This window comes from Rhizobacter sp. P5_A1 (assembly GCF_056400745.1).
Genome location: NZ_JBFUKR010000016.1, coordinates 1 through 110199, shown reverse-complemented (window position 1 = coordinate 110199; position 110199 = coordinate 1). Strand labels below are relative to the sequence as shown.

General features: G+C 69.9%; 107 protein-coding genes and 1 pseudogene (1 of these 108 only partly in view). 66 read left to right on the top strand and 42 right to left on the bottom strand.

All coding sequences use genetic code 11. The features are described 5' to 3' along the window. The 13 genes from AC1DTW_RS18035 to tolA form a co-directional block, all read left to right on the top strand. Nucleotides 1-765, top strand: the 3' portion of a protein-coding gene (locus AC1DTW_RS18035; protein ID WP_477982687.1) for a type IV pilus modification PilV family protein. It extends 414 nt beyond the left edge of the window; 765 of the gene's 1179 nt are visible here — the last part of the coding sequence; the start codon falls outside the window, past its left edge; its stop codon occupies nucleotides 763-765. After that, nucleotides 762-1868, top strand: a complete 1107-nt coding sequence (gene ribD, locus AC1DTW_RS18030; protein WP_477982685.1) for a bifunctional diaminohydroxyphosphoribosylaminopyrimidine deaminase/5-amino-6-(5-phosphoribosylamino)uracil reductase RibD — start codon at nucleotides 762-764, stop codon at nucleotides 1866-1868. Before AC1DTW_RS18035 ends, ribD begins: the two co-directional genes overlap by 4 nt. 73 nt (nucleotides 1869-1941) lie before the next feature. After that, a complete protein-coding gene (locus AC1DTW_RS18025) occupies nucleotides 1942-2568 on the top strand; it encodes a riboflavin synthase (protein WP_477982684.1) in 627 nt (208 codons plus the stop codon). 53 nt (nucleotides 2569-2621) lie between these two features. After that, nucleotides 2622-3728 (top strand): bifunctional 3,4-dihydroxy-2-butanone-4-phosphate synthase/GTP cyclohydrolase II, encoded by a 1107-nt coding sequence (ribBA, locus tag AC1DTW_RS18020; RefSeq protein ID WP_477982682.1) that lies wholly within the window; start codon nucleotides 2622-2624, stop codon nucleotides 3726-3728. Nucleotides 3729-3746: 18 nt separating this feature from the next. Next, complete coding sequence (gene ribH, locus AC1DTW_RS18015) at nucleotides 3747-4229, top strand: 6,7-dimethyl-8-ribityllumazine synthase (RefSeq protein WP_477982680.1); 483 nt, start codon at nucleotides 3747-3749, stop codon at nucleotides 4227-4229. Continuing rightward, nucleotides 4226-4756: a transcription antitermination factor NusB gene (gene nusB / locus AC1DTW_RS18010; protein WP_477982678.1), complete on the top strand. Its 531-nt coding sequence runs from the start codon at nucleotides 4226-4228 to the stop codon at nucleotides 4754-4756. The genes ribH and nusB overlap by 4 nt, the downstream gene beginning before the upstream one ends. A gap of 4 nt (nucleotides 4757-4760) precedes the next feature. Further along, on the top strand, nucleotides 4761-5951 hold the full coding sequence (locus AC1DTW_RS18005; RefSeq protein ID WP_477982677.1) for a pyridoxal phosphate-dependent aminotransferase: 1191 nt from the start codon (nucleotides 4761-4763) through the stop codon (nucleotides 5949-5951). 142 nt (nucleotides 5952-6093) lie between these two features. Next, complete coding sequence (locus AC1DTW_RS18000) at nucleotides 6094-7752, top strand: serine/threonine-protein kinase (protein ID WP_477982676.1); 1659 nt, start codon at nucleotides 6094-6096, stop codon at nucleotides 7750-7752. 2 nt (nucleotides 7753-7754) lie between these two features. Beyond that, nucleotides 7755-8153, top strand: coding sequence for a TssQ family T6SS-associated lipoprotein (locus AC1DTW_RS17995; RefSeq protein WP_477982675.1), 399 nt, complete (start codon nucleotides 7755-7757; stop codon nucleotides 8151-8153). A gap of 24 nt (nucleotides 8154-8177) precedes the next feature. Beyond that, nucleotides 8178-8630 carry a tol-pal system-associated acyl-CoA thioesterase gene (ybgC, locus tag AC1DTW_RS17990; RefSeq protein WP_477982674.1) on the top strand — a complete coding sequence of 151 codons (453 nt, stop codon included), beginning with the start codon at nucleotides 8178-8180 and terminating at the stop codon, nucleotides 8628-8630. Next, the gene (gene tolQ, locus AC1DTW_RS17985) at nucleotides 8627-9316 is read left to right on the top strand and encodes a protein TolQ (RefSeq protein WP_477982673.1); all 690 of its coding nucleotides are present in this window, start codon (nucleotides 8627-8629) and stop codon (nucleotides 9314-9316) included. The genes ybgC and tolQ overlap by 4 nt, the downstream gene beginning before the upstream one ends. Before the next feature lie 11 nt (nucleotides 9317-9327). Further along, nucleotides 9328-9759, top strand: coding sequence for an ExbD/TolR family protein (locus tag AC1DTW_RS17980; protein WP_477982672.1), 432 nt, complete (start codon nucleotides 9328-9330; stop codon nucleotides 9757-9759). 17 nt (nucleotides 9760-9776) lie between these two features. Beyond that, entirely contained in the window at nucleotides 9777-10658 is an 882-nt protein-coding gene (tolA, locus tag AC1DTW_RS17975; protein WP_477982671.1) for a cell envelope integrity protein TolA, read from the top strand. 21 nt (nucleotides 10659-10679) lie between these two features. On the opposite strand, the gene AC1DTW_RS17970 is transcribed toward tolA, so the two are convergent. The 6 genes from AC1DTW_RS17970 to AC1DTW_RS17945 all read right to left on the bottom strand — a co-directional run bounded on the left by AC1DTW_RS17970 (nucleotide 10680) and on the right by AC1DTW_RS17945 (nucleotide 17627). Continuing rightward, entirely contained in the window at nucleotides 10680-11462 is a 783-nt protein-coding gene (locus AC1DTW_RS17970) for an HvfC/BufC family peptide modification chaperone (RefSeq protein ID WP_477982669.1), read from the bottom strand. Then, the gene (gene bufB / locus AC1DTW_RS17965) at nucleotides 11459-12316 is read right to left on the bottom strand and encodes an MNIO family bufferin maturase (RefSeq protein WP_477982668.1); all 858 of its coding nucleotides are present in this window, start codon (nucleotides 12314-12316) and stop codon (nucleotides 11459-11461) included. Before bufB ends, AC1DTW_RS17970 begins: the two co-directional genes overlap by 4 nt. After that, nucleotides 12316-12603: a BufA1 family periplasmic bufferin-type metallophore gene (locus AC1DTW_RS17960; RefSeq protein ID WP_477982667.1), complete on the bottom strand. Its 288-nt coding sequence runs from the start codon at nucleotides 12601-12603 to the stop codon at nucleotides 12316-12318. Before AC1DTW_RS17960 ends, bufB begins: the two co-directional genes overlap by 1 nt. A 120-nt stretch (nucleotides 12604-12723) precedes the next feature. Further along, entirely contained in the window at nucleotides 12724-16425 is a 3702-nt protein-coding gene (locus AC1DTW_RS17955; RefSeq protein ID WP_477982666.1) for a hydantoinase B/oxoprolinase family protein, read from the bottom strand. Nucleotides 16426-16437: 12 nt separating this feature from the next. After that, complete coding sequence (locus AC1DTW_RS17950) at nucleotides 16438-17085, bottom strand: aspartate/glutamate racemase family protein (RefSeq protein ID WP_477982665.1); 648 nt, start codon at nucleotides 17083-17085, stop codon at nucleotides 16438-16440. After that, nucleotides 17082-17627, bottom strand: a complete 546-nt coding sequence (locus tag AC1DTW_RS17945) for a winged helix DNA-binding protein (protein ID WP_477982664.1) — start codon at nucleotides 17625-17627, stop codon at nucleotides 17082-17084. The genes AC1DTW_RS17950 and AC1DTW_RS17945 overlap by 4 nt, the downstream gene beginning before the upstream one ends. Nucleotides 17628-17803: 176 nt before the next feature. On the opposite strand from AC1DTW_RS17945, the gene AC1DTW_RS17940 reads away from it, so the two are divergent. From AC1DTW_RS17940 to AC1DTW_RS17900, 9 genes are all read left to right on the top strand, one after another. Next, nucleotides 17804-18778: a TRAP transporter substrate-binding protein gene (locus AC1DTW_RS17940; protein ID WP_477982663.1), complete on the top strand. Its 975-nt coding sequence runs from the start codon at nucleotides 17804-17806 to the stop codon at nucleotides 18776-18778. Between the two features lie 23 nt (nucleotides 18779-18801). Continuing rightward, the gene (locus AC1DTW_RS17935) at nucleotides 18802-19311 is read left to right on the top strand and encodes a TRAP transporter small permease (protein ID WP_477982702.1); all 510 of its coding nucleotides are present in this window, start codon (nucleotides 18802-18804) and stop codon (nucleotides 19309-19311) included. Then, a complete protein-coding gene (locus tag AC1DTW_RS17930) occupies nucleotides 19304-20605 on the top strand; it encodes a TRAP transporter large permease (RefSeq protein WP_477982662.1) in 1302 nt (433 codons plus the stop codon). The genes AC1DTW_RS17935 and AC1DTW_RS17930 overlap by 8 nt, the downstream gene beginning before the upstream one ends. 839 nt (nucleotides 20606-21444) lie before the next feature. Then, nucleotides 21445-23334: a GspE/PulE family protein gene (locus AC1DTW_RS17925; protein ID WP_477982701.1), complete on the top strand. Its 1890-nt coding sequence runs from the start codon at nucleotides 21445-21447 to the stop codon at nucleotides 23332-23334. A 90-nt stretch (nucleotides 23335-23424) separates the two neighbouring features. After that, complete coding sequence (locus tag AC1DTW_RS17920) at nucleotides 23425-23772, top strand: hypothetical protein (RefSeq protein WP_477982661.1); 348 nt, start codon at nucleotides 23425-23427, stop codon at nucleotides 23770-23772. A 106-nt stretch (nucleotides 23773-23878) separates the two neighbouring features. After that, nucleotides 23879-24634: a peptide-methionine (S)-S-oxide reductase MsrA gene (gene msrA / locus AC1DTW_RS17915; protein WP_477982660.1), complete on the top strand. Its 756-nt coding sequence runs from the start codon at nucleotides 23879-23881 to the stop codon at nucleotides 24632-24634. Nucleotides 24635-24692: 58 nt separating this feature from the next. Then, nucleotides 24693-26090, top strand: a complete 1398-nt coding sequence (locus AC1DTW_RS17910) for a phospholipase D-like domain-containing protein (RefSeq protein ID WP_477982659.1) — start codon at nucleotides 24693-24695, stop codon at nucleotides 26088-26090. A 16-nt stretch (nucleotides 26091-26106) separates the two neighbouring features. Further along, entirely contained in the window at nucleotides 26107-27252 is a 1146-nt protein-coding gene (locus AC1DTW_RS17905; RefSeq protein WP_477982658.1) for an AraC family transcriptional regulator, read from the top strand. 108 nt (nucleotides 27253-27360) lie between these two features. Beyond that, nucleotides 27361-28458, top strand: coding sequence for an alpha/beta hydrolase family protein (locus tag AC1DTW_RS17900; RefSeq protein WP_477982657.1), 1098 nt, complete (start codon nucleotides 27361-27363; stop codon nucleotides 28456-28458). 5 nt (nucleotides 28459-28463) lie between these two features. Here AC1DTW_RS17900 and AC1DTW_RS17895 read toward each other — a convergent pair whose 3' ends face one another. The 8 genes from AC1DTW_RS17895 to AC1DTW_RS17860 form a co-directional block, all read right to left on the bottom strand. Continuing rightward, a complete protein-coding gene (locus AC1DTW_RS17895; protein ID WP_477982655.1) occupies nucleotides 28464-29471 on the bottom strand; it encodes an XdhC family protein in 1008 nt (335 codons plus the stop codon). Between the two features lie 14 nt (nucleotides 29472-29485). Beyond that, nucleotides 29486-30058 carry an SRPBCC family protein gene (locus AC1DTW_RS17890; RefSeq protein ID WP_477982654.1) on the bottom strand — a complete coding sequence of 191 codons (573 nt, stop codon included), beginning with the start codon at nucleotides 30056-30058 and terminating at the stop codon, nucleotides 29486-29488. Nucleotides 30059-30067: 9 nt separating this feature from the next. Then, nucleotides 30068-31258, bottom strand: a complete 1191-nt coding sequence (locus tag AC1DTW_RS17885; RefSeq protein ID WP_477982653.1) for a vWA domain-containing protein — start codon at nucleotides 31256-31258, stop codon at nucleotides 30068-30070. Nucleotides 31259-31359: 101 nt separating this feature from the next. After that, nucleotides 31360-32289 carry an AAA family ATPase gene (locus tag AC1DTW_RS17880; protein WP_477982652.1) on the bottom strand — a complete coding sequence of 310 codons (930 nt, stop codon included), beginning with the start codon at nucleotides 32287-32289 and terminating at the stop codon, nucleotides 31360-31362. Nucleotide 32290: 1 nt separating this feature from the next. Further along, a complete protein-coding gene (locus tag AC1DTW_RS17875) occupies nucleotides 32291-33085 on the bottom strand; it encodes an FAD binding domain-containing protein (protein ID WP_477982651.1) in 795 nt (264 codons plus the stop codon). A 27-nt stretch (nucleotides 33086-33112) separates the two neighbouring features. Continuing rightward, the gene (locus tag AC1DTW_RS17870) at nucleotides 33113-35479 is read right to left on the bottom strand and encodes a xanthine dehydrogenase family protein molybdopterin-binding subunit (protein ID WP_477982650.1); all 2367 of its coding nucleotides are present in this window, start codon (nucleotides 35477-35479) and stop codon (nucleotides 33113-33115) included. A 10-nt stretch (nucleotides 35480-35489) separates the two neighbouring features. After that, nucleotides 35490-35978 (bottom strand): (2Fe-2S)-binding protein, encoded by a 489-nt coding sequence (locus tag AC1DTW_RS17865; protein WP_477982649.1) that lies wholly within the window; start codon nucleotides 35976-35978, stop codon nucleotides 35490-35492. A gap of 156 nt (nucleotides 35979-36134) precedes the next feature. Next, entirely contained in the window at nucleotides 36135-37319 is a 1185-nt protein-coding gene (locus AC1DTW_RS17860) for an SUMF1/EgtB/PvdO family nonheme iron enzyme (protein WP_477982648.1), read from the bottom strand. A 121-nt stretch (nucleotides 37320-37440) separates the two neighbouring features. On the opposite strand from AC1DTW_RS17860, the gene dinB reads away from it, so the two are divergent. The 4 genes from dinB (at nucleotide 37441) to AC1DTW_RS17840 (ending at nucleotide 41434) form a co-directional block, all read left to right on the top strand. Continuing rightward, nucleotides 37441-38658, top strand: a complete 1218-nt coding sequence (gene dinB / locus AC1DTW_RS17855; RefSeq protein WP_477982647.1) for a DNA polymerase IV — start codon at nucleotides 37441-37443, stop codon at nucleotides 38656-38658. A 92-nt stretch (nucleotides 38659-38750) separates the two neighbouring features. Next, a complete protein-coding gene (locus AC1DTW_RS17850; RefSeq protein ID WP_477982646.1) occupies nucleotides 38751-39902 on the top strand; it encodes an alpha-hydroxy acid oxidase in 1152 nt (383 codons plus the stop codon). A gap of 6 nt (nucleotides 39903-39908) precedes the next feature. After that, nucleotides 39909-41084: an MFS transporter gene (locus tag AC1DTW_RS17845; RefSeq protein ID WP_477982645.1), complete on the top strand. Its 1176-nt coding sequence runs from the start codon at nucleotides 39909-39911 to the stop codon at nucleotides 41082-41084. 83 nt (nucleotides 41085-41167) lie between these two features. Beyond that, nucleotides 41168-41434, top strand: coding sequence for a hypothetical protein (locus tag AC1DTW_RS17840; RefSeq protein ID WP_477982644.1), 267 nt, complete (start codon nucleotides 41168-41170; stop codon nucleotides 41432-41434). Between the two features lie 109 nt (nucleotides 41435-41543). Here the strand turns inward: AC1DTW_RS17840 and ypfJ are convergent, their stop codons facing one another. Together ypfJ and dcd are read right to left on the bottom strand one after the other, a co-directional pair. After that, the gene (gene ypfJ, locus AC1DTW_RS17835) at nucleotides 41544-42431 is read right to left on the bottom strand and encodes a KPN_02809 family neutral zinc metallopeptidase (RefSeq protein ID WP_477982643.1); all 888 of its coding nucleotides are present in this window, start codon (nucleotides 42429-42431) and stop codon (nucleotides 41544-41546) included. Between the two features lie 76 nt (nucleotides 42432-42507). After that, nucleotides 42508-43077, bottom strand: coding sequence for a dCTP deaminase (dcd, locus tag AC1DTW_RS17830; RefSeq protein ID WP_477982642.1), 570 nt, complete (start codon nucleotides 43075-43077; stop codon nucleotides 42508-42510). Nucleotides 43078-43211: 134 nt separating this feature from the next. On the opposite strand from dcd, the gene AC1DTW_RS17825 reads away from it, so the two are divergent. After that, a complete protein-coding gene (locus tag AC1DTW_RS17825; protein WP_477982641.1) occupies nucleotides 43212-43739 on the top strand; it encodes an Mpo1 family 2-hydroxy fatty acid dioxygenase in 528 nt (175 codons plus the stop codon). A gap of 3 nt (nucleotides 43740-43742) precedes the next feature. Here the strand turns inward: AC1DTW_RS17825 and mobB are convergent, their stop codons facing one another. Continuing rightward, nucleotides 43743-44384: a molybdopterin-guanine dinucleotide biosynthesis protein B gene (gene mobB, locus AC1DTW_RS17820; protein WP_477982640.1), complete on the bottom strand. Its 642-nt coding sequence runs from the start codon at nucleotides 44382-44384 to the stop codon at nucleotides 43743-43745. A gap of 24 nt (nucleotides 44385-44408) precedes the next feature. Here mobB and AC1DTW_RS17815 point away from each other — a divergent pair, with 24 nt between their 5' ends. Further along, nucleotides 44409-45470 carry a DUF6352 family protein gene (locus tag AC1DTW_RS17815; protein ID WP_477982639.1) on the top strand — a complete coding sequence of 354 codons (1062 nt, stop codon included), beginning with the start codon at nucleotides 44409-44411 and terminating at the stop codon, nucleotides 45468-45470. Here the strand turns inward: AC1DTW_RS17815 and AC1DTW_RS17810 are convergent. Beyond that, on the bottom strand, nucleotides 45421-46560 hold the full coding sequence (locus tag AC1DTW_RS17810; protein WP_477982638.1) for a substrate-binding domain-containing protein: 1140 nt from the start codon (nucleotides 46558-46560) through the stop codon (nucleotides 45421-45423). The two genes, AC1DTW_RS17815 and AC1DTW_RS17810, sit on opposite strands and share 50 nt — an antisense overlap. Before the next feature lie 67 nt (nucleotides 46561-46627). On the opposite strand from AC1DTW_RS17810, the gene AC1DTW_RS17805 reads away from it, so the two are divergent. The 11 genes from AC1DTW_RS17805 to AC1DTW_RS17755 all read left to right on the top strand — a co-directional run bounded on the left by AC1DTW_RS17805 (nucleotide 46628) and on the right by AC1DTW_RS17755 (nucleotide 56842). After that, entirely contained in the window at nucleotides 46628-47353 is a 726-nt protein-coding gene (locus AC1DTW_RS17805; RefSeq protein ID WP_477982637.1) for an ABC transporter permease, read from the top strand. Next, nucleotides 47350-48066 (top strand): ATP-binding cassette domain-containing protein, encoded by a 717-nt coding sequence (locus AC1DTW_RS17800; RefSeq protein WP_477982636.1) that lies wholly within the window; start codon nucleotides 47350-47352, stop codon nucleotides 48064-48066. Before AC1DTW_RS17805 ends, AC1DTW_RS17800 begins: the two co-directional genes overlap by 4 nt. Further along, nucleotides 48063-48935 (top strand): ABC transporter substrate-binding protein, encoded by an 873-nt coding sequence (locus tag AC1DTW_RS17795; protein ID WP_477982635.1) that lies wholly within the window; start codon nucleotides 48063-48065, stop codon nucleotides 48933-48935. The genes AC1DTW_RS17800 and AC1DTW_RS17795 overlap by 4 nt, the downstream gene beginning before the upstream one ends. Nucleotides 48936-48969: 34 nt before the next feature. Then, nucleotides 48970-49572 carry a molybdenum cofactor guanylyltransferase MobA gene (gene mobA / locus AC1DTW_RS17790; RefSeq protein WP_477982633.1) on the top strand — a complete coding sequence of 201 codons (603 nt, stop codon included), beginning with the start codon at nucleotides 48970-48972 and terminating at the stop codon, nucleotides 49570-49572. Continuing rightward, on the top strand, nucleotides 49565-50887 hold the full coding sequence (gene moeA / locus AC1DTW_RS17785; protein WP_477982632.1) for a molybdopterin molybdotransferase MoeA: 1323 nt from the start codon (nucleotides 49565-49567) through the stop codon (nucleotides 50885-50887). Before mobA ends, moeA begins: the two co-directional genes overlap by 8 nt. Before the next feature lie 82 nt (nucleotides 50888-50969). Then, nucleotides 50970-52364: an esterase-like activity of phytase family protein gene (locus AC1DTW_RS17780; protein ID WP_477982631.1), complete on the top strand. Its 1395-nt coding sequence runs from the start codon at nucleotides 50970-50972 to the stop codon at nucleotides 52362-52364. Nucleotides 52365-52425: 61 nt separating this feature from the next. Next, nucleotides 52426-53028, top strand: a complete 603-nt coding sequence (locus tag AC1DTW_RS17775; protein WP_477982630.1) for an RNA polymerase sigma factor — start codon at nucleotides 52426-52428, stop codon at nucleotides 53026-53028. Beyond that, the gene (locus AC1DTW_RS17770) at nucleotides 53025-53663 is read left to right on the top strand and encodes a zf-HC2 domain-containing protein (protein WP_477982629.1); all 639 of its coding nucleotides are present in this window, start codon (nucleotides 53025-53027) and stop codon (nucleotides 53661-53663) included. Before AC1DTW_RS17775 ends, AC1DTW_RS17770 begins: the two co-directional genes overlap by 4 nt. Continuing rightward, complete coding sequence (locus AC1DTW_RS17765) at nucleotides 53660-54934, top strand: S8 family peptidase (protein ID WP_477982628.1); 1275 nt, start codon at nucleotides 53660-53662, stop codon at nucleotides 54932-54934. Before AC1DTW_RS17770 ends, AC1DTW_RS17765 begins: the two co-directional genes overlap by 4 nt. Nucleotide 54935: 1 nt before the next feature. Continuing rightward, entirely contained in the window at nucleotides 54936-55637 is a 702-nt protein-coding gene (locus tag AC1DTW_RS17760; protein WP_477982627.1) for a TorF family putative porin, read from the top strand. Nucleotides 55638-55732: 95 nt separating this feature from the next. After that, nucleotides 55733-56842 carry a TIGR03118 family protein gene (locus tag AC1DTW_RS17755; protein WP_477982626.1) on the top strand — a complete coding sequence of 370 codons (1110 nt, stop codon included), beginning with the start codon at nucleotides 55733-55735 and terminating at the stop codon, nucleotides 56840-56842. 10 nt (nucleotides 56843-56852) lie between these two features. On the opposite strand, the gene AC1DTW_RS17750 is transcribed toward AC1DTW_RS17755, so the two are convergent. From AC1DTW_RS17750 to apbC, 12 genes are all read right to left on the bottom strand, one after another. After that, complete coding sequence (locus tag AC1DTW_RS17750) at nucleotides 56853-57671, bottom strand: formate dehydrogenase accessory sulfurtransferase FdhD (RefSeq protein ID WP_477982699.1); 819 nt, start codon at nucleotides 57669-57671, stop codon at nucleotides 56853-56855. 38 nt (nucleotides 57672-57709) lie between these two features. Continuing rightward, nucleotides 57710-58099 carry a hypothetical protein gene (locus AC1DTW_RS17745; RefSeq protein ID WP_477982625.1) on the bottom strand — a complete coding sequence of 130 codons (390 nt, stop codon included), beginning with the start codon at nucleotides 58097-58099 and terminating at the stop codon, nucleotides 57710-57712. 22 nt (nucleotides 58100-58121) lie between these two features. Then, on the bottom strand, nucleotides 58122-59312 hold the full coding sequence (locus AC1DTW_RS17740; RefSeq protein WP_477982624.1) for a formate dehydrogenase subunit gamma: 1191 nt from the start codon (nucleotides 59310-59312) through the stop codon (nucleotides 58122-58124). A gap of 12 nt (nucleotides 59313-59324) precedes the next feature. Next, complete coding sequence (locus AC1DTW_RS17735; protein WP_477982622.1) at nucleotides 59325-59549, bottom strand: hypothetical protein; 225 nt, start codon at nucleotides 59547-59549, stop codon at nucleotides 59325-59327. Between the two features lie 11 nt (nucleotides 59550-59560). Beyond that, the gene (gene fdh3B / locus AC1DTW_RS17730; RefSeq protein WP_477982621.1) at nucleotides 59561-60187 is read right to left on the bottom strand and encodes a formate dehydrogenase FDH3 subunit beta; all 627 of its coding nucleotides are present in this window, start codon (nucleotides 60185-60187) and stop codon (nucleotides 59561-59563) included. A gap of 37 nt (nucleotides 60188-60224) precedes the next feature. Then, nucleotides 60225-63206, bottom strand: a complete 2982-nt coding sequence (locus AC1DTW_RS17725) for a formate dehydrogenase subunit alpha (protein WP_477982619.1) — start codon at nucleotides 63204-63206, stop codon at nucleotides 60225-60227. A 10-nt stretch (nucleotides 63207-63216) separates the two neighbouring features. Further along, nucleotides 63217-63456: a formate dehydrogenase gene (locus AC1DTW_RS17720; protein ID WP_477982618.1), complete on the bottom strand. Its 240-nt coding sequence runs from the start codon at nucleotides 63454-63456 to the stop codon at nucleotides 63217-63219. Between the two features lie 176 nt (nucleotides 63457-63632). Next, nucleotides 63633-64265: a TorD/DmsD family molecular chaperone gene (locus AC1DTW_RS17715; protein ID WP_477982617.1), complete on the bottom strand. Its 633-nt coding sequence runs from the start codon at nucleotides 64263-64265 to the stop codon at nucleotides 63633-63635. Beyond that, nucleotides 64258-66393: a 4Fe-4S binding protein gene (locus tag AC1DTW_RS17710; protein WP_477982616.1), complete on the bottom strand. Its 2136-nt coding sequence runs from the start codon at nucleotides 66391-66393 to the stop codon at nucleotides 64258-64260. The genes AC1DTW_RS17715 and AC1DTW_RS17710 overlap by 8 nt, the downstream gene beginning before the upstream one ends. After that, the gene (locus AC1DTW_RS17705; protein ID WP_477982615.1) at nucleotides 66317-66874 is read right to left on the bottom strand and encodes a DUF3306 domain-containing protein; all 558 of its coding nucleotides are present in this window, start codon (nucleotides 66872-66874) and stop codon (nucleotides 66317-66319) included. Before AC1DTW_RS17705 ends, AC1DTW_RS17710 begins: the two co-directional genes overlap by 77 nt. Next, complete coding sequence (locus tag AC1DTW_RS17700; RefSeq protein ID WP_477982614.1) at nucleotides 66874-67377, bottom strand: DUF3305 domain-containing protein; 504 nt, start codon at nucleotides 67375-67377, stop codon at nucleotides 66874-66876. The genes AC1DTW_RS17705 and AC1DTW_RS17700 overlap by 1 nt, the downstream gene beginning before the upstream one ends. Nucleotides 67378-67413: 36 nt before the next feature. Further along, nucleotides 67414-68508 carry an iron-sulfur cluster carrier protein ApbC gene (apbC, locus tag AC1DTW_RS17695; protein WP_477982613.1) on the bottom strand — a complete coding sequence of 365 codons (1095 nt, stop codon included), beginning with the start codon at nucleotides 68506-68508 and terminating at the stop codon, nucleotides 67414-67416. A gap of 126 nt (nucleotides 68509-68634) precedes the next feature. Between apbC and AC1DTW_RS17690 the strand changes: the two genes are divergently transcribed. From AC1DTW_RS17690 to AC1DTW_RS17680, 3 genes are read left to right on the top strand one after another with little or no spacing between them, the layout of a single operon-like run. After that, nucleotides 68635-70209, top strand: a complete 1575-nt coding sequence (locus AC1DTW_RS17690) for an OpgD/OpgG family glucan biosynthesis protein (RefSeq protein WP_477982612.1) — start codon at nucleotides 68635-68637, stop codon at nucleotides 70207-70209. Nucleotides 70210-70249: 40 nt separating this feature from the next. Further along, nucleotides 70250-72304 carry a methionine--tRNA ligase gene (gene metG, locus AC1DTW_RS17685; protein ID WP_477982611.1) on the top strand — a complete coding sequence of 685 codons (2055 nt, stop codon included), beginning with the start codon at nucleotides 70250-70252 and terminating at the stop codon, nucleotides 72302-72304. Nucleotides 72305-72325: 21 nt separating this feature from the next. After that, nucleotides 72326-73078, top strand: a complete 753-nt coding sequence (locus tag AC1DTW_RS17680) for a YoaK family protein (protein WP_477982610.1) — start codon at nucleotides 72326-72328, stop codon at nucleotides 73076-73078. Nucleotides 73079-73087: 9 nt separating this feature from the next. Here the strand turns inward: AC1DTW_RS17680 and AC1DTW_RS17675 are convergent, their stop codons facing one another. Further along, on the bottom strand, nucleotides 73088-74251 hold the full coding sequence (locus AC1DTW_RS17675; protein ID WP_477982609.1) for a hypothetical protein: 1164 nt from the start codon (nucleotides 74249-74251) through the stop codon (nucleotides 73088-73090). A gap of 76 nt (nucleotides 74252-74327) precedes the next feature. On the opposite strand from AC1DTW_RS17675, the gene kdoO reads away from it, so the two are divergent. Further along, complete coding sequence (gene kdoO, locus AC1DTW_RS17670; protein ID WP_477982608.1) at nucleotides 74328-75242, top strand: Kdo hydroxylase KdoO; 915 nt, start codon at nucleotides 74328-74330, stop codon at nucleotides 75240-75242. A 6-nt stretch (nucleotides 75243-75248) separates the two neighbouring features. On the opposite strand, the gene AC1DTW_RS17665 is transcribed toward kdoO, so the two are convergent. Then, nucleotides 75249-76745, bottom strand: a complete 1497-nt coding sequence (locus tag AC1DTW_RS17665; RefSeq protein ID WP_477982607.1) for a CYTH and CHAD domain-containing protein — start codon at nucleotides 76743-76745, stop codon at nucleotides 75249-75251. A 196-nt stretch (nucleotides 76746-76941) separates the two neighbouring features. On the opposite strand from AC1DTW_RS17665, the gene AC1DTW_RS17660 reads away from it, so the two are divergent. The 3 genes from AC1DTW_RS17660 to AC1DTW_RS17650 all read left to right on the top strand — a co-directional run bounded on the left by AC1DTW_RS17660 (nucleotide 76942) and on the right by AC1DTW_RS17650 (nucleotide 79344). Next, entirely contained in the window at nucleotides 76942-77142 is a 201-nt protein-coding gene (locus AC1DTW_RS17660) for a DUF3460 family protein (RefSeq protein ID WP_477982606.1), read from the top strand. Between the two features lie 45 nt (nucleotides 77143-77187). Next, nucleotides 77188-78036 carry a segregation and condensation protein A gene (locus AC1DTW_RS17655; RefSeq protein ID WP_477982698.1) on the top strand — a complete coding sequence of 283 codons (849 nt, stop codon included), beginning with the start codon at nucleotides 77188-77190 and terminating at the stop codon, nucleotides 78034-78036. A gap of 135 nt (nucleotides 78037-78171) precedes the next feature. Continuing rightward, nucleotides 78172-79344, top strand: coding sequence for a DUF4382 domain-containing protein (locus AC1DTW_RS17650; RefSeq protein ID WP_477982605.1), 1173 nt, complete (start codon nucleotides 78172-78174; stop codon nucleotides 79342-79344). A 28-nt stretch (nucleotides 79345-79372) separates the two neighbouring features. On the opposite strand, the gene AC1DTW_RS17645 is transcribed toward AC1DTW_RS17650, so the two are convergent. From AC1DTW_RS17645 to AC1DTW_RS17630, 4 genes are all read right to left on the bottom strand, one after another. After that, the gene (locus AC1DTW_RS17645; RefSeq protein ID WP_477982604.1) at nucleotides 79373-81229 is read right to left on the bottom strand and encodes a sensor histidine kinase; all 1857 of its coding nucleotides are present in this window, start codon (nucleotides 81227-81229) and stop codon (nucleotides 79373-79375) included. A 1-nt stretch (nucleotide 81230) separates the two neighbouring features. Further along, on the bottom strand, nucleotides 81231-81959 hold the full coding sequence (locus tag AC1DTW_RS17640; RefSeq protein ID WP_477982603.1) for a response regulator: 729 nt from the start codon (nucleotides 81957-81959) through the stop codon (nucleotides 81231-81233). Between the two features lie 83 nt (nucleotides 81960-82042). Beyond that, complete coding sequence (locus tag AC1DTW_RS17635) at nucleotides 82043-82495, bottom strand: MaoC family dehydratase (protein WP_477982602.1); 453 nt, start codon at nucleotides 82493-82495, stop codon at nucleotides 82043-82045. 32 nt (nucleotides 82496-82527) lie between these two features. Continuing rightward, a complete protein-coding gene (locus AC1DTW_RS17630) occupies nucleotides 82528-83145 on the bottom strand; it encodes a nucleotide-binding protein (protein WP_477982601.1) in 618 nt (205 codons plus the stop codon). A 162-nt stretch (nucleotides 83146-83307) separates the two neighbouring features. On the opposite strand from AC1DTW_RS17630, the gene kefF reads away from it, so the two are divergent. From kefF to AC1DTW_RS17600, 6 genes and pseudogenes are all read left to right on the top strand, one after another. Then, complete coding sequence (kefF, locus tag AC1DTW_RS17625) at nucleotides 83308-83946, top strand: glutathione-regulated potassium-efflux system oxidoreductase KefF (protein ID WP_477982696.1); 639 nt, start codon at nucleotides 83308-83310, stop codon at nucleotides 83944-83946. A 179-nt stretch (nucleotides 83947-84125) separates the two neighbouring features. Continuing rightward, nucleotides 84126-85976 carry a glutathione-regulated potassium-efflux system protein KefC gene (gene kefC / locus AC1DTW_RS17620; RefSeq protein ID WP_477982600.1) on the top strand — a complete coding sequence of 617 codons (1851 nt, stop codon included), beginning with the start codon at nucleotides 84126-84128 and terminating at the stop codon, nucleotides 85974-85976. A gap of 46 nt (nucleotides 85977-86022) precedes the next feature. After that, complete coding sequence (locus AC1DTW_RS17615; protein WP_477982599.1) at nucleotides 86023-86433, top strand: hypothetical protein; 411 nt, start codon at nucleotides 86023-86025, stop codon at nucleotides 86431-86433. A gap of 153 nt (nucleotides 86434-86586) precedes the next feature. Then, nucleotides 86587-87822, top strand: a complete 1236-nt coding sequence (locus AC1DTW_RS17610) for a TolC family protein (protein WP_477982598.1) — start codon at nucleotides 86587-86589, stop codon at nucleotides 87820-87822. Then, nucleotides 87819-89132: pseudogene (locus tag AC1DTW_RS17605) on the top strand (efflux RND transporter periplasmic adaptor subunit); the annotation flags it as partial. The gene AC1DTW_RS17610 and the pseudogene AC1DTW_RS17605, both read left to right, overlap by 4 nt. 11 nt (nucleotides 89133-89143) lie before the next feature. Continuing rightward, nucleotides 89144-92278: an efflux RND transporter permease subunit gene (locus AC1DTW_RS17600; protein ID WP_477982597.1), complete on the top strand. Its 3135-nt coding sequence runs from the start codon at nucleotides 89144-89146 to the stop codon at nucleotides 92276-92278. Between the two features lie 10 nt (nucleotides 92279-92288). Here the strand turns inward: AC1DTW_RS17600 and AC1DTW_RS17595 are convergent, their stop codons facing one another. After that, complete coding sequence (locus AC1DTW_RS17595; RefSeq protein WP_477982596.1) at nucleotides 92289-92672, bottom strand: cupredoxin domain-containing protein; 384 nt, start codon at nucleotides 92670-92672, stop codon at nucleotides 92289-92291. A 3-nt stretch (nucleotides 92673-92675) separates the two neighbouring features. After that, nucleotides 92676-93575, bottom strand: a complete 900-nt coding sequence (locus AC1DTW_RS17590) for a metallophosphoesterase family protein (RefSeq protein ID WP_477982595.1) — start codon at nucleotides 93573-93575, stop codon at nucleotides 92676-92678. 179 nt (nucleotides 93576-93754) lie between these two features. Here AC1DTW_RS17590 and AC1DTW_RS17585 point away from each other — a divergent pair, with 179 nt between their 5' ends. The 9 genes from AC1DTW_RS17585 (at nucleotide 93755) to AC1DTW_RS17545 (ending at nucleotide 100537) form a co-directional block, all read left to right on the top strand. Beyond that, complete coding sequence (locus tag AC1DTW_RS17585; protein WP_477982594.1) at nucleotides 93755-94330, top strand: sigma-70 family RNA polymerase sigma factor; 576 nt, start codon at nucleotides 93755-93757, stop codon at nucleotides 94328-94330. Further along, complete coding sequence (locus AC1DTW_RS17580) at nucleotides 94327-95118, top strand: anti-sigma factor family protein (protein WP_477982593.1); 792 nt, start codon at nucleotides 94327-94329, stop codon at nucleotides 95116-95118. The genes AC1DTW_RS17585 and AC1DTW_RS17580 overlap by 4 nt, the downstream gene beginning before the upstream one ends. 114 nt (nucleotides 95119-95232) lie before the next feature. After that, the gene (locus AC1DTW_RS17575; protein WP_477982592.1) at nucleotides 95233-95622 is read left to right on the top strand and encodes a DUF2946 family protein; all 390 of its coding nucleotides are present in this window, start codon (nucleotides 95233-95235) and stop codon (nucleotides 95620-95622) included. Nucleotides 95623-95725: 103 nt separating this feature from the next. Further along, the gene (locus tag AC1DTW_RS17570) at nucleotides 95726-97117 is read left to right on the top strand and encodes a TolC family protein (RefSeq protein WP_477982591.1); all 1392 of its coding nucleotides are present in this window, start codon (nucleotides 95726-95728) and stop codon (nucleotides 97115-97117) included. After that, nucleotides 97114-98481, top strand: coding sequence for a multicopper oxidase family protein (locus tag AC1DTW_RS17565; RefSeq protein ID WP_477982589.1), 1368 nt, complete (start codon nucleotides 97114-97116; stop codon nucleotides 98479-98481). Before AC1DTW_RS17570 ends, AC1DTW_RS17565 begins: the two co-directional genes overlap by 4 nt. Before the next feature lie 17 nt (nucleotides 98482-98498). Beyond that, entirely contained in the window at nucleotides 98499-98999 is a 501-nt protein-coding gene (locus AC1DTW_RS17560; protein ID WP_477982587.1) for a cupredoxin domain-containing protein, read from the top strand. 11 nt (nucleotides 99000-99010) lie between these two features. After that, the gene (locus AC1DTW_RS17555) at nucleotides 99011-99343 is read left to right on the top strand and encodes a copper-binding protein (protein ID WP_477982586.1); all 333 of its coding nucleotides are present in this window, start codon (nucleotides 99011-99013) and stop codon (nucleotides 99341-99343) included. Between the two features lie 91 nt (nucleotides 99344-99434). Beyond that, nucleotides 99435-99848, top strand: coding sequence for a Fur family transcriptional regulator (locus tag AC1DTW_RS17550; protein ID WP_477982585.1), 414 nt, complete (start codon nucleotides 99435-99437; stop codon nucleotides 99846-99848). After that, nucleotides 99845-100537, top strand: a complete 693-nt coding sequence (locus AC1DTW_RS17545; RefSeq protein WP_477982584.1) for a HoxN/HupN/NixA family nickel/cobalt transporter — start codon at nucleotides 99845-99847, stop codon at nucleotides 100535-100537. The genes AC1DTW_RS17550 and AC1DTW_RS17545 overlap by 4 nt, the downstream gene beginning before the upstream one ends. 9 nt (nucleotides 100538-100546) lie before the next feature. On the opposite strand, the gene AC1DTW_RS17540 is transcribed toward AC1DTW_RS17545, so the two are convergent. Beyond that, nucleotides 100547-101122, bottom strand: a complete 576-nt coding sequence (locus tag AC1DTW_RS17540) for a malonic semialdehyde reductase (protein WP_477982583.1) — start codon at nucleotides 101120-101122, stop codon at nucleotides 100547-100549. Nucleotides 101123-101240: 118 nt separating this feature from the next. On the opposite strand from AC1DTW_RS17540, the gene AC1DTW_RS17535 reads away from it, so the two are divergent. After that, nucleotides 101241-101681: a DUF1841 family protein gene (locus tag AC1DTW_RS17535; RefSeq protein ID WP_477982582.1), complete on the top strand. Its 441-nt coding sequence runs from the start codon at nucleotides 101241-101243 to the stop codon at nucleotides 101679-101681. Here the strand turns inward: AC1DTW_RS17535 and AC1DTW_RS17530 are convergent. The 3 genes from AC1DTW_RS17530 to AC1DTW_RS17520 all read right to left on the bottom strand — a co-directional run bounded on the left by AC1DTW_RS17530 (nucleotide 101678) and on the right by AC1DTW_RS17520 (nucleotide 105790). Next, nucleotides 101678-103780 carry a putative bifunctional diguanylate cyclase/phosphodiesterase gene (locus AC1DTW_RS17530; RefSeq protein WP_477982581.1) on the bottom strand — a complete coding sequence of 701 codons (2103 nt, stop codon included), beginning with the start codon at nucleotides 103778-103780 and terminating at the stop codon, nucleotides 101678-101680. The two genes, AC1DTW_RS17535 and AC1DTW_RS17530, sit on opposite strands and share 4 nt — an antisense overlap. A gap of 170 nt (nucleotides 103781-103950) precedes the next feature. Beyond that, nucleotides 103951-104589 (bottom strand): response regulator, encoded by a 639-nt coding sequence (locus AC1DTW_RS17525; protein WP_477982580.1) that lies wholly within the window; start codon nucleotides 104587-104589, stop codon nucleotides 103951-103953. Between the two features lie 28 nt (nucleotides 104590-104617). After that, a complete protein-coding gene (locus tag AC1DTW_RS17520; RefSeq protein WP_477982578.1) occupies nucleotides 104618-105790 on the bottom strand; it encodes a hybrid sensor histidine kinase/response regulator in 1173 nt (390 codons plus the stop codon). Nucleotides 105791-105961: 171 nt separating this feature from the next. Between AC1DTW_RS17520 and AC1DTW_RS17515 the strand changes: the two genes are divergently transcribed. The 4 genes from AC1DTW_RS17515 to AC1DTW_RS17500 all read left to right on the top strand — a co-directional run. Beyond that, nucleotides 105962-106417, top strand: coding sequence for a hypothetical protein (locus AC1DTW_RS17515; RefSeq protein WP_477982577.1), 456 nt, complete (start codon nucleotides 105962-105964; stop codon nucleotides 106415-106417). Between the two features lie 63 nt (nucleotides 106418-106480). Beyond that, the gene (locus AC1DTW_RS17510; RefSeq protein ID WP_477982576.1) at nucleotides 106481-106843 is read left to right on the top strand and encodes a response regulator; all 363 of its coding nucleotides are present in this window, start codon (nucleotides 106481-106483) and stop codon (nucleotides 106841-106843) included. A gap of 17 nt (nucleotides 106844-106860) precedes the next feature. Next, complete coding sequence (locus AC1DTW_RS17505; RefSeq protein ID WP_477982575.1) at nucleotides 106861-109008, top strand: chemotaxis protein CheA; 2148 nt, start codon at nucleotides 106861-106863, stop codon at nucleotides 109006-109008. A gap of 138 nt (nucleotides 109009-109146) precedes the next feature. Continuing rightward, nucleotides 109147-110199 (top strand): methyl-accepting chemotaxis protein (locus AC1DTW_RS17500; protein WP_477982574.1); only part of this gene is annotated, 1053 nt, incomplete at its 3' end.

Below are 110199 nucleotides of genomic sequence, written 5' to 3'. Positions count from 1 at the left end.
ACCGCGCCGGCCTTCAGCGGCGCGCTCGGGCTGGCGCACCGCAGCGCGCTCGCGAACGGCGTGTCCGGCCGCTCGGTGCGCGTGCCCGTCGGCGCGCAGAGCCTGGGCAACGGCAGCAGCGCGTTCAAGCCGGTCGCGAACGGCACGCTCGCCTTCGTGTTCGACAACCTCAGCGGCCGGCTGACCGGGCGCTGCGACAGCGTCGCCGCGACGACCGCGACGCGCGATCTGACGCTGCCCACGCTCGGCCCCTGCGATGCACATGTCGGCCAGCTGCTCAGCGGCGTCGTGCGCTTCAGCTCGGCGGCGGCGCCCGATGCGGCGCAGGCGAACGACGCGCCGCTCGGCCTGTCGATCGCGCTCGCGCTGAACGGCGGGCCGTATCTGTTGACGCCGGTCTGCGGCGCCGAGCCGGTCACGACGCCGGACGGCGAGCGCTTCGTCGCCTACCACTGCGCGGTGTATCCGGCGGCGAGCGGCCGCTGGTCGGGCCGCGCGACGCTGGTGCCGGCCGGCTGGACGATCGGCACCGGCGCCGCCGATCGGCGCGTCTGCCGCTACAGCGCCGACCTCGACGGCAACGGCGCGATCGATGCGAACATCGAGCACCCCGCGAGCTATGTCGGGGTCGACGCCGGCCTGGCGAACCAGAATTTTCTCGTGGTCAACGGCGACGCGGCCTGCCCGGCCGGCCACGCGGTTCCGCTGCCGGGCAACAATGGCGTCGTCCTTGTCGACCTGAGCACGGTGCAGCACCAACCATGAGCGACTCCTATCCGACACCGATGCACGAGGCGCTGGCGCTCGCGCACGGCGCGATCGGCCTGTCCGACCCGAACCCGCGCGTCGGCTGCGTGATCGTCGCGGCCGACGGCCGCGTGATCGGCCGCGGCCAGACCCAGCAGGCCGGCGGCGCGCATGCCGAGGTGATGGCCTTGCGCGACCTGCTCGCGCGTGGCGAGAGCGCGCGCGGCGCGACCGCCTGGGTCACGCTCGAACCGTGCTCGCACTTCGGCCGCACGCCGCCCTGCTGCGATGCGTTGATCGACGCCGGCATCGCGCGCGTTGCGATCGCATCGGAGGACCCCAACCCGCTCGTCGCCGGCGCCGGCGCGGCGCGGTTGCGCGCCGCCGGGATCGAGGTCATCGACGGCGGGCTCGCCGACGAGGCGCGCGAACTGAACATCGGCTTCTTCTCGCGCATGCAACGCGGCCGGCCGTGGCTGCGCCTGAAGGCAGCGATCTCGCTGGACGGCCGCACCGCGCTGAACAACGGCGTCAGCCAGTGGATCACCGGCCCGGCCGCGCGCGCCGACGGGCACGCGTTCCGCAAGCGCGCCGGCGCGGTGCTGACCGGCGTCGGCACCGTGCTCGAAGACGACCCGCGGCTCGACGTGCGCCTCGTCGAAACCGCGCTGCAGCCGCTGCGCGTGATCGTCGATTCGCGGCTCGACACGCCAGCGGCCGCGCGCATCCTCGATGCACCCGGCCAGGTGCTGATCTACGCCGCCGCGCCCGAGGCCGCGCGCCGCGCCGCGCTCGAGGCGCGCGGGGCGCAGATCGCACTCGTCCCGGGCGCCGCGGGCAAGGTCGATCTGCCCGCGATGCTGGCCGACCTCGCGGCGCGCGGCATCAACGAGCTGCACGTCGAGGCCGGCCACAAGCTGAACGGTTCGTTCGTTCGCGAAGGCCTGGTCGACGAGTTCCTGATCTACGTCGCACCGAAGCTGCTCGGCCTCGGCCGCGAGCTCGCCGCGTTCGGGCCGCTGGAGCAGCTGCAGGACAGCCTCGCGCTGCGCTTCGTCAGCGTGACGCCGATCGGCGACGACCTGCGCATCCTGGCCCGCGCTGCGACAATGGGTCGATGAAGCCCCCACGCTCACTTCGTTCACGGCCCCCCGAGGGGGCGTCAGCGCCCTTCGGGCGGCCGGGCGGGCGCTGATGTTCACCGGCATCATCAGCGCCCTCGGCCGCATCACCGAATCCCGCTCGCTCGGCAGCGATCCTTCGCACGGCCGGCAGTTGGCGATCGAGGCCCCGCGCGGCTACCTCGACGACGTGCAGCTCGGCGACAGCATCGCGCTGAACGGCGCCTGCATGACCGTCACGAGCCTCGATGCGGATGCGGGCCGCTTCACGATCGACATCTCCGCCGAGAGCCTCGACAAGACCTCGGGCCTGGCCGAGCCCGGCCCGGTCAACCTTGAGAAGGCGATGCGCGCGAACGATCGGCTCGGCGGCCACATGGTCAGCGGCCATGTCGACGGCATCGGCACGGTCACGCACTTCGCCCCAGTCGGCGAGTCATGGGAGCTGCGCATCGCGACGCCGCCCGAGCTCGCGCGCTTCATCGCCTACAAGGGCTCGATCACCGTCAACGGCGTCAGCCTGACCGTGAACCGCGTGATCGATTCGCCCGGGCACTGCGAACTCAGCATCAACCTGATCCCGCACACGCTCGAGAACACGACGCTCGGCACCTTGCGGCAAGGCCGGCGCGTCAACCTCGAGATCGACCTGATCGCACGGTATGTCGAACGGATGCTGACGGCGCCGAAGCTCGGCTGAGGCCGAGTCCGGCGTCTCGGGGCAAACCCGCAGCGCCACCTACAATTCGACGGATGGCCATTTCCCCGATTCCCGAGCTGGTTGCCGAGCTGGCAGCCGGCCGCATGATCATCCTCGTCGACGAGGAAGACCGCGAGAACGAAGGCGATCTGGTGATCGCCGCCGACCACGTCACGCCCGAGGCGATCAACTTCATGGCGCGCTTCGGCCGCGGCCTGATCTGCCTGACCCTCACGCCCGAGCGCTGCGACCGGCTGCATCTGCAGTCGATGACCGCGCGCAACGGCACGCGGCACGGTACCGCGTTCACCGTTTCGATCGAGGCCGCGACCGGCGTCGACACCGGCATCTCGGCCGCCGACCGCGCGCGCACCGTGCAGGCTGCGGTCGCGCGCGACGCGAAGGCGAGCGACCTGGTGCAGCCCGGCCACATCTTCCCGCTGCGCGCGCAGGAAGGCGGCGTGCTGATGCGCGCCGGGCACACCGAAGCCGGCTGCGATCTGGCCGGCATGGCCGGCCTGACGCCGGCCGCGGTGATCTGCGAGGTCATGAAGGACGACGGCACGATGGCGCGCCTGCCCGACCTGATCGCGTTCGGCAGAGAGCACGGCCTGAAGATCGGCACGATCGCCGCGCTGATCGAGCACCGCAGCCGCCATGAGACGCTGATCGAGCGTGTCGGGCAGCGCCCGCTGCTGACCGCGCAGGGCGAGTTCGACTGCAGCGCGTACCGCGATCGCACCGGCGGCCTGCACCTCGCGCTGACCAAGGGCCGCTGGAGCGCGGCCGACGAGGTGCTGGTGCGCGTGCATGAGCCGCTTTCGGTGATGGACCTGCTCGATGTCGGCGGCCCGTGCCAGCACTCGTGGCCGCTGCCGAGGGCGCTGGCCGTGCTGCAGCAGAGCCCGCGCAGCGCGGCGCTGCTGCTGAACTGCGGCGAAGACGTGGCCGCGCTGGTGCCGCACGTGCTGCCGCCGACGAACGGCGACGCCCGCCAGGCCGGCCAGATGGACCTGCGCACCTACGGCATCGGCGCGCAGATCCTGCGCGAGCTCGGCATCGCGAAGATGAAGCTGCTCGGCAGCCCGCGTCGCATGCCGAGCATGACCGGCTACGGCCTCGAAGTGACCGGTTTTCTCGCCGCAGAACAACAACAATGAAAACGCAAAGGATTCCCCATGCAAGACGCTGACAAGGGCCAGGCGACGAGCGGCGGCCTGCAGGCGCAGATCGACGGGCGCGATCTGCGCATCGGCATCGTGCAGGCACGCTTCAACGCCGCGATCACCGACCAGCTCGCCGCGCAATGCCTGGCCGAGCTGCAGGTGCTGGGCGTCGCCACGAAGTACATCAAGCACGTCACGGTGCCCGGCGCGCTCGAGGTGGCGATCGCGCTGCATGCGCTGGCCGAGAGCGAGGACTACGACGCGCTGATCGCGATCGGCTGCGTGATCCGCGGCGAAACCTACCACTTCGAGCTCGTCGCGAACGAGAGCGGCGCCGCGGTCACGCGCGTCGCGCTCGACCACGAGATCCCGATCGCGAACGCGATCCTGACGGTCGAGAACGAAGCGCAGGCCTGGGCACGTGCCGACGAAAAAGGGCGCGATGCCGCCCGCGTGGCCGTCGAGATGGCCAACCTGATGGAAGACCTGTCGTGACCGATCCCGTGATGCCGAACAGCCCCTCGGCGGCCCCGCCGCCCGCTGCGGCGAAGAAAAAGAAAACCGGCGCTCCGCACGCGAAGCCGAAGTCGGCACGCCGCCGCGCGCGCGAGGTCGCGCTGCAGGGCCTGTACGAATGGCTGGTCTCGGGCGCCGAGGCAAGCGCGATCGACGCCCACATGCACGAGCAGGAAGACTTCGGCAAGTGCGACACCGCGCACTTCGATGCACTGCTGCACGGCTGCATCGAAGAGGCCGTGACGATCGATGCGGTGCTCGCGCGCCATGTCGACCGCAAGACCACGCAGCTCTCGCCGATCGAACACGGCGTGCTGATGATCGGCGTCTACGAGCTGACGCACTGCATCGAGATCCCGTACAAGGTCGCGATCAACGAGGCGGTCGAACTCGCGAAGAGCTTCGGCGGCACCGACGGGCACAAGTACGTCAACGGCGTGCTCGACAAGGCCGCCGCCGACCTGCGGCCGATCGAGGTCGAGGCGGTGCGCGCAGCGCGCCGGTAGGCCAATGCGGCTCGCGAGCCGGCTCGACCACATCGAGCCCTTCTACGTGATGGAGTGCGCGAAGGTCGCGGCCGAGTTGGCGCGCAGCCCCGAGTGCGACGCGCGCCTGGGTGGTTCGCCGATGATCTTCCTGAACATCGGCGAGCCGGATTTCACCGCGCCGCCGCTGGTGCAGCAGGCCGCCGAACGTGCGCTGCGCGGCGGCCGCACGCAATACACCGACGCGACCGGCCTGCCGGCACTGCGCGAGTGCATCAGCGCGTGGTACGCGACGCGCTTCGGCCTGTCGATCGCGCCGCAGCGCATCGTCGTCACGGCCGGGGCGTCGGCCGCGTTGCAGCTCGCCTGCCTCGCGCTCGTCGATCGCGACGACGAGGTGCTGCTGCCCGACCCGAGCTACCCGTGCAACCGCCATTTCGTCGCCGCAGCCGAAGGCGTGCCGGTGCTACTGCCGGCCTCGAGCGATGCGCGCTACCAGCTCAGCGCCGCGAGCGTGACCGCGGCCTGGTCGGCGCGCACGCGCGGTGTGCTGCTGGCCTCGCCGTCGAACCCGACCGGCACCTCGATCGATCCCGACGAGATGGGCCGCATCGTCGCGGCCGTGCGCGCCCGCGACGGCTTCACGCTCGTCGACGAGATCTACCTCGGCCTCAGCTTCGACGCGCGCTATGGGCACAGCGCGCTGGCCCACGGCATCGATGACAACGACAGCGTGATCTCGATCAACAGCTTCTCGAAGTACTTCTCGATGACCGGCTGGCGCCTGGGCTGGCTGGTCGTGCCGGAAGACCTGGTGCCTGCGGTCGAAAAGCTCGCGCAGAACCTCTACATCTGCCCGTCGAGCGTCGCGCAGCACGCCGCCCTCGCCTGCTTCGAGCCCGAATCGATCGCCGAGTACGAGCGCCGCCGCGACGAGTTCCGCGCACGCCGCGACTTCCTCGTGCCGGCGCTGAACACGCTCGGCCTGACCGTGCCGGTGATGCCCGACGGCGCGTTCTACGCCTGGGCCGATTGCTCGGCGCACAGCCCGAGCAGCTGGGACTTCTGCTTCGACCTGATGCGCCGCGCGCACGTGGCGATCACGCCGGGCCGCGACTTCGGCCACCACGGCAGCGAGCGCTTCATGCGCCTGTCGTATGCGAGCTCGATGGCGCAGCTGCACGAGGCCGTCGACCGGCTGCGCCGCGCGCTGTAGCGGCCGGATCGAGCGGCAGGTGTCGCATCCGCCTTGAAAACTCGCATCGCAAACCGGCCCAATGGTTAGCGTGTGTGACGTAGCGGGCGATGCCGGCGCTTTTCGAGGCTTTGTGCACAAGTCGCTCGGCTAAGCTGCCGCGGTGACCTCGTTCGTCCCCCCTCCTCCCGTGCCTGCTCCGAAGGATTCGGAACCGGCGCCGACCTTGCCGCCCAGCCTGCCGGCCGACATGGCGACGTGGGACGAAACCGACCTGCACGCGCTGCACGGACCGGCCGCGACCTTCGCCGACCCGCCCGCCGGCCACAACCCGGGCGACGGCCCGAGCCCGACGATCGGCCACATCGGCCGCTACGCGCTGAAGCACCAGCTCGGCGAAGGCGGCATCGGCACCGTGTTCGCCGCGCACGACCCGCTGCTGTCGCGGCTGATCGCGGTGAAGACGCTGCATGTCGAGGTCGACGAGAGCGAGCGCGAGTCGTTCAACGCGCTGTTCCTGAACGAGGCCCGTGCCGCCGGCGGACTGAACCACCCGCACATCGTCACGGTGTTCGATGCCGGCATCAGCGACGACCGCGCCTACATCGCTATGGAGCTGCTGAAAGGCCGCGACCTGCGCCAGCTGCGCCAGGAAGGCTGGCGCGCGACGCCGGCGCAGGCCGCGCTGATCGTGCGCCGCGTCGCCGATGCGCTGGGCTACGCACACAGCAAGGGCGTCGTGCACCGCGACGTCAAGCCGGCCAACATCTTCATGATCGGCCGCACCCAACCCAAGGTGCTGGACTTCGGCATCGCGCGCATCGCGCACCAGCACGACGCGCACAGCCAGACCGGCGAGATCGCGGCCGGCTCGCCGTACTACATGGCGCCCGAGCAGGCGCGCCACGAACCGACCGATCGCCGCGCCGACGTGTTCTCGCTCGGTGTCGTGCTCTACGAGCTGCTGACCGACCTGAAACCGTTCCGCGGCAACACGCTGGACGAGATCACGGCCGCGGTGCTGAAGCACGACCCGCCGTCGGCCCACGTCGTCGACCCGAACGTGCCCGAGGCGCTGGCGCAGATCACCGCGAAGGCGCTCGCGAAGAACCCGGAATACCGCTATCGCTCGGCGCGCGCGTTCGCACGCGAGCTGCGGCATTGGCTCGACGAGAACACGGTCTCGCTCGAGGGCGACGTGCAGATCGGCGTCGCGCGCAGGCTGAAGCCGCTGCGGTTGGCTCTCGCGGCCATCGGTGCGCTCGGGGTCGGCGCACTCGCGTGGGCGGCGCTGGATTCGTATCGCGCCACGGCGCCGGTTCCCGAGCTCGCGGTCGCGAGTGCGCCGGGGCCGGCGCCGGCCCCGGCCGCTGCCGCATCGGTCGCTGCGCCCGTCGCGGCGCCTGCGCCGGTCGAAGCGCTTGTCGCCACGGCACCGGTCGTCGACGCGCAGGTCGTCGCGGCCGCCGCATCGAGCCCGATCACCGGCGCGGAGCCTTCGGCAGCGAAGGCGCCGAAGGCCGCATCCGTCGTGAAGGAAGCGAAGGAGACGCCGAAGGAAAAGCGTGCCCGCGAGCGCGATGCCCGCGTCGCCGCGGCGACCGCCGTCGCAGCCGCCACCGGCGTCGTGCGCATCGCGATCAGCCCCTGGGGCGAGGTCGAGGTCGATGGCCGGTCCGCCGGCACCTCGCCGCCGGTGACCGAGCTGAGCCTGCCGCCCGGCCGGCACCTGATCGTCGTGCGCAACGCCGACCTGCCCGCCTACAGCACGAGCGTCAACGTGACCGCTGACCAGCCCGTCACCGTCAAGCACAAGTTCTGACCATGCAGATTCGCCAGCACCTCGTCGCCGTGCCGCTCGCGTTCGCGCTCGCGATCGGCCTGTCCGGCTGCGCGCTACCGACCGCGCCGGTCGGGTTGATGGACATCGCCGAGCGCCCGGCCGAGAAGGCGCTGCTCGGCGGCATGCGGGCCTACGACGACGCGCAATACGCGCAGGCCGAGAGGCTGCTGACGCAGGCGCTGCAGATCGGCCTCGCGGCGCCGCGCGATCGCGCCGCCGCGCACAAGCACCTCGCGTTCATCTACTGCACCAGCGCACGCGTGCCGGCCTGCGAGGCCGAGTTCCGCGCGGCGCGCGGCGACGACCCGGCGTTCGCGCTGAGCAAGGCCGAGGCCGGGCATCCGCAATGGGGGCCGGTCTGGCAAAAAGTGAGGCAATAGCCGGTGCGGCAATAATCGCGGTCGATGCAAGAGAACGATCCACGGCCCTATCGATTTGAACTGCGCGTCTACTGGGAAGACACCGACGCCGGCGGCGTCGTCTTCTACGCCAACTACCTGAAGTTCTTCGAGCGCGCGCGCACCGAGTGGCTGCGCTCGCTCGGCCACCAGCAGGAGCGCATGCGCACCGAGACCGGCAGGGTCTTCATCGTCACCGACACGGCCGTGCGCTACCTTCGGCCGGCGCGGCTCGACGACCTGCTCGCGGTCACGGTCGACGTGAAGCAGGCGGGCCGTGCCCAGATGACGATCGCGCAGCAGGCCTGGCGCGTGGCGCCGCAGGGCGATGACGCGTTGCTCGCCGAAGGCACGATCCGCATCGGCTGCGTCGACGCCGGAACTTTCAGGCCGCAGCGCATTCCGAATTCGGTCGTCGAATCTCTCTCCTCACCTCTCACACAAAGCCGCACCGGATGAATCAGGACTTCTCGATCTTCACACTCGTCACGCAAGCGAGCTTCGTCGTCCAGCTCGTGATGGCCGGGCTGATGATCGCCTCGCTCGCGAGCTGGACCGTGATCTTCGGCAAGCTGTTCGGCCTCAAGCGGATCCGCAGCGCGAACGAAGTGTTCGAGCGCGAATTCTGGGCTGGCCGGAACATCAACGAGCTGTACGCCGACGCCCTGGCGCGCGTCGACGGCTCGCCGATGGAGCGCATCTTCGCGTCCGGAATGCGCGAGTTCATCAAGCTGCGCGAACGCCGCGTCAACGAGGCCGCGGCGCTGCTCGACGGCGCGCGCCGCGCGATGCGTGCGAGCTTCCAGCGCGAGCTCGACGCGATCGAGGCGCACCTGTCGTTTCTCGCGACGGTCGGTTCGGTCTCGCCGTACGTCGGCCTGTTCGGCACGGTCTGGGGCATCATGCATGCGTTCGTCGGCCTCTCCAACATGACGCAGGTGACGCTCGCGACCGTCGCCCCCGGCATCGCCGAGGCACTGGTCGCGACCGCGATCGGCCTGTTCGCCGCGATCCCCGCGGTGATCGCCTACAACCGCTTCGCGCGCGACATCGACCGCACCGCGATCCAGCTCGAGACCTTCATCGAAGAGTTCTCGAACATCCTGCAGCGCAACGCCGGCGCACCGGCCGGTGCGCCTCACTGAGCACCCACGCCATGCCCGCCGTCAGTCACCGCGGCAGCGGCTCGCGCCGCCGCACGATCAACGAGATCAACATGGTGCCGTTCATCGACGTGATGCTCGTGCTGCTGATCATCTTCATGGTCACCGCACCGCTGATCACGACCGGCGTCGTCGACCTGCCGAGCGTCGGCAAGAGCTCGAAGCGGCCGGACCACGTCGTCGAGCTCGTCGTCGGCAGCGATGACAAGGTCAAGCTGCGCGTCGACGCCAAGGACGGCGCGCCGATCGCGCTGCGCGATGTCGCCGCGAAGGTCAAGGATCTGCAGGGCGGAGACGCGAACACGCCGGTCGTGATCTCGGCCGATCGCGCGGTCAAGTACGAGACCGTCGTGAAGGTGATGGACTCGCTGCAACGCGCCGGGGTGCAGCGCGTCGGGCTGTCGGTGAAGAACGGCCCGGGCTGAAGAGAAGAGGCACGACGATGGACTTCGCGACATCGACCACCGCCCCGGGCCGCGACCCGTTCATGCCGCGGCCGCCGAGGGTGCGCGGCCGCGCGATCACGCTGGCCGTGCTGGCGCACGTGCTGCTGATCCTCGCGATCGCGTTCGGCGTCAACTGGCACGCCAACGAGCCGGCCACGGTCGCGGCCGAGCTGTGGTCGGCAACGCCGCAGGCGGCCGCGCCGCGCGCGGTCGAACCCCCGCCGACGCCGGCGCCCGAGGTCAAGCAGCCCGAACCGGTGGTCAAGCCCGTGCCCACGCCGCCCGCGCCGACACCCGCGCTGCCCGATCCGCAGATCGCGATCGAGAAGGCGAAGCGCGAAGAAGCGAAACGCGTCGCCGCCGAGCAGGAGCAACAGCAACAGAAGAAGCTGAAGCGCGAACAGGCCGAGCGCGAGAAGGAGGCGCTCGCGCAGCAGAAAGAGAAGGAAAAGGAGAAGGCCGACCGGCTGAAAGCCGAGCAGGCGAAGGCCGAGAAGGCCGAAGCCGCTCGCCTCGCGGCGGTGCGCGACGCGAACCTGAAGCGCATGGCCGGCCTGGCCGGCGCCACCGGGGCCGAGACCGACACCGGCACCGCGCTGCGCAGCAGCGCGCCGTCGGACGCCTACGGCGGCCGCATCGCCGCGCGCATCAAGCCCAACATCGTGTTCACCGAGCCGATCGATGGCAACCCGCGCGCGGTGGTCGAACTGCGCCTCGCGCCCGACGGCGGCATCGCCTCGAAGCGCCTGGTGCAGACCAGCGGCGTCAAGTCGTGGGACGACGCGGTGCTGCGCGCGATCGAACGGACCGAGACCTTCCCGCTCGACAACGGCCGCGTGCCACCACCGATCACGATCGGCTTCAGGCCACGCGACTGACGCACGGCGCGCCGCGGCCGATCAGTCGTTCGACGCGGCCACGCCCATCAACCAGGATTCGCGCAGCGCGGTCGCGAGCCACGCGGCGAAGTCGAAGCCTGCGCCGGCGCGCGCCAGTGCGTCGGCCAGGTTCAGGCCGTCGAGCAGGTCCTGCGTCCACGCCGCGCGGCCCGGGTCGATCGCCTGCGCGACCGCACGCCAGCCCCGGCGCGTGACCAGGACATGCTCGCCGCGCCCTGCCGCGATGGCCTCGCGCACGGCCTCGAACGCGCGCTCGGCGGCGTCGCCTTCGAGCTGGTGCGCGCGGTGGATCGTCGCGATCGGCCACCTCGAGCTCAGCAGCGCGGTGCCGGGCATCAGCCGCAGGTGCAGCCGCGCCGGGTCGGTCGATTCGAGCCGCGCGAGCGAGGCCGCATCGAGCGCCGCATCCGCCGCGCGCTCGCTGCGATGCAGCGCGAGGTCGAGCCGCGCACCATCGGCGAGCCACGGCCAGGCCGTCAGGCCGGGATGCGCCGCAAGCCATGCCGGCAAGGCATCGCCCCACTCGCCGAGATCGCCGCGTTCGGGCGGATGGGCGAGCCAGAACTCGCGCGCCAGGTGCCTGAAGTCGTCGATGCCGAGCATCGCCTGCACGGTCGCGAAGCTCGACGCCAGCGCGCGCTCGGCGAGCGCCTCGGCGTTCGCTCGATACGCTTCGAGCCCGCGCGCCGCGCGTGCGCCGGACTCGCGCAAGGTCGCGAGGCTCGACGCGCCCGCGGCCAGCGCCGCGAGCAAGCCCTGCTGGCGCTGCGCCTCGTCGATCATCTCGCGATCCGGGCCGCGAGGCGCGCGGCGTGATCCGCCTCGCCGAGCAGCACATCGAGTGCCGGCAGGTCGGTGTCCCACTCGACCAATGTCGGCAACGCGCCGAAGCGGCGCAACGCATGCTCGAAGACCGACCACACGGCGGGACGCACGCGGCTGCCGTGGTCGTCGATCGCGATCGCGTCCGCTTCGCTGTAGCCGGCGAGGTGGATCTCGCCGACGATGCCGAGCGGCAGCGCATCGACGAATGCGCAGCAGGCGCCGATCGGGTCGCTCGCACCCTCGTTCAGCGCGTTGACCATCAGGTTGTTGACATCGAGCAGCATGCCGCAGCCGCTGCGCCGGCACAGCTGCGCGAAGAACTCCGGCTCGGCCAGCGTGTCGTCGGCGAACGAGACGTAGGCCGCCAGGTTCTCGACCAGCAGCGTGCGGCCCAGCCGTTCCTGCACCTGCTCGACGTTGCGCACGATGATCGCCAGCGCCGCCTCGGTGAACGCGATCGGCAGCAGGTCGTTCGCATGCACGAGCGGCGCGCCAGGCGGGCGCGAATCGAGCGCGGCACGCGCGAAGCAGGCGTGGTCGGAGACGCGCACCGGCTCGATGCGCTGTGCGAGCCGCGCGAGCCGATCGAGGTGCCACGGGTCGAGCCCGGCGGCCGAGCCGAGCGCGAGGCCGACGCCGTGCAGGCTGACCGGGTAGCGCTCGCGCGCCCGCTGCAGCACCGCGAGCGCGGCGCCGCCGTCGGCGAAGAAGTTCTCGGAGTGGACCTCGACGAAGCCCAGGCGCGGTGCGGCCTCGAAGAGCGCCGCGTAGTGCGGCTGGCGCAGGCCGATGCCCACGCAGTCGACGACCATCACTTCTTCGTCGAGAGCGCCAGCTTGGCTTCTTCTTCGCTCTTGCCGCCGATCTTCGCGCAGGTGCCCTTCGCGACGTAGTTCCACTCGTCGACGGCCATCGCGTTCTTGTTCTGGCCGGCGCACGAGTGGCTGCCCGACAGGTTCGCGCAGTCGTTGGAGCCGGCCTTGGCGATGCCGAAGCACTTTTCCTTTTCCTTGCTCGGGTCGGCGGCCTGCGCGGCGCTGAGCGCGCCCATCGCGAGCACGGAAGCGAGGGCGGACGAGGCAATGAGGCGGGCGTTCATGCTGAGTTTCTCCTGCGAGGTGATTCGATCGGCCGAGGGTCGGCCAGAGGCGCATTTTCGCCGGGCCGGCAGGCTTGTGTCGAATGCCGTGCGGCGACCTTACGCGCCGCGCTCAAGCGCCTAGCGCTTGCCGTAGCCACCGCCGCCCGGTGTCTCGATCACGAACACGTCGCCGGGTGCCATCTCGACCGAGCCGATGTGGTCGAGCGCCTCGCGCCGGCCGTCGGCGCGCTCGACCCGGTTGATGCCCACCAGGCCGGCCGCGCCGCCGGCCAGGCCGAACGCGCCATGATGGCGGCCGTTCGACAGGATCGACGCGGTCATCGGCTCGAGAAAGCGCACCCGCCGCACGCCGCCGTCGCCGCCTCGGTGCCGGCCGGCGCCGCCCGAGCCCTTGCGGATCTCGTAGCTCTCGAGCCGCACCGGGAAGCGGAATTCGAGCACCTCGGGGTCGGTCAGGCGCGAGTTCGTCATGTGCGTCTGCACGACCGAGGTGCCGTCGAACCCGCCGGCTGGCCGGCCGTCGGCATCGAAATTCTGGCCGGCGCCGCTGCCGCCCGAGATCGTCTCGTAGTACTGGTACTGCGCGTTGCCGAAGGTGAAGTTGTTCATCGTGCACTGGCCGGCCGCCATCGCGCCGAGCGCACCGTAGAGCGCGTTGGTGATGCAGGTCGAGGTCTCGACGTTGCCGGCGACGACCGACGCCGGCGGGTGCGGGTTCAGCATCGAGCCGTCCGGGATGATGACCTTCAACGGCTTCAGGCAACCGGCGTTCAGCGGGATGTCGTCGTCGACCAGCGTGCGGAACACGTACAGCACCGCGGCCATGCAGACCGCGGTCGGCGCGTTGAAGTTGTTCGCGAGCTGCGCCGAGGTGCCGGTGAAGTCGATCTCGGCGCTGCGCGCCGCCGCATCGACGCGGATCGCGACCTGGATCTGCGCGCCGTTGTCGAGCGGCAAGGTGAACGCACCGTCGCGCAGCTTCGTGATCACGCGGCGCACCGACTCTTCGGCGTTGTCCTGCACGTGGCGCATGTAGGCCTGCACGACGTCGAGGCCGAACTGATCGACCATCCGGCGCAGCTCCTGCACGCCCTTCTCGTTCGCGGCGATCTGCGCCTTCAGGTCGGCCATGTTCTGCTGCGGGTTGCGCGAGGGATGCTCGCCGCTGCGCAGCAGCGCGAGCATCTCGGCCTCACGCAGCGTGCCGCGATCGACCAGCTTGACGTTGTCGATCTGCACGCCCTCTTCGTCGATGCGGGTCGAGAACGGCGGCATCGATCCGGGCGTCACGCCGCCGATGTCGGCATGGTGGCCACGCGAGCCGACGTAGAACGTCGGCTCGCGCTTCGCGCTATCCAGATAGACCGGCGTCACGACGGTCACATCGGGCAGGTGCGTGCCGCCGTGGTACGGGTCGTTCAGCACGTAGACATCGCCCGGCTGCATCGTCCCGGCGTTGCGCGCGACGACGGTCTTGATCGACTCGCTCATCGAGCCCAGGTGCACCGGCATGTGCGGCGCGTTCGCAATCAGGTGGCCTTCGGCGTCGAACAGCGCGCACGAGAAGTCGAGGCGCTCCTTGATGTTGACCGAGTACGCGGTGTTCTGCAGCTGCAGCCCCATCTGCTCGGCGATGTTCATAAACAGGTTGTTGAAGACCTCGAGCATCACCGGGTCGACCGTCGTGCCGATCGCGCGGCGCTGCTCGCGCGGCTGCACGCGGTCGAGCACCAGGTGGTCGAGCGCGGTCACGCGCGCCTGCCAGCCGGGCTCGACGACGGTCGTCGCGTTCTTCTCGGCGATGATCGCCGGGCCTTCGATGACGTGGCCGGGGCGCGCGTCTTCGCGCACGACGAGCGCGGCGTCCCACCATCGGCCGCCGCTGAACAGGCGCACCGTCGCGGTCGCCGGCGCCGGCCCGGAATCGTTCACGGCGTGGCGCGGCTCGGCCGGCGCATCGCCCGCGCCGATCGCCTCGACCGACACCGCCTCGACGACCAGGCGCCGCTCGGCCATCAGGAACGCGAAGCGCTGCCGGTACGCGGCCTCGAACGCGGCCCGGATCGCGTCGACGCTGCCGAACGGCACGACCAGCGCCGAATCGGTGCCTTCGTAGCGCACATGCACGCGCCGGTGCACCTGCACGTGGCCGCTGCTGACGCCTTGGCGCGTCAGCTCGTCGGCGGCCTCTTGTGCGAGCGCATCGACGCGCGCCGTCACCGCATCGAGTGCCGAGGCGAGCGGCTGCTCTGGACGTGAATCGAGCGCGAGCTCGATCGAGGCCTCGCGCATCACGCTCTGATCGGCCAGCCCCATGCCATAGGCCGACAGCACGCCGCCCAGCGGGTGCGCGAACACCCGGTTCATGCCGAGCGCGTCGGCGACCCTGCAGGCGTGCTGGCCGCCGGCACCGCCGAAGCATTGCAGCGCGTAGCGCGTCACGTCGTAGCCGCGCGCGACCGAGATCTTCTTGATCGCGTTGGCCATCGCGCCGACCGCGATGTCGATGAAGCCTTCGGCGACTTCTTCGGGCGATCGCTCGACACCGGTCGCGGCCTCGATCTCGGCCGCGAGCGCGCCGAATTTCTCGGCGACGACCTGCGCGTCGAGCCGCTCGTTCGCCTGCGGGCCGAACACCTGCGGAAAGTACGCCGGCTGGATCTTGCCGACCATCACGTTCGCGTCGGTCACCGCGAGCGGGCCGCCGCGCCGGTAGCAGGCCGGCCCGGGGTTCGCCCCCGCGCTCTGCGGGCCGGCCCGAAAGCGCGAGCCATCGAACGCCAGGATCGAGCCGCCGCCGGCCGCGACCGTGTGGATGCTCATCATCGGCGCGCGCATGCGCACGCCGGCCACCTGGGTCTCGAACGCGCGCTCGAACTCGCCGGCGAAGTGGCTGACATCGGTCGAGGTGCCGCCCATGTCGAAGCCGATCACCCGCACGCTGGCGGGCTTGTCATTGCCGTCGGTGCCGAGGTCGTCCCGCGCCAGCTGCGCCGTGCGCACCATGCCGACGATGCCGCCGGCCGGGCCGGAGAGGATCGCGTCCTTGCCCTGGAACGCATGCGCGTCGGCGAGGCCGCCGCTCGACTGCATGAAGAACAGCTTCACGCCCGGCATCTCGCCCGCGACCTGTTCGACATAGCGGCGCAGGATCGGCGACAGGTACGCATCGACCACCGTCGTGTCGCCGCGGCCGACCAGCTTCATCAGCGGACTGACCTGGTGCGAGACGCTGATCTGCGTGAAGCCGGCTTCTCGCGCGAGCCGTTGCGCCGCGAGCTCGTGCGCCGGGTAGCGGTAGCCGTGCATGAAGACGATCGCGACACTGCGCAGGCCGGCGTCGAACGCCGCCCACAGCCGCTCGCGCAGATGCAGTTCATCGAGCGGCTGAACCACTTCCCCCTGCGCGCCGACGCGCTCGACCGCCTCGATCACGCGCGTGTAGAGCAGCTCGGGCAGCACGATATGGCGGTCGAAGATGCGCGGCCGCTCCTGGTAGCCGATGCGCAGCGCATCGCGGAAACCCTTCGTCGTGACCAGCAGCGTCGGCTCGCCCTTGCGCTCGAGCAGCGCATTGGTCGCGACCGTCGTGCCCATCTTCACGCACTCGACGCGGTCCGGCGTGACCGCCTCGCCGGGCTTCAGGCCGAGGAGGTGCCGGATGCCGGCGACCGCCGCGTCGCGGTATTGCTCGGGGTTCTCGCTGAGCAGCTTGTGCGTGACGAGCGAGCCGTCGGGGCGCTTGCCGACGACGTCGGTGAAGGTGCCGCCGCGGTCGATCCAGAACTGCCAGCGCTGGGGGGTGGAGGTGCTTGTCATGGGAAGTCCGAGTCAGTTCCGAAAGCGCTCGCGCAGCAGCGTCGTGATATCGACGACCGTGCGGCCGGTCGCCGCGCGCACCGCGTCGGCGTAGGGCGGCATGTTGGTGCATTCGAGCACGATCGTCGAGAGCCCGGGGTGGCGCCCGATCAATCGCCTTGCGGCAGAGACGGTCGCATCGCGGGCGTCGTCGACGTCGAAAGTCGCCTCGTCGTTCAACAGGCAACGCTGGAACGGGCAGTCCGGCGCGAGGCCTTCGATCGGCGTGTCGACGGCGGCACCCGCGGCGCGCAGATGATCGGCGCTCAGCGACGCCGCATCGGCCGTGACGATGCCGGCGCCTTGCAGTCCGGCCAACAGCAGCAGGCTCGAGCTCCACACCGGCACCGGCAGCGCCGCCTGCAGCTCGCGCTGGAACAGCACGAGGAAGCCGCAGCTCGTCGCGAGGGCGCTCGCGCCCTCGGCGACGAGCGCCAGGCCCGCGTCGACAAAGGGTTGCAGCAGCGCCGGGTCGCGCTCGCGCACGACGCGCTGCGGCGAGGCACCACGCACCGTGCGATAACGCACCGGGAAGTCGAAGCTCGCCGGGTTGCCGATGTCGCCGACGACGCGCGGGAAGCGTGTGTCGAGCATCAGCACGCCGAGCGTGTGCGCCCTCACAGCGAGCTCGCCGCGCGGGCCGCCTGGTCGTACATCCCCGACATCGTGCGCAGCAGCCGCGCCATCTCGCCGATGTCGGCATTGCGGCCGGCATCGAGGTTGTCGATCAGGCAGGTCTCGCGCACCTCGCGGTACTGGCGCACCGCCGCCTCCCCGCTCGGCGACGGGCGGTAGATCACTTCCTTGCCGACCTTCCCGGCCTCGACCAGCCGGGCCGCGACGAGCTTCTTCAGCGAGTACCCGACAACGTGCGTGTCTTCGTAGTTCAGCACGAAGCAGATGTCGGCGAGCTTCTTGTTGCGCTCGCGGTGGCTCAGGTGGTGCAGCACGAGCACGTCGGTGATCGTCAGGTCCGGGCAGCCGGCGGCGGCCATGCAGCGCATCGCCCAGCGCGAGAACGCGTTCCACGCGACGATCATGCCGAATTCGAATTCGGAGAGCTCGACGCTGCGCGGCGACACCAGGTGCGACGACGAGACGATGCCGCGCGCACGCACCGCCTTCGGCTTCGCGGCCTTTGCCGTGACGCGGGCTTCCTTCAAGACGCAACCTCCGATTCGTCGATAATTTATTGACAATTTATCGAAATTTCAGCGCCAAGGCAAGCCCGTGGAAGAACCGATGCCGGGTTTTCCGGCACGCTCTATGCTTCTGCGGCCCACCTTGCGTGGAACGACTTTTCGTTCAACAACAAGCCTTTTGTCGATCCGGAGTGCTCATGAAACTGACCCGTCGTCTCGTCTGCCTTGCTGCGATGTTCACCGTCGCGTCTGCCGCATCGGCCCAGACCAAGTGGGACCTCCCCGCGGCCTACCCGGCCAACAACTACCACTCCGAGAACCTGACGCAGTTCGCGGCCGATGTCGACAAGGCCACGGCCGGCAAGCTGAAGATCACGGTGCACGCGAACGCCTCGCTGTTCAAGGCGCCGGAGATCAAGCGCGCCGTGCAAGGCGGGCAGGCGCAGATGGGCGAGATCCTGATGGCCAACTTCCAGAACGAGTGGCAGGTCTTCGGCATCGACGGCCTGCCTTTCCTGGCCGACAGCTACGACGCGTCGGCCAAGCTCTACAAGGCGCAGAAGCCGGCGCTCGAGAAGAAGCTCGGCGAGCAGGGGATGATGCTGCTGTACGCAGTGCCATGGCCGCCGCAGGGCATCTACGTGAAGAAGCCGATCGCTTCGGCGGCCGATCTGAAAGGCGTGAAGTGGCGCGCCTACAGCCCGGCGACCTCGCGCATCGCCGAGCTCGTCGGCGCGCAGCCGGTCACGGTGCAGGCGGCCGAGCTGTCGCAGGCGATGGCCACCGGCGTGATCGAGAGCTACATGTCGTCGGGCTCGACCGGCTACGACAGCAAGACCTACGAGTACATCAAGTACTGGTACGACACGCAGGCCTGGCTGCCGAAGAACGCGGTGCTCGTCAACAAGGCCGCGTTCGATGCGCTCGACAAGCCGGCGCAGGCCGCGCTGCTGAAGGCCGGCGCCGATGCCGAAGCGCGCGGCTGGGCGCTGTCGAAGGCGAAGAACACCGAGTACATCGATCTGCTGAAGAAGAACGGCATGAACATCGTCGCGCCGAGCCCGCAGCTGACCGGCGACCTGAAGAAGGTCGGCGACACGATGCTGAAGGAGTGGCTCGAGAAAGCCGGCCCCGAAGGCCAGGCGATCGTCGACACCTACAAGAAAATGTGATGGCGGCCGCCGACCCCGGCGCGCTGCGCCGCTCGCTCGACGCGCTGTACGACGCTGCCGCCGCCCTCGCGGCGGTGTTCATGGTGCTGCTGCTGGTGATGGTGCTGCTGTCGGTGCTGAGCCGGCAGCTGAGCTTCAACGTGCCCGGCATCGATGCCTACGCCGGCTACATGATGGCCGCCACCGGCTTTCTGGCGCTCGCGCACACGCTGAAGAAGGGCGAGCACATCCGCGTGACGCTGCTGATCGGTTCGCTCAAGGGCGGCTGGAAGCGCGGCTTCGAGCTCTGGGCGCTGTTCGCGGCCAGCGCGCTCGCCGTGCTGTTCGCGATCTACAGCTGCAAGCTCGCGTGGCAGTCGTACGCCTTCCACGACATCTCGACCAGCAACGACGCGACACCCTTGTGGCTGCCCGAGCTGACGATGGCGTTCGGCACCGTCGTGCTCGCGATCGCGTTCGTCGACGAGTTCGTGCTCGAGCTGCGCGGCCAGCGCGTCGTGATCACCCCCGAAGAGGCCACACGCAATGAGTGATTTCGCGATCACCGCGCTGTTGATCACAGCGCTGTTCCTGATCCTCGGCAGCGGCGTGTGGATCGGCCTGACGTTGTCGGGCGTCGCGTGGATCGGCATGCAGCTGTTCAGCTCGCGACCGGCCGGCGATGCGATGGCGGTGACGATCTGGGGCTCGTCGTCGAGCTGGACGCTGACCGCCCTGCCGCTGTTCATCTGGATGGGCGAGATCCTGTTCCGCACGCGCCTGAGCCAGGACATGTTCAAGGGCCTCGCGCCGTGGATGCAGGCGCTGCCGGGCCGGCTGCTGCACGTCAACGTCGTCGGCTGCGCGATCTTCGCGGCGGTCTCGGGTTCGAGCGCGGCGACCTGCGCGACGATCGGCAAGATGAGCCTGCCCGAACTGAACCGGCGCGGCTACCCCGACATCATGTCGGTCGGCTCGCTCGCCGGCGCCGGCACGCTCGGGCTGCTGATCCCGCCGAGCATCATCATGATCGTCTACGGCGTCACCGCCGATGTCTCGATCTCGCAGCTCTTCATCGGCGGCGTGATCCCGGGCGTGCTGCTGGCGTTGATCTTCTCGGCCTACATCGCGTTCTGGTCGCTGACCCACAAGGAGCTGATTCCCCCGGCCGACCCGCCCATGAGCTTCAGGCAGAAACTCCACGAGTCGCGCAACCTGATCCCGGTGGTGCTGCTGATCGCGGCCGTGCTCGGCTCGATCTACGCCGGCATCGCCACCGCCACCGAAGCGGCCGGCCTCGGCGTGCTGGGCTCGCTGATCCTGTCGCTGCTGCAGGGTTCGATGAGCTGGCAGACCTTCAAGGACTCGCTGATGGGCGGTACCCGCCTGTACTGCATGATCGCGCTGATCCTCGCCGGCGCCGCGTTCCTGACCTTGAGCATGGGCTACATCGGGCTGCCGCGGCATCTGGCCGAATGGATCGGTGGGCTTGGCCTCAGCAAGTTCCAGCTGATCATGGCGCTGACGGGGTTCTACGTGGTGCTCGGCTGCTTTCTCGACGGCATCTCGATGGTCGTGCTGACGATGGGCGTGATCATGCCGACGGTGCAGAAGGCGGGCATCGATCCGCTGTGGTTCGGCATCTTCATCGTGATCGTCGTCGAGATGGCGCAGGTCACGCCGCCGGTCGGCTTCAACCTGTTCGTGCTGCAGGGCATGACCCAGCGCAGCATCGTCTACATCGCGCGCGCCGCGTTCCCGTTCTTCCTGCTGATGGTCGGGATGGTCGGGCTGCTGTACGCGTTCCCGCAGGTCGTCACGTTCCTGCCGCTGCACATGCGCTCCTGACGCGCTCCGGAGCCGCGCCGCCGCGCCAAGCCCCGAACTGCCCTGCCGCAAGCCTTCATTTCGGCGCATCGTCAAACCTGCGTCGCGGCGACCATGGCGACCTGAGGGCCGACTCTCGGCCGCCCGGTGGGCGGCAGCCGGCTCGCCCGGACACGAGGACGGCCGCAATGGCAGACATGTCGACACCCCTGGATTGGGACCTGAGCGAGAAGGCGCCTCCGGCGCAGACCTCGCGCGGCCGCGCCGACAAGCTCAGCCGCGAGCCCTTCTGCTGGCCGACCCCGCCGTACGCGAGCTACCCGGTCGCGACGCCGCAGACCGACCCGCTGCCCTGCGAGATCGTCGGCCTGAACGACAACCGCACCAACGGCCGGCTGACCTTCTTCGTGCCCGAGGAAGGCGTCGCCCACGTGCAGCTGCCGCCGGCGCGCACGACCCTGCCGCTGCGCTTCGACCAGTTCCGCTCGCTGACGCTGACCACGCCGCTTCGGCCCGGCGCGCTCGCGCTCGGCGACCCGCACGCCGGCCTGCTCGGGCACCGCGCGCATTCGCTGTACCAGCTCACGCTCGCCAGCGGCGCCGAGGTGACCGGCTCGACCATCGGCCACGTCGAGAACGAGTTCGGCCTGTTCCTGTTCCACCCCTGCGCCGAGTCCGGCGCGCCCGACGACGACGGCAGCGTGACGCGCTGCTTCGTGCCGCGCAACGCGTATGACTACTTCGAGGTCGGCTCCAGCATCGGCGAACTGCTGATCGAGCAGCACAGCGCGACACCGGCGCAGATCGAGGCGGCCGCGGGCGTGCAGCAGCAGCTGCGCGAGCGCAAGCTCGGCGACGTGCTGGTGACGCGCCAGGTCGTCACGCCGGTGCAGCTGCTCGAGGCGATCGAGCGCCAGGCCAGGATGCCGCTGGTGCGCATCGGCGAGGCGCTGATCTCGCTCGGCATGGTCACCGAGAAGCAGCTGCAAGAGGCGCTCGCGCAGCAGCAGAGCGACCGCAGCGTGCCGCTCGGCGAACTGCTGGTGCGCATGCGCGTGGTCTCGCGCGAGGATCTTCAGGTGGCCCTCTCGCGCAAGATGGGCTACCCGCTGGTCGATGTCGACAGCTTTCCGGTCGAGGCCGAGGCGCTGCGCCGGCTCAGCTATTCGGTCGCGATGCGCCTGCAGGTGCTGCCGCTGCTGCTGCGCGACGGGCGGCTGATCGTCGCGCTCGACGACCCGGCGCGGCGCCGCAATGCGGTCGACGAGGTCGAGTTCAGCGCGCAGATGAAGATCGTTCCGGTGCTGGCCAACAGCCGCTCGATCGACGCCGTGCTGCACGCGGCCTACGAGAAGATCGGCGCGGTCGACGGCCCGCGCACCGCGGCACAAGACGCGGCACAGTCGCTGAAGCTCGACCTGCCCGACACCGGCAAGCTCGTCGAAACGCTCGAGAAGGAAGGCCTGGACCGCGGCAATGCCGACGACGACCGGCCGATCGAGCAGTCCGACAACTCGCTGGTGCGGCTGCTGAACAACATGATCATCGAGGCGAACCGCGAGGGCGTCTCCGACATCCACATCGAGAGCTACCCGGGCCGCGAGAAGATCCGCGTGCGCTTCCGCAAGGACGGCGTGCTGCGCACCTACCTCGAGCTGCCGCCGAACTACCGCAATGCGCTGATCGCCCGCGTCAAGATCATGTGCGACCTGGACATCAGCGAACGCCGCAAGCCGCAGGACGGCAAGATCAATTTCGCGAAGTTCTCGCCGCAGCACAAGCTCGAGCTGCGCGTCGCGACGATCCCGACCAACCACGGGCTCGAAGACGTCGTGATGCGCTTGCTGAGCTCGGCCAAGCCGATGCCGGTGGATCGCCTCGGCCTCTCGACCGACAACCTCGCGCGCCTGAAGCACGCCGTCGAGCGACCCTACGGCATGGTGTTGTGCGTCGGCCCGACCGGCTCCGGCAAGACGACGACGCTGCACTCGGCGCTCAGCCACATCAACGTGCCCGAGCGCAAGATCTGGACCGCCGAGGACCCGATCGAGATCACCCAGCCCGGGCTGCGCCAGGTGCAGGTGAACCCGAAGATCGACTGGACCTTCGCGAAGGCGCTGCGCGCCTTCCTGCGCGCCGACCCGGACGTGATCATGGTCGGCGAGATCCGCGACCAGGAGACGGCCGGCATGGTCGTCGAGGCCTCGCTGACCGGCCACCTGGTGCTCAGCACGCTGCACACCAACAGCGCGCCCGAGACCGTGACGCGGCTGCTCGACATGGGGCTGGACCCGTTCAACTTCGGCGACTCGCTGCTCGCGGTGCTCGCACAGCGCCTGGTGCGCAAGCTGTGCACGCACTGCCGAACGACCAAGCCGGCGACCCGCGATCAGACGGACGAACTGCTCGCCGACTACATGCAGGCCTTCGGCAGCGAGCCGCCGGTCGACCGCGACACGGTGCTGGCCGGCTGGATGCAGCGCAACAGCCGCGACGGCCGCCTGCTGCTGCAGCACTCGCCCGGCTGCAAGGAGTGCAGCAACACCGGCTACATCGGCCGTGCCGGCATCCACGAACTGATGGTCGTCTCGCGCGAACTGCGCCGCCTGGTGCAGACGCGCGCGCCGGCCGAGGCGATCCTGCACGTCGCGCTGGCCGAAGGCATGCGCACGCTGCGCCAGGACGGCATCGACAAGGTGCTGGCCGGCGTCACCTCGATCGAAGAGGTGCGTGCGACGAGCAACACCTGAGAGGCACCGGCCACCACCACGGGCGGGCCGGGCGCGCCGCTAAAATCCCGGCCTGCCCGGCGCCCCTTGCCGCGCCATGAAGGATTCGATGTGGATTTGAAGCTGCCGATCAGGATTTTCGATGAACTCTCGGAGTCGGTGATCGAATCGACCGGCCTGCTCGACCTGGCCAGCGGCGAGATCCGCAGCGTGCAGTACGAAGACTACGACAGCGAGGTCTCGGGCCTGCCGGCCGAGGACAAGACCTACGAGTTCACCTCGGGGTTGCTGACCAACGGCACGAAAGACGTCGAGTTCCGCGTCGAGGTCGACGTGATGTCGGGTCACTATTCGGTCACGCCGAGCGAGCTGCTCGAACTGAAGGGCCGCGCGGCCAAGCTTTTCACCGCCGCGCCGACGGACGCCGCGCCGACCATCGCGCCGCGTCGCTCGCGCTGACACCCGCCGGGCCGGCGTCTGCCGGGCCCACATCGGCGCGAGGGTGTAAGAAGCGCGCCGCCGCGCCGACCTGTACCGGACCGACAATTCGCCACAGGAGCCCTCGATGAACCATTCGCCTGCCCGCGTTGCCCGCCGCCCGCTGCTCCAAGCCGCGCTGGCGATCGTCGCCACCACCGGCCTGCTCGCCTTCGCCGGCCTGCAATCGCCGATCGCGCGCGCTGCGGAGGTCGCCGTGAAGATCCCGCCGCTCGCCGGCGACGCTGCGCCGGGCGAAGCCGCGAGCGCGCAGCAGACCGCCGTGTTCGCCGGCGGCTGCTTCTGGGGCGTGCAGGGCGTGTTCCAGCACACCAAGGGCGTGCTGAACGCGGTCTCGGGCTATGCGGGCGGCAGCGAGAAGACGGCGCACTACGAGATCGTCGGCTCGGGGATGACCGGCCATGCGGAGGCGGTGCAGGTCACCTACGACCCGAAGCAGGTCACGTATGCGCAGCTGCTGCAGATCTTCTTCTCGGTCGCGCACGACCCGACCCAGCTGAACCGCCAGGGGCCCGATCGCGGCACGCAGTACCGCTCGGCGGTATTCACCGTCGATGCGGCGCAGAAGCAGGCGGTCGAGCGCTACATCGCACAGCTCGATGCGGCCAAGGTGTACCCGGCGAAGATCGTCACGCAGGTCACGCCGCTGACGGCGTTCTACCCGGCCGAGGACTACCACCAGGACTACGCGACGCTGCACCCGGAGTCGGGCTACATCGCGACCTTCGACCTGCCGAAGATCGCGAACCTGAAGACGATGTTCGCGCCGCAGTACCGCGCCGAGCCGGTGCTGGTCGCGGGCCGCGGCGTCGCGAAGCGCTAGGAGCCTCGGCGGCAGAGAACGGGGCCCGCGTTGCCGCGGATGCGGTAACGTCGCGCCGATGTTTGCCGGCCTGACCCTCGCCTACTGGCTGACCGTCCACGGTCTGGTGACCTTCGTCGCGGTGGCGCTCTACGCGATCACCGCGCACGTGCTGCAACAGCGCCGGCATCCGACCGCGGCGATCGCGTGGGTGCTGTTCATCCTGCTGATGCCCTATGTCGCGCTGCCGGCGTTCCTGACCTTCGGCTCGCGCAAGCAGGCGCGTCCGCGCAACCGGCCCCTGCTCGCGCCACCGGCGACCGATGCCGAGGGCCCGTGGGCGATCCAGACGGCGCTCGCGCTCGGCCAGCCGGCGCCGATGCCCTACGACGACTTGCACATTCACGCCGATGGCCGGGCCGCGCTCGATGCGATGTGGCGAACGATCGACGGCGCGCGCCACACGATTTCGCTGTGCACCTTCATCATCGGCCGCGACGCGGTCGGCCACGCACTGATCGAGCGCCTGGTCGCGAAGGCGAGCACCGGCGTGCACGTGCGCCTGATGCTCGATGGTCTGGGCCGCCTGATGAGCCCGCGGCCCGACCTGCGACCACTGCGCGCGGCCGGCGTGCAGTTCACGCTCTTCGTGCCGCCGCTGCATTCGCCGCTGAAGGGGCGGACCAACCTGCGCGACCACCGCAAGCTGCTGATTGCCGACGCCGGGTTCGAGACGCAACGCCTGTGGTGCGGGGGCCGCAATCTCGCGAGCGAGTATTTCGAGGGCCAGCCTGGCAGCGCGCCCTGGCGCGACCTGAGCTTCGATCTCGGCGGCGCGTTCGTGCGCCAGGCGAGCGCGCTGTTCGAGCACGACTGGGCTTTCGCGAACGGGCACGAGCGCTATCTCGAGACCGACGCCGCGCGCGACCCGGCGCCCAGCGCCGCGAGCGCGCAGTTGATCGCGTCCGGCCCCGACCAGGTCGACGACACGGTCTACTCGCTGCTCGTCACCGCGGCCTACCGGGCGCGCCGGCGCATCGCGCTGATCACGCCGTACTTCGTGCCCGACTCGGCGCTGCTGACCGCGCTGTGCCTCGCCGCGCGCCGCGGCGTGCAGGTCGACCTGCTGCTGCCGGCGCGCTCGAACCACCGCATGTCCGACCTTGCGCGGCGCCGCGCACTGCGCTCGCTCGCGGCGGCCGGCGGGCGCATCTGGGTCCTGCCGCACATGATGCACGCCAAGCTCGCAGTGATCGACGCCACGCTGGCGCTCGCCGGCTCGACGAACCTGGACAGCCGCAGTCTGTTCCTGAACTACGAGCTGATGGTCGCCTTCCACGACGCCGATGCGGTCGCGCGCTTCGCGTCGTGGTTCGAGCACGAGCAGGCGCCGGCGCGGCGCTTGAGCCCCACGCGCGCCGGGCTGCTCACCGACATCGCCGAGGGGCTGGTGTTGTGGCTGGGATTCCAGCTTTGAGCCGGGTGCTGGCGTCTTGAACGACTCGCTGCCGCTGAGCCTCGTCGACGCGGCGCTGCGCGGCGTCATCGTCGCGTTGCTGGCATTGCTGGCCGGCGTGCTGCGGCGCGATCGACCGCGCCTGCCCTCCGCACGTGTCGGCGTCGTGTTCACGCTGGCGCTGTGCGTGCAGATCGTCGGCTCGACGCCGCTGTTCGAGGCGCAGGTGCCGCGGCTGTGGCAGGCGCCGCTGGTCGCGGTGTCGGTCGCGAACGCAGCGCTGTTCTGGATCTTCGTGCAGGCGCTGCTTGACGACGAGTTCGCGCTGCGACCGCGGCACATCGCGGCCTGGCTCGCGGCCGCCGCGCTCGGCGGGTCGAATTGCGCGGTCTTCGGCAGCAGCGCGTCGAGCGCGTCGTCGATCTGGACGCTGCTCGCGCTCGGCCTGCAGCGTGCGGTGCCGCTGCTGTTCGCGCTGCTGGCCGCGGTCGCGGCGGCCTCGCATTGGCGCGCCGACCTGGTCGAGGGACGGCGCCGGCTGCGCGGCTTCATCGTCGTCGCCGGCATTGCCTACACACTGGCGATGCTGGCCGCACGCATCGGGTCGCCGCAGGGCCGGCTGTCGGGCGCAGCGTCGCTGCTCGACATGGCCTTGCTGTTCGGCATCGTCGCGGTCGTCGCGGGCCGCCTGCTGCGCCTGGGTACTTCGGATCTGTTCCCGCTCGACGCCGGCGCCGCGACGGCTTCGCCAGAGCCGCTGCAGCCCGCGGCCGCGGTGACGGCAGCCGGCGTGCCGATGGAGCGAGCCGATCCATCCCCGCCCGACCCGGCCGAAGAACGGCTCGCCCGCACGTTGCAGCACGCGATGACCAACGAGCGTGTCTATCGCACCGAAGACCTGACCGTCGGCGCGCTGGCCGCGCGGCTGGCGGTGCCCGAGTACCGGCTGCGGCGCCACATCAACCAGCGGCTCGGGCACCGCAACTTCAACGCCTACGTCAACGCGTTCCGGCTTGCCGATGCGCGCACGGCGCTCGCCGACGCGTCGAAGCGCGAGCTGCCGATCCTGACGATCGCGCTGGACGCGGGGTTCCAGTCGATCGGCCCGTTCAACCGCGCGTTCAAGGCGGCCACCGGGCTGACGCCGGGCGACTTCCGGCGCGAAAAGCTGGCCGATTCCTGAAATCGGCCAGCCGCAAGCCGCGGCTTGCAGGCTTCGGCGAGACGGCACCCACGTAGCGCGGCATCGTGCGCTGCACCGAAGGCATCGGGCCTTCGAAGAGGAGTGTCGATGAATGCATTGATGAAGATGTCGGGTTCGCGTCGCGCCGCGTTGCGCCGTGGTCTGTTCGGCGTGGCGCTCGCGCTGCTCGCCGGCCTGGCGCAAGCCGAGGTCGGCCTGAGCGAGATCGCGGCGACGCAGGACGATGGCCCGGTCACGCTGTACTACCCGACGAGCGCGCCGGCCCAGCCGATCCATCGCGGGCGCTTCACGCTGCTGCTGGCCGAACAGGCCGCGCCGCAGCGCGGCAACGGCCGCCTGGTCGTGATCTCGCACGGCTCGGGCGGCGCCCCCTGGGTGCACGCCGATCTGGCGCGGCGCCTGGTCGACGCCGGTTTCGTCGTCGCGATGCCTGAGCACCACGCCGACAACTACAAGAACGACAGCGATCCCGGCCCCGACAGCTGGACGCTGCGCCCCCTCGAGGTCTCGCGCGCGATCGATGCGGTCGCACGCGACCCGCGCTTCGCCCCGCTGCTGGGCCTGGACAAGGTCGGCGTCTACGGCATGTCGGCCGGCGGGCACACCGCCCTGACGCTGGCCGGCGGGCGCTGGTCGCCGGGAAACTTCAAGCGCCACTGCGAGGCCGATCTGGTCGACGATTTCCAGTCCTGCGTCGGCCTGATCACGCGGCTGAACGGCGGCGTCTTCGACGGGCTGAAGAAGTGGGTCGCGCTGGCCGTGATCCGGCACCGCTTCGACGACGACACGCTGCGCGCCCACACCGATCCGCGCATCGCGGCGATCGTCGCCGGCGTGCCGGCGGCGGCCGATTTCGACATGGCCTCGCTGGCCGCGCCGACCGTGCCGCTGGGCCTGGTCACCGCGCAGCAGGACCGCTGGCTCGTGCCGCGCTTCCACAGCGACCGCGTGCTGCAGGCCTGCAAGCCCTGCGAGCACGTCGCCGACCTGCCCACCGGCGGCCACGGCGCGCTGCTGTCGCCGCTGCCGCCCGGTCTCAACGGGTTGATCGGCGACATGCTGAACGACCCACCCGGTTTCGATCGGCGCCAGATGCCGGAGGTCGATGGCAAGATCACCGCGTTCTTCGTCCGGCACCTCGCGCCGCCTGCGACCGAGGACCGCGTCGCGGCGAACCCGCCGTGAGCCGTTCAGCGCGGCGCGGCCTGCGCGTCGAGCCGCGCCGGCGGCACCGCGGAGCCTTCCTTCTTCTGCTTCAGCAGCACGCCGTTCTTCACCGCGACGATCTCGGCGACGATGGACACCGCGATCTCGGCGGGCGTCTTCGCGCCGATGTCGAGACCGATCGGCCCGTGCAGCCGGTCGATCTCGGCCGGTGACAGATCGAACAGCGCGAGGCGCTCGCGGCGCTTGGCGGTGTTGCCGCGCGAACCGAGCGCGCCGATGTAGAAGGCCGGCGACTTCAGGGCCTCGAGCAGCACCAGGTCGTCGAGCTTCGGGTCGTGCGTGACCGCGACGACCGCGCAGTGCGGGTCAAGCTGCAGTTCGAGCACGACATCGTCGGGCATCGCCTTGCTGAAGGTCGTGCCGGGCACGTCCCAGGTCAGGTTGTATTCGTCGCGCGGGTCGCAGCAGATCACCTCGAAGTCGAGCGCGAGCGCCATCTGCGCGACCGCGCGCGAGAGCTGCCCGGCACCGATGATCAGCAGCCGCCAGCGCGGGCCGAACAGCGCGACGAGCTGCTCGCCGTCGAATGCGAACGCGTCGCCGCGCGACGCGGCCTCGACGCTGACCTCGCCGGTCGCCAGGCTCAGCCGGCGCGCGACCAGTTCGTGCCGCGCGGTGCGCGCGAGCACCTCGTCGATCCACGCGACGCTGCGCAGCGGCTCCTGCACCAGCCGCAGGTTGCCGCCGCAAGGCAGACCGAAGCGCGCGGCTTCTTCCTTCGTCACGCCGTAGGCGATCAGCGATGGCGTCGCGACACGTTCGCCGTGCCGCAGCCGGTCGATCAGGTCGTCTTCGACGCAGCCGCCGGAGACCGATCCGGCGACCAGCCCGTCGCCGCGCAGGCACAGCAGTGCGCCCGGCGGGCGCGGCGCCGAGCCCCAGGTCTCGATCACGGTCACGAGCCAGACCGGATGGCCCTCATTGAACCAGTCGCGGGCCTGGCCGAGCACCTGAAGATCGAGACTGTCCATCGCGAACCTCGCTTCTAGCGAATCATGAAATAGACGATCGCGAGCACGACGACCGCGCCGATCAGCCACCAGAGCTTGGCGATGCCACCATCGGCGGCGGCCACGGCGACCGGCGCCGGCGCGACCTCGGCCGACGGCGCAACGCCGGCCTGCAGATGTGCCTCGAAGGCCTTGAAGAAATCCTCGGTGATCTTGCCGGCGGTCGCGTCGATCAGCCGCGAGCCGATCTGCGCCATCTTGCCGCCGACGGTCGCGCGCGCCGTGTACTTCAGCAGCGTCTGCGCATCGCCCTGCGCGGTCAGCGCGACATCGGCCGAGCCCTTGCCGAAGCCCGCGACGCCGCCCTGCCCATCGAAGTTGATCGTGTACGCGGTCGGCGCGACGACGTTCGTCATCGCGAGGTTGCCCTTGAAGCGGGCGCTGACCGGACCGACCTTCAACGCGACGACCGCAACCATCGTGTTGTCGCCGGTGCGCTCCAGCGACTCGCAGCCGGCGATGCAGGCCTTCAGCACCTCCGGGTCGTTCAGCGAGGCCCAGGTCTTGTCGACGCTGGCGGGGATGAGTCGTTCGCCTTGGAGTTCCATGGGGTGTGGTTATGCCAGAAGTGATGAGGGAGCGATGGTCGGCGTGCGCAAGGCCCTGCCGAGGTCGGCGAGGCTGGCGAGATTGTGGACCGGCAGGAAGCGGTCGACGTTCGGCAGCAGCGCGCGCACGCCGGCCGCGCGCGGCTCGAAACCGTCGAAGCGCAGCAAGGGGTTGAGCCAGACGATCTGGTGCGCCATGCGGCGCAGCTGGCGCGCGGTGCGCGCGAGGTCGCCGTGCTCGTCGCGGTCCAGGCCATCGGTCATCAGCAGCACCGCGGCGTTCGAGCCGAGCAGCCGGCGCGCCCAGACGCGGTTGAACTCGTCCAGGCACGTCGCGATCCGCGTGCCGCCTTTCCAGTCGTGCACCTGCGCGTCGGCAAGCTGCAGCGCGACATCCGGATCGCGCTGCTTCAGGCTGCGCGTGATGTTGGTCAGGCGCGTGCCGAAGGTCAGCGTGTGCACCCTCAGGTAGCGGCGCGTCAGGCCGTGAACGTAGTGCAGCAGCAGCCGGGCGTAGCGCTCCATCGAGCCGGAGATGTCGAGCAGCACGACCAGTGTCGGCCATTCGCGGCGCGGGCGCGTGAACGCCGGCAGCAGCGTGTGCGGCTGGCGCGCCATGCGCTGCAGCGTCGCGCGCAGGTCGAGCGCGGCGCCGTTCTGATCGTTGAAGGCGCGCTCGTGACGGCGCCGGCGCACCGCCTGCACCGGCAGCGGCAACTGCTCGGCGAGCTTCTTCGCGAGCTCGAACTCGGCCGCGGTCATGCTCTCGAAATCGGCCTGCTGCAGACGCTCGCGGTCGGAGAACGTGAACGTGGTGTCGAAGCTCAGCTCTTCGGGCGCGGTGGTGTTCGCCGGATTCGGCGGCAGCGCGGGCCGCGGCGCGGCAAGCGCTTCGGCGAGCCGGTTCGCGCGCGGCGGCACCGCCTTCTCGCCGCGGCCGCTGACCTTCGGCAGCAGCAGAAGCATCATCTGTTCGAGCAGCTTCGGGTCGCGCCAGAAGGCATCGAACGCGGCGTCGAACAGGGTCTGCTGCTCGTGGCGGTCGAGCATCACCGAGCTCAGTGCGGCATGCACGTCGTCGCGCCGGGTCAGACCGACCTGCTCGACCGCGGCCATCGCGGCGAGCACGCGATCCGGCCCGATCGGCATGCCGGCGGTGCGCAGGATCCGCGCGAAGTGGACGATGTTCTCGGCGAACATGGTGCCCCTCGGTGAAGGGGTACCTTCACCGATCCCCCGAGGGGATGCGGGCCGGCTTGGGGCGGCCCGGCGCTCGGCCCGCTCGCGCTGAGAATCGTCCATCACTCCAAGAGCGCCCGCGCCCGCAGCTCGTCGAGCAGCTTCGCGGTGTCGCCGCTTTGCAGCTTGACGATGTCGTCCTGGTACTTCAGCAGCACGCCGAGCGTGTCGTGCACGGTCGCGGGGTCGAGCCGGATCGCGTTCAGCGCGACCAGCGCGTTGGTCCAGTCGATCGTCTCGGCCACGCCCGGCGCCTTGAACAGATCGAGCCGGCGCATGCGCTGCACGAACTCGACGACCTGCAGGTAGAGCCGGTCGGCCGCGCCAGGCGCCTTGAGCCGCACGATCTCGAGCTCGCGCTCGACCGTCGGAAAATCGACCCAGTGGTACAGGCAGCGCCGCTTCAGCGCATCGTGGATCTCGCGCGTGCGGTTGCTGGTGATGATCGTGATCGGCGGCGCATCGGCCTTCACGGTGCCGAACTCGGGGATCGTCAGCTGGTTCTCGGCCAGCACCTCGAGCAGGAACGCGTCGAAGGGCTCGTCGGCGCGGTCGAGCTCGTCGATCAGCAGCACTGGCGAGCGGGTCTGCGTCAGGGCCTGCAGCAGCGGGCGCTCGATCAGCATGCTGCGTGAATACAGCGTGTGCGCGAGGCGCTCGCGATCGCCCTCGCCGTGGATCGCATGCGCCGCCTCGGCCAGACGGATCTCGACCATCTGGCGCGCGACGTTCCACTCGTACGCGGTCTGCGCGATGTCCAGACCTTCGTAGCACTGCACGCGCAGCAGCGCTGTGTTCAGCGCCGCGGCCAGCGTCTTCGCGAGCTCGGTCTTGCCGACGCCCGGCTCGCCCTCGAGGAACAGCGGCCGTGCGAGCTTCAGGCTGAGGAACAGCGCGGTCGCGAGCCGCCGGTCACAGACGTAGTTCTCCGTGGCCAGCAACGCGACGACCGCGTCGACCGAATCGGGCACGGCCAGGGGCGCTGCGGTCATCCTATCGGGCGAGTGCTGCGGCAACCGCCCGCGACGCCATCACGCTGATCATCGCGGCGCGGTACTCGGCCGAGCCGTGCATGTCGCCGTTGATGTCGGTGGTCGGCATCTTCACGCCCTTCGCGGCTTCGGGCGTGAAGCTCTTCGCCAGCGCCGCCTCGATCTGCGCGGCACGGAAGACGCTGCCCTTCGCGCCGGTCACCGCGACACGCACGCCCCCGGCGGTCTGCGCAACGAACACGCCGACCAGCGCGAAGCGCGATGCCGGCTGGCGGTACTTCACGTAGGCCGCCTTCTGCGCCGGCGGGAAGCTGACCGCGGTGATCAGCTCGCCCGGCTGCAGCGCGGTCTCGTACAGGCCGGTGAAGAACGCATCGGCGGCAATCGTGCGCTGGTTGGTCTGGATGGTCGCGTTCAGCCCGACGACGGCGGCCGGATAGCACGCGGCCGGGTCGGCGTTCGCGATCGAGCCGCCGATCGTGCCCATGTTGCGCACCATCGGATCGCCGATGCCGCCGGCCAGCTCGGCCAGTGCGGGGCAGGCCTTGCGCACCTCGCTCGAGGCCGCCACCGACGCGTGCGTCGCCATCGCGCCGATCACGAGGTTCGCGCCGTCCATCCGGATCGTCTTCAGGTCCTTGATCGCGCCGAGGTCGACGAGCGTCTCGCTCTGCGACAGGCGCAGCTTCATCGCCTGGATCAGGCTCTGGCCGCCGGCGAGGTAGCGCGCGTCGCTGCCGAGGGCGGCTTTCGCGTCGGCCAGGTTGGCCGGGCGCTGGTAGTCGAATGCATACATGTGAGGTTCTCCTTTTACACGCTGCGATCAGGCGACGTTGTTCGCGGCGCGCCAGACGCGCTCGACGGTCGCGGGCATCGCGATGTCCTTGACACCCAACGCATCGGTCAGCGCGTTGATGTAGGCCGGCGGCGAGCCAATCGCGCCGGCCTCGCCGCAACCCTTCACGCCCAACGGGTTGTGCGTGCAGGGCGTGACGACGTTGCTGATGTTGACGTTGGGAACGTCGACGGCGCGTGGCATCGCGTAGTCCATGTACGAGCCGGTCAGCAGCTGGCCCGATTGCGGGTCGTACGCGCAGCCTTCCATCATCGCCTGGCCCAGGCCCTGCGCGACACCGCCCTGCACCTGTCCCTCGACGATCATCGGATTGACGATGTTGCCGAAATCGTCGACCGCGACGAACTGCTCGATCTGCACCTTGCCGGTTTCGGGATCGACCTCGACCTCGCAGATGTAGGTGCCCGACGGGTAGGTGAAGTTGGTCGGGTCGTAGAACGCGTTCTCGTTCAGGCCCGGCTCGAGCTTGTCGAGCGGGTAGTTGTGCGGCACGTAGGCGGTCAGCGAGACGCTGCCGAACGGCACCGACTTGTCGGTGCCGGCGACCTTGAACACGCCGTTCTCGAACTCGATGTCGGTGTCGGCGGCTTCGAGCAGGTGCGCGGCGATCTTCTTGCCCTTCGCGATGATCTTGTCGACCGCCTTGACGATCGCGGTGCCGCCGACGCTGAGCGAGCGGCTGCCGTAGGTGCCCATGCCGAACGGCACGCGGCCGGTGTCGCCGTGGACGATCTCGACGTTCTCGACCGGGATGCCCAGCTTGGCCGCGACGACCTGCGCGAATGTCGTCTCGTGGCCCTGGCCATGGCTGTGCGAGCCGGTGAAGACGGTCACGGTGCCGGTCGGGTGCACGCGCACCTCGCCGGCCTCGAACAGCCCGGCGCGGGCGCCGAGCGCACCGGCGATGTTGCTCGGTGCGAGGCCGCAGGCCTCGATGTAGCAGCTGTAGCCGAGGCCGCGCAGCTTGCCCTTCGCCTTCGAGGCCGCCTTGCGCGCCGGGTAGCCGGCCACCTCGGCCATCGCCATCGCCTTGTCGAGGTGTGCGGCGTAGTCGCCGATGTCGTAGGTCAGCCCGACCGGCGTCGCGTACGGGAACTCGGTGATGAAGTTCTGGCGCCGGATCGCGGCCGGGTCCATCTTCAGGTCGCGCGCGGCCTGCTCGACGATGCGCTCGACGACGTAGGTCGCCTCGGGCCGCCCCGCGCCGCGATACGCATCGACCGGCGCGGTGTTCGTGAACACCGCCTTCACTTCGGCGTAGATCGCCGGCGTCTTGTACTGGCCGGCGAGCAGGGTCGCGTACAGGATCGTCGGCACGCTCGACGCGAAGGTCGACAGGTACGCGCCCATGTTCGCGATCGTCTTCACGCGCAGCGCGAGGAACATGCCCTTCGCGTCCATCGCGAGCTCGACCTTCGTGACGTGGTCGCGGCCGTGCGCGTCGGTCAGGAAGGCCTCGCTGCGATCGGCCGTCCACTTGATCGGCCGGCCGACATGCTTGCTGGCCCAGACCAGCGCGACGTCTTCCGGGTACAGGAAGATCTTCGAGCCGAAACCGCCGCCGACATCCGGCGCGATCACGCGCACCTTCGATTCGGGCAGGCCGAGCACGAACGCGCACATCAGCAGCCGCTCGACGTGCGGGTTCTGGTTCGCGACGTACAGCGTGTAGCTCTCGTCGTGCTTGGTGTAGCTCGCGTTGACCGCGCGCGGCTCCATCGCGTTCGGGATCAGCCGGTTGTTGACGATGTCGAGCGTGCTGACCTGCGCGGCAGTCTTGAACGCGGCGTCGACCGCATCCTTGTTGCCGTGGCCCCAGTCGTAGCAGACGTTGTTCGCGACCTCGTCGTGCACCGTGCCCGCATGGCCCTCGGCCTGCGTGATGTCGATCACCGCGGGCAGCTCGTCGTAGTCGACGACGATCAGCTCGGCCGCGTCCTTGGCCTGCAGCAGCGTCTCGGCGACGACCAACGCGATCTGGTCGCCGACATGGCGCACCTTGCCCTGCGCCAGCACCGGGTGCGGCGGCTCCTTCATCGGCGAGCCGTCCTTGCTGTGGATCAGCCAGCCGCACGGCAGGCCACCGACCTTGGCATCGGCGAGGTCGGCGCCGGTGAAGATGCGGATGACGCCGGGCGCGGCCTTCGCGGCATCGAGGTCGATCGACCGGATGCGCGCGTGCGCGTGCGGCGAGCGCAGGAACGCGGCGAAGGTCTGGCCGTGCATCACGACGTCGTCGGTGTACTGGCCGGCGCCGGTCAGGAAGCGCGCGTCTTCGCGGCGGCGCAGCGGCTGGCCGATCGGGCTGAGAGGAGGAACGGACATGTCGGTCATGGTGTGCTCCTCAGGCCGCGGTGGACGACGCGACCTTGGCGCCGGACTGGCAGAACTGGATCGCCTTGACGATGTTCTGGTAACCGGTGCAGCGACAGATGTTGCCGTCCAGACCCTCGCGGATCTCCGCTTCGGTCGCCTTCGGGTTGTCGGCCAGCAGCTGCACCGCCGACATCACCATGCCCGGCGTGCAGAAGCCGCATTGCAGACCGTGGCACTCGCGGAACGCCTCCTGCATCGGGTGCATTGTTCCGTTTTGGGCCAGGCCCTCGATCGTCGTGATCTGCGCGCCCTGCGCCTGCGCGGCCAGCATCGAACACGACTTCACGGCACGGCCGTTCAGGTGCACGGTGCAGGCCCCGCATTGCGCGGTGTCGCAGCCGACGTGCGTCCCGGTGAGTTGCAGGTTCTCGCGCAGCAGCTGCACCAGCAGCGTTCGCGGGTCGACGCTGACGCTGACGGCTTGGCCGTTGACGGTCAATGAAATGGGAACGCTCACGGTGAGTCTCCTGTGAAAGGGCGGGTAGGCCGGTGGGTCGCGCTCGATCGACGCTTGGGGCATTGTTCGAGCATGGCGGCTCCACGCACAGCGCGGGGTTTCCCTAGGAGCCTGGGCGGCAGAGAACGGGGCCCGCGCCGCGAAGCCCCGACACGCTCAGATGGCGCAGCTGCGAAAGCCGAAGAAGCCGTCGTCGCTGCCGGGCGCCGCGGCGTCGCGCGCGGTCGCGCTGCGCAGCCGGCCACGGGTCGCGAACGACGCGCCACGCAGCACGCGCGGCGTGTCTGCAGCAGGCGCGCCGGCGTCCGGATCCTGGCCGGGTGCGGCGGCAACGAAGCCCGGATACGGCCGCAGCGTGCCGGCCGTCCACTCGCGCACCTCGCCCCAGCGCAGCCCGCGTGTCGCGCCCTGCAGCGCCGCGGCTTCCCACTCGGCCTCGCCGGGCAGGCGCCGGCCGGCCCAGCGGCACCAGGCGTCGGCCTCGAACCAGCTGGCATGCACGACCGGCTGCGCGAGCGGCACGCGCACGAGCTTGCCGAAGCGCTGCTGCAGCACGCCATGGCGCATCTGGTCGACGAAGCGCGGCGTGCGCCGCCCCTGGGCCTGCACCCAGGCCCAGCCGGCGTCGCTCCAGTGGCGCCGGTCGTCATAGCCGCCGTCCTCGACGAACTCGCCGTACTGCGCCCAGCTCACCGGCTGCGCATCGATCTCGAACTCGGGCAGTGCGACCTCGTGCGCCCACTTCTCGCGATCGGGCACGAAGCCACCCGGCGCGCTGCCGAGCGGGCAGCGCGTCGCGGGAAACAGCAGCGGCGGGCGCACCGGCCGCGTCGCCAACGGGCCGAGCAGGGCGGTGTCGAAAGCCAGGGCCTGCGACAGCTGTGCGAAGCGCTCGACGCACGCATCCTCGCGCAGCAGCGCGAGGCGATAGAAGTACAGCGCGTCGTCGTCCCCGGCCGCGGCGTCGAGCAGTTCGAGCGTGGTCTCGAGGGTGTCGACGAGGTACTGGCGGACCGTCTGCAGATCGGGCAACGGGATGGGGCTCGCGGCCTCGAACAGCGCATCGGCCTGCGGCAGGATCGACGCCAGCTTCGGCCGGCTCGCATCGCAGCGCTCGCCGCGCTGGCGCTGCACGTTGCGGGCGATCCAGTACTCCTGGAACCAGCCGAGCCGGCCCAGTTCCCACAGCAGCGGCGCCGCGCCGCCCGGCGCAGCGGATTCGAAGGCCGCGGCCCAGCGCAGGCTGTGGTTGCGCGCGTCGATCAGCGCCAGCGACAGCAGCTCGCGGCCGGCGTGGCGCATCTGCGCCGTGTCCACGTTCGCGACTTCAACGCCCTGCACTGGCGACTCCTGCGGCAACCGCGCCGGTTGCGGACGATTGTGGCAGCGTGGCGACGCGACCCCTTCGGGCGGCCCGGCGCGAATACTGTACACAATCACAGCACCCCGGCACAATCGAAGCATGCCGCAGCGACTGATCGCCCATCTCGACATGGACGCGTTCTACGCGTCGGTCGAGCTGCTGCGCTACCCCGATCTGCGCGGCCGTGCGGTCGTGATCGGCGGTGGGCGGCGGCATCAGCCGGTCACCCGGGCCGACGGCACACGCGAGTACGCGCTGCTGCGCGAGTACACCGGCCGCGGCGTGATCACGACCAGCACCTACGAGGCGCGCGCGCTCGGCGTGTTCTCGGCGATGGGCGTGATGAAGGCCGCCAAGCTCGCGCCCGATGCGGTGCTGCTGCCGGTCGACTTCGACGAATACCGCAAGTACTCGCGCCTGTTCAAGGCGGCGGTGCGCAGCGTCGCGCCGGTCGTCGAAGACCGTGGCGTCGACGAGATCTACATCGACCTGAGCGACGCCCCCGGCGCGCAGCTCGACGCCGGCCGCGCGATCGCGCAGCGCCTGAAAGACGCGGTGTTCGAGGCCACCGGCGGCCTGACCTGCTCGATCGGCGTGACGCCGAACAAGCTGCTGTCCAAGCTCGCCTCCGAGCTCGACAAGCCGAACGGCCTGACGCTGCTCGGCCCGCAAGACATCGCGACCCGCATCTGGCCGCTGGCCGCGAAGAAGGTCAACGGCATCGGCCCGAAGGCGAGCGAGAAGCTGGCCGGCCTCGGGCTGCACACCGTCGGCGACATCGCCGCGGCCGAGCCTTCGTTCCTGATCGAGCACTTCGGCAAGAGCTTCGGCGCGTGGCTGCACGCGGCCTCGCACGGGCGCGACGAGCGGCCGGTCGTCACCTTCAGCGAACCGAAGTCGATCAGCCGCGAGACCACCTTCGAGCGCGACCTGCACGCGGTGCGCGACCGCGCCGTGCTCGGCGAGATCTTCACCGAGCTGTGCGTGCAGCTCGCCGGCGACCTGACCCGCAAGGGCTACGCCAGCCGCACGATCGGCATCAAGCTGCGCTTCGACGATTTCAGGATCGTCACGCGCGACCTGAGCCTGCCGGCGCACACGATGGACGCGCGCACGATCCGCCGCGCCGCCGGCGAATGCCTGAAACGCGTCGACCTGACACGGCGGCTGCGCCTGCTCGGCGTGCGCGCCGGCGCACTCGCGACACTGTCCGAGCTCGTCGCGCCGCTGCACACCGGCGGGGTGCTGCCGGCCAGCGTGCGCGAGCCGGCCGCCAGCTACAACCTGCCGCTGTTCGACGCCCCGCCGCCGCCCTGAGCCGCCAGCCGCGCGCATGCCGTAGAGTGCGCAGCCGGCGCGCCGCACGCGCGCGTTGCATCGTCCAGTCCGAAAATAACGAGGGAGCGCCCATGCCCGTGATCACCCACATCGAAGACCTGCGCGTGCTCGCCGAGAAGCGCGTGCCGCGCATGTTCTACGACTATGCCGATTCGGGCTCGTACACCGAGAGCACCTACCGCGCGAACCAGAGCGACTTCCAGAAGATCAAGCTGCGCCAGCGCGTCGCGGTCAACATGGAGAACCGCACGCTGCGCACGCAGATGGTCGGCATCGACACCGCGATGCCGGTCGCGATCGCGCCGACGGGTCTGACCGGCATGCAGCATGCCGATGGCGAGATCCTCGGCGCGCTCGCGGCGCAGAAGTTCGGCATCCCGTTCACGCTCTCGACGATGAGCATCTGCTCGATCGAGGACATCGCGGCGGCGACGCGCGCGCCGTTCTGGTTCCAGCTCTACGTGATGAAGGACCGCGATTTCATCGAACGCCTGATCGACCGCGCCAAGGCCGCGAACGTCAGCGCGCTGATGCTGACGCTGGACCTGCAGATCCTCGGCCAGCGCCACAAGGACCTGAAGAACGGCCTGAGCGCGCCGCCGAAACCGACGCTCGCCAACCTGCTCAACCTGATGACCAAGCCGCGCTGGTGCCTGGGCATGCTGGGCACGAAGCGGCGCAGCTTCGGCAACATCGTCGGCCACGCCAAAGGCGTCGGCGACCTGTCGTCGTTGAGCTCCTGGACGGCCGAGCAGTTCGACCCGGCACTGAGCTGGAACGATGTCGAATGGATCAAGAAGCGCTGGGGCGGCAAGCTGATCCTGAAGGGCATCATGGACGCGGAAGACGCGCACCTCGCGGTCGAGAGCGGCGCCGACGCGATGATCGTTTCCAACCACGGCGGGCGCCAGCTCGACGGCGCGCCGTCGTCGATCGAGGCCTTGCCGGCGATTGTGCAGGCGGTCGGCAAGATGATCGAGGTCTGGATGGACGGCGGCATCCGCTCGGGGCAGGACGTGCTGAAGGCCGTCGCGCTCGGTGCCCGGGGCACGCTGATCGGCCGCTCGTTCCTCTACGGCCTGGGTGCGATGGGCGAGGTCGGCGTCACGCGCGCGCTCGAGATCATCGCGAAGGAACTCGAGATCACGATGGCCTTCTGCGGCCACACCGACATCCGCACCGTCGACCGCGGGGTGCTGTTGCCGGGCACCTACCCGACCTGACCCATCTTGCAGCGCCTGTTGCCCGAATCGGTGCTTCGACGGTCCGGCCTGGCGCTGCCGCTCGCGTGGCGCATCTACGCCGCGTTCTTCCTGTACGCGTTCGGAATGGGCGGCATCTTCCCCCGGCTGCCGGAGATTCAGCGCGGGCTCGGCGTCGCGGAAGGGCCGTTCGGGCTCGCGCTGATCGGCGCCGCCTGCGGCACGATGGTGTCGCTGAGCTTCGGCGGGCGCCTGCTGGCGCGCCTCGGCCACCGGCAGGCACTGCTCGGGCTGATGGCGCTGCTGCCGGCCTGCTACGCGATCGCGTCGACTGCGGCCGACCCGTTGACCTTGTTCGCGCTGCTGTTCCCGGCCGGCCTGTGCATCGGCGCGATCGAGATCATCGTCAACCTCGAGGCCGATCGCGCCGAGCACCAGGCCGGGCGGCGCTTCATGAACCGGGCGCACGGCTTCTGGAGCATCGGCTTCTTCGCCGCCGGGCTGCTGGGCGCGCTGCTGTCGCAGCTCGGCGTTTCGCCGCAGGCGCATCTGGCGCTGGTGGTGCCGGTCGAGCTGGCCGGGATCGCGCTGCTGCTCGGCCGCTTCGACGCGGCGCCGCACCGTGGGTCCGCCGGCGCCGCGCCGGCCCATGTCGCGCGGCCGACCCGGGGCGTGCTGCTGCTGGTCGCGGTCACGCTGTCGGCGATGGTGCTCGAAGGCGCCGGCGCCGACTGGTCGGCGATCTACATGCGCGACGTGTTCGGCGCGACGCCGTTCGTGGCCGGCGGCGCGGTCGCGACCGGCGCGCTGGCCCAGGCGATCGCACGGCTGCTGGCCGATCGTTTCGTCGAGCGCCATCAGCCGGTCGCGGTCGCGCGCGTGCTGCTGGGCGTGCTCGGCGCCGGCACCTTGCTGGTGTTCATGGCGCCGGCGGGTTGGCTCGCACTGCTCGGCTTCGCATTGATGGGCATCGGCACGAGCGCGATCTTCCCGCTCGCGATGTCGGCGGCCGCGCAGCGCACCGACCGCGCGCCGGCCACCAACGTCGCCGCACTGGCGCAGATCTCGTTCGTCGCGTTCCTGCTCGGACCGCCGCTGCTCGGCCACGTCGCGCAGGCCTTCGGCATCCGCTGGGCGTTCGGCGTCGGGCTGCCGCTGGTCGCGCTGAGCCTGCTTGCCGCGTCGGCGCTGCGCGCGCGCTGACGCGCCGTCAAGCTGGGGGCTTTCCCGACGCGTCGGTGCGGACTACAGTGAAGTCAGGGGCTCGGAACGCATCGGGGGCTTCGATGACGCTGGCACAACTTCATGAACTCAAGGTCTGGCACTTCCGGCAAGGCCGCCGGCACCCGGTCGAGAAGGCGCTCTGGGACCTGGTGCTGACCATCTGGCTGCTCGGCTGGATCGGCGCGCCGACCGCGTTGCTGCTCGAGCTCTCGTGGGCCGAGCTGGCCTGCATCGGCGCGCTGTTCGTGCCCGGGCTCTACGTCGCGCTGCGCCGCCACCTGCACAACAAGCGGCGGCTGCGCTGCGACTGGATCATCGCGCTCAGATGACGGCCCCAAGACGCGTGCGGCGTCGCCCCCCGAGGGGAACTCGGGCCGCTGAGGTCCACGAGGTGGACCTCTTCGTGGTCCATGGCGGCCCGGCGCCGGCCCGAGCCGCTCAGAGCTGGCGGGTTTCGAAGGTGTTGCACTGATCCGGGCTACCTGACTCGAAGCCGCGCTTGAACCAGCCGACGCGCTGCGCGCTCGTGCCGTGCGTGAAGCTCTCGGGCACGACCGCGCCGCGCGACTTGCGCTGCAGCGTGTCGTCGCCGATCTGCGATGCGGCGTTCAGCGCGGTCTCGATGTCGCCCTGCTCGAGCCGCCAGGTGCTGACGGCCTGCGAGCGCTTGGCCCAGACGCCGGCGAAGCAATCCGCCTGCAGCTCGAGGCGCACGCTCATCGCGTTGGCCTGCGCCTGGCTGCCGCGCTGGCGCGCCGCGTCGACCTTGTCGCTGATGCCGAGCTGGTTCTGCACATGGTGGCCGACCTCGTGCGCGATCACGTAGGCCTGTGCGAACTGGCCCGGTGCGCCCAGGCGCTGGCTCAGCGTGTTGAAGAACGACATGTCGAGGTAGACCTTGCGGTCGGCCGGGCAGTAGAACGGGCCCATGGCCGCATCGCCCTGGCCGCAGCCGGTCGGTTCGACGTCGCTGAACAGGCGCAGCTTCGGCGGCTGGTAGGTCTGGCCGGCATCGCGGAACACGTCGGTCCAGACCTGCTCGGTGCTGCTCAGCACCTGCGAAACGAATCTGGCCTGCGTGTCGCCGGCCGGCGGCCGCGCGGCCGGCCGGGGTGCGCTCTGCTGCATCGGCGTTCCGCCGCCGCTGAGCAGACCCAGCACCTGAAGCGGGTTGATGCCGAAAATCCAGCCCGCCACCAGCGCAATCGCCACGGTGCCCAGGCCGATGCCGCCACCGCCACCGAATCTGAAGCCACCGCCCCCGCCGCCGTCCGATCCGCGCGCATCCTCGACGTTCGAGCTCTCTTCCTGACCATCCATCCTCATCGCGCTGCTCCTTGGCTGCTCACGCGCCGCAGGTCGATGCGCCGGCCGTCGCGTGAGGCGATGGTAGCGCGCGCTGTCAGGTCTTCGGCAGGGTCACGCCGCGCTGGCCCTGGTACTTGCCGCCGCGGTCCTTGTAGCTGGTCTCGCAGACCTCGTCGCTCTCGAAGAACAGCACCTGCGCGCAGCCCTCGCCGGCGTAGATCTTGGCCGGCAGCGGCGTCGTGTTGCTGAACTCGAGCGTCACGAAGCCTTCCCATTCGGGCTCGAACGGCGTCACGTTGACGATGATCCCGCAGCGCGCGTAGGTGCTCTTGCCCAGGCAGATCGTCAGCACGTTGCGCGGGATGCGGAAGTACTCCATCGTGCGCGCCAGCGCGAAGCTGTTCGGCGGGATCACGCAGACATCCGCGTGGATGTCGACGAAGCTCTTCTCGTCGAAGTTCTTCGGGTCGACGACCGTGCTGTAGATGTTCGTGAAGACCTTGAACTCGGGTGCGCAGCGAATGTCATAGCCGTAACTGCTCGTACCGTAGCTGACGATCCGGTTCCCGGCCTCGTCGGCGCGGACCTGCCCCGGCTCGAACGGTTCGATCATGCCGGTGGTCTCCGCCATGCGGCGGATCCACTTGTCGCTCTTGATGCTCATGCGCGCCCCTGCGGAAGATGCACGGATTGTAGGGATCGCGTCACGGCGCCCCCCCGTTGCCATGGCCCCCCCGGTGGCGCCTGCATAGCGATTCGCCTAACATTCACACAGCAAGACCACCGATGGAGACTGCGATGCGTGCTGCCACCGATCTGCTCAGCGGGTACGCCCGATACCACCGCGATCAACGCAACATCGTCAGTCACTTCATCGGCGTGCCGATGATCGTGTTCGCGATCGGCGTGCTGCTCGCACGTCCGGCCTTCGGCCTCGGCGGCCTCGCGCTCAGCCCGGCCTGGATCGCGTTCGCGTTGAGCACGGCCTGGTACCTGACGCGCGGCAACCTCGTGCTCGGGATCGCGGTGAGTGCGTGTGTCGGCGGCTTGCTGCTCGGCGCGCACCAGGTCGCGTACGGCAGCACCGCGGCGTGGCTCGGTTGGGGCGTCGGCAGCTTCATCGTCGGCTGGGTGATCCAGTTCGTCGGCCACTGGTACGAGGGCCGCAAACCGGCCTTCGTCGACGACATCGTCGGCCTGCTGGTCGGCCCGATGTTCGTGACCGCCGAGGCGCTGTTCATGATGGGCTGGAACAAGCCGCTGCTCGCCGAGATCGAGCGCCGCGCCGGCCCGACCGTGCTGCGCGACATCGCGAGAATCGCCTAGGCCCTAGTCGGCCGTCGCCGGCTTCGCATACGCGAAGCGTTCGGCGTGCGTGAGCAGGAACGCCGTCACCGCTTCGACATCGTTCAGGTCGAGCACCGGCAGACCGGTCGGCTCGGGCAGTTGCGTGGCGCTGTCGGTGCAGATCGCCACGATGTGCGGGTCCTGCGGATACTGCGCCGGCTTGTCGGTCGCAGCGCGCCAGATCTCGATCTTCGGCAGCGCGGCGCGCTTGAAGCCTTCGACCAGCACCCAGTCGCAGCCGGCGAGCTCGTCGATCAGGTCGTGCACGGTCGGATCGGCGCGCGTCTCGAACTCGCGGATCTTCGCGAGGCGCCGGTCCGATGCGATCACGACCTCGAACGCGCCGGCGTTCCGATGCCGCCATGAATCCTTGCCTTCGTGGTCGATGTCGAACGCGTGGTGCGCGTGCTTGACGACCGAGACGCGCTGCCCGGCGAGCTTCAGGCGCACGATCAGCTGCTCGACCAGCGTGGTCTTGCCGGAACCAGAATAGCCGCAGAAGCCGATCACGTTCATGGTCGCGAGGGTCGTGAGAAGTTGTTTCGGGAGGCCGCGAACGAACGCGCGCCGGCAGTGTATGCGGGGCGCGCCAACCCACGCTCCGATAATGGCGCGCGGCGCCATCCTGCCGACTTCATTCCTTCCGACATGCACGACTTCTGGCCCGCGAGCGGTCATGCCCACCTCGAACCGACATCGCGCGGCTGGCTGCGGCCGACCGACGCCTGGCTGCGGCCGTGGCTCGAGGGGCCCGAGCTCGCACTGGTCGAGGCATCGTGCGCCGCCGAGACCGCGCTGCACGACGCGCTGCTCGCGTCGCCCTCGCGGCGCGTGTCCGGCGCCGAACTCGACGCGATTGGCGACGCCGATGCGCGCGCCAACTACCGGATGTTCCTCGCATTCCGCGACGCGCTGCTCGGCGCCGGCACGCTCGAGGCCTACTACCTCGGCCTGATGCGCAGCGGCCGCGTGACGATCCCGCCGGCCTTCGTCGAACGCATCGTGCAGGCGATCGTGCGGCACCTGCTCGACGCGAGCGGCGACGCGTTCGAGGCGCGCGCCGCCGAGATGCTGTTCCGCCCGCAGCGCCTCACGCTGACCGATGGCCGGTTGCTCGCCGCCGACCTCGCGACCATCGACCTGCTGAACGAAACCGCCGGCTTCGGCGATCTCGGCCGCCTGCTCGTGCAGAGCAATGCGCCGATGGCCGCGCTGCAGATGACGGTGCTGGGCGCCGACAACGCCGCCGAGTACTGGCCGCGCAGTGCGCGCCACGTGTTCGTGCTCGACCTGACGCACGAAGTCTCGAACGAAGTCGGCCATGGCCTGATGTTCACGTTGACCCGCGCGCACTCGGGGCTGAAGGCACTCGCGCGCGTGCTCGAGCGCTGGGTCGCGCACCTGCTCGGCGTGCAGGTCACGATCACGCCGCTGCAGAAGATCGACGACGACGCCTGGCGCTGGCACCTCGGCCTCGATGTCGAATCGACCGCGCTGCTGAACGACCTGTACGAAGACCGGCCGGTCGAGGCGGACCGCCTGCAGCGCCTGGTCAGCCTGTTCCGGCTCGACTTCGCGAACCCCGGCGAGATGCGCACCGATGTCGCCGGCAAGCCGGTCTACCTGGGACTTGCGATGACCGCCGACGGCACGCTCAAGCTCAAGCCCCAGAACCTGCTGCTGAACCTGCCGCTCGCGACTTCGATGTAGCGGATTTTTCCTTGCGGTAGTTCCACCACGGCAGCACCTGGCGCAGCGACAGCACCTCGCCGCAGCGCTCGGCGGCGTGGCCGGGGATCGCGTCGAGTGCCGCTCGCCACGCGGGCGACTGCAGCGCCTCCAGCAGGCTCAGCACATGCGGGTGCTTCAGGTGCGCGGCGAGCGTGACGAGGAAGTACTGCTCGTGCACGAGCGGCACGAAGTCCAGCCCCTTCGCCTGCGCGGCCGGCAAGGTGCCGAAAGCCGCGTCGGCGTGGCCGCTCGCGACAGCCTCGGCCGCGGCCTGGTGCGAGCGTTCGCCGCGTTCGAACCCCTCGATGCGCGAGCTTGCGATCCGCGCGGACGCCAGCAGTTCGTCGAGCACGACGCGGGTGCCGCTGCCGCGCGGGCCGTTCGCGAAGCGCAGCCCGGCACGCGCGAGATCACGCACCGCGCCGATCGCCGACGGGTTGCCGGGCGCAACGATCAGGCCTTGCGCACGCCGCGCGAAGCCGATCAGCTTGTGGCGCCCGGGCTTCAGCAGGCTGCGGTAGGTGCGCGCGGTCGGCGAGCGCAGCGATGCCGCGGTCAGCGCGTGGAAGCCGGCGAGCAGGCAGCGCCCGTCGTTCAACGCGGCGAGCGCGTCGACGCTGCCGGTGAATTCGAGGTCGAGGTGCAGCTGCGGGCCGAGGCGATCACGCAGGCGCGGCAGCGCCTCGTCGAAGCTGGCGAACAGCGTGACGACGCCGGCGCTGTCGTCGAATGCGAGCGCGAACGCGCGTTCGAGCTCGCTGCGCAACGCCTCGATCTGCGGCGCGAGCCGCGCCAGCGCGCGCCGCTCCGACCACAGCAGCTTCTCGCCGAACGGCGCGAGCGTGGCCGGCTGGCCCTTCGCCCACAACACCAGCGGCTGGCCGAGCTCGACCTCCCAGCGCTTGAGCTCACCCCAGACGTGGCGATACGAAAGCCCGAGCCGGCGCGCGGCGCCCGAGATCGAGCCGGTCGCGTGCACCGCGGCGAGCATCGCGAGCAGCGGATGGTGCAACGCGCGTTCCGGCTGCCGCTCGTCGGACAAGGTGTAGGCCAGTTGCACCCTATGCATGGAAGTTCATATCGCATTGCGCAGCGCGCGCCGTGGAAAATCAGCCAACAAGTATGAGAGATGTCCGTTGAGCGCCTTCGCCGAGAGTTTTCGCACCGCCGTCGCGCTGGTGCTCGAGGTCGACCCGGTGCTGTGGCGCACCGTGCGCCTGTCGCTGCTGGTCAGCGTCTCGGCGTGCGTGATTGCCGCCGGCTTCGGCCTGGCGGGCGGCGCCTGGCTCGCGGTCGCGCGCTTCCCCGGCCGGCGCCCGCTGCTCGCGCTGCTGAACACGCTGCTCGCGCTGCCGTCGGTCGTCGTCGGGCTGGTCGTGTACCTGCTGCTGTCGCGCAGCGGGCCGCTCGGCGCCTGGGGCATCCTGTTCACGCCGGGCGCGATGGTGATCGCGCAGACGATCCTGGTGCTGCCGGTGATCGCCGCGCTGTCGCGCCAGCTCGTCGCCGACAGCCTGCGCGACGGCGGCGACCAGCTGCGCTCGATGGGCGCGCGGCCGTTCACCTGCGCGCTGCTGATGCTGCTGCACGAGCGCTGGGCGGTCGCGACGATCCTGCTGACGGCGTTCGGCCGTGCGGTCTCGGAGGTCGGCGCGGTGATGATCGTCGGCGGCAACATCGACGGCGTCACGCGCGTCATCACGACGACGATCGCGCTCGAGACAAGCAAGGGCGACCTGCCGCTCGCACTCGCACTCGGCCTCGTGCTGCTCGCGCTGGTCGGACTCGTGAACGCGGGCATCGCGATGGCGCAGCGCACCCAGCTCGTCGCCGCGATCAACACATCGGCGGCGGCGCGATGAGCAACACCCGGGCCGCCGCGATGCTGAGCCTGGAGCATGTCGGCGTGCGCCATGGTGCGGTGACCGCGCTGCGCGAGGTCAGCCTGCGCATCGAGCGCGGCGACTTCATCGCGCTGATCGGCGCCAACGGCTCGGGCAAGACGACGCTGCTGCAGGCGCTGCACGGCCTCGTCGCGCACAGCGGCTTGCGCGTCGTCGCGCCGCAGGCGGCGGCGCAGGTGATGGTGTTCCAGCGTCCGTTCATGCTGCGCCTGTCGGTCTGGAACAACCTGCGCGTCGCGCTGTGGCTGGCGCGCGTACCCGCCGATGAACGCGGCACGCGCGCGACCGAGGCGCTGCGGCGCGCCGGCCTGCTCGAGCTGCGCGACCGGCCGGCGCGGGCGCTGTCGGGCGGCCAGCAGCAGCGCCTCGCGCTCGCTCGCGCATGGGCGACACGCCCGGCGCTGCTCTTCCTCGACGAGCCGACCGCGAACCTCGACCCGTCGGCGAAGAAGGAGATCGAGGCGCTGCTCGTCGACCTGAAGGCCGACGGCATGACGATGGTGATGAGCACGCACAACCTCGGCCAGGCCAAGCGCCTCGCGACGCGTGTGGTCTACCTCGATCACGGCTCGATCCGCGCCGATCTGCCGACCGCGCGCTTCTTCGGCGAGCAGGTTGATGCCAGGGCCGACCTGTTTCTCAAAGGCGAACTGACATGGAACGACGAATGACAACAACGAAGATCGTGACGCTCGGCCGCCGCGCCGCCCTCGCCTGCGGGCTGGTCGCGCTCGGCGCGCTCGCGCAGCCGGCCGCGGCCCAGGACAGCAGCAACCGCTCGATCGTGATGGCCTCGACCACCAGCACCGAACAGTCGGGCCTGTTCCCGCACCTGCTGCCGGTGTTCATGAAGGCGCGCGGCATCGAGGTGCGTGTCGTCGCGGTCGGCACCGGCCAGGCGCTCGACATGGGCCGGCGCGGCGACGCCGACATCCTGTTCGTGCACGACCAGCCGGCCGAGGAGAAGTTCGTCGCCGAAGGCCACGGCCTGTCGCGCCGGGCCGTGATGTACAACGACTTCGTGCTGATCGGGCCGGCCAACGACCCGGCCGGCGTGCGTGGCCAGGACATCGTCGTCGCGCTCGGCCGCCTCGCGAACTCGAACGCAGCCTTCGTCTCGCGCGCCGACAAGAGCGGCACCCACGCGGCCGAGCTGCGCTACTGGAAGAGCGCCGGCATCGACGACCCGGCCGTCAAGGTTGCCGGCAAGCTGTTCGACTACCGCGGCTGCGGCTGCGGCATGGGGCCGGCATTGAACATCGCGTCGAGCGCCGATGCCTATGTGCTCGCCGACCGCGGCACCTGGCTCGCGTTCAAGAACCGCGGCAACCTGAAGGTGCTGGTCGAGGGCGACCGGCGCTTGTTCAACCAGTACGGCGTGATCGTCGTGAACCCGGCGAAGCACCCGCAGACCAAGACCGAACTCGCGCAGGCGTTCTCCGACTGGATCGTGTCGCCCGAAGGGCAGGCGACGATCGCGGCCTACAAGATCGGCGGCGAGCAGCTGTTCTTCCCGAACGCGGGCATCGCAACCCGATGACCCGCGCCGGCGCCGGCGAAATACACTGCCGCGCATGATCGACAAACAAGACATCACCGGCCTGATCCTGGCCGGCGGCCGCGGCAGCCGCATGGGCGGCGTCGACAAGGGCCTGCAGAACCACCACGGCATGCCGCTGGCGATGCATGCACTGCTGCGTCTGGCGCCGCAGGTCGGCCAGATCCTGATCAATGCGAACCGCAACCTCGGCGCCTACGAGTCGATGGGCGTGCCGGTCTGGCCCGACACGCTGGCCGACTACGCCGGGCCGCTCGCGGGCTTCCTGACCGGCCTGGAGCGCTGCGAGACGCGCTACCTCGTGACCGTGCCCTGCGATTCGCCGCTGTTCCCGGCCGACCTGGTCGCGCGCCTCGCGCAGGCGCTCGCCGCCGACGATGCCGAGATCGCGATGGCCGCAACGCGTGACGACAGCGGCGCCCTGCAGGTCCAGCCGGTGTTCTGCCTGATGAAGACCGAGCTGATCGAAAGCCTGCTGCGCTTCACGCAGGGCGGCCAGCGCAAGATCGACAAGTGGACCGCGCTGCACCGCTGCGTCGAGGTGCCGTTCGACGATGCGCTCGCGTTCGCGAACGCCAACACGCCCGACGAATTGAAGGCACTGCAGCAGCATGGCTGACGCCACGGCCCCGAAGCTGCCGCGCTCGCTGCGCGAGATCGCCGCGGTCGTGGCTGGCTACGACCCGCAGGCGCTGCCGGTCGCGCAGGCGCAGGAGTTCATCGCGCGGCTCGTGCCGAAGCCGCAGACGGTCGAGATGCTGGCGCTGCGCGCGGCGCTCGGCCGCGTGCTCGCGCGCGACATCGTCTCGGCGATCGACGTGCCGGCGCACGACAACTCGGCGATGGACGGCTATGCGCTGCGCGGCGCCGATCTTCTGCAGGACGCGGTCACCGTGCTGCAGGTCGCCGGCAGCGCGTTTGCGGGTCAGGCCGGCCAGGCCGACGTGGCCAGCGCCGCCCCGGGCCAGTGCGTGCGCATCATGACCGGCGCGGTGATGCCGGCCGGTCTCGACACGGTCGTGCCGCAGGAATTCGTCAAGGTCGACGGCGAGCGCGTCAGCATTCCCGACGGCGTGGTTCGGCGCGGCGACAACCGCCGCCTCGCCGGCGAAGACCTCGCGCGCGGCGAGGCTGCGCTGACCGCCGGCCGCGTGCTGCGCCCGGCCGATCTGGGCCTGCTCGCGTCGCTCGGCCAGGCCGAGGTGCCGGTGTTCCGGCGCCTGCGCGTCGCGTTCTTCTCGACCGGCGACGAGTTGCGCTCGATCGGCGAGACGCTGCCCGCCGGCTGCGTCTACGACAGCAACCGCTACACGCTGTGGGGCATGCTCGAGCGGCTCGGCGTCGAGCTGATCGACATGGGCGTCGTGCGCGACGACCCCGCGGCGCTCGAAGCGGCGTTCCGCGCCGCGGCGCGCGATGCCGATGCGGTGATCACGTCGGGCGGCGTCAGCGTCGGCGAGGCCGATCACACGAAGATGGTGATGGCCAAACTCGGCGACGTGCTGTTCTGGCGCATCGCGATGCGGCCGGGCCGGCCGATGGCGATCGGGCGCATCGGCGGCGGCGACAGCGATGGCCACAGCGCGATCCTGTTCGGCCTGCCCGGCAACCCGGTCGCGGTGATGGTGACCTTCTACGCGCTGGTGCGCGACGCGCTGCTCGCGATGAGCGGTGCCACCGCGCAGGCGCTGCCGATGCTGCGCGCCGCCAGCGTCGAGGCGATCCGCAAGAAGCCCGGCCGCACCGAGTACCAGCGCGGCATCGTGACACGCGCGGCCGACGGCGCCTGGCAGGTGCGCATCACCGGCTCGCAAGGCTCGGGCATCCTGCGCAGCATGAGCGAGGCGAACGGGCTGGTCGTGCTGCACCACGCGCAGGGCAACGTCGCGGCCGGCGAAGCGGTCGACGTGCTGCCGTTCGACGGCCTGGTCTGACGGCGCAAGCCCGCCGGGCCTGTCACGGGCCGGTCACATCGGCCGGCGAGGATGCTCGGTTCCGTAACGCCGAGGACTCCGAATGATCTCCACGAAGAAAAAGGCCCTCTCGATCGCAGCCGCGCTGGCGCTGTGCGCCTTCGCCGCCGCGCCGGCCCGTGCGATCGACCTGATCGCGATCGGCAAGATGCCCGGCACGCTCGCGGACCACTCGGGCCAGGGCGCGCTGCTCGAGAACGGCGTGCGCGGCGATCTGCTCGGCGGCGTCGGATCGGGCCTGGCCTGGGCCGGCGGCAACACCTTCCTGGCGCTTCCGGACCGCGGCCCGAACGCGGTCGCGTGGAATCCCGCGGTCGACGACACGAGCAGCTACGTGCCGCGCTTCCACACCTTGCAGCTGGACCTGCAGCCCGTCGCCGATGCCGGCACCGGGCTCCCGTTCACGCTGACGCCGACGCTTCTCGGCACCACGCTGCTCTACAGCCACCAGCCGCTGAACTACGGCGGCAGCGTCGCGGGCTACCGCGCCGAGCCGGCCGCGAACGTGCCGTCGCGCCACTACTTCTCGGGGCGCTCCGACAACTTCGATCCGACGACGAGCTCGGGCGACACCCGCGACGCGCGCTTCGACCCGGAGGGCATCCGCGTCTCGGGCAACGGCAAGTTCGTCTACATCAGCGACGAGTACGGCCCCTTCCTGTACCAGTTCGATCGCAGCTCCGGCGCGCGCGTGCGCGCGATCCGTCTGCCCGCGAAGCTCGCGGTGGCGCACAAATCGGCGCGGGGCGCCGTCGAGATCTCGGGCAACACGGCCGGCCGGGTCGCGAACAAGGGCATGGAAGGCCTGGCGATCTCGCCCGACGGCAAGACGCTCTTCGGCTTCGTGCAGAGCCCGCTGATCGAGGACGGCGGCGACGGCGGCCGCGCGAACCGCATCGTGAGCGTCGACCTGGAGACCGAGGCGGTGCACGAGTACGCCTACGACAACTACCTGGCCGACAAGGCCAAGGCCTACAACAGCAGCGAGGTGCTCGCGCTGAACGGCCACGAGCTGCTCGTGCTCGAGCGCGACGGCAAGGGCCTCGGCGACGACAGCAAGGCGGTGGTCAAGCGCATCTACAAGATCGACCTCGCCGGCGCGACGGACGTGAGCGGCCTGAGCGGCGCGGCGGCGCTGCTGCCGAACGCGGTCGGCAAGTCGCTCTTCCTCGACATCGTCGCCAAGCTCACCGCAGCCGGAATCCAGGTCGAGAAGATTCCGGCCAAGCTGGAAGGGATGGCGTTCGGCGAGGATGTTGTTGTCGACGGGGTCGTCAAGCACACGCTGTACATCGGCAACGACAACGACTTCCTGGCGACGACGCCGGGCGGCCTGTCGAATCCGAGCCAGTGGTTCGTGTTCGCGTTCACCGCGGCCGACCTCGCGGGCTCGCCGTTCGTCAACCAGCAGTGGAGTGGCGGCATCGGCAGCCGCTGAACCTTTTCGCGGCGATTGGCATTAACCTCCGCGGGAGGGCGTTCCCCCCGGAGGGTGCTCATTGCTGCGTGACCACGCCGATCGAACCCGGGCCCCACCCGGCCCCGCACGCCAGACCGACGCGCCGGATGCGGCGCTCGTCGCGCGCGTCGTCGCGGGCGACGTGCACGCGTTCGAGTCGCTGTACCGGGCCTACCACCCGCGCCTGAGCCGCTTCATTGGCCTGATGACCCCGCGTCGATCGCTGATCGAAGAGGTGCTGAACGACACGATGCTGGTGGTCTGGAGACGCTCCGAGGCCTACAACGGGCAGTGCAAGGTCTCGACCTGGATCTTCGCGATCGCGTACCGCACGACGCTGAAGGCCCTGCGTCACCAGGACGAACCCGTCGGCGAGCCGGCGCCTGAGCAACTGCTATCCGACGGCGCGGGCCCGGAGCGCCAGCACAGCGGCCGCGAAACCAGCGCCGCGTTGGCGCGCGCGCTCGAAAGCCTGTCGGCCGAGCAGCGCAGCGCGCTGGTGCTGACCTACTTCCACGACCTGCCGTACGCCGAGATCGCCCAGATCGTCGATTGCCCGGTCGACACCGTCAAGACGCGCGTGTTCCATGGCCGGCGCCGGCTGCGGGCGCTGCTGTCCGGCGAACTGGAGGATTGGCTGTGAAGGCGCGCATCCTCGCGCTCGACAGCGACGAGCATCGGCAGGCTGAACTGCTGCTGCCCTGGTACGCGAACGGCACGCTGGATGCGGCGCAGCGCGCGCGGGTCGAAGCGCATCTCGCGCAATGCCCGCGTTGCCAGATCGACGCCGCGTTTCAGGCCCGGCTGCGGGAGGTGGGCGACAGCCTCGTTGCGCCCGCCGCCGACGCGGCGCCAGGCTGGGCCGCGCTTCGCGGGCGACTCGATGCGGAGCCGGCGGCTGCACGGCACCCGGCCGCCGGCCGCCGCCGGCGCTGGACCGGCTGGTGGCCGCTCGCGGTCGGCGTGCAAGCCGCGGTGATGCTCGGGCTGGCGATCGCCTGGGTCGGCGCGACGCTTCGCCCCGAGCCGTACCACGCGCTCGGCGCGGCGACGAGCGTGCCGGCCGCGAACGCGCTGGTGGTCTTCCGCCCCGAAGCGACCGAGGCGCAAATCCGGGCCGCGCTGCGCGCGAGCGACGCGCGGCTGGTCGGCGGGCCGACGGTGACCGACGCCTACCTGGTGCAGATCGCCGGTCCGGTCCCGCAGGCTCTCGGGCGACTGCGCGCGCAGCCGGCCGTGGCACGCGTGGAGTCGCTCGTCAGCGCGAGTTCGCGATGAGCATCAGGGCGTCGATCGCGGCCTGGATCGCGTGCTGCGCGCTGGCCTGCTGGGTGGCACGTGCCGGCGCGATCGAGCCGGGCCGAACGACCGGGGCCACGCGCCTCGATTCGCCGCAGCAGGTGCTGGTGCTGCTGAACCTGCCGGTCGCGCACTTTCGCGCCGACGGCAACTACTCGGGCGGCTACGCCAACACCGCGGGCGCCGCGGCCCGGCGGCGCATCGCGCAGTCGCTCGCGAGCGCGCATGGCCTGACGCTGGCGAGCGAATGGCCGATGCCGACCCTCGGCCTCGATTGCTACGTGATGGAGGTGCCCGCGCTGCAGGCCCCCGATGCGGTCGCCGCGCAGCTGGGCCGGGACCCGCGCGTCGCGTGGGCGCAGCCGATGAACGTCTTCCGGCCGCTGGCCCATGACGATGCGCTGTTCAGCCTGCAACCCGCGGCGCGCGAGTGGCAGCTGGACGAACTTCATGCCTCGGCGACGGGCCGCGACGTGCGCGTCGCCGTCATCGACAGCGGTGTCCAGCTCGATCATCCCGATCTGAACGGGCAGGTCGCGCTGAGCATGAACCTGATCGGCGACGAGCCTTCCGTTGCCGAGAACCACGGCACCGCGGTCGCCGGCATCATCGCCGCGCGTGCCGACAACCAGGTCGGGATTGCCGGCATCGCGCCGCAGGCCAGCCTGCTGGCGTTGCGCGCCTGCTGGCAGGCCGCCGAGACGACGCTGTGCAACACCCTCAGCCTGGCGCGTGCGCTGCAGGCGGCGATCGAGCAGGGTGCGCAGATCGTGAACCTGAGCCTGGGCGGGCCGCCCGATCGCCTGATCCGGCGCCTCGTGGAGGCCGCGCTGAAGCGCGGCATCGGCGTGGTCGCCGCGGTGAATCGTGCGGCGGCGGATGGCGGCTTTCCGGCCGGCATCGACGGCGTGGTCGCGGTCACCGACAAGCCGTCTGCAGCGGAGCCGCCCGCCGCATGGGCCGCGCCCGGCACCGACATTCCCACGACCCTGCCCGGCTCGCGCTGGGCCACGGTGTCGGGCGCGTCCTATGCGGCCGCGCACGTCAGCGGCCTGCTCGCGCTGATGCTCGATGCGCAGGCGCGCAGCGGCAAGGCGCGCGCGTCGTCGTCGATCGGCGCCGATCTCGTGCGGCGTGCCGACGGGCGCGTCGATGCCTGTGCGAGCCTGACGCGGGCCGGCGCGGCATGCGCCTGCGCATGCGACGGCGCCTCACGGACCGCGCCGATCGCCCCGATCGCGCGGCACTGATGTGCACGCGCCTCGATCACGCTGGCGTCGCTACCCGGCCGCCGGCGTCGTCGGGGTGGCGCTGGCCTTCAATGCGCACGCGCAGCTGGGTGCGAGCGTTGCGGCCGATTCGGACTACCGCTTTCGCGGGGTCTCGCTGAGCGACTCGAAGCCGTCCCTGCGCGTCACGCTGAACTACGATGCGCCGGTCGGGTGGTATGTCGGCGCATCGGCGACACGAGCCGAGCTGGCGCACGACGAGCGCTACATGCAGTGGCTCCCGTACGCCGGCCATGTGATGCGGCTCGACGACAGCCGACGCCTCGAATTCGGCGCCAGCTTCTCGCACTTCAGCGGCAACTCGGGCTACGACTACAGCGAGGCCTACGTCGGGCTGCTGTCCGATCGCTGGAGCGCGCGCGTGTACTACGCGCCGAACTACTTCGGGCGGCATGTCCGCTCGGCATACGCGGAACTGAATGCCCACACGTCGCTGAACCCGAACCTGCGCCTGTTCGGCCACATCGGCGCGCTCGCGCCGCTCGCCCACAACGACACCGGCAGCGCCAGGACGCGCTTCGATCTGCGCATCGGCGCGGGGCTGGCGCTGCGCGATGTGGATCTGCAGCTGGCGTGGGTCGCGGCCACCCGTGGCGGCCCCTATCCAGCGGTCTACGACGGCCGCCGTGCCGCGCTCGTCGGGAGCGCGTCGATCTCGTTCTGAACCTTCGTCGTCGGCTTGAACGCGCGTGCCGCGAGCCGGCATACACGGGGCGACGCCGCGCTCGGGCGGCGTCACACATCAACGAGGAGACATCGATGAACGCTTTCCGCTCGATCCCGGGGTGGCTGCTCACCTGTGCGGCTGCGATGGCAATGACGTCCTGCGGCGGCGGCGGGGACGACAACGGTTCGGCGAACGGCATGAGCTACGTCGCGACCAACCTCGTCTCGGATGTCAACACGTCGAGCAACCCGTACAGCACGTCGAACGTCGATGCGCATCTGGTGAACCCCTGGGGGATCGCGTTCAACCCGGCCGGCTTCGTCTGGGTCGCGAACAACGGCACGTCGACCTCGACGCTGTACGACGGCAACGGCATGGCGCAGACGCTGATCGTGACGATCCCGGCCGGCAGCGCCGGCGAGGCCGCGCCGACCGGCATCGTGTTCAACGGATCGAGCGGATTCCAGATCACGCAGGGCGGCGTGAGCGGCACCAGCGCCTTCATCTTCGTCGGCGAGGCGGGCACGCTGGCCGCGTGGTCGCCGAGCGTGAACCTGAACAACGCCGTCACGGTGTTCGACGGCGCCTCCGAGTCGAAGATCTACAAGGGCCTGGCGATCGCGAGCCAGGGCGGTGCCAGCTTCCTGTACGCGGCCGACTTTCACAACGGCGTCGTCGACATGTTCGACTCGACGTTCGCGCGCGTCGGCGCCGCGACCGCGTTCACCGATGCCACCTTGCCGGCCGGATACGCCCCGTTCGGCATCCAGGCGATCGGCGACCGGGTCTACGTCGCCTACGCGAAGCAGGACGCTCAGGCGGAGGACGAAGTCGCCGGCGCCGGGCTCGGCGCGGTCAACGTGTTCGACACCGCCGGCGCGCTCGTGAAGCGGCTGATCCCGGTCGGCGGCAAGCTGGACGCGCCATGGGGCATGGCGCTCGCGCCGGCGAACTTCGGCCCGTTCAGCAACGCCCTGCTGGTCGGGAACTTCGGCGACGGAAAGATCAACGCCTTCGACCCGTCGACCGGTGCCTTCCTCGGCACGCTGTCGAAGCCCAACGGCACACCGATCGTGATCGATGGCCTGTGGGGCATCGCGTTCGGCAACGGCATCAACAACCAACCGACCAACACGCTGTTCTTCGCCGCCGGGCCCGCCGACGAGACGCATGGCGTCTACGGCCGCATCGACAACCGCTGAGCGACGGGTCCTATCCGCCCGAGGCACTCGCGACGACGCGCGCCGGCTCGGGCTCCGAATCGAAGCGGTCGAAACCGCTGTAGCAGATGAAGTGCCGGTTCGTCGCGCGGCCGAACAGCGCGAGGCCGAGCCGGTTCGCGAGCTGGTGGCCCATCTGCGTGATGCCGCTGCGCGAGACGACGATCGGCACGCCCATCTGCGCCGACTTGATCACCATCTCGCTGGTCAGCCGGCCGGTCGTGTAGAAGGCCTTGTCGCCGCCGCCGACCCCGTGCAGCCACATCCAACCGGCGATCGTGTCGATCGCGTTGTGGCGGCCGACATCCTCGACGAACATCAGCAGTTCATCCTGACGGAACAGCGCGCAGCCGTGCACCGAGCCGGCCGATTTGTAGGTGCTCTCCTGGATGCGCATCGCGTTCAGCAGGCCGTACAGCGCGTGCTGGCTGATGCGTGCCGAGGGCTGGTCGGCCGCGGGAAGCCGGATCGATTCGAGGTCGCCCATCAGGTCGCCGAACACCGTGCCCTGGCCGCAGCCGGTCGTCACGACGCGCTTCGCGGTCTTCTCGTCGAAACGCTCGATGCCGGCGCGGGTCTTGACCGCGGCGGCCTGCACGTCCCAGTCGACGGTGATCGATTCGATGTCGGCGACCGAGTCGACGAGGCGCTGGTTGCGCAGGTAGCCGAGCACCAGCAGCTCGGGCGCGGCACCGAGCGTCATCAAGGTGACGAGCTCGCGCCTGTCGACGAACACCGTCAGCGCGCGTTCGGCGGGGATCGAGATGTGCCGCGTCGCGCCGAACTCGTCGAGTACGTCGACCTCGTGCATCAACGGGGCCGAGGCGGCGGTCAGGCGCGGCGTGCGGGTCACTTCTTGGTCTGGCCCTGCTGCTCGGCGGCGGTCGCCTTCGAGCTTGGCGGCGCGTTCGCGGTCTTCGCCGGCGAATGCGCACCGGCGGCCTCGAGCGGCGCCGAAGCGGCGGCCGGCGCGATGAACGGCCCGGGGTCGGCACAGGCCGGCGTCTCGACCGCGGCGGGTGCTTCGCGGCCGGCCGCCTTCTCGCTCTTGCGATACTGCTCGGCGCTGCGGTTCATCGCCTGGCACAGCTGGTAGGCGGCGACCTTGTCGGTCCACGCGGTCTTCGCGGCGGCAGCGGCCGCCTTGGCCTTCGCTTCGTCGTTCGGCGCCGGCAGCTTCGCGAAGGCCGGTGCGGCCAACAGCGCGCTGATGATCAATGCGGGAATGGCGGATCGCATGCGGGGTCGTCCTTGTGCTGTCTCAAACCTGCGCGGCAGGCCGTCCCTCGGGCGGCGGCGTGCGTTGCGCCGGGATCTTGCCGGCCTTGATGTCTTCGTACCAGTACGGGTGATGCTCCTGGGCCCAGCCTTCGTCGACCTGGCCGGTCTTCATCGCGGCATAGGCGTCTTTCATGCCGAGCGTGCCGATGTAGATGTGACCGAGGAACATCGCGATCATCAGCACCGTCGCGACACCGTGGACCATGTGCGCGATCTGCATGTCGCCGCGCAGATAGGCCATGCCCGGGATCACCTTGTCGAGCACCAGCCCCGAGGCGACGACGATGCTGCCGAGCAGGAACACGCCGCCCCAGAAGATCAGCTTCTCGCCGGCGTTGAAGCGCCCGGACGGCGGCTCGCTGCCGCCGAACAGGCCGCCGCCGCGCTTCAGCCACTGCAGATCGCCGCGGCCGGGGAAGTTGTCGCGCACGAACGTGCAGAACACGATCACGAGCGAGACGGCGAACAGCGGCCCGGCGAAGTTGTGCGCGGTCTTCAGCGCGTAGGTCAGCCAGCCGAACAGCGCGCTGCCGACCAGCGGCAACAGCAGGAACTTGCCGAACGCCATCACGAGACCCGAGATCGCGAGCACGCTGAACGCGGTCGCGTTGGCCCAGTGCGCGGCGCGCTCGAAGTAGGTGAAGCGCTCGATCGTGCGGCCGGTGTACGGCACGTGGCCGCCCATCCTGCCCTTCGCGAAGTAGAACAGCGCGATGGCGAGCAGCACGACCAGCACCAGCGAGCCGCCATACGGGATGATCCAGTTGTTGCGCACCTGGCGCCAGGCTTCGCCGGCGTTCGTGAGGCGCGAGCCGGGGTACTGCACGAACTCCTGGATCAGCACGCCCTTCTCGGCGCCGGGCAGGTTGGAGAGGCCCTTGTTGACGCCCGAGTCGTGCACGCTGCGCCAGAACGGCGCGTTGTTGCCGGGCTGGCTCTTCGCGCGCTGCGCGTTCGTCTCGTCGGCCTTCGGCTCGGCCGGCGCGACGAAGCCGGCCGGCGCACCGGCGTTCGCCGATGCCGATGCCGACGCCGACGCCGACGCCGACGCCGATGCTGCGGCGCCGGGCGTGTTCTGCGCGCTCGCGAACGCGACGGCCAGGCCCGCCAGCAGGCTTGCGAGTGCGCGGGGTGCCTGTCGGAGGGCTTGTCGCACGAGCGGGCTTCGCATCACGTCGTCTCCTCAGCGCAGGTAGTCGTTCTGCGCCTGATTGCGCTGGCGGATCTGCTGCTCCCAGGCGGCCTTGTCGCCGCTCTTCCAGCCCGCCGCCATGTGCGCCGGATTCGCGGCGTCGGACGTTGTCCAGGGTTCGGCGTCGGCCTTGCGCGCCGACGCGTCCATCGTCTGCGACTTCTCGCCGCAGGCCGCGAGCGACAGGCTCAGCGCCGTCGCGGCGCCGAAGGCCAATGCGCGGCCGATCACTTCTTCACCCCGACCGGCGCGGCCGAGCTGGTCTGCGTCGGCTTGCCGTATGCAGTGCCCCAGCCCCAGACCTCGCTGCCCTTGCCGCGGTTCAGCACGCGGGTGCGGAAGATGTCGGCCACGACATCGCCGTCGCCGCCGAGCAGTGCCTTGGTCGAGCACATCTCGGCGCAGGCCGGCAGCTTGCCTTCGGACAAGCGATTGCGGCCGTACTTCGCATTCTCGGCGTCGCTGCCGTTGGCCTCGGGGCCGCCGGCGCAGAAGGTGCACTTGTCCATCTTGCCGCGCAGGCCGAACTCGCCGTTGCTCGGGAATTGCGGCGCACCGAACGGGCAGGCATACGAGCAGTAGCCGCAGCCGATGCAGACATCCTTGTCGTGCAGCACGACGCCTTCGTCGGTGCGGTAGAAGCAGTTGACCGGGCACACCGCCATGCACGGTGCGTCGGAGCAGTGCATGCAGGCGACCGAGATGCTCTTCTCGCCGGCCACGCCGTCGTTCAAGGTGACGACGCGGCGCCGGTTCACGCCCCAGGGCACGTTGTGCTCGGCCTTGCAGGCCGTGACGCAGCCGTTGCACTCGATGCAGCGCTCCGCGTCGCAGATGAACTTCATTCTTGCCATCGGATTCTCCGGTGTGTCGTCGTGATCAGAGCGGTCTTCAGGCGGTGGCCTTCTGAACCTGGCACACGGTGGTTTTCGTTTCCTGCATCATCGTGACGCTGTCGTAGCCGTAGGTCGTCGCGGTGTTGATCGCCTCGCCGCGGATCACCGGATGCGCACCCTCGGGGTAGTACGCAAGCATGTCGGCGCCCTGCCAGCGGCCCGAGAAGTGGAACGGCAGCCAGACGGTTTCACGATCGACGCGCTCGGTGACCAGGGCCTTCACGGTCAGGCGCGCGCCGGTCGGCGTCGTGACCCAGACGTTCTCGCCATCGCGGATGCCGCGGTCGTTCGCGGTCGCCGGGTTGATCTCGACGAACATCTCCTGCTGCAGCTCGGCCAGCCACGGGTTCGAGCGCGTCTCTTCGCCGCCGCCTTCGTACTCGACGAGCCGCCCCGAGCTCATGATCAGCGGGAAGGTCTTGCCGATGTCCTTGTTCTTTTCCTGCACGCTCTTGTACAAGGTGGGCAGGCGCCAGAACGCCTTCTTGTCGTCGTGCGTCGGGTACTTCGCGACCAGGTCGGGCCGGGTCGAGTACAGCGCCTCGCGATGCTGCGGGATCGGATCGGGGAAGTTCCAGACCACCGCACGCGCCTTCGCGTTGCCGAACGGGTGGCAGCCGTGCTTCAAGGCCACGCGCTGGATGCCGCCGGACAGATCGGTCTTCCAGTTCTTGCCCTCGGCGGCCTTCTTCTCGGCGTCGCTCAGGTCGTTCCACCAGCCGAGCTTTTTCAGCAGCAGGTGGTCGAACTCGGGATAACCGGTCGTGATCTCGGCGCCCTTCGAGCAAGAGCCGTCTTCGGCGAGCAGGTTCGCACCGTCGCGCTCGACGCCGAAATTGGCGCGGAAGTTGCCGCCGCCGTCCATCACGTGGCGCGACGGGTCGTACAGGTTCGGCGAACCGGGGTGCTTGAGTTCGGGCGTGCCGTAGCAAGGCCATGGCAGGCCGAAGTAGTCGCCGTCGAGCTTGTAGCCGGTCTCCTTGTCGACACCGCCCTTGGCGCGCAAGGTCTTCACGTCGAAGACGTTCATGTTGCGCATGTGCGCCTTCAGCCGCTCCGGGCTCTGGCCGGTGTAGCCGATGGTCCACATGCCGCGGTTGATCTCGCGCAGCAGCGCCTCGGGCTCGGGCTCCATCATCCCGCCCTTGCCGGCGACGAGCTTGTTGCTCTTCACGAGCTCCTTGTCGAAGCCGAGCTTCTGCGCGAGCTGGTACATGATCATGTGATCGGTGCGCGACTCCCAGAGCGGCTCGATGACCTTCTCGCGCCATTGCAGCGAGCGGTTCGACGCGGTGACCGAGCCCGAGGTCTCGAACTGGGTGCAGGCCGGCAGCAGGTACACCGCACGATTCGGGTTCAGCTGGCTCTCCTTGCCCGCGGAATTCGGCATGGCCGCCATCGCCGCCGTCGCGCTCGGGTACGGGTCGATCACGACGAGCAGATCGAGCTTGTCCATCGCGGTCTTCATCTCGAGGCCGCGGGTCTGCGAGTTCGGCGCGTGGCCCCAGAAGAACAGGCCGCGCAGGTTGCTGTCCTGGTCGATCAGGTCGTTCTTCTCGAGCACGCCGTCGATCCAGCGCGAGACGGTCATGCCGGGCTTGGTCAGCATGCCCGGCGCGTACTGCTTCTTGATCCACTCGAAGTCGACGTCCCAGACCTTCGCGAAGTGCTTCCAGGCGCCTTCGGCGAGGCCGTAGTAGCCGGGCAGCGAGTCGGGGTTCGGGCCGACATCGGTCGCGCCCTGCACGTTGTCGTGACCGCGGAAGATGTTGGTGCCGCCGCCGCTGACGCCGACGTTGCCCAGCGCGAGCTGCAGGATGCACGAGGCGCGCACGACCGCGTTGCCGATCGTGTGCTGGGTCTGGCCCATGCACCAGACGATCGTGCTCGGGCGGTTCTCGGCCAGCGTGCGCGCCACCTTCAGGCAGGTGGCCTCGTCGACGCCGCAGGCCTCCTGCACCTTGTCGGGTGTCCACTTCGCCATCACGTCGGCACGCACCTTGTCCATGCCGTAGACGCGGTCGTTGATGTACTTCTTGTCTTCCCAGCCGTTGTTGAAGACGTGGTACAGCACGCCGAACAGGAACGGGATGTCGGAGCCGGAGCGGATGCGCACGTAGTCGTCGGCCTTCGCGGCGGTGCGCGTGAAGCGCGGATCGACGACGATCATCTTGCAGCCGGTTTCCTTCGCATGCAGCATGTGCAGCATCGACACCGGATGCGCCTCCGCCGCGTTCGAGCCGATGTACATCGCGGCCTTCGAATTGCGCATGTCGTTGTACGAGTTCGTCATCGCACCGTAGCCCCAGGTGTTCGCGACACCGGCGACCGTGGTCGAGTGGCAGATGCGCGCCTGGTGGTCGCAGTTGTTGCTGCCCCAGAGGCTGACCCATTTGCGCAGCAGGTAGGCCTGCTCGTTGCTGTGCTTGCTCGAGCCGACGATGAAGACCGAATCGGGGCCGCTCTGCTTCTTCAGCTCGAGCATCTTCGCGCTGATCTCGTTCAGCGCCTCGTCCCAGCTGATCTTCACGTACTTGCCGCCTTGCAGCTTCATCGGCGTGCGCAGCCGGTATTCGCCGTGGCCGTGCTCGCGCAGCGCCGCGCCCTTCGCGCAATGCGCGCCGAGGTTCAGCGGCGAATCGAACACCGGTTCCTGGCGCACCCAGACGCCGTTCTCGACCACCGCATCGACCGCGCAGCCGACCGAGCAGTGGCCGCACACGGTGCGCTTGACGACGGTCTTGCGCGCCGCGTCGGCGGCCGGGGCATCGGCCGCGTGGGCCTTCTTCTGCACCAGCGTCAGCTGCGAGGCCGCGAGGCCGGCACCGACGCCCAGCCCCGAGCGGCGCAGGAACGCGCGGCGGTCCATCGTCGGGATCGCGCGCCGGTTCTGCGCGTCGATGCCGCGCGCGAGGCTGTTGACGAGGCCGCTCGATGACGACGAGCTCGCGTGGTTCGATTTGCGTGTCAGCAGCATGGTGGTGACCTCAGGCGCGGGTGGTTTCGTAGTAGCGCCGCACGTGCTCGGTGAGCTGGTAGCCGCCCCCCGTGTCGACGACCTTCGCCGCGGTCGCGCCCACCGCCTCGGCGGCCGGTGCGGCCCCCGGCAGCGCCTTGACCGCCAGCACCGCCGCGCCCGCGGCACCGGCGCCGATCAGCAGCCCGCGACGCTTCAACGGATTGGCAGCGGCCGTCGTGAGACCGCCAACGGACTTGTCGTCGTTCATGTGAAGTGCTCCGAGATAGAAACTCGTGTCCCAACAAAGGCTCCGGCGGATCTGGGCCCGCGCGGCAACTGAATACTATCGAATGTATGCACCTTGTTTCATAGCGTCATCAGGGTCAGTCCGTAAGAACGTGCCCTGAACCACGCCATCCGACCCCACAGGCCACCGTTGCCCGGTCAGGTTTCCAGCAGGTCGAAGCCCTGCGCCTCGACCGCGAAGAAGTCGCGCGCGAAACCGGCCACGGCGCGGTAGAAGTCGGCGCCGGGGTGCGCGATGATCGTGTCGCAAAGCCGCTCGACCCACGGCCGCAGGTGCGCATCGAAGAAGCGCTGCTGCGCCGCGAGGTTGCTGACCGCCAGGTCGTCGCCGGCGATCAGGTAGCGCATCACCTCGCAGACGCTGGCGATGTGGTCTTCGGTCTCGAGCACGCCGGCCGGGCGCTCGAGCCCGAGCGCGGCGAGGTCGGCACGCAGGTCGACGAGCGGCTTCTCGTTCAGCGTGCCGGCCATGAACCACGAGGCGTAGACGAAGATCTCGGGCTTGCCGACGCCGCCGAACAGCGCCACGTGTTCGTCGCCGACGCGCTCCGGCGCCAGGCGCCGCGAACTCGCGACGAGCTCGGACCAGCTCGTCTCGAGGAAAGCGCCGGCCGCCGGCGCCTCGGTCACGGCAACGCGCAGCTGCGCGTACAGGTCGGCCGACGGCGGCGCGAAGAACAGGCTCGCAAGCAGCCCGTAGACCTCGGCGCGCGCGATCTCCTCGCGATCGTCCGGCACGCTGAAATGCAGCGCCGATGCGGCCTCAGACATCGGTGATCCTCACTTCGTCCGGGTTCGTGTGGATGTCGATCACGCGGCAGTCGCTGCACATGCGCAGCCGGTCGGCGCCAGCGCCCTGGAACATCGCGTGCCCGCCGAGCTTCGCGATCATCAGCTCGATCGCCTTCGGCGTGCCGAACGGCTTGCTGCAGCGGATGCAGCGGTACGGCTCGACCTCGTTCAGCACGCGCAGCTGCTTGCGCGCCTTGCCGCCGTCGGCCAGCCACAGGCGCGGCTCGAGCGTGATCGCGTCTTCCGGGCAGGTGCTCGCGCAAAGGCCACACTGCACGCAGTTCTTCTCGATGAAGCGCAGCTGCAGCTTGTCGGGGTTGTCGGCGAGCGCCGCTTCGGGGCAGGCGCTGACGCAGCTCAGGCACATCGTGCAGCGCTCGGCGTCGACGATCAGGCTGCCGAACGGGCTTGCGCCGGCCGGCAGCGCGATCGCCTCCGGGGCCGGGCTCGCCTGCAGCAGGTGCTCGATCGCGAGGTCGAGCGTCGCGCGCTTGTCGGCCTGCACGTTGAAGGTCGCGGGCTGCTTCACGGTCTGCGCCGGCGCCGCCTGCAGGGCCGCATCGAGCTCGCGCGCGTCGCGCGCCGTGACGATGCGGAAGTGCTCGCCCGCCAGCCCCATGCCGGCCAGGATCGCCTGTGCGACCTGCATCTGCGCGGCCACCGCGGCGCGGTACGCCGGCGCCTCCTCGTCGGTCATCAGCACCCAGACCTGCGATGCGCCGAACGCGATCGCCGCCAGCCAGAGGTCGATGCCGGTCGACGCGGTGTGCCACACGTCGAGCGGCAGCACGCGCGCCGGCACGCCGCGCACCGCGGCGTCGGTGCGCGCGGCGCGGCCGAGTTCGCCGATCAGCGCAGCGCCGGCCTCCTGGCTGTGGATCAGCAACGCGGCATCCCGGCCGCCGGCGCGCTGGTAGGTCGCGAGCAGCGTGCGGATGCGCTGCCCCTGCTGGTCGGGCCGCGGCGTCGCGTAGCTGATCGCACCGCTCGGGCACACCGTCGTGCAGGCACCGCAGCCGACGCACAGGTGCGGCTCCACGATGATGCCGGCCAACGTCGCGCCGCCCGGCCGTCCTTTCATGCTCGCATCGCTGCGGATCGCGTTCGCCGAGCACACGTCGATGCAGGCGCTGCAGCCGATCTGCTCGTTGCGGCTGTGCGCGCAGATCTTCTGCTTGTACTGGAAGAACTTCGGCTTCTCGAATTCGCCGACGCTTTCGCGCAGCTGCAGCACCGCGGTCATCAGCGCGGCGTCGTCGGCGGCGTGAAAGTAGCCCTGCGGCGGCTGGTGCAGCCTGATCAGCGGCGTGTCGTTCAGGTCGAGCACGAGGTCGAAGTTCTCGCTCGCCTCCTGCGGCGCGCGCTCGAAATCGATCGCGCCGGCCGCGTCGCAGGCGCGCACGCAGTCGCGGTGGCTCGCGCACTTCGCGAGGTCGATCTGGTAGCTGAAGTCGATCGCGCGTTCGGGGCAGGCCTCGATGCAGGCGTTGCAGCGCGTGCACAGGTCGAGGTCGATCGGGTTCGTGCTCGTCCAGCGAACCTCGAACGCGCCGAGCCAGCCGGCGATGCTCGTCACGGTGCCGGCATGAACCGCCATCGCGCGCTGCTGCGGCAGCGAACCAAAGCCTTGCAGCAGCAGGCTCACATCGAGCTTGTCGGCCAGCATCGGCGCGGCGCGCGCCGCGCGTTCGGCGCTGCCGATCACGAGCACGCGGCCGTTCGATGCATAGCCGACGGTCGGCACCGGGTCGGCCGGCGGCAGCTGCGCGAGCGCGAGCAGCGCGGCAATCTTCGGCGTCGCGGCCTGCGCGTCCTTCGACCAGCCGCCGGTCTCGCGGATGTTGACGAAGCGGATCGGCCGCTCGGCGACGCCGGCCGCGCCTTCGGTCTGCGCGTTCAGCTCGAGGAACAGCCGGCTTTCCTGCGTGCACGCGACGAGCAGCTCGTCGCCGCTCTTCGCAGCGCGCTGGAACGCGCCGGCCTCGCGGCGGCAGAGCAGCGTGTGGACCGTCTGGAGCCCGGCGCCGGCGTCAGGCCCCAGCGCCTTGATCAGGCCCGGTCCGTCCAGCGGCATCGTCTTGTTGCAGTCGCAGATCAGCGTCGTCATCGGTTGCGCTCAGAGATTCGTGGGGGGCTTCGGCGGGCGGCTTCTCTGCGCCGTCTTCGTCGTCTTCGAACAGCCGGAGAAACTTCGACTGGTGCATGCGCCGCAGCATCGCGAGCGGGATCGGGTCGGGCTGGCCATAGTCGGCGATGTAGGTGTCCAGCCCGTCCATCACGTTGAAATGCGGGTCGGCGAAGAGCTTCTTCATCGCGGCGCGCTTCACCCCTTCGTCGACGCCGCTGGCGGAGAAGCGCGAATAGTCGGATTCGCGCGTCAGCAGCGCCACATCGGCCAGCGTCGGCGCCGCTTCGGTGGCGGGCGCCGACGGGACCGGCGCGGCCACGGCCACCTGCGCCGCCTGCGCTTCGACCACCGGCGGCGGGGTCGGCGTCACCGGCCCCGGCGCGACCGCCACGCCGCTGCGCGCCTGCTGCTTGCGCCGCGCCCAGCGCGAGACGAATCCGTCGCCTGTGTCGCTCGCCATCACTGCCTCTGCCCCGGCGCGAGGAACGACTGCGGCCGGCGCCGCTGCTTCGGCTCGGGCCGGTAGTGCTCGTCGGTGTAGGCCTGCAGCCAGGCGACGAGGTCGGGCGGCAGCGGCACGTTGTCGATGCGCTCCTGCGCGTCGAGCCAGCGGCCGGCCTCGGTGTAGGAGACGCTGACGGTCTCGGGCCAGGCCCGGGACGGATCTTCATCGTCGATGCGCCACATCACGAACCAGACCGGCGTGCCGGTCTGCAGGTTCAGGTGATAGCCCTCGGCCTCGTCGCGGAACAGCTCGAGCCGGAAGCCCGGGTACAGCGTGCGCCGCAACCGGCCGTCGTCGCGCAGCACGCGCGCCGCGCTGCCGAAGGCTTCTTGGTACGGGACCACGTCGACCAGCCTGAAGCGCCAGGCTTCCCAGGGATTCGGGTTCGCCTCGCGCTCCATCACGACCGCGACCTGCACGGCGGGTCGAACGATCTGCACATAGGCGGCGTCTTGCATAAGCCGCAGTCTAGACGCTGCAGCAGTCGGGTTGCCTCAGGTGTCTTTCGAGATCGAGATCGTCGGGAACTTCGACGAGAAATCCTTCGCGCGCTGCGCGATCTTCACCGCGACCTGGCGCGCGACCGACTTGTAGAGCCCGGCGATCTCGCCGTCCGGATCGTTGACGACGCTGGGCCGCCCGCTGTCGGCTTGAACGCGGATCGACAGGTTCAGCGGCAGCGCGCCGAGGTAGTCCATCTTGTACTCGGCGGCGAGGCGCTTGCCGCCCTCCTCGCCGAAGATGTGCTCGACATGGCCGCACTGTTCGCAGACGTGCACCGCCATGTTCTCGACGATGCCCAGGATCGGCACGCCGACCTTCTCGAACATCTTGATGCCCTTCTTGGCGTCGAGCAGCGCGATGTCCTGGGGCGTCGTGACGATCACCGCGCCGGTCAGCGGCACGCGCTGCGAGAGCGTCAGCTGGATGTCGCCGGTGCCGGGCGGCATGTCGACGATCAGGTAGTCGAGTTCGTTCCAGTTGGTCTGGCGCAGCAGCTGCTCGAGCGCTTGCGTCGCCATCGGGCCGCGCCAGATCATCGGGTTGTCGGCATCCACCAGGAAGCCGATCGACATGACCTGCACGCCGTAGTTCTCCATCGGCTCCATCGTCTTGCCGTCGGCGCTTTCGGGGCGCCCGGTGATGCCCATCATCATCGGCTGGCTCGGGCCGTAGATGTCGGCGTCGAGGATGCCGACGGTCGCGCCCTCGGCGGCGAGCGCGAGCGCGAGGTTCACAGCCGTCGTGCTCTTGCCGACACCGCCCTTGCCGGAGGCGACCGCGACGATGTTCTTGACCTTCGGCAGCAGCTGCACACCGCGCTGCACCGCATGCGGCGTGACCTTGCTCGCGAGGTTCGCGCTGACGTTCTCGACGCCGGCGACGCTGCGCGCTGCCGCGATCAGCGCCTTGCGCAGTGCGCCGATCTGGCTCTTCGCCGGGTAGCCGAGCTCGACGTCGAACGCGACATCGCCGCCCTCGACGCGCAGGTTCTTCAGCTGGCGCGTGCTGACGAAATCGCTGCCGGTGTTCGGGTCGACGACGGTCTTCAGCGCCTCTAGCAACGAGGCGTCGGTGGGAGCGGGCATGGTGGCTTCTTCAGGAATGAGCGCACGAGTCTAGCGGCACGCAGATACCGGGCGAAACGTGCCCGCGCAAAAGCGCGCAAGAATCAAGGCCTTCCTGGTTTCCGCGATCTCTCGCCCCGTTCCACGATGCAACGACGCACTCTCCTTCGCGCCGCCGCTGCCGGCGCGACCGGCTTCGTCTGGCCCGCCGCGCGGGCCGCCGGCCTGATGCCGCTGGGCAAGCCGCAACGCTTCGACTTCGCCTGGCTGAAGGGCCAGGCACGCGCGCTCGCCGCGGCGCCGTACCGTGTACCGTCACGCGTGCTGCCGCCGGCGATCGCCGCACTGACCTGGGATCAGTACCAGTCGATCCGCTTCAAGCCCGAGCACGCGTTGTGGGCCGATTCGAAGCTGCGCTTCCAGCTCGAGCTGTTCCACCTCGGTCTGTACTTCAAGCGACCGGTGCAGGTGTTCGAGGTCGCCAACGGGCAAGCGCAGCAACTCGCCTACGACACCGCGATGTTCGACTACGGCAGGAGCGGCCTGACCGGCACGCACCCGCCGGCCGACCTCGGCTTCGCCGGCTTTCGCTTCAAGTTCCACCTCGCGCCGGAGTTCGACATCGCGGCCTTCCTCGGCGCGAGCTACTTCCGCGCGACCAGCGGCACGCGCCAGTACGGCCTGTCGGCGCGCGGCCTCGCGGTCGACAGCGGCATGGCGCGGGCCGAGGAGTTCCCCGACTTCACCGACTTCTGGTTCGAGCGCCCGGCGCCCGAGTCGAACACGCTGGTCGTCTACGCGCTGCTCGACTCGCCCAGCATCGCCGGCGCCTACCGCTTCGCGATCACGCCCGGCGATACGACGCTGATGGACATCGACTCGGCGCTCTACCCGCGGCGCGAGATCGAGCGCCTCGGCATCGCACCGTGCACGAGCATGTTCCAGACCGGCGAGAACGACCGCCGCAAGGCCAACGACTGGCGCCCCGAGATCCACGACTCCGACGGCCTCTCGATGTACACCGGCAGCGGCGAATGGATCTGGCGCCCGCTGCGCAACCCGCGCGGGGTCACCTTCAACGCGTTCGCCGATCGCAGCCCGCGCGGCTACGGGCTGCTGCAGCGCGACCACGATTTCGCGAACTACCAGGACGACGGCGTGTTCTACGACCGCCGGCCGAGCCTGTGGGTCGAGCCCAAGGGCGACTGGGGCGCCGGCGCGGTCGACCTGGTCGAGATCCCGACCGACGACGAGACCAACGACAACATCGCGGTGTTCTGGAACCCTGCCGCGAAACCGCAGCGCGGCGACGAGTTGCTGCTCGGCTACCGCCTGTACTGGGGCCGCGCCGCGCCGGTGCAGTCGCCGCTGGCCCGCGTCGTCGCAACGCGCACCGGCCTCGGCGGCGTCGTCGGCAAGGACCGCAAGCAGTTCTCGTGGCGCTTCGCGATCGATTTTGCCGGTGGCGACTTCGCGCTGCTCGACGCAAAGACGCCGGTCGAGGCCGTGATCACCGCGACCCGCGGCCGCGTCGAGACCACCTCGGCGCGGCCGCTCGGCGCCATCAACGGCTGGCGCGCGATGTTCGACGTGGTGCCCGAGCCGACCAGCGTCGAGCCGATCGGGCTGCGTCTCTTCCTGCGCGCGAACGGCCAGGCACTGACCGAAACCTGGGTCTACGAGTGGGTGCCGCCGCCGCCCGCCGAGCGCGCGCTGCATTGAACCCTAAAATTGCCGGTTCACTCCGCCGCCGGCGCCGCCCATGACCCGCAAGCTCTTCGTCACCACTGCCCTGCCCTACGCCAACGCGCCGTTCCACATCGGGCACATGATGGAGTACATCCAGGCCGACATCTGGGTGCGGTATCAGCGCATGGTGGGCAGCGAAGTGCATTTCGTCTGCGCCGACGACGCGCACGGCGCGCCGATCATGATCGCCGCCGAGAAGGCGAACCAGACGCCGCAGGCCTTCGTCGCGCAGATCGCCGCCGGGCGGCGCCGCTACTTCGACGGCTTCCAGATCGGCTTCGACAACTGGCACTCGACCGACGGGCCCGAGAACCACGAACTCGCGCAGGACATCTACCGCGCGCTGCGCAAGCAGGGCCTGATCGCCGAGCGCACGATCGAGCAGTTCTACGACCCGGTGAAGGGCATGTTCCTGGCCGACCGCTACATCAAGGGCGAGTGCCCGCGCTGCGGCACGAAAGACCAGTACGGCGACAACTGCGAGAACTGCGGCGCGGTCTACGCGCCGACCGACCTAAAGAACCCGTACTCGACGCTGACCGGCGCGACGCCGGTGCTCAAGAGCAGCGACCACTACTTCTTCCAGCTCTCGTCGCAGCGCTGCATCGATTTCCTGAAGGAGTGGACCGCGACGCCCGGCCGCCTGCAGCCCGAGGTGCTGAACAAGATCCGGGAGTGGTTCCCGACCGACGGAAATGACGCGGGCGGCGGCCACGTCGGCCTGAACGACTGGGACATCAGCCGCGACGCCCCGTACTTCGGCATCGAGATCCCGGACGCGCCGGGCAAGTACTTCTATGTGTGGCTCGATGCGCCGGTGGGCTACCTCGCGTCGCTGAAGAACCACTTCGGCAAGGTTGGCCTCGATTTCGACGCGTTCATGGACGACCCCGAGGTCGAGCAGATTCATTTCATCGGCAAGGACATCATCACCTTCCACACGCTGTTCTGGCCGGCGATGCTGCACTTCAGCGGCCGCAAGGTGCCGAACCACATCTTCGTGCATGGCTTCCTGCAACTCTCGGGCGAGAAGATGAGCAAGAGCCGCGGCACCGGCATCTCGCCGCTGAAGTACCTCGACCTGGGCCTGAACCCGGAATGGCTGCGCTACTACATCGCCGCGAAGCTGAACGGCCGCGTCGAGGACCTCGACTTCAACCCCGACGACTTCCTCGCGCGCGTCAACGCCGACCTGGTCGGCAAGTACATCAACATCGCGAGCCGCGCGGCCGGCTTCCTGAGCAAGCGCTTCGGCGGCCGGCTCTCGGCCGACCTCGGCGTCGAGGGCCGCGCACTGCTCGACGCGCTGCGCGCGCAGCGCGCGCCGATCGAGGCGCTCTACGAGGAGCGCGAGTTCGCGAAGGCCTTGCGCGAGGTGATGCTGCTGGCCGATCGCGTCAATGAGTACGTCGACCAGAACCGCCCGTGGGAGCTCGCCCGGCAAGAAGGTCAGGACGCGGTGCTGCACGATGTTTGCACCGTCTGCATCGAGGCCTTCCGCCTGCTGACGATCTACCTGAAGCCGGTGCTGCCGGCGCTCGCGGGCCAGGTCGAGGCCTTCCTGAAGGTCGAGCCGCTGCGCTTCGCCGATGCCGCGCGCGCGATCGGCGGGCACACGATCGGCGAGTACCGGCACCTGATGCAGCGGGTCGACGCATCGCTGCTCGACGCGCTGCTCGAACCCGCCGTCGCCGAAGCCCCGGCGCCGGGCGGCGAGCCGATCGCGCCCGAGATCGGCATCGACGACTTCGCGAAGGTCGACCTGCGCATCGCGCTGATCCAGAACTGCGAGGCCGTCGAAGGCTCGACCAAGCTGCTGCGCCTGACGCTCGATGTCGGCGAGGCAAAGCCGCGCAACGTCTTCAGCGGCATCAGCTCGGCCTACCAACCGGCCGAGCTGATCGGCAAGTACACCGTGATGGTCGCGAACCTGGCGCCGCGCAAGATGAAGTTCGGCCTCAGCGAAGGGATGGTGCTCGCCGCCTCGCATGCCGACGAGAAGGCCGAACCCGGCCTGTACATCCTCGAACCCTGGCCGGGCGCGACGCCGGGCATGCGGGCGCGCTGAAGCGCGGAGCGGGCCCACGCGATGCTGCCGTTCGCCCGCGGCTGGACCGATGTGCTGCGCACGCCGCAGCGCAACCTGCGGCTCGGCGCGGTGCTGACCTTCGTCGCCGGGGCGACGAACGCCGGCGGCTTTCTCGCGGTCGGCCAGTACACCTCGCACATGACCGGCATCGTCTCGACGATGAGCGACCACCTCGTGCTCGGGCACGCGGCGGTCGGGCTCGCGGCGCTGGCCTCGCTGCTGAGCTTTCTGCTCGGCGCGATGACGACGGCGATCGTCGTCAACTGGGCGCTGCGGCGCGACCTGCACGGCGCCTATTCGCTGCCGCTCGTGCTCGAGGCCGGGCTGCTGCTCGCGTTCGGGCTGCTCGGTGCGAGCCTGGGCCTGCACACCGCCCTGCTGGTGCCGGTCACCGTGCTGCTGCTGTGCTACATCATGGGGCTGCAGAACGCGGTGATCAGCAAGATCTCGCGCGCCGAGATCCGCACCACGCATGTCACCGGCCTGGTCACCGACCTGGGCATCGAGCTCGGCCGCTTCGTCTACGTGAATCGCCGGCCCGGCGTCGGCACGGTGCGGGCCAGCCGCGAGCGCATGCGCACGCAGGCGCTGCTGATCGGCCTGTTCTTCGTTGGCGGCCTCAGCGGCGCCTACGGGTTCCAGCTGGCCGGCTACGTGACGACCGTGCCGCTGGCGCTGCTGCTGATGCTGATCGCGACGCGCCCGGTGCTGCGCGATGTCGGCCGCCGCTGGCGGCCGAGCGCGGCGCAGTAAAGCGCTGGGCTACTTCGAGATCGTCGAGCCGGTAATCACCGGCTGGCCGGGCGCCGCGAGCACGAAGATGCCGGGCAGCCCGCTGGTCTCGAACTGGCCGCTGGGGTTCGACTGCAGCAGCGAATTCGTGATCGACATCGTGCCGCTGCGGTCGTTGCTGACGAAGAACAGCGCGCCGCCGCCTTCGCTCGCGCTGTTGTCGTGGACCGAACTGCCGCACAGGCTGAGGTCGTAGCTGTTGCCGTCCTGGTAGACCGCGCCACCGCCCCCGCCGCCGGTGCCGGTCGCCTGGTTGTGCGTCATCAGGCTGTTCAGCACTGCGAACGACGCGACCAGGCCGCTCAGGGCGCCGCCGTTCGAGCATTGGTTGCCGTAGCCGGCGGCGCCGCCGAACGTGCTGTTGACGACGTAGACCGGCGCGGCCGGCGACGGCCCGTACGCCCGAACCGCGCCGCCGCCCAGGTCGGCCGCGTTCGGCTCGCACTGGTTGCGAAAGAAGCGGGCATTGACGATCTTCAGCCGCCCGCCGCGAACGTAGATCGCGCCGCCACCGTAGACCTCGCCCTGGCCGTAGCTCTGCGCGGTCGAGTTGCCGTCGGCCAGCGTCAGGTTCTGCACCGTGGTCTGCGGCGTGTCCTGGGTATCGCAGCGCGCCGAGGTCCAGACCTGCGCCGGATCGCAGGTGTTCTGGTACAGGATGCGCAGCGCGCCGCCGCCGCTGAGCGTGACCTTGCCGCCGCCGTCGAGCACGACGTTCGGCTTGTCGTTGAAGACCTTCGCGGTCTTCGTCAGCGTGATCGTCACCGGGTCGGGACCGCAGTTGAAGGTCGTGACGCCGCCGGCGGCGACGGCCGCGACGACCGCGTCCGAGGTGCAACTCGCCGCGGTGCCGGTGCCGACGACGTGATCGGGCGCGAGCGTGGCAACCGCCTGCGCCGCGGCCGGCACGGCGCAGCTCCCACCGGCGTAGCCCGCAGCGGGCGCGCCGTCCGATGGCGCCGGCGCGGGTGCGGGGGAAGGCGTTGGTGCCAGCGCCTCGGGCTGGGCTGACGCGGTCGCCGAATCCGACGATCCGCCGCCGCACGCGGCGAGCGCGCTGCCGAACAGCAGGCTCAGCGAGATCAAGCGCAGCGCGGTCGGGATTGAATGGAAGGCAGCTGCGATGCGGGTCATGCGGGATCGGCGAGTCGGCGACCGGGCAGCATAGACGCGCTGCGCCGAGCCCTGTGAGCACTTGTAGACTGCCGGGATGCAAGAGCGAAGCGCCTCCCCGCCGCCGCCGGTCGACATCGTCCGCGAGTTTCCCGACAGCACCTGGGCCGACGACGGCCCGACGCGCGGCGTCGAGGCGGTGCTCGAGAGCGGCGTGGTGCTGAGCTTTCCGCAGCTGCCGTTCGTGCTGTCGGACGCCGAACGCCGGTTCCTCGACCCGCGCTGGGCCGATGGCAAGGCGAAGAACATCTCGCTGCGCTGGGCCGAGGGCGCGCCGCGCGGCGAGATGCGCGGCGCGGCCGGTGAGCCGGCCGACCTGGGCGCGCTGCACGCGATGATCGAGCGCTACGCCGCGCTGAGCGAGGCCTTTGCGCTGCGCCTGTTCCCGCACTACCGCGGTCACCTGAAGCGCGGCAATACCTCGTTCCGGCCGGTCGACGTGGCCGGCCGCGAGACGAGCTGGCGCAAGGACGACACGCGTCTGCACGTCGACGCGTTCCCCTCGAACCCGATGCACGGCACGCGCCTGCTGCGCGTGTTCTGCAACGTGAACCCGAGCGGCGCGCCGCGGCAGTGGCGCGTCGGCGAACCGTTCGAGGCGCACGCGAAGCGCTACCTGCCGGCGATCCGGCGGCCGCTGCCGGGGTCGGCCTGGTTGCTCGAGAAGACCGGCATCACGAAGCGCCGGCGCACCGAGTACGACCACCTGATGCTGCAGCTGCACGACCGCGCGAAGGCGGACGCGCAGTTCCAGCGCACGAGCCCGCAGGCCCGGATCGACTTCGCGCCCGGCACCACCTGGGTCGTGTTCAGCGACCAGGTGCTGCACGCCGCGCTCGGCGGCCAGCACATGCTGGAGCAGACCTTCTATCTCGATGTCGCGGACCAGCTGCACCCCGAGACCTCGCCGCGCGGCACGCTCGAGCGGCTGCTCGGGCGCGAGCTGCGCTGAGACTGCTCAGTCCTTCTTCCAGAAGCGCTCGACCTTCGCGAAGTCCTTCAGCTCAGGCACCGCGACGGCTATCAACGCCTCGTGCCGCGCGGTGAGCCAGCCGAGCGCGAACATCGCGTACGCATCGGCGTCGCCGCGCTGCGCGAATGCGGCCATCGCCATCGCCGCATCGCTGACGGCGCCGAGCCGCTCCTGCAGCGCGCGCAGCGCCTTCAGGTAGCGCCGCACCGCGCGCCGCTTGAACAGCGCGGCGCAGAACTCGGCGGCGTAGCGCAGGCGTTTCGCGCGCTTGCGCAGGCGGTGGCGCTGCGCATCGTCGAGCTCGGCATAGCGCTTCGCGTCCGCGACGACCTGGGCGTGCCAGCGGCTCAGGCGCGCGGCGAGCCGCTCGCGCAGCGGCGAATCGTCGCCGGCGGCGAGCGTCGGCTCGGCGTGCATCGCGGCGAGCAGGTCGAGCAGCAGCGTCTGGCTTGCCGTTTCGCGCAGCACGCCGGCGAGCTCGGGCGGCGCCTCGCGCGCGGTCGACTGTGGCGCAGCCGGGAGGCCGGCGCGGCGCATCGCCGCGGCCAGCGGCGCGCCGAATTCGGCGTCGATCACGACCTGGTCGCGCGCCACGCCGAGTTGCCGGAACAGCGCCGCGGCGCCATCGCCGAGCATCGTGTCGACGTCGTTCTCGAGCAGCTTCAGCGCGCTGCGCAGGCGCCGCAGCCCGACGCGCAACTGGTGCACGTGCTCGGCCACGTACTCGCCGCTCGCGACCTGGCTCGCATTCGCGAGGATCTGGTCGGCGCAGTTGCGCAGCACGCACTGCCAGGCCTCGGCGGCAGTCATCTGCGGCTCGAGCCGCGCCGACGTCGCGAGACGCGCCGGCACCATCGCTTCGCCGCGCGCGAGCAGGTCGCCGCGCTCGGCCTTGCTGCGGCCGTCGAACCACAGCCCGAAGCGCGGCAGCCAGCGCCGCGCGGTGTCGATCAGCGTCAGCGGCGATCCGGCGAGCAGTTCGATCTCAAGCTCGCAGACCTCGATCGCGCGGCCGTCGGCTTCGATGCGGCCGGTGTCGAACGCCAGCTCGACGCGCGCCGCCGGCACGCCCGGCGCGCGCACCAGCAGCGTGCGCGCGCGGCGGCGGATGTCGGTGCGGTAGAGCGTCTGCAGCGCGGCGGCGGGCTGCGTCGCGAGCAACACGATCAGCCGGTCGCCGACCTGCGTGCCGGCGTGCAGTTCGGGCGCGATCGGCGGCATCGCGGCGGCACCGTCGCGCGGCACGTTGTGCTCCATCCGTGTCATGCCATCGTCGCCCGCGCCCTTCAAGGTCTGCACCCAGCGGCGACCCTCGCGCCGCAGGCGCAGCGCCAGGCCGGCGCCGGCCAGCAAGCGCCCGGGGGTGTCGTGGTACGCCGCCTGCAGCCGTGCCTGCGGCGCCGGCGCGCGGCCCGCAACGGCCGCATCGACCGCCGCGCGTTGGTCCGCCGGCACCTGCAGCTTCAGCTCGATTTCATGCATCACGCCATCGTGCCACCGCGATGGCCAACGGTGATGACAACGGCGTCGGCGACACGCGCGATCGTCCCGTGCGCGTCCGGGTCGTCGACGTCCTTGAATGCCTGGGCGGACCGGCCGATCGGGCCTGTTCGGTCTCCCCGCTAAAATCGAGGCTTCCACTCTAGCGCCGGCCCTGTCGCGGGCGCGCCATGCCGCCATGCCATTGTTCTGGAAAGCCTACAAATCCGACGTCACCTCGTTCATCGAGGAACTGAAGGCCAACAAGCCGACGCTCGAAGACGAACAACAGCGCGGCCGCAACCTGCTGTGGGACAAGTACATCGACCGCGAAGCGCAGGCCGAGTACCGCGAAGCCAAGGTGCCGCAGCAACCGTACGTCTACCAGACCAAGAGCTAGCCCGGCTGGCCCGATCCCGTGAGCGACGACGTGGCGGCACCCGAGGTGCCGGAACTCTCGGCTGCGCCCGCCGGCGAGTCGGACAGCGCGGCCGCCAGCCCCGCGGTGATCGACGGTATCGCGGTGGCCCGCCTGTACGGCGAGCCGCTGTTCGCGATGCCGACCGACCTCTACATCCCGCCGGATGCGCTCGAGGTCTTTCTCGAGGCCTTCGAGGGCCCGCTCGATCTGCTGCTGTACCTGATCCGGCGCCAGAACTTCAACATCCTCGACATCCCGATGGCGAGCGTGACGCGCCAGTACCTGGCCTACGTCGAGCAGATCCGCAAGACCAATCTCGAGCTCGCCAGCGAATACCTGCTGATGGCGGCGATGCTGATCGAGATCAAGTCGCGCATGCTGCTGCCGCCGAAGAAGAGCCTCGACGGCGCCGAGCCGGAAGACCCGCGCGCCGAGCTCGTGCGCCGGCTGATCGAATACGAGCAGATGAAGCTCGCCGCCGCGCGCATCGATCAGCTGCCGCTGCTCGGCCGCGATTTCCTGCGCGCGCAGGTCGTGATCGAGCAGTCGCTCGCGCCGCGCTTTCCGGAGGTCGACGCCGACGAGCTGCGTGCCGCCTGGGCCGACATCCTGAAGCGCGCGACGCTGAACCAGCACCACCACATCACGCGCGAACAGCTCAGCGTGCGCGAGCACATGAGCATCGTGCTGCGCGCGCTGCAGGGCCGGCGCTTCGCGATGTTCGAGGAGCTGTTCGACGTGAGTCGGGGCCCTCAGGTCCTGGTCGTGACCTTCATCGCGATGCTGGAGCTCGCGCGCGAACGCCTGCTCGAGGTGACGCAGGCCGAGGCCTTCGCGCCGATCTACGTGCGGCTGGCCTACGCGCCGGTGTAGCCATCGCGGCGCCGCCGGCGCTCACATCCTGACACGCAGCCGTCCGGCACTGCGCTAGATTTTCAGCAAGTGCGCGGGCGCTGCCGCGTCGCGGCTGCAACCACGCGCACTCCACGTCGAACGGGAGACACTGCCATGACGATTCGAAACTCCACGGCCGCCGCGTGCGCGGCCGCCACGTTGATGCTGGCCGCCTGCGGGGGCGGCAATGGCGACTCCGGCAGCTCCGGCACGATGGGCACGCTGCACGTGTCGCTGACCGACGCGCCGAGCTGCGGCTATGACGCGGTCCACGTGACGATCGACCGCGTGCGCGTGCACCAGAGCGCCGGCGCGGCCGACTCCGACAGCGGCTGGTCCGAGGTGGTCCTGAGCCCGCCGAAGCGCGTCGACCTGCTGACGCTGACCAACGGCGTGCTCGAGGAGCTGGGCCAGACCCAGCTGCCGACCGGCACCTACACGCAGCTGCGCCTGGTGCTCGCCCCGAACGACGCCGCGAACCCGCTCGCCAATGCGGTCACACCGACCGGCGGCGCCGAGACGGCGCTGACGACGCCGAGCGGAACGCAGACGGGCCTGAAGCTGAATGCCGACATCGCCGTCGCAGCCGACAAGATCGCCGATGTCGTGCTCGATTTCGACGCCTGCAAGTCGGTCGTCAAGCGCGGCAACTCGGGCCAGTACAACCTGAAGCCGGTGGTCGCGGTCACGCCGGTGCTGTCGGACGCGGGGCTGCGCGTGATCGGCTATGTCGACCCGGCGCTCGCGCTGCCGACGACGAACGTCTCGGTCCAGCTCGCCGGCGTGCCCGCGAAGGCGACCGTGCCCGATGCGACCGGCAAGTTCGTGCTGTACCCGGTGCCGGCCGGCAACTACGACCTGGTCGTCAGCGCGGCCGGCCGCGTCACCGCGGTGATGACCGGCGTGCCGGTCACGACGACCGCGTTCACGACCGTCAACAGCACGGCGCTGCCGATCGCGCCGCCCGCGGCGACGCTGCGCAGCGTCGCCGGCAGCGTCACGCCCGCGAGCGCGACCGTGCGGGCGACGCAGACACTGACCGGCGGGCCGGTGGTCGAGGTGCAGTGGGGCGCGGTCGATGCAGTGAGCGGCGCGTTCGCGTTCTCGCTGCCGATCGAGGCGCCGGTGAAGATTGGTTATGTCGCGAACCCGGGCACGCTGAACTTCGTCGCCGACGCTGGCGCCGCGGCCAAGTACACGCTCGAGGCGGTGTCGGCCGGCGTGACGAAGACGCAGGCGATCAACGTCAGCGCAGCGGTGCCGCCGGTCGCATTCACGTTCCCGTGACCGGCCCGGAGCGTGAGGGGGCAATCCCTCACGCTCTCACGCCGAGCTTGAACGCGATCATCGCGCGCAGCTTGTTCGGCACCACCGGCTTGATCAGCAGGTGAAAGTCGTGCTCGTGCGCTTCCTTGTCGTGGCCGGTCATCGTGCTGCCGGTCACCAGGATCGCCGGGATCGCGGCGCCGAAGCGCGCCCGCAGCGCGTTGATCGCGTCGACGCCGCTCAGGCCGTCCTCGAGGCGGTAGTCGACGATCAGCAGGTCGGGCCTGACGAGCGCCGGGTCGCTGCGCTCGGCCCAGGCGCTACTCGCCGCGACGCTCTCGAACGCGTCGATCTGCGCGCCCCAGCCGGCGAGCAGCACCTCCAGGCCGGCGCGCACCGCCGGTTCGTCCTCGACGACGACGATGCGCCGCCCGGCCAGCGTGATGCCGACCGGCCCCTTGCCCGGCAGCGGCAGCAGCGCGGACGGCCGCGGCGCGCGGCCCGGCGGCAGTTCGAGCGTGAAGACCGTGCCGCGGCCGGGCGTCGAGCGCAAGGTCAGCGGCGCCTGCATCAGGTCGGCGAGGCGCTTGACGATCGCCAGGCCGAGGCCGAGGCCCTTGCGCTGGTCGGGGCTGACCTTCGGCGTGTTCGGCACCTGGTAGAACTCGTCGAAGACGCGCGCCTGCTCGGCCGCGCTGATGCCCAGCCCGGTGTCCCAGACCTGCAGCAGCACGCGGCCGCCGCGCTGCCGGCAGCCGACCAGCACCGAGCCGTCGTTGGTGTAGCGGATCGCGTTCGAGACCAGGTTGCGCAGAATGCGCTCGACCAGCAGCGGATCGGCGAACACGACCTTGCCGGCGCCGCGCAGCCGCAGCGCCAGCCCCTTCTCGAACGCGCTCGGCTCGAAGTGCAGGCGCAGCTTGCGCAGGATGTCGCCGACCTCGAAGTGCTGCGGGTGCACCTCGATCACGCCGCTGTCGATGCGCGTGATGTCGAGCAGTTCGGAGAACAGGCCCTCGAGCGCGTCGACCGATTCGTTGATGCTGTTGACGAGCTGCGCGACCTCCGGCTCGTGGACGCGCTGGCGCAAGGCTTCGGCGAACAGCCCCATCGCATGCAGCGGCTGGCGCAGGTCATGGCTCGCGGCGGTGAAGAACTGGGTCTTCGCGCGGTTCGCGATCTCGGCCTCGCGGCGTGCCGCGTCGGCCGCGAGCGTCTCGACGCGCAGCTGCGCGGCGAGCTCGTCGGCCTGCACCTTCAGGTCGATCGCGCGCTGCAGCGCCTGGCGGTAGCTGTTCGCGAGCACGGTCGTCAGGCTGATGATCAGGATCAGCTCGCCGGCCAGCTGGTAGCTGTAGACATCGCCGACCAGCGCGATCCGGATCACCAGCGGCAGCAGGCACAGCACCGCATACGTCAGGTACAGGCGCGGCTGGGTCGACAGCACCGGGATGCCGGCGACGCTGAAGGTATAGATGATGACGATCAGTCCGGTCGCCTGCTGCTGCTCGTTGCCCAGGCCGTAGAAGATCCAGCCGGTCGCGCCCCACAGCGCGGCCGCGACGACGGTGCCGACGTTCGAACGCAGCTGCCAGGCCCGCCACTGCTCGCGCGTGCGCGGCGCGGCGCGGCGGAAGCCGCCGATCACCAGCGCGCGCACCAGGCACATCGCGGCGAACGCGCCGATCCACGGCAGCAGCAGGCTCAGCGGCGCGATCGGCCAGTACAGCATCGCGACGACGCCGACGCCGGCCATGTAGCCGGCGAGCGCCGCCGGCATGTACGCGTAGGTGCTCTGGATCGTCTCGATCACGGCACCGAAGTGCAGGTCGTGATCGGCGGCCGCCGCGCCTGCGGGCTGCGACGGGGCCGCTGCGCCGCCCGGTACGGTCGTCGCCTCGCTCAAGCTAGCGGCCGGAATGGCGCCAGGCCGACAAGCCGCCCTGCCCCGACATCTGGCTCACCGCGAGCACCGCCTGCGTGCGCGAGCTGACGCCCAGCGTGCGCAGCACCGCGGCGACGTGGTCTTTCACGGTCTCGACCGAGAGGTTCAGCTCGCGCGCGATCAGCTTGTTCGGCTGGCCCTTCAGCAGCAGCGCGAGCACGTCGGTCTGGCGCGGCGTCAGGCCGAGTCCGGCGAGCGGCACCGCGCCGGTCTGGAAGCCGCTGTCGTGCGTGGACTCGCGCACCACGCGCAGCACGCTCGGCACGGTGTCGCCTTCGGGCTTTGCCGCCGGTTCCGAGCCCATCGTCATCGGCGGCACGTAGATGCCGCCGGACATCACCATGTGCAGCGCCTCGAACAGCGTCTCGTTGCTCGCGCGCTTCGGCACGAAGCCCATCGCGCCGGCATCGATCGCGCGGATCACGTCGCTGCTGCGGTCGGAAGCCGAGACGACGACGACCGGCAGCGCCGGGTAGGTGGCGCGGAACTCGACCAGCACCTCGAAACCGTCGGCATCGCCCAGGTGCAGGTCGAGCAGCACGAGGTCGAAGTCGGATTCGGCCTTCAGGATTTCGCGCGCCGCGCGCGCGCTGCTCGCACCGATCACCGTGGTGTCGCTGCCGAGGCCTTCGATGACGGCCTGAAGCGCCGACAGGATCAACGGGTGGTCATCGATCAGCAGAACCTTCATGCGCGTCTCCAGCAACGGGGGCATCGTAAACGACGGCGCGACGCGGCGCCCTCCCCAACAGGTGGGTTCAGGCCTCGCAGCCGTCAGACATAGCGACGCGCCAGGGACTCGGCCACGCAGACCGGCTTGTCCGAACCCTCGCGTTCCATCGTGACCTCGACCGTCAGCTGCGCTCCGCCGTCGAGCGGCTCGTATCGCGTCAGCTTGAAGTGCCCGCGCAAACGGCTGCCCGAAGGCACCGGCGCCGGGAAGCGCACCTTGCCCAGACCGTAGTTCACGCCCATGCGCGTATCAAGCACCTCGAAGGCCGACGCGCTCATCTCGGGCAGCAGCGACAGCGTCAGGAAGCCATGCGCGATCGTCGTGCCGAACGGGCCCTTCGCGGCGCGCTCGGCGTCGAGGTGGATCCACTGGTGATCGCCGGTCGCGTCGGCGAACAGGTTGATGCGCTGCTGATCGACGGTGATCCACTCGCTGACGGCGAGGGTCTGGCCGACCAGCGGCTCCAGGTCGGTGAGGTGCTCGAAACTTCGCATGCGGGCTCTCTTGGGGTTGTCGTTCGGAACTTCTAGGCGTCGAGCCACCGCGCGAGCGGCCGCCATTGCTCGAGATCCCGCTCGAAGCGGCTCGAGCCCACGTCCGACAGCGTCAGCCCGTGCGCGGCCAGGTGCACATAGTTCTGCGTGTCGCGCAGGAAGCCGAGCATCGGCACCTTGAGGCCGTCGAGGAAGCCGCGCAGTTGATCGGTCGAGATCGTGCCCTCGCGCGTGCGCATGCCGACGATCGCGATCTGCACGCGCTCGCTGCGCTTGTGCGCGAGCAGCTGGCGCACGAATTCGTGCGTCGCGTGGATGTCGAAGATGCTGGGCTGCAGCGGCACGAGCAGCTTGTCGGCCAGCCGCATCACCTCGTCGAGGCGCTTGCCGTGCAGACCGGCCGGCGTGTCGAGCACGACGTGGGTCGTGCCCTTCGGCGGGCGCACGACCTCGTCGTGGCTGACCTCCCAGGCCGCGATCGGCGCGAGGCCGACGGGCCGCAACGCGAGCCAGGTCCGCGCCGATTGCTGGCGGTCGACATCGCCGAGCATCACGGCGTTCCCGCGCGAGGCGTAGTAGCCGGCGATGTTGGTCGCGAGCGTGGTCTTGCCGACGCCGCCTTTCGGATTGGCCACCACGATCACCGGCATGCAGACCTCCGCTCGTTATTTGTCGAACTGCTTTCAGGTTATGTTAGCGGGGCCCGCGAACCTGTCGCCATCGAGACTAACCAGCGACCGACGTTCCACGCCCAACCTCTTTCGGAACCCATGCCCGAATCACAGATTGCCGTCGTTCCCGATGCCAGCCCGATGCCCTCGCCCGGTCCCGATGTCGTCGTGATCACCGCGCACCCGCAGATGGAGCACTCGCGCATCAACCGCCGACTGATGCGCGCGGCGCGGCGCCTGCCGGCGAGCGAAGACTCGCCGCTGATCGTCGTGCGCGATCTGTACGCGCTGTACCCGGACTACCTGATCGACGTCGCCGAAGAGCAGGCGCTGCTGCGCAACGCGAAGCTGATCGTCTGGCAGCACCCGATCCACTGGTACAGCATGCCGCCGTTGATGAAGCTGTGGGTCGACGACGTGCTCGCGTTCGGCTGGGCCTACGGCCCGGGTGGCACCGCGTTGCGCGGCAAGGACCTGTGGCTGGTCGCGACCACCGGCGGCCCCGAGGAGTCGTACCACCCGAACAGCTACAACCGCTACTTCTTCGACGACTTCCTGCCGCCCTACGAACAGACCGCGAACCTGTGCGGCCTGCGCTTCCTGCCGCCGCTGCTGCTGCACGGCGCGCACCGCGCGAGCGAGGCCGAGGTCGAGGCGCACCTCGAGGTCTACGCGCAGCGCCTCGCGAGCTACCCGCGCTGGCCCGAGCTCGACGAGCTGCTGTACGGCCTGCCGGCGCAGGTGCCCGAAGACGCGCGGCCCGACGACGAGGAGGCCTGAAGTGAAACTTGCCGCATTGAGTCGTGAGGCTGCGTCTGCTGTCGGCCCTTTGTTGCCCTCCGCGCCGGCCCCTCACCGCAGAGGCGCAGAGACCGCAGAGGGCCGCAGAGGAAATCACGTTCTTCTCCGCGTTCCTCTGCGGCCTCTGCGCCTCTGCTGTGAAGCCATGGGCCTCTGAGATGGAGCACACCTCCTGGCTCATCGGCCCCCTCGTCTATCTCGCGGCCGCGGTGATCGCGGTGCCGCTCGCGAAGTTCTTCGGCCTCGGCTCAATCATCGGCTACCTTGCGGCCGGCATCCTGATCGGGCCGTGGGGCCTGAAGTTCGTCACGAACCCGCAGGACATGCTGCACTTCTCCGAGTTCGGCGTCGTGCTGATGCTGTTCCTCGTCGGGCTCGAGCTCGAGCCGCAACGCCTGTGGTCGCTGCGCAAGCCGATCTTCGGCTGGGGCAGCGTGCAGTTGTTCGGCTCGGCGGCGCTGATGGTCGGTGTCGGCGTGCTCGCCGGGCTCGACTGGCGCGTCGCGCTGGTCGCGTCGCTCGGCCTGGCGATGTCGTCGACCGCGATCGGCCTCGGCGTGCTCGGCGAACGCGGCCTGATGAACACCGGCTCGGGCCAGAGCGTGCTCAGCGTCGCGCTGCTGCAGGATGTGGCGGCGATCCCGATCCTCGCGCTGCTGCCGCTGCTCGCGACCGGGCCGGCGCACGCGCAAGGCAATGGCTGGATCGGCGCGGGCAAGGCGCTCGGTGTGATCGCGATCATCGTGTTCGGCGGGCGCCTGCTGCTGCGCCCGGCACTGCGCTGGATCGCACGCAGCGCGACGCCCGAGATCTTCACCGCCGCATCGCTGCTGCTCGTCGTCGCGACCGCGGCGCTGATGCAGACGGTCGGCCTGTCGATGGCGCTCGGCGCGTTCCTGGCCGGCGTGCTGCTCGCCGAGAGCGAATACCGGCGCGAGCTCGAGACCGACATCGAGCCGTTCAAGGGCCTGCTGCTCGGCCTGTTCTTCATCGCCGTCGGCATGAGCATCGACTTCGCGGTCGTGATCGCGCAGCCCTTGCTGATCGCCGGCGTCGTGCTCGGCTTCCTGCTGCTGAAGGCCTTCGTGCTGTGGGGCATGGGCCGGCTGATGCCATTGCCGAAACCCGAGCGGCCGGTCTTCATCATCCTGCTCGCGCAGGGCGGCGAGTTCGGCTTCGTCGTGTTCCAGACCGCCGCCGCGGCCGGTGTGATCGACGCGCGGGCCTCGTCGCTGCTGGTCGCCGCGGTCGCGATCTCGATGCTCGTCACGCCGCTGCTGCTGGTCGCGGCCGACAAGTGGTGGATCCCGCTGCTCGCCGGCCAGGCGAAGAAAAAGACCGCGCTGCAGGAGCTGCAGGATCCGCAGAACCAGGCCGTCATCATTGCCGGCTTCGGCCGCTACGGCCAGATCGTCGGCCGCATGCTGTATGCGAACGGCATCAAGCCGACCGTGCTCGATGTCGATGCCGAACAGATCGACGCGATGCGCCGCTTCGGCTGGCCGGTGTTCTACGGCGACGCGACCCGGCTCGACCTGATGCGCACCGCCGGCGCCGCGACCGCGCGGGTGCTGGTGCTGGCGATCGACGATGTCGACCAGAGCGTCGAGGTCGCGAAGATGGTGCGCGAGAACTTCCCCGACCTGACGATCGTCGCGCGCGCCCGCAACGTGCGTCACTACTTCGAGCTGCACGACCTCGGCGTGACGATGATCGAACGCGAGACGCTCGACTCGGCACTGATGAGCGCGCGCAGCGTGCTCGAGCAGCTCGGCTGGGAGCGCCACCAGGCGCGCACGCTGGCGCTGCGCTTCCGGCGCCACAACGTCGAGCAGCTGGTCCAGATGGGGCCGCACCGCAAGGACGAGGCGAAGCTGATCGCGGTCGCGAAACAAGGCCGCCAGCAGCTCGAGGAGCTGTTCGCGCAGGAGCGCGACGAGGCCGCGAAGCGCCAGGCGCGCGTCGGCTGGAACGCCGAGGACGACACGCAAGGCAGGCCGCCGAGTTGACCCGGCGCGTGGACCGTCTCTGCGGCCGCCGCCTACAATCCGCCGCATGAGCCTGTCTCGTGCGTTCGGCAAAGCCATCGGCCGTTGGCTGATCGGCGTGCTGCTGTTCGCGCAGCTGGCGGTGGCCAGCTACGCCTGCCCCGGCGCGTCGGGCATGGCGTCGATGCCGTCCACCGCCGCGCCGGACGCGGCGCTGACCGCAATGCCGCCCGGCTGCGACCAGATCGATCCGAACGCCGCCAACCTCTGCGCCGAACACTGCCACTACGGACAGCAAAGCGCCGACACGGCGCCGACCCCGGTCGTGCTCGCGGCGATCCCGACCCTGCTGTATGCGCTCCCCCTCGAACCGGCACGCTTGCCCGGTTTCGGCCGGTCCCTGCCGGCCCCCGACGCCAGCCTGGCTGCGGCGCCCCCGCCACCGCACGCCATCCTGCACTGCGTCTTTCGCATCTGATCTCCCGACGCTGCGCGCGCTGAAGGCCCGACGGCGACGTCGACCTTCGACCCTGTCGTTCGTCTGGAGATCTTCATGTTCGATCACCCTTGCCGCGGCGCCGTTCGGCGCCCGCGTCCAACGGGCGCAAGCCTCGGCCCTCTCGTGCTGGCAGTGGCGCTCGGCCTGGGCGCACTCCCCGCGCTCGCCGCACCATTGACGCTCGACGACGCGCTGCGTCTGGCGCAGGACCGCTCGCGCCAACTGCCGGCGCAGGACGCTGCCGCGCAGGCAGCCCGCCAGATGGCCGTGGCGGCAGGCCAGCGTCCCGACCCGATCCTGAAGGCCGGCATCAACAACCTGCCGGTCACCGGAGCGGATCGCTTCGGTCTCACGAGCGACTTCATGACGATGCGTTCGATCGGCGTGATGCAGGAGTTCACGCGCGACACCAAGCTGAAGGCACGCGCGGCGCGCTTCGAGCGCGCGGCCGAGGTCGCGCAGGCCGCGCGCGAGCTGGCGCTCTCGAACCTGCAGCGCGATGCCGCGCTGGCCTGGCTGGACCGCCACTACCAGGAGCGCATGCGCGAGCTGCTGCTCGCGCAGCGCGACGAGGCCAAGCTGCAGATCGACGCCGCCGACGCGGCCTACCGCGGCAGCCGCGGGTCGCAGGCCGATGTGTTCGCGGCGCGCTCTGCCGTCGCGCAGATCGACGACCGCATCGCGCTGGCCGAGCGGCAGGTCGCCACGGCCCGGACGCAACTCGCACGTTGGGTCGGTCCGGCTGCCGCCGATGCGCTCGCGACGCCACCGGCGCTGGACACGGTGCGCCTGCGGCCCGAAGACCTCGAGACGCAACTCGTGCACCACCCGCAGATCGCGGTGTTGCAACGGCAGGAAGAGGTGGCGCTGGCCGAGGCCGACATGGCGCGCAGCAGCCAGCAAGCCGATGTGAGCGTCGAGCTGATGCTCAGCCAGCGCGGGCCGGCCTACTCGAACATGGTGTCGGTCAACGTCTCGATCCCGCTGCAGTGGGACGCGAGAAACCGCCAGGACCGCGAGCTCGCGGCGAAGCTGACGGGCGTCGAGCAGGCGCGCGCCGAACGCGAGGAGGCGACGCGCGCGCACCTGGCCGAGGCACTGGCGATGCTGCAGGCGTGGCGCAGCGACCGCGAGCGGCTGACCCGCTACGACGCCGCGCTGCTGCCGCTCGCGAACGAGCGCACGCGCGCGGCGATCGCCGCGTACCGCGGCGGCGCGGGCCCCTTGAGTGCGGTGCTGGACGCGCGGCGCGGCGAGATCGACCTGGCGCTCGAGCGCCTCCGCCTCGAGATGGACGCTGCGCGGCTGTGGGCGCAACTCAACTACCTGGTGCCGGTCGGCCGCGGCGCGATGGAGAGCAAGCCATGAAACCCACCCCGTTCGTGATCGCCCTCGCCGCCGCCGGCGTGCTCGGGGCCGCCGGTTACGGCCTGTATGCCCTCGGCATGCAGCGCGGCGTCGGCCTGGGCGCCGCGCCAGCCGCTGCCGCGCCAAGCATCGCCGAAGGCGAAGCAGCCACGCGCCGCCACATGGCAGCCGGCCTCAAGGCGGGCGACGTCGATCCGGTCACCGGCAAGAAGATCCTCTACTACCACGACCCGATGGTGCCGGCGAGCAAGTTCGACACGCCCGGCAAGTCGCCGTTCATGGACATGATGATGTCGCCGGTCTATGCCGATGCCGACAGCGACCCGGGCGGGGTCACCGTGAGCCCGCGCACCCAGCAGAACCTGGGCGTGCGCACCGCGCAGGTCGTCGAGGGGATGCTGTCGCCGCAGGTCGCCGCGGCCGGCAGCATCGCGTTCAACGAGCGCGACCAGGCCATCGTGCAGGCGCGCGCGACCGGCTACGTCGAGCACCTGCACGTGCGCGCGACGCTCGACCGCGTCGCCCAGGGCCAGCCGCTCGTCGACCTGTACGTGCCCGACTGGATCGCCGCGCAGGAAGAGTTCCTGTCGGTGCGGCGCATGCAGGGCACCGAGCTCGCCGCGCTGGTCGACGGCGCGCGCCAGCGCATGCGCCTGGTCGGCATGAACGACGCGCAGATCGGCCTCGTCGAGCGCAGCGGGAAGACACAGGCGCGCATCACGCTGACGGCGCCGATCGCGGGTGTCGTGGTCGAGCTGGCGCTGCGCGAAGGCATGACCGTGATGTCGGGCACGACGCTGTTCCGCATCAACGGTCTGTCGACCGTGTGGGCGAACGCCGAGGTTCCCGAGGCCCAGGCCGCATTGCTGCGGCCCGGCGCGAAAGTGCAGGCCCGCAGTGCTGCGGCGCCCGGCACGCCGATCGACGGCCGGGTGCAGGCGATCCTGCCCGAGGTGAATGCGGCGACGCGCACGCTGAAGGTCCGCACCGAGCTGGCCAACCCCGGTGGCCGCCTCGTGCCGGGCATGTTCGTGCAGATGCAGTTGATGGACGTGCGCGCCGAGAAGCTGCCGCTGGTGCCGACCGAAGCGGTGATCCAGACCGGCCGGCGCACGGTCGTGATGCTCGCCGAAGAGAATGGCCGCTTCCGACCGGTCGATGTCGAAGCCGGCATCGAGAGCGGTGGCCAGACCGAGATCAGGCGGGGCTTGCAGGCGGGCCAGCGCGTGGTCGTGTCGTCGCAGTTCCTGATCGACTCGGAGGCGAGCCTGAGAGGCGTCGAGGCACGCCTGAACGGCGCGCCGGCGTCGGGGAGCGGGCGATGATCGCGCGCCTGATCCGCGGGTCGATCGCGAACCGCTTCCTGGTGCTGCTCGCGACGCTGCTGCTCAGCGCCTGGGGCGTGCATTCGGTGCTGCGCACGCCGCTCGACGCACTGCCCGACCTGTCGGACGTGCAGGTCATCATCCGCACGAGCTTCCCCGGCCAGGCGCCGCGCATCGTCGAGAACCAGGTCACCTACCCGCTCACGACGACGATGCTGTCGGTGCCGGGCGCGAAGACGGTGCGCGGCTACTCGTTCTTCGGCGACTCGTTCGTCTACGTGCTGTTCGAGGACGGCACCGACCTGTACTGGGCCCGCTCGCGCGTGCTCGAGTACCTGAACCAGGTGCAGTCGCGCCTGCCGCCGACCGCGAAGGCCTCGCTCGGGCCGGATGCGACCGGCGTCGGCTGGATCTACCAGTACGCACTGATCGACCGCAGCGGAACACAGGACGCGAGCCAGCTGCGCGCGCTGCAGGACTGGTTCCTGAAGTACGAACTGAAGACCGTGCCGAACGTCGCCGAGGTCGCGTCGGTCGGCGGCATGGTGCGCCAGTACCAGGTCGTGCTCGACCCGGACAAGCTCGCCGCCTACAGGATCCCGCACACACGGATCGTCGACGCGCTCCAGAAGGCGAACCAGGAGGCCGGCGGCTCGGTGCTCGAGCTCGGCGAGGCCGAATACATGGTGCGCGCGTCGGGCTACCTGCAGAGCCTCGACGACTTCCGCAAGGTGCCGCTGACGACGACCGACGCCGGCGTGTCGGTGCGCCTGGGCGATGTCGCGCGCGTGCAGATCGGGCCGGAGATGCGGCGCGGCATCGGTGAACTCGACGGCGAGGGCGAGGCCGTCGGCGGCGTGATCGTGATGCGCTCGGGCAAGAACGCGCTCGAGACGATCGCCGCGGTGAAGGAGAAGCTCGAGACGCTGCGGGCGAGCCTGCCTCGCGGCGTCGAGATCGTGCCGGTCTACGACCGCTCGAGCCTGATCGAGCGCGCGGTCGGAAACCTGACGCACAAGCTCGGCGAGGAGTTCATCGTCGTCGCGCTCGTGTGCTTCGTCTTCCTGTTCCACCTGCGCTCGGCCTTCGTCGCGATCGTCTCGCTGCCGCTGGGCATCCTGGCCGCGTTCGTCGTGATGCGCTACCAGGGCGTGAACGCGAACATCATGTCGCTCGGCGGCATCGCGATCGCGATCGGTGCGATGGTCGACGCGGCGGTCGTGATGATCGAGAACGCGCACAAGCACATCGAGCAGTGGAACCACGACCACCCGGATCAGACCTTGAGAGGCGACGCGCACTGGCGCGTGATCGCCGATTCGGCCGCCGAGGTGGGACCAGCGCTGTTCTTCTCGCTGCTGATCATCACGCTCAGCTTCATCCCGGTGTTCACGCTGGAGGCGCAGGAAGGCCGGCTGTTCTCGCCGCTCGCGTTCACCAAGACCTACGCGATGGCGGCCGCCGCGGGCCTGTCGGTGACCCTGATCCCGGTGCTGATGGGCTACCTGATCCGCGGCCGCATTCCCGACGAGAAGACCAACCCGCTGAACCGCTGGCTGATCGCGGTCTATCGGCCGCTGCTGGACGCGGTGCTGCGCCGGCCGAAGCTGACGCTGGCCGGCGCCGCGGCCGTGCTCGTGCTGAGCCTGTGGCCGCTGCAGCACATCGGCGGCGAGTTCATGCCGCGGCTCGACGAGGGCGATCTGCTGTACATGCCGTCGGCGCTGCCGGGCTTGTCCGCCGGCAAGGCGGCCGAGTTGCTGCAGCAGACCGACCGGCTGATCAAGACCGTGCCCGAAGTGGCCAGCGTCTACGGCAAGGCGGGCCGCGCCGAGACCGCGACCGACCCGGCGCCGCTGGAGATGTTCGAGACGACGATCCGGTTCAAGCCGCGCGACCAATGGCGCGCCGGCATGACGCAGGACAAGCTGGTCGACGAGCTCGACCGGGTCGTCAAGGTGCCGGGCCTGGCGAACATCTGGGTGCCGCCGATCCGCAACCGCATCGACATGCTGGCCACCGGCATCAAGAGCCCCGTCGGCGTGAAGGTCGCGGGCAGCGACCTCGTGACGATCGACCGCATCACCGGCGAGATCGAGCGTGCGCTGAAGGATGTGCCGGGCGTCAGCAGTGCGCTGGCCGAGCGGCTGACCGGCGGCCGCTACGTCGACGTGAACATCAAGCGCGATGAAGCCGCGCGCTTCGGCATGAACATCGCCGACGTGCAGTCGGTCATCGCGTCGGCGGTCGGCGGCGAGAACATCGGCGAGACGATCGAAGGACTGCAGCGCTTCCCGATCAACCTGCGCTACCCGCGCGAGCTGCGCGACTCGCTCGACGGCCTGCGCAAACTGCCGATCGTCACCGAGCGCGGCGCGCGGCTCGTGCTCTCCGACGTGGCCGATGTGCGCATCACCGACGGCCCGCCGATGCTGCGCAGCGAGAACGCGCGCCTGTCGGGCTGGGTCTACGTGGACATCCGCGGCCGCGACCTGAAGTCGGCGGTCCAGGAGATGCAGCGCGTCGTCGCGAAGGCGGTGAAGCTGCCGCCGGGCTACTCCGTCTCGTGGTCGGGCCAGTTCGAGTTCCTCGAGCGCGCGACCGCGAAGCTGAAGATCGTCGTGCCGTTCACGCTGCTGATCATCTTCGTGCTGCTGTACCTCACCTTCAGGCGCATCGGCGAGGCGCTGCTGATCATGGCGACGCTGCCGTTCGCGCTGGTCGGCGGCATCTGGCTGCTGTACGGGCTCGGCCACGACCTTTCGGTCGCCGGCGCCGTCGGCTTCATCGCGCTGGCCGGCGTGTCGGCCGAATTCGGCGTGATCATGCTGCTGTACCTGAAACACGCGTGGCAGGAGCGGGTCGACAAGGGGCGCACCGGCGACGACGACCTGCTCGAGGCGATCCGCGCAGGCGCGGTGCTGCGCGTTCGGCCGAAGGCGATGACGGTCGCGGTGATCCTCGCCGGCCTGTTCCCGATCATGTGGGGAACCGGTACCGGCTCCGAGGTGATGCAGCGCATCGCTGCGCCGATGGTCGGCGGGATGATCACCGCGCCGCTGCTGTCGATGTTCGTGATCCCGGCGGCGTACCTGCTGATGCGGCGAGCGCGCGGGCGCAAGCCCGCGTGATCGCACCCTCTCAAGACACGATCAAGGTGCCGCTCATGTCTTCGTGCCCCGAGCCGCAGAACACGTCGCACAGGAAGGTGAAGCTGCCGGTCTTGTCGGGCATGAGCTGCAGTGTCGCGACCTGGCCCGGCATGATGTCGGTGCGCAGCTTGAAGTCGGCCAGGTTGAAGCCCATCGGCACCTCCGGCGCGGTGAACTGCAGCATGACCGTCTCGCCCTTCTTCACGCGGATCTCGCTCGGCACGAAGACGAACTTCTTCGCGACGATCTGGATCACCCGCGTCTTCGGCTGGGCCCGCGCCAGCGTCGTCACCGAACCCAGCGCCGTGACCGAACCCAGGGCCAGCGCCCCGGCCGCACCCAGCATCATCCGCTTGCTCGTGTCGATGCTCATCGCTCAGGCCTTCAGCACGGGCAGTTCGGTGATGGCGTAGGTCGCCTTCTTCGGCTCGGCCTCCACCTCGCGAAAGCCCAGGCCGCGGTAGGGCTGCGCCGGGTCCCACGGCAGCGGCGTGCGCTTGGGCTGCGAGCCGGCCACCGGCAGCGCGAAGATCAGCGACTTCGCCGAGTGGTGTGCGATGTGGCCCGTCATCTGGTGGTGCTCCTGGTGGATATGGCCGTAGAACACGGTCACGTTGGCATGCGGCATCAGCAGCTCGATCGCCTTCGCGCCGTCGCGCGTGGCCCAGTCCCATTGCGGGTACAGGTCGAACAGCGGCCGGTGCGCGAAGACGACGATGCGCGCGTCGGCGGGCTGCTTCCCGAGGTCGTCGGCAAGCCACGCCAGCTGCGGCTCGCCAAGCTGCGCGCCGGGGTCGCTGACGTTGTCGAGCACGATGAAATGCACGCCCTTGTGATCGAAGCTGTAGTTCGTCGCGCCGAAGAACTCCTTGAAGGCCTTGCCGTTGTCGAGCGAGGCATCGTGTTCGCCGGGGATGAAGCGCACGGTCTTGACCTTGAGCTCGGCGGCCATGTCACGGAACTCGGCCATGCGCTTGCGGCGCTCCTTCGGGTCGTCGGTGGTGTGCGTCAGGTCGCCGGTGAAGATGATGAAGTCGGGCGCCTGCGCGAGCGCGTTGACGGCCGCGATCGCCTTCGGCAGCGTGCCGCGGGCATCGGGGTTCGGCGCGCCTTCGAAGCCCCAGTGAATGTCGGACAGCTGGACGAAGAAAAAGTCGTCGTCGCCGCCCGGGCGCGTCGCATCGGCAGCCCGCACGGCGCCCGACAGGCCGGACGCGAACACCGCCCCACCGAGGCCCGCCAACTGCAGGAACTGCCTTCGATCGAATGCGCTCATGATGTTTCCCCGGATGAAACGATTTGGGCCGCTGCCGAGGTTCGGCCTGCGGGTCTCGTGATGTCATACCGGTGCCGGGCCCGGAAAATTCCCGACGCGCCGTAAATACCGCACTCAGTGGCTCGGGATCGGGAATAAACGCGGGCCGCGTCCGGTATCAGCTGTCAGAGAGGATCTGCATGAGCGATGACGAGAACCGGCGGCGCTTCGAGTTGCTGGCCCTGCCGCACCTGGACGCCGCCTACAACCTGGCGCGCTGGCTGACGCGCAACGACCAGGATGCCCAGGACGTGGTGCAGGAGGCCTCGATGCGGGCGATGCGCTACATGGGCAGCTTTCGCGGCGACAACGCCCGCGCCTGGCTGCTGCAGATCGTCCGCCACAGCTGCTTCTCGTGGCTGAAGGAGAACCGCCCGGCCGAAAGGCTTTTGCTCGACGACGCCGACGACACGCTGAGCGAAATCGCCGCGCCCGCCGCCGACGAGCCGCACGCCGTGGCGATGCGCAATGCCGACCGCCTGCAGATCGACCAGGCGATCGCCGCGTTGCCGATCGGCTACCGCGAGGTGCTGGTGCTGCGCGAACTCGAGGATCTCCCGTACGGCGACATCGCTCGCATCGCCGACATCCCGGTCGGCACCGTGATGTCGCGCCTGGCGCGCGCCCGAGGCCTGATGCGGCAGGCCTTGGCACCGAGCGCCCGCCCCGTGCTGCGCCCGGTGCCACGGTCGACGCTCGGTGGAGGCAAGTCATGACGTCAACACGCGAAACACAACGGATCAACGCCTTCGTCGACGGCGAACTCGACCTGCCGAGCCTGCTCGAGATGGAGGAGCGGATGCGATCGGACCCGGGCCTGCGGGAAGAGGTCGACGCGCTGCGCCAGTTGCGGGCGGCACTGCGCGACCGCGCGGAATACCACGCGGCGCCGGCGGCATTGCGTGCGCGCATCGCGGCGCTGACAGCGCCAGCGGCGACGCGGCGCGCGCCCGCGGTGGTCGGCGCGGCGATCTGGCGCTGGCTCGGCGCGCGCCCGATGGCGCTCTCGTTCGGCCTCGTCGCGGCGCTGGCGTTGGCGCTGAACCTCGCGTGGCTGCGCTCGACACGAGACGAGCGCTTGCTCGACGAGGTCGTCGCGAGCCATGTGCGCTCGACGCTCGGGCAGCACCTGGTCGATGTCGCCTCGTCGGACCACCACACCGTCAAGCCCTGGCTCTCGTCGAGGCTCGATTTCTCGCCGCCGGTCAACGAGCTGCCGATTCCGGGCTCGGTGTTTCTCGGCGGGCGCGTCGATTATCTCGACGGCCGCCCCGTCGCGGCCCTGGTCTACCGCCAGGGCCAGCACGTCGTGAACGCGTTCGTGTGGCCGGGCAGCACGACGGACAGCCCGGTCAAGCTCGTGGCCGAGCGCGGCTTCCAGACCGCTCGCTGGTCTCATGGCGGCATGACCCACTGGGTGATCTCGGACCTGAACCCGCAAGAGTTCGCGACGCTCGTTCAGGCGATCCAGCGGGCCGAAGGAGGCCCGGTCACGACTCGGTGATCCGCACCCTCCGCAGCCGCAGCGAATTCTTCTCGAGTGCCCCGCTTGACCTTGCCACGGTGGCAAGCTTTAGAGTCCGCCCGGTCGTCACAGCCGCGTGCTAATCTGGACCGCGTGAAAACTGTTCGCATCTGGCTCCTGGTGTTGCTGGCGCTGCTGCTCCCGATTCGGGGCGCGGTCGCCGCGGCGATGCTGTGCCCGTCGTCGACCGCGGCCGGCCACGCCGAGGGGCATCTGCATCAGCATTCGACGGACACGTCGGAGCACGCGCACATGCAGCAGCTGCACGCCACGGGCGAACACCATGCCGACGACGGCAAGCCCGCCGGCCCGTCCGACAAGTGCGGCCTGTGCTGCGACTTGTGTTCCGTCACGCCGCTCGTCGGCAGCCTGCCGGGCGTGCCGGTGCCGCAGGCCCTCGCATCGATCTCCTTCCCCGACCTGCGCGCCGCCGCGCCGAGCTTCGTCTCGGACGGGCAGGAGCGCCCACCACGAAGCAGCTGACCCGAACGGGCCTGCGCACGCGGGCCTGACGGCGCTCGTGCGTCCAGCGCACGCGCATGGGCTGGCCGGATCGGATCCGGCCGGCGGTCCAGCTGCTTCGACAATGAACAAACACCTCCCGCCGATTCGCGTCGGCATCGCGGCAGCAACTGCCGTGCTCTTCTTCGCCGGCTGCGCCTCGTTCTCCGAAGACGGCGGCTTCGGCAAGGTCGCCGAGCTCACACGGGAACGCACCGGCCAGACCGCGTCGTGGCAGCGCTCGCCTGCCGACAACGACAGCGCGCAGACACGCATCAATGAGTTGCTGATGCGGCCGTTGAGCGCCGACAGCGCGGTCGAACTGGCACTGCTGAACAACCGCGGCTTGCAGGCCGGCTTCGCGGAACTGGGCATCGCCGAGTCGGATCTCGTGCGCGCCGGCCGGCTCGCCAATCCAACGCTCGGCTTCGGCCGGGTCAGCGGCGGCGGCATCACCGAGATCGACCGCTCGATCCTGTTCGACGTGCTGGGCCTGCTGACGATGCCGCTGGCGACGCAGGTCGAGCGGCAGCGCTTCGAGCGGGCGCAATACCAGGCGGCGTTGGACGCCGTCGGCGTCGCCGCCGAAGCGCGCCGGGCGTTCTTCGGCGCGGTCGCGGCGCAGGATCTGGTGCGCTACGGCCAGCAGGTCGACGACGCGGCCGATGCGTCCAGCGAACTCGCGCGCCGCATGCGCGAGGCGGGCAACTTCAACAAGCTCGCGCAGATGCGCCAGCAGGCCTTCGCTGCCGACGCGCGCACGCAGCTGGCGCGGGCCCGGCACCAGGCACTGGCAGCACGCGAGCGGCTGATCCGCGCGCTCGGGCTCAGCGGCGAACCGCCGAGCTTCACGTTGCCGGAACACCTGCCCGAGCTGCCGACCGAGCCGATGGCGCCGCAGGATGCGGAACAGACCGCGATGGACAAGCGTCTCGACGTGCAGATGGCCAGGCGTTCCGCCGAGGCCACTGCGAACGCGCTCGGCCTGACGAAGGCGACCCGGTTCGTCAACGTGCTGCAGGCTGGCTACGCGAACCAGAGCCAGACCGGCGAGGCGCGCCGGAACGGCTACCAGATCGAGGTCGAGCTGCCGCTGTTCGACTTCGGCGCGACACGATCGGCGCGCGCCGAAGCGCTCTACATGCAGTCGATCCACCGCACCGCCGAGATCGCGGTCAACGCGCGCTCCGAAGTGCGCGAAACCTACTCGGCCTATCGCACCGCATACGACCTGGCGAAGCACTACCGCGACGAGATCGTGCCGCTGCGCCAGCGCATCGCCGACGAGAACCTGCTGCGCTACAACGGCATGCTGCTCGGCGTGTTCGAGCTGCTCGCCGACGCGCGCGAGCAGGTCAGCGGCGTCACCGGTTATGTCGAGGCGCTGCGCGATCACTGGATCGCGCAGACAGACCTTCAATCCGCGCTGACCGGCGGTTCGCCGGGCGCGGCCACCCTCTCGAAAGAATCCCGATGAGCAACCGCAGAACCTTCCTGCGCAGCGCCGGCGCGACCGCGCTCGGCGCCGCGGCGCTGAGCCGTGCCGGCGCCGCTGCGCTGCCGGAGGCCGTGATCCAGAGCGCGCCGACGATGCAGCCGCCGCCGCGCCCGCAGACCGGCCGGCCGTACCGCCCGGTCGTCACGCTCAACGGGTGGTCGCTGCCCTGGCGCATGAAGGACAACATCAAGGAGTTCCACCTCGTCGCCGAGCCGGTCGTGCGCGAACTCGCGCCCGGCATGAAGGCGAAGCTGTGGGGCTACAACGGCAGCAGCCCGGGGCCGACGATCGAGGCCGTCGAGGGCGATCGGGTGCGCATCTTCGTCACCAACAAGCTGCCCGAGGCGACGAGCATCCACTGGCACGGCATGCTGCTGCCCTCGGGGATGGACGGCGTGACCGGGCTGACGCAGCCCGCCATCGCGCCCGGCAAGACCTTCGTCTACGAGTTCGTGCTGACGCGCTCCGGCACCTTCATGTACCACCCGCACGCCGACGAGACGCTGCAGATGGCGATGGGCATGATGGGGATGTTCATCGTGCACCCGAAGGACCCGCGCCAGTTCAAGGTCGATCGCGACTTCGTGCTGCTGCTCGCGGCGTTCGACATCGATCCGGGTTCGGCCACACCGAAGGTCAACACGATGCTCGACTTCAACCTCTGGACCTGGAACAGCCGCGTGTTCCCCGGCATCGACCCGCTCGTCGCGCGCAGCGGCGACCGCGTGCGCATCCGCGTCGGCAACCTGACGATGACGAACCACCCGATGCACCTGCACGGGCACCACTTCGAGGTGACCGGCACCGACGGCGGCTGGGTGCCGAAGTCGGCGCGCTGGCCCGAGGTGACGACCGATGTCGCGGTCGGCCAGGTGCGGGCCTTCGAGTTCGACGCGAACGCCGGCGACTGGGCGTTCCACTGCCACAAGTCGCACCACACGATGAACGCGATGGGGCACGACGTGCCGACGATGCTCGGCGTCGACGCGCGCGGCGTGGTCGACAAGATCACGAAGCTCGTGCCCGAGTACATGCACATGGGCGACAAGGGCATGCACGACATGGCCGAGATGGAGATGCCGCTGCCCGACAACACCTTGCCGATGATGACCGGCACGGGCCCGTTCGGCGGCATCGGGATGGGCGGCATGTTCAGCGTGCTGAAGGTGCGCGACGACGTGAAGCCGGGCGACTACCGCGACCCCGGCTGGTTCAAGCACCCGCCCGGCAGCGTCGCGCGCGAATACGCCGGCGCGCTCGAACCGGCGGTGCGCAGCCCCGCCCCGAAGGCCGACGCCGACACGCCGAAGGCTCGCAAACCATCCGGCCACGAAGGCCATTGATCAGAAGGTCATTTCACATGAACACCCGACTCACTGCGCACCTCCTCGCCGCACTCCTGGCGGCATCTTCTGCGACCCTCGTCCTCGCGCACGGCGATCAAGAACATGGGGCGCCAAACCGATACGACGCCAGCAAGGTCGAGCCCACCGACTTCGGCCGGCAAGGCGATCCCGGCAAGGTGACGCGAACCATCGAGGTCGGCATGGCGGACACGATGCGGTTCAGGCCGGCGAACCTGGCGGTCAAGCGCGGCGAGACCATCCGCTTCGTCGTGCACAACGACGGCAAGCTGCTGCACGAGATGGTGCTCGGCACGGCCCAGGCGATCGACGCGCACGCGGCGCTGATGAAGAAGTTTCCCGAGATGGAGCATGCCGACGCGAACATGGCCCACGTCAAGCCCGGCGCGCGCGGCGAGATCGTCTGGCAGTTCGATCGGCGCGGCGAGTTCCGCTTCGCGTGCCTGCAGCCGGGGCACTACGAGGCCGGCATGGTCGGCAAGGTGACGGTCAAGTGAAGGAGCACACGATGAACACACGGATGAAGATGCTGGCGGCCGCGCTCGCCGCCGTCTCGATCGGCGCGTCAGCGCAGGGGCAGGCGACGCCGAGCGCGGCCAGCGCGTCCACCGCGGTGGCGACGCTGACCGACGGCGAGGTGCGCAAGGTCGACCGCGAGGCCGGCAAGCTGACCCTGCGCCATGGCCGCATCGAGACGCTCGACATGCCGGGCATGACGATGGTGTTCCGCGTCGCCGATCCGGGCCTGCTCGCGGGCATCAAGGAAGGCGACAAGGTCCGCTTCGCCGCCGAACGCAGCGGTGGCGCGCTGACGGTCACGCGCATCGAGGTGGTCCAGTAGCTGCCGCGCGATCCGGCGGCGAGCGCAAGCGCCGCGGGTCCATTCCCGCGCCGAATCTTGTTGCCAATCAATTTGCAATAAGATCGCGGCCATGGAACGCAACACCCGCCAGCGCGAAGCGGTGCTCGCCGCGATCGAGCACGCCGGCCGTGCGCTGACGCCGGCCGAGATCCTCGCGCTCGCGCAGACCTCGGTCGCGAGCCTGAATCTGTCGACGATCTACCGCCAGATCAATGCGCTGCAAGACGAGGCACGCATCGTCAAGGTGTTGCTTCCGGGCCAGGCCGCGCGCTTCGAGGCCGCCTGCGGCGATGCGCATCACCACCACGGCAAGGCGCCGCACCACCACCATCATTTCCACTGCGAGGCCTGCGACCGCGTCTACGCGCTGCACGCCTGCCCGGGTTCGATGCAGGACCTGGCACCCGCCGGCTTCGTCGTCAGCGCGCACGAGATCACGCTGCGCGGGTTGTGCGCCGCGTGCAGCAAAGGCCGGCCAACATGACGGGTGTCGAATTGCCGGCCAGCGGCATGGCGCTGTTCTTCCTGCTCGGGCTGCGCCACGGCATCGAGCCGGACCACATCGCCGCCATCGACGGCTTGACCCTGCGCGCGCACGACCACCGCGAGCGCCATGCGCCGTGGACCGGCAGCCTGTTCGCGCTCGGTCATGGCCTGGCGATCGCGGTGATCGCGGTCGGCATCAGCCTGCTTGCCGCGTCGTTCACGCTGCCGGCCACGCTCGTGCAGGTGCTCGACTGGTTGCCGATCGTGCTGCTGACCCTGCTCGGCCTGTGGAACCTGCGTGCGCTGCTCGCGCCCGGCGCCTACCGGCCGAATTCGGTGCGGATGAAGCTGATCCCAGCGGCGCTGCGCGAGCGCACCGACCTGTGGTCGACGGTCGCGATCGGGCTGCTGTTCGCGCTCGTGATCGACACGGTCGCGCATGTCTCGGCCTGGAGCGTGTTCGCGACGCACCAGGGCGGCTGGTGGGCCGGCGTGGTCGCGGGACTGCTGTTCTCCGGCGGCATGCTGATCGCGAGCACCGCCGACTCGCAGCTGATCTCGCGCGTGCTGCGCAGCGCCGGCAGCGAAGCCGCCGCATCGAAGCTGCGTCGCGGCATCGGCTGGTTCGTCGTGATCCTGTCGTTCGCGGTTGTCGCTCAGGCGGTGATCGCAAAGATCACCGGCTGAATCCACGGATCAGGCGATCTGGCAGGCCTCTTCGAAGCTCAGGCGCGGGCTGCGGCCGAACAGCTTGCTCGCGTCGCCGTGCCCGAGGTTGATGATGAAGTTCGTCTTCACCGACGTGTCGGCCCAGAACGCCGCATCGACCTTGGCCGCATCGAAGCCGCTCATCGGCCCGCAATCGAGGCCGAGCGCGCGCGCCGCGAGGATCAGGTAGCCGCCCTGCAGACTGGAATTGCGAAACGCGGTCGCCTCGATCATCGGCTGCTTGCCGACGAACCACGACTTCGCGTCGGCATGCGGGAAGAGCTTCGGCAGCTTCTCGTAGAACGCCATGTCCATGCCGACGATCACGGTCAGCGGCGCGGCGCGCGTCTTCTCGAGATTGCCCGGCGCGATGCCTTCCAGCAGCTTCGCCTTGGCCTCGGGCGAGGTCACGAAGATGAAGCGCGCCGGGCTGCAGTTGGCCGAGGTCGGGCCCCACTTCAGCAGCTCGTAGAGCTCGTGCAGCGTGGCCTCGGGGATCGGTTCGGGCTTGAAGCCGTTGTGGGTGCGGGCCTCGGTGAAGAGTTGCTCGGTCGTGACGTTCATGGCTGCAGCTTCATCGGTTGGGATAACGCCATTCTCGGCGTCGCCCGCGCGTGCGGCCCGCAAATTTTCGTCGACCGCGTTCGGCTGCGTTGAAGGGTCGGCGAGGCAGAATTCGCCGATGTTCGCGCCTTCACAACACGACGTTCGCCGCTTCTTCTGCGAGACCCGCCGCAAGCAGCGTGAGGCCCTGCCGCTGACGCCGATGGAGGCGATCGCCGCCGACTGGATCGATCAGCACCCCGAGCTCCACAAAGAGCTCGACGACCTCGACGCCGCGCTCGCGGCGGTCTACGAGGTCGAAGGCGGGCGCGGCAATCCGTTCCTGCACCTGTCGATGCACCTGTCGATCACCGAGCAGATCGCGATCGACCAGCCGACCGGCATCAAGCAGGCCTTCGGGCTGCTCGCCGCGAAGCTCGGCTCGCCGCACGCCGCGCAGCACGAGGTGATGGAGTGCCTGGGCGAGATGATCTGGGCCTCGCAGCGCAGCGGGCTGCCGCCCGACGGCGAGCGCTACCTGGAGTGCGTGCGCCGGCGCGCGACGCGTTCGCCCATTTAGGACTGGCGCAAGCCGTGCCGCGCCGCGTGGCGCGAGCCCGGGCGCGACGGCGCACGCAGCATCTGGCGCGAGGCCTGGCGCGTCTCGCCGAACAGCGAGTCGCGGAACACCGCGGCGCTCGAGCGATCGTCGATCGCCCACAGCAGCAGCGCGCGTGCGGTCATCGGCTTCGCGAACAGAAAGCCCTGCAACTCGTCGCAGCCGAGTTCGACCAGGACCTTGCGCTGGCGCGCGGTCTCGACGCCTTCGGCGACGACCTTCAGGCCCAGCGCGTGCGCGAGCTTGACGACCGCGTCGACGACCGCGCGCGCATCGGCGCTGTGGTCGACGTCCTTCACGAAGCTGGCGTCGATCTTCAGCTCCTCGGCGGGCAGCTGGCGCAGGTAGCTCAGGCTCGAATAGCCGGTGCCGAAGTCGTCGATCGACAGGTGCGTGCCCATCTCGCCGAGGCGGCGGAAGGTCTCCTGCGTCGCGCCGGTGTCTTCCATCGCCGCCGACTCGGTGATTTCGCAGGTCAGCAGCGCCGGGTGGATGCGGTGACGCGCGAGCGCGTCGGCGATGCGGTCGGCGATGTCGTCCTGGCGCATCTGGTGCGCCGACAGATTGATCGCGACGCGCATGCGCAGGCCCTTGTCGCGCCACGCCCGCGCCTGCTTGCAGGCCGCCTCGACGACCCAGTTGCCGAGCAGCCCGATCAGCCCCGAGCGCTCGGCCAGCGGCACGAACTGCCCCGGCATCACCATGCCGAGCGTCGGGTGGTTCCAGCGCAGCAGCGCCTCGGCCGCGGTGACCTTGCCGCTGCGCGCGTCGACCTTGGGCTGGAAGAAGAGTTCGAGTTCGTCGTTCGCGAGCGCCAGGCGCAGGTCGCGCAGCATGTCGAAGTTCTGCTGCACATCGGCGTCCATCTCGGGGGCGTAGAAGCAGTGACGCGCACCGCCGGCGCGCTTGGCGGCGTACATCGCCGCGTCGGCGCGGGCGATCAGCTTGTTCGGGTGGCAGTGGTCGGGATAGCGCGCGATGCCGACCGAACACGAGATCGCGACCTCGCGATCGTCGATCCGGTACGGCTCGCTGAGCACGTCGATCAGCCGCTCGGCGAGGCGCGCCGCGACCTCCGGCGCGTCGATGCCGACCGCGAGCAGCAGGAACTCGTCGCCGCCGACGCGCGCGGCCACGCCCGTGCCGCGCGCGATGCCCTTCAGGCGCCTGCCCACCTGCTCGAGCACGCGGTCGCCGCTGCTGTGGCCGAAGGTGTCGTTGACCGGCTTGAAGCCGTCGAGGTCGATGAACAGCACCGCGAGGCTCGCGCGCTTCGCATCGCACTTCTTCGCTGCATTCTGCAGCCGACCCTCGAAGAACAGCCGCGTCGGCAGGCCGGTCAGGTTGTCGACCGCCGCGGCGGCGCGGGTCGTGCGCGCGTGCGCGTCCGCACCGGCGCTGCCGTGCCGCAGCACCATCAGCAGCACCGCGCCGAGCGCGACGAGGCCGGTCACGACGAGCCATTCGGGCCCGATCGCCCAGCGTGCCGCTTCGCTCGCCGGCACCGAGACGGCCGCGCCGAGGCAGGCCAGCGCGGCCGCGATCGCACAGCCGGCGCCGCGCAGCACACCGGCGAGGCGCTCGTCGGCGGCCTGCAGCTGGGTCGCGATCAGCGCCGCCGACAGGGCCAGCGTCAGCGAGCCGACGCCGAGCCACGCCGGCCCGTCGGCGACGCGAAACAGGCCCGAGGCGTTGAACATCGCGTGCAGATAGGCCGCCGCCGGCATCGCGGCCGCGGCCACACCGGCCCACGCACGCCGGCCACGGTCCCAGAGCAGGCCGACGCTCGCGGCCAGCGCCGCGAGCAACAGCGCCGGCAGGCCGCGCCAGAGCCAGGCCAGGCTGCGCGCGAGTTCATCGGCAGCCGGCGCGCGCAACGCGTTCGCCGGCCACCACAGCGCGCACGCACCGAGCACGATCGCGACCGCGAACAGCGCGCGCCCGATGCGCGGCGGCCTGGCCTCGGCTGCCGCAGCGAGCGCGGCGGCGAGCCACAGCAGCGCGCCGCAGACCGCGAAGCTCGCGGTCATCAGCAAGGCAGGCGACGACGACGGGTGCATCGGATCCTCGGATCTGGGTTCAGGAAAGCGCGCCGCCCGGGCGGGGGCGCAGGCAGCGACCCGCATGGTGAGGGTTTTCGAGGTGTTTCGGGCCCGACGGGGCCCCCGCCCGGCGCCGTTCGGACACCGACCGTGACGCATGCCGCAGCCGGCGGCGTGCGCCGCCAACGCTATTCGCCGCCGACCAGGCCGTTGCGGATCGCGTAGACCGTCATCTCGGAGTTGTTGGTCAGGCCGAGCTTCTCGAGCACGCGGGCGCGGTAGACGCTGACGGTCTTCGGGCTGAGCATCAGTTCCTCGGCGATGTCGGACAGGCGCTTGCCCGACGCGATCATCACCAGCGTCTGCAGCTCGCGATCGGAGAGCTTCTCGTGCGCATTCGCGATCATCGGCGTCGTCAGGCTCTCGACCAGCATCTGCGCGATCTCGGGCGTGACGTACTTGCGGCCCTGCGCCACGGTGCGCACCGCGGCGACGATCTGCGCCGGGTCGCCGCCCTTGTTGACGTAGCCGAACGCGCCGGCGCGCAGCGCGCGGATCGCGTACTGGTCTTCCGGGTACATCGAGACGACGAGCACGCGCATCGCGGTCGCCTCGTCCTTCAGCACGTGCAGCACGTCGAGGCCGCTGCGGCCGGGCAGGTTGATGTCGAGCACGAGCACGTCGGCGGTGTGGTCGCGCATCAGCGCGCGCAGCTCGCCGTAGTCGCCGGCCTCGCCGACGACCTCGATGTCGGGCGCGTCCGAGAGCGTGTCGCGGATGCCGCGCCGGATCAGCGCGTGATCGTCGCAGAGAAAGACCTTGATCATCGTTGCGCCCGTGTCGTCGTTGCTGCGTTCACAGTTCGCCCCACTGGCTCGGATCGTCGGCGTCATGCGGGCCGGCGGCAGTTGCTTCTTCCGGGGTGCCGAGCGGATTCAGCGGCACCGAGAGAATCATCGTGGTGCCGCTGGCGCTGCTGCTGAGCTCGATCCAGCCATCGACGGTGCCGGCGCGCTCGTGCAGGCCGCGAATGCCGAACGAACGCACCTTCGCCAGATCGTCGGCGCCCAGGCCGCGGCCGTTGTCGCTGATCTCGAGCGACAGCACGCCGCCGGCGAGCGACAGATCGAGCTCGACGCGGCTCGCCTGCGCGTGCTTGCTGACGTTGGTCAGCGCTTCCTGCGCGGTGCGGTAGGCGACCAGCGGCACGCCGGGCGGCAGCTCGGCCACCTCGGCGGGCAGGCGCACCAGGCATTCGACGCCGGTGCGTTTCTCGAAGCGCGAGGCCAGCCACTGCAGCGCCGCGACCAGCCCCTGCTCGAGGATCGCCGGGCGCAGGTTGTGCATGATCCGCTTGCTCGAATCGATCGCCAGCGTCACGGTCTCGAGCGCCGAGCCGACGCGCGACAGCACCGCGTCGGAGTCGGAGTGGCGCTGGATCCACGCCAGGTCGAACTTCAGCGCGGTCAGCGAGCCGCCCACGTCATCGTGGATCTCGCGCGCGATCGCGGTGCGCTCCTGCTCGATGCTGTTCTGCAGGTGCTGCGCGAGCTCGCGCAGGCGCTGCTTCGATTCGTCGAGCTCGCGATCGGCGCGCACGCGGGCGCGGCGCGTCTCGGTGGCCTCGACCGCATGCAGCAGCGCCGGCACCAGGCGCGCGAGGTTGTTCTTCAGCAGGTAGTCGCTCGCGCCGTTGCGCATCGCCTCGACCGCGGTGTCTTCGCCGATCTCGCCCGAAACCAGGATGAACGGCACGTCGCGGCCGCTGGCCTCGAGCAGGTCGAGCGCGACCAGGCCGGAAAAGCCGGGCAGGTTGTAGTCGGAAATGATCGCGTCCCAGTCGCGCTCGTCGAGCGCGCCGAGGAATTCGGCCTCGGAGTCGATGCGCCGCACCTGGGCTCGCAGGCCGCCGCGCCTCAGGTGCGCGAGCGTCAGTTCGTGGTCGAGCTCGGAATCTTCGAGATGCAGGATCTGCAGCACACGATCAGCCCCGGCCGAGGCGTTCGCGGAGGGGCGGGGGGACTGCATGGCGTGAAGTATGCCCCGCGCTGTCGTGGCCGGGCAACTCAGAGGCTGAGGGGCCCGGCCGAGCGAACAAGACCCGGTTGGTCGGGCTGTTTCCGCTCAGGTCTGGCCGCCGGCTGCCGAAAAGCTGGGGAGCGCCCCGTCCGAAGACCCCCTGCCGACACCGGAAGCACGATGCCGAACCCACAAGCCCATGACCCGCACGGTGCGGCGCCGATGCCGCTGCTCGCCGCCGCGGACCTGCAGGACAACCTGATGACGGCGAGCAACGACCTGGACCGCCTGCAGGGGCTGCTCTCGCATGCCTGCGACGAGCTGATGCAGGGCTTTCACGGCGCCGCCGGCGAGATCCAGGAGCTGGTCGATGCGGCCCACGATTCGCCCTCGCAGGAGCTGTTCGACAGCGTGATGCAGCATCTCGGCGGCGCGATCACCGCGCTGCAGTTCCAGGACATGGCCTCGCAGCTGATCGCCCACACCCACAAGCGCCTGCGCAACTGCGCCGACCGGATCGCGCGCGAAACGATGGGCGACGACGACGACGGCGCCGCGGTCGTCGAAGAGGCGCCGCTGCGCCCGAACCCGGTCACGCAGGACGAGATGGACGCCGGCTCGGTCGAGCTGTTCTGACCGGCCTCGATTCAAGTCCGCACGCACGCAACCGAAAACGCCTCAGGAAATCCGGAGATTCACATGCATTCAATCCTCGCAGTCGACGACTCAGCGTCCATGCGCCAGATGGTGGCGTTCACGCTGAAGAGCGCAGGCTACAGCGTCGTCGAAGCCGTCGACGGCCAGGACGCCTGGGAAAAGACCGGCAAGAGCGATTTCGACCTCGTGCTGACCGACCAGAACATGCCGCGTCTCGACGGCATCGGCCTGACGAAGAAGCTGCGCGACAACCCGAAGTTCAAGGCCACGCCGATCCTGATCCTGACGACCGAGTCGAGCGACCAGATGAAGCAGGCCGGACGCAGCGCCGGCGCGACCGGCTGGCTCGTCAAGCCCTTCGACCCGGCCAAGCTGATCGAAGTCATCAAGAAGGTGATCCGCTGAAAGGCGGGAGCACGACCATGGGCGACATGACGCATGAAGGCGCGAACCTCGGCGCAGGCATCGACCTGAGCCAGTTCTACCAGGTGTTCTTCGAGGAGGCGGGCGAGAACCTCGACCGCATGGAGGCGCAGCTGCTCGAGATCGACATCGAGGCCGCCGACGACGAGGAACTGAATTCGATCTTCCGCTGCGCCCATTCCGTCAAGGGCGGTGCCGCGACCTTCGGCTTCGCCGACGTGGCCGAGCTGACGCACCAGATGGAGACGCTGCTCGACAAGCTGCGCCGCCACGAGCTGACGCCGACCGCGGCGATGGTCGACGTGCTGCTGCAGTCGGGCGACGCGCTGCGCGCGCAGCTCGCACGCCACCAGGGCGCCGCCGGCGACGCGATCGACACGACCGAGCTGCTGACCAGCATCCGTGCGATGAGTTCGGGCCATGCGCCGCCCGTGGCCGCGGTGGCCAAGGCCGCGGTGCCCGATGCCGAAGCGCAGATGGCCGACGAACCGCCGCCCGAGGCGCGCCTGACGGCGCCGGCCGCCATCGGCAACCCGGCGCGCGAGCTCGAGGTGCGCGTCGGCCCGCTGAAGAACCCGGCCGATGCCAACGCGCTGATCGAACTCTTCAACGAGATCACCGACCTGGGCACGATCGAAGCGATCGACGGCGGCCAGGCGAGCGAAGGCATCCGGCGCTTCCGCGTCATCACGACCAGCAGCGACAACGACCTGCTGGACCTGTTCACGTTCCACGTTTCGCGCGACGAGGTCGCGCTGCTGCCGGTCACCGACGGCTATGGCTTCCACGCCGGCGCGCCGGGCGCACCGTCGGAGGCCGAACTGGCGCTGCGCGATCCGGGCTACGGCTTCTTCGAGAACGCGCCGGGCGCTCCGGACACGGTCGCCGAACCGGCCGGCAGCGCGGTCGCGACGCGGGCCGAAGCCGCCAAGCCAGCGCCGCGCGCACCGGCTCGCGCCGAGAAGGCACCGGCCGCCGCGCTCGAATCGTCGACCTTGCGCGTCTCGGTCGAGAAGGTCGACCAGCTGATCAACCTGGTCGGCGAGCTCGTCATCACGCAGGCCATGCTGGCGCAGAACAGCAAGCAGATCGACCCCGGCCTGTACCAGCAGCTGGCCGCCGGCCTGGCCGACCTGGACCGCAACACACGCGACCTGCAAGAGTCGGTGATGTCGATCCGGATGATTCCGATGTCGATGGTGTTCTCGCGCTTCCCGCGCATGCTGCGCGACCTGGCGGCCAAGCTCGGCAAGAAGGTCGAGTTCGTCACGCAGGGCGAGGCGACCGAGCTCGACAAGGGCCTGGTCGAGAAGATCACCGACCCGCTGACCCACCTGGTGCGCAACAGCTGCGACCACGGCATCGAATCGCCGGCCGAGCGCGTCGCGAAGGGCAAGCCCGAGCACGGCACGATCACGCTCGCGGCCTCGCACCAGGGCGGCTCGATCCTGATCGAGGTGCGCGACGACGGCAAGGGCCTGTCGCGCGAGAAGTTGATCGCCAAGGCGCGCGAGCGCGGCATCGACGCCCCGGATTCGATGACCGATGCCGAGGTCTGGGCGCTGATCTTCGCGCCCGGCTTCTCGACCGCCGATGTCGTCACCGATGTCTCGGGCCGCGGCGTCGGCATGGACGTGGTCAAGAAGAACATCACCGCGCTCGGCGGCACGGTCGAGATCGATTCGGCCGAAGGCTACGGCATGAGCGTGAAGGTGCGCCTGCCGCTGACGCTGGCGATCATGGACGGCATGTCGGTCGGCGTCGGCGACGAGGTCTACATCCTGCCGCTGTCGTCGGTGATCGAATCGTTCCAGGTCCGGGCCGAGACGATCAAGACGATCGGCGGCAGCGGCCGCGTGATCGAGGTGCGCGACGAGTTCATGCCGGTGCTCGATCTCGAGCAGGTCTTCGGCGTGCCGCGTTTCGATTTCGAGTCGGCCAGCGGGATCATGGTGGTCGTCGAGGCCGAGGGCGGGCGCGTCGCGCTGCTGGTCGACCAGCTGCTCGGCCAGCAGCAGGTCGTCGTGAAGAACCTCGAGGCGAACTACCGCCGCGTCAACGACATCTCCGGCGCGACGATCATGGGCGATGGCCGGGTCGCGCTGATCCTCGATGTCGGCAGCCTGGTGCGGCGCTCGCGCCACTGATCCCGCCAACTTCGCCTCGAAAGGCCGGCGCATGCGAATGCGCCGGCCTTTTGCTTTGCGCACGCACCTCAATGAAGCAGAGCAGCGGCCGATAAGGAGAAGGAGTGTGAACGCCCGTCAACCCCGGACCCCTGCCCCATGACATTGAACAACCTGCGGATCGGCCCACGCCTGTCGATCGGCTTCGGCGCGGTGCTCTCGCTGCTGCTGGCGATCGTCGCGATCGCCTACTTTCAGCTGGCACGCACGGCAGACGGGCTGACCGAGCTGACCGAGCGCAACCAGCGCGCCGGCATTGCACGCGACTGGGCCGGCAAGACGCAGCTGAATGTCGCGCGCGCGATCGCGATCGCCAAGGCTGGCGGGCAGCCGAACATCGAGAGCTTCTTCACGCCGCAGATCAAGCAGACGACCGCCGAGATCGGCGAACTGCAGAAGACGATGGAGCGCCTCGTCGTCGGCGACGAAGGCAAGGCGCTGATGGCCAGCGTCGCGAAGAGTCGTCAGGTCTATGTCGCCCTGCGCGAACAGCTCTTCACGCTCGTCAAGCAGGCCGACACGCCGGCAGCCGAGAGCCTCCTGAACGACAAGCTGTTGCCCGCTTCCGAGGCCTACCTCGAGACGATGCGCACGCTGCACCGCCACGAGGCCGATCAAGCGAGCGCCGAGGCCGAGAACCTGCGGCGCGGCATCGGCTGGTCCAGCAACCTGATGCTGCTGCTCCTCGTCGCCAGCGCGCTGGTCGGCGGCGCGATGGCGTACCTGATCACGCGCTCGATCACCGTGCCGCTGCGGCAAGGTCTCGCGGCGGCCGCCGCGATCGCCGGCGGCGATCTGTCGCGCCCGGTCGCCTCGACGCATCGTGACGAGCTCGGCGACCTGCTGCGCGCGCTCGGCGGCATGCGGGCCGCGTTGCACGGCCTGGTCGGCCAGGTGCGCAGCTCGACCGACAGCATCGGCACCGCGAGCACCGAGATCGCGACCGGCAACCAGGACCTGTCCAGCCGCACCGAGCAGACCGCGTCGAACCTGCAGCAGGCGGCCTCGTCGATGGAGCAGCTGACCGGCACCGTGAAGCAGTCGGCCGACTCGGCGCGCCAGGCGAACCAGCTCGCGAGCTCGGCCGCCGAAGTGGCCGCCCGTGGCGGCGCGGTGGTCTCGCAGGTGGTCGCGACGATGGACGACATCAAC

What these genes read in the sequence shown, in the direction of transcription:
- AC1DTW_RS17740 (WP_477982624.1), bottom strand. Translation starts at nt 59,312, where the DNA reads ATGCGAAGCCCGCTCGTGCGACAAGCCCTCCGACAGGCACCCCGCGCA.
- AC1DTW_RS17630 (WP_477982601.1), bottom strand. Translation starts at nt 83,145, where the DNA reads ATGCCGGTGATCGTGGTGGCCAATCCGAAAGGCGGCGTCGGCAAGACC.
- AC1DTW_RS17850 (WP_477982646.1), top strand. Translation starts at nt 38,751, where the DNA reads ATGCCCGTGATCACCCACATCGAAGACCTGCGCGTGCTCGCCGAGAAG.
- AC1DTW_RS17635 (WP_477982602.1), bottom strand. Translation starts at nt 82,495, where the DNA reads ATGCGAAGTTTCGAGCACCTCACCGACCTGGAGCCGCTGGTCGGCCAG.
- AC1DTW_RS17540 (WP_477982583.1), bottom strand. Translation starts at nt 101,122, where the DNA reads ATGAACGTCACGACCGAGCAACTCTTCACCGAGGCCCGCACCCACAAC.
- AC1DTW_RS17930 (WP_477982662.1), top strand. Translation starts at nt 19,304, where the DNA reads ATGAGTGATTTCGCGATCACCGCGCTGTTGATCACAGCGCTGTTCCTG.
- mobB (WP_477982640.1), bottom strand. Translation starts at nt 44,384, where the DNA reads ATGGCGCCGCGCGCCATTATCGGAGCGTGGGTTGGCGCGCCCCGCATA.
- ribD (WP_477982685.1), top strand. Translation starts at nt 762, where the DNA reads ATGAGCGACTCCTATCCGACACCGATGCACGAGGCGCTGGCGCTCGCG.
- AC1DTW_RS17940 (WP_477982663.1), top strand. Translation starts at nt 17,804, where the DNA reads ATGAAACTGACCCGTCGTCTCGTCTGCCTTGCTGCGATGTTCACCGTC.
- kefF (WP_477982696.1), top strand. Translation starts at nt 83,308, where the DNA reads ATGCCCTCGCCCGGTCCCGATGTCGTCGTGATCACCGCGCACCCGCAG.
- AC1DTW_RS17530 (WP_477982581.1), bottom strand. Translation starts at nt 103,780, where the DNA reads ATGCACCCGTCGTCGTCGCCTGCCTTGCTGATGACCGCGAGCTTCGCG.
- AC1DTW_RS17510 (WP_477982576.1), top strand. Translation starts at nt 106,481, where the DNA reads ATGCATTCAATCCTCGCAGTCGACGACTCAGCGTCCATGCGCCAGATG.
- AC1DTW_RS17650 (WP_477982605.1), top strand. Translation starts at nt 78,172, where the DNA reads ATGACGATTCGAAACTCCACGGCCGCCGCGTGCGCGGCCGCCACGTTG.
- bufB (WP_477982668.1), bottom strand. Translation starts at nt 12,316, where the DNA reads ATGGTCGTCGACTGCGTGGGCATCGGCCTGCGCCAGCCGCACTACGCG.
- AC1DTW_RS17590 (WP_477982595.1), bottom strand. Translation starts at nt 93,575, where the DNA reads ATGAGCGCATTCGATCGAAGGCAGTTCCTGCAGTTGGCGGGCCTCGGT.
- AC1DTW_RS17560 (WP_477982587.1), top strand. Translation starts at nt 98,499, where the DNA reads ATGAACACCCGACTCACTGCGCACCTCCTCGCCGCACTCCTGGCGGCA.
- msrA (WP_477982660.1), top strand. Translation starts at nt 23,879, where the DNA reads ATGAACCATTCGCCTGCCCGCGTTGCCCGCCGCCCGCTGCTCCAAGCC.
- AC1DTW_RS17710 (WP_477982616.1), bottom strand. Translation starts at nt 66,393, where the DNA reads ATGACGACGCTGATCTGCGACTGCAACAAGACGATGCCGCTGGACGGA.
- metG (WP_477982611.1), top strand. Translation starts at nt 70,250, where the DNA reads ATGACCCGCAAGCTCTTCGTCACCACTGCCCTGCCCTACGCCAACGCG.
- AC1DTW_RS17680 (WP_477982610.1), top strand. Translation starts at nt 72,326, where the DNA reads ATGCTGCCGTTCGCCCGCGGCTGGACCGATGTGCTGCGCACGCCGCAG.
- AC1DTW_RS17660 (WP_477982606.1), top strand. Translation starts at nt 76,942, where the DNA reads ATGCCATTGTTCTGGAAAGCCTACAAATCCGACGTCACCTCGTTCATC.
- AC1DTW_RS17745 (WP_477982625.1), bottom strand. Translation starts at nt 58,099, where the DNA reads ATGCGATCCGCCATTCCCGCATTGATCATCAGCGCGCTGTTGGCCGCA.
- fdh3B (WP_477982621.1), bottom strand. Translation starts at nt 60,187, where the DNA reads ATGGCAAGAATGAAGTTCATCTGCGACGCGGAGCGCTGCATCGAGTGC.
- kdoO (WP_477982608.1), top strand. Translation starts at nt 74,328, where the DNA reads ATGCAAGAGCGAAGCGCCTCCCCGCCGCCGCCGGTCGACATCGTCCGC.
- ribH (WP_477982680.1), top strand. Translation starts at nt 3,747, where the DNA reads ATGCAAGACGCTGACAAGGGCCAGGCGACGAGCGGCGGCCTGCAGGCG.
- AC1DTW_RS17520 (WP_477982578.1), bottom strand. Translation starts at nt 105,790, where the DNA reads ATGCAGTCCCCCCGCCCCTCCGCGAACGCCTCGGCCGGGGCTGATCGT.
- AC1DTW_RS17545 (WP_477982584.1), top strand. Translation starts at nt 99,845, where the DNA reads ATGACGGGTGTCGAATTGCCGGCCAGCGGCATGGCGCTGTTCTTCCTG.
- AC1DTW_RS17725 (WP_477982619.1), bottom strand. Translation starts at nt 63,206, where the DNA reads ATGCTGCTGACACGCAAATCGAACCACGCGAGCTCGTCGTCATCGAGC.
- AC1DTW_RS17890 (WP_477982654.1), bottom strand. Translation starts at nt 30,058, where the DNA reads ATGGAACTCCAAGGCGAACGACTCATCCCCGCCAGCGTCGACAAGACC.
- AC1DTW_RS17750 (WP_477982699.1), bottom strand. Translation starts at nt 57,671, where the DNA reads ATGCACGAGGTCGACGTACTCGACGAGTTCGGCGCGACGCGGCACATC.
- ribBA (WP_477982682.1), top strand. Translation starts at nt 2,622, where the DNA reads ATGGCCATTTCCCCGATTCCCGAGCTGGTTGCCGAGCTGGCAGCCGGC.
- AC1DTW_RS17615 (WP_477982599.1), top strand. Translation starts at nt 86,023, where the DNA reads ATGAGCCTGTCTCGTGCGTTCGGCAAAGCCATCGGCCGTTGGCTGATC.
- ybgC (WP_477982674.1), top strand. Translation starts at nt 8,178, where the DNA reads ATGCAAGAGAACGATCCACGGCCCTATCGATTTGAACTGCGCGTCTAC.
- AC1DTW_RS17910 (WP_477982659.1), top strand. Translation starts at nt 24,693, where the DNA reads ATGTTTGCCGGCCTGACCCTCGCCTACTGGCTGACCGTCCACGGTCTG.
- AC1DTW_RS17970 (WP_477982669.1), bottom strand. Translation starts at nt 11,462, where the DNA reads ATGATCGACGAGGCGCAGCGCCAGCAGGGCTTGCTCGCGGCGCTGGCC.
- dinB (WP_477982647.1), top strand. Translation starts at nt 37,441, where the DNA reads ATGCCGCAGCGACTGATCGCCCATCTCGACATGGACGCGTTCTACGCG.
- AC1DTW_RS17840 (WP_477982644.1), top strand. Translation starts at nt 41,168, where the DNA reads ATGACGCTGGCACAACTTCATGAACTCAAGGTCTGGCACTTCCGGCAA.
- AC1DTW_RS17765 (WP_477982628.1), top strand. Translation starts at nt 53,660, where the DNA reads ATGAGCATCAGGGCGTCGATCGCGGCCTGGATCGCGTGCTGCGCGCTG.
- ypfJ (WP_477982643.1), bottom strand. Translation starts at nt 42,431, where the DNA reads ATGAGGATGGATGGTCAGGAAGAGAGCTCGAACGTCGAGGATGCGCGC.
- AC1DTW_RS17995 (WP_477982675.1), top strand. Translation starts at nt 7,755, where the DNA reads ATGCAGATTCGCCAGCACCTCGTCGCCGTGCCGCTCGCGTTCGCGCTC.
- AC1DTW_RS17980 (WP_477982672.1), top strand. Translation starts at nt 9,328, where the DNA reads ATGCCCGCCGTCAGTCACCGCGGCAGCGGCTCGCGCCGCCGCACGATC.
- AC1DTW_RS17780 (WP_477982631.1), top strand. Translation starts at nt 50,970, where the DNA reads ATGATCTCCACGAAGAAAAAGGCCCTCTCGATCGCAGCCGCGCTGGCG.
- dcd (WP_477982642.1), bottom strand. Translation starts at nt 43,077, where the DNA reads ATGAGCATCAAGAGCGACAAGTGGATCCGCCGCATGGCGGAGACCACC.
- AC1DTW_RS17565 (WP_477982589.1), top strand. Translation starts at nt 97,114, where the DNA reads ATGAGCAACCGCAGAACCTTCCTGCGCAGCGCCGGCGCGACCGCGCTC.
- AC1DTW_RS17715 (WP_477982617.1), bottom strand. Translation starts at nt 64,265, where the DNA reads ATGTCTGAGGCCGCATCGGCGCTGCATTTCAGCGTGCCGGACGATCGC.
- AC1DTW_RS17555 (WP_477982586.1), top strand. Translation starts at nt 99,011, where the DNA reads ATGAACACACGGATGAAGATGCTGGCGGCCGCGCTCGCCGCCGTCTCG.
- kefC (WP_477982600.1), top strand. Translation starts at nt 84,126, where the DNA reads ATGGAGCACACCTCCTGGCTCATCGGCCCCCTCGTCTATCTCGCGGCC.
- tolA (WP_477982671.1), top strand. Translation starts at nt 9,777, where the DNA reads ATGGACTTCGCGACATCGACCACCGCCCCGGGCCGCGACCCGTTCATG.
- AC1DTW_RS17640 (WP_477982603.1), bottom strand. Translation starts at nt 81,959, where the DNA reads ATGAAGGTTCTGCTGATCGATGACCACCCGTTGATCCTGTCGGCGCTT.
- AC1DTW_RS17595 (WP_477982596.1), bottom strand. Translation starts at nt 92,672, where the DNA reads ATGAGCATCGACACGAGCAAGCGGATGATGCTGGGTGCGGCCGGGGCG.
- AC1DTW_RS17885 (WP_477982653.1), bottom strand. Translation starts at nt 31,258, where the DNA reads ATGTTCGCCGAGAACATCGTCCACTTCGCGCGGATCCTGCGCACCGCC.
- AC1DTW_RS17755 (WP_477982626.1), top strand. Translation starts at nt 55,733, where the DNA reads ATGAACGCTTTCCGCTCGATCCCGGGGTGGCTGCTCACCTGTGCGGCT.
- AC1DTW_RS17815 (WP_477982639.1), top strand. Translation starts at nt 44,409, where the DNA reads ATGCACGACTTCTGGCCCGCGAGCGGTCATGCCCACCTCGAACCGACA.
- AC1DTW_RS17690 (WP_477982612.1), top strand. Translation starts at nt 68,635, where the DNA reads ATGCAACGACGCACTCTCCTTCGCGCCGCCGCTGCCGGCGCGACCGGC.
- AC1DTW_RS17895 (WP_477982655.1), bottom strand. Translation starts at nt 29,471, where the DNA reads ATGGACAGTCTCGATCTTCAGGTGCTCGGCCAGGCCCGCGACTGGTTC.
- AC1DTW_RS17960 (WP_477982667.1), bottom strand. Translation starts at nt 12,603, where the DNA reads ATGAACGCCCGCCTCATTGCCTCGTCCGCCCTCGCTTCCGTGCTCGCG.
- AC1DTW_RS17525 (WP_477982580.1), bottom strand. Translation starts at nt 104,589, where the DNA reads ATGATCAAGGTCTTTCTCTGCGACGATCACGCGCTGATCCGGCGCGGC.
- AC1DTW_RS18005 (WP_477982677.1), top strand. Translation starts at nt 4,761, where the DNA reads ATGCGGCTCGCGAGCCGGCTCGACCACATCGAGCCCTTCTACGTGATG.
- mobA (WP_477982633.1), top strand. Translation starts at nt 48,970, where the DNA reads ATGATCGACAAACAAGACATCACCGGCCTGATCCTGGCCGGCGGCCGC.
- AC1DTW_RS17870 (WP_477982650.1), bottom strand. Translation starts at nt 35,479, where the DNA reads ATGACCGACATGTCCGTTCCTCCTCTCAGCCCGATCGGCCAGCCGCTG.
- AC1DTW_RS17585 (WP_477982594.1), top strand. Translation starts at nt 93,755, where the DNA reads ATGAGCGATGACGAGAACCGGCGGCGCTTCGAGTTGCTGGCCCTGCCG.
- AC1DTW_RS17580 (WP_477982593.1), top strand. Translation starts at nt 94,327, where the DNA reads ATGACGTCAACACGCGAAACACAACGGATCAACGCCTTCGTCGACGGC.
- AC1DTW_RS17675 (WP_477982609.1), bottom strand. Translation starts at nt 74,251, where the DNA reads ATGACCCGCATCGCAGCTGCCTTCCATTCAATCCCGACCGCGCTGCGC.
- AC1DTW_RS17665 (WP_477982607.1), bottom strand. Translation starts at nt 76,745, where the DNA reads ATGCATGAAATCGAGCTGAAGCTGCAGGTGCCGGCGGACCAACGCGCG.
- AC1DTW_RS17535 (WP_477982582.1), top strand. Translation starts at nt 101,241, where the DNA reads ATGTTCGCGCCTTCACAACACGACGTTCGCCGCTTCTTCTGCGAGACC.
- AC1DTW_RS17825 (WP_477982641.1), top strand. Translation starts at nt 43,212, where the DNA reads ATGCGTGCTGCCACCGATCTGCTCAGCGGGTACGCCCGATACCACCGC.
- AC1DTW_RS17795 (WP_477982635.1), top strand. Translation starts at nt 48,063, where the DNA reads ATGACAACAACGAAGATCGTGACGCTCGGCCGCCGCGCCGCCCTCGCC.
- AC1DTW_RS17800 (WP_477982636.1), top strand. Translation starts at nt 47,350, where the DNA reads ATGAGCAACACCCGGGCCGCCGCGATGCTGAGCCTGGAGCATGTCGGC.
- apbC (WP_477982613.1), bottom strand. Translation starts at nt 68,508, where the DNA reads ATGCCCGCTCCCACCGACGCCTCGTTGCTAGAGGCGCTGAAGACCGTC.
- AC1DTW_RS17705 (WP_477982615.1), bottom strand. Translation starts at nt 66,874, where the DNA reads ATGGCGAGCGACACAGGCGACGGATTCGTCTCGCGCTGGGCGCGGCGC.
- AC1DTW_RS17900 (WP_477982657.1), top strand. Translation starts at nt 27,361, where the DNA reads ATGAATGCATTGATGAAGATGTCGGGTTCGCGTCGCGCCGCGTTGCGC.
- AC1DTW_RS17700 (WP_477982614.1), bottom strand. Translation starts at nt 67,377, where the DNA reads ATGCAAGACGCCGCCTATGTGCAGATCGTTCGACCCGCCGTGCAGGTC.
- AC1DTW_RS17720 (WP_477982618.1), bottom strand. Translation starts at nt 63,456, where the DNA reads ATGAACGACGACAAGTCCGTTGGCGGTCTCACGACGGCCGCTGCCAAT.
- AC1DTW_RS17600 (WP_477982597.1), top strand. Translation starts at nt 89,144, where the DNA reads ATGATCGCGCGCCTGATCCGCGGGTCGATCGCGAACCGCTTCCTGGTG.
- AC1DTW_RS17550 (WP_477982585.1), top strand. Translation starts at nt 99,435, where the DNA reads ATGGAACGCAACACCCGCCAGCGCGAAGCGGTGCTCGCCGCGATCGAG.
- moeA (WP_477982632.1), top strand. Translation starts at nt 49,565, where the DNA reads ATGGCTGACGCCACGGCCCCGAAGCTGCCGCGCTCGCTGCGCGAGATC.
- AC1DTW_RS17955 (WP_477982666.1), bottom strand. Translation starts at nt 16,425, where the DNA reads ATGACAAGCACCTCCACCCCCCAGCGCTGGCAGTTCTGGATCGACCGC.
- AC1DTW_RS17505 (WP_477982575.1), top strand. Translation starts at nt 106,861, where the DNA reads ATGGGCGACATGACGCATGAAGGCGCGAACCTCGGCGCAGGCATCGAC.
- AC1DTW_RS17875 (WP_477982651.1), bottom strand. Translation starts at nt 33,085, where the DNA reads ATGTATGCATTCGACTACCAGCGCCCGGCCAACCTGGCCGACGCGAAA.
- tolQ (WP_477982673.1), top strand. Translation starts at nt 8,627, where the DNA reads ATGAATCAGGACTTCTCGATCTTCACACTCGTCACGCAAGCGAGCTTC.
- AC1DTW_RS17515 (WP_477982577.1), top strand. Translation starts at nt 105,962, where the DNA reads ATGCCGAACCCACAAGCCCATGACCCGCACGGTGCGGCGCCGATGCCG.
- AC1DTW_RS17570 (WP_477982591.1), top strand. Translation starts at nt 95,726, where the DNA reads ATGAACAAACACCTCCCGCCGATTCGCGTCGGCATCGCGGCAGCAACT.
- AC1DTW_RS17810 (WP_477982638.1), bottom strand. Translation starts at nt 46,560, where the DNA reads ATGCATAGGGTGCAACTGGCCTACACCTTGTCCGACGAGCGGCAGCCG.
- AC1DTW_RS18025 (WP_477982684.1), top strand. Translation starts at nt 1,942, where the DNA reads ATGTTCACCGGCATCATCAGCGCCCTCGGCCGCATCACCGAATCCCGC.
- AC1DTW_RS17880 (WP_477982652.1), bottom strand. Translation starts at nt 32,289, where the DNA reads ATGACCGCAGCGCCCCTGGCCGTGCCCGATTCGGTCGACGCGGTCGTC.